General features: G+C 29.3%; 80 protein-coding genes, 7 tRNA genes, 3 rRNA genes and 2 riboswitches. Of the genes, 51 read left to right on the top strand and 39 right to left on the bottom strand.

The features are described 5' to 3' along the window. On the top strand, positions 1 to 348 hold a 348-nt coding region (locus tag H3N56_RS10870; RefSeq protein ID WP_185881217.1), incomplete at its 5' end, for a branched-chain amino acid transport system II carrier protein. A gap of 26 nt (positions 349 to 374) precedes the next feature. Here H3N56_RS10870 and H3N56_RS10865 read toward each other — a convergent pair. Further along, positions 375 to 581 carry a hypothetical protein gene (locus H3N56_RS10865; RefSeq protein ID WP_185881216.1) on the bottom strand — a complete coding sequence of 69 codons (207 nt, stop codon included), beginning with the start codon at positions 579 to 581 and terminating at the stop codon, positions 375 to 377. A 168-nt stretch (positions 582 to 749) separates the two neighbouring features. On the opposite strand from H3N56_RS10865, the gene H3N56_RS10860 reads away from it, so the two are divergent. Then, the gene (locus H3N56_RS10860; protein ID WP_185881215.1) at positions 750 to 1718 is read left to right on the top strand and encodes a M23 family metallopeptidase; all 969 of its coding nucleotides are present in this window, start codon (positions 750 to 752) and stop codon (positions 1716 to 1718) included. Positions 1719 to 1748: 30 nt separating this feature from the next. Here H3N56_RS10860 and H3N56_RS10855 read toward each other — a convergent pair whose 3' ends face one another. Then, positions 1749 to 2150, bottom strand: coding sequence for an Rrf2 family transcriptional regulator (locus tag H3N56_RS10855; RefSeq protein WP_185881214.1), 402 nt, complete (start codon positions 2148 to 2150; stop codon positions 1749 to 1751). A 71-nt stretch (positions 2151 to 2221) separates the two neighbouring features. After that, positions 2222 to 3082, bottom strand: coding sequence for a hypothetical protein (locus H3N56_RS10850; RefSeq protein ID WP_185881213.1), 861 nt, complete (start codon positions 3080 to 3082; stop codon positions 2222 to 2224). 86 nt (positions 3083 to 3168) lie between these two features. Between H3N56_RS10850 and H3N56_RS10845 the strand changes: the two genes are divergently transcribed. Continuing rightward, positions 3169 to 5121, top strand: coding sequence for a molybdopterin-dependent oxidoreductase (locus H3N56_RS10845; protein WP_185881212.1), 1953 nt, complete (start codon positions 3169 to 3171; stop codon positions 5119 to 5121). A gap of 25 nt (positions 5122 to 5146) precedes the next feature. Here the strand turns inward: H3N56_RS10845 and H3N56_RS10840 are convergent, their stop codons facing one another. After that, complete coding sequence (locus H3N56_RS10840; RefSeq protein ID WP_185881211.1) at positions 5147 to 5386, bottom strand: hypothetical protein; 240 nt, start codon at positions 5384 to 5386, stop codon at positions 5147 to 5149. Positions 5387 to 5698: 312 nt separating this feature from the next. Here H3N56_RS10840 and H3N56_RS10835 point away from each other — a divergent pair, with 312 nt between their 5' ends. Then, complete coding sequence (locus H3N56_RS10835; RefSeq protein WP_185881210.1) at positions 5699 to 7021, top strand: YjiH family protein; 1323 nt, start codon at positions 5699 to 5701, stop codon at positions 7019 to 7021. Here H3N56_RS10835 and H3N56_RS10830 read toward each other — a convergent pair whose 3' ends face one another. From H3N56_RS10830 to H3N56_RS10820, 3 genes are all read right to left on the bottom strand, one after another. After that, positions 7022 to 7831, bottom strand: a complete 810-nt coding sequence (locus H3N56_RS10830; RefSeq protein WP_185881209.1) for a ZIP family metal transporter — start codon at positions 7829 to 7831, stop codon at positions 7022 to 7024. A 115-nt stretch (positions 7832 to 7946) separates the two neighbouring features. Then, positions 7947 to 8435 (bottom strand): thioredoxin family protein, encoded by a 489-nt coding sequence (locus tag H3N56_RS10825; RefSeq protein WP_185881208.1) that lies wholly within the window; start codon positions 8433 to 8435, stop codon positions 7947 to 7949. A 15-nt stretch (positions 8436 to 8450) separates the two neighbouring features. Next, the gene (locus H3N56_RS10820) at positions 8451 to 9746 is read right to left on the bottom strand and encodes an L-serine ammonia-lyase, iron-sulfur-dependent, subunit alpha (RefSeq protein WP_185881207.1); all 1296 of its coding nucleotides are present in this window, start codon (positions 9744 to 9746) and stop codon (positions 8451 to 8453) included. A gap of 220 nt (positions 9747 to 9966) precedes the next feature. Here H3N56_RS10820 and H3N56_RS10815 point away from each other — a divergent pair, with 220 nt between their 5' ends. Further along, complete coding sequence (locus H3N56_RS10815) at positions 9967 to 11310, top strand: CoA-disulfide reductase (protein WP_185881206.1); 1344 nt, start codon at positions 9967 to 9969, stop codon at positions 11308 to 11310. A 38-nt stretch (positions 11311 to 11348) separates the two neighbouring features. Here the strand turns inward: H3N56_RS10815 and H3N56_RS10810 are convergent, their stop codons facing one another. Next, on the bottom strand, positions 11349 to 12596 hold the full coding sequence (locus tag H3N56_RS10810; protein ID WP_185881205.1) for a GntP family permease: 1248 nt from the start codon (positions 12594 to 12596) through the stop codon (positions 11349 to 11351). Between the two features lies 1 nt (position 12597). Further along, a complete protein-coding gene (locus H3N56_RS10805) occupies positions 12598 to 13752 on the bottom strand; it encodes a glycerate kinase (RefSeq protein WP_185881204.1) in 1155 nt (384 codons plus the stop codon). A 357-nt stretch (positions 13753 to 14109) separates the two neighbouring features. Here H3N56_RS10805 and nrdD point away from each other — a divergent pair, with 357 nt between their 5' ends. Both nrdD and nrdG read left to right on the top strand, forming a co-directional pair. Next, positions 14110 to 16299, top strand: coding sequence for an anaerobic ribonucleoside-triphosphate reductase (gene nrdD / locus H3N56_RS10800; RefSeq protein WP_185881203.1), 2190 nt, complete (start codon positions 14110 to 14112; stop codon positions 16297 to 16299). 10 nt (positions 16300 to 16309) lie between these two features. Then, on the top strand, positions 16310 to 16816 hold the full coding sequence (nrdG, locus tag H3N56_RS10795; protein WP_185881202.1) for an anaerobic ribonucleoside-triphosphate reductase activating protein: 507 nt from the start codon (positions 16310 to 16312) through the stop codon (positions 16814 to 16816). A 41-nt stretch (positions 16817 to 16857) separates the two neighbouring features. On the opposite strand, the gene H3N56_RS10790 is transcribed toward nrdG, so the two are convergent. Continuing rightward, a complete protein-coding gene (locus H3N56_RS10790) occupies positions 16858 to 18117 on the bottom strand; it encodes a 4Fe-4S dicluster domain-containing protein (protein WP_185881201.1) in 1260 nt (419 codons plus the stop codon). 68 nt (positions 18118 to 18185) lie between these two features. Then, entirely contained in the window at positions 18186 to 19994 is a 1809-nt protein-coding gene (locus tag H3N56_RS10785; RefSeq protein WP_185881200.1) for a hypothetical protein, read from the bottom strand. Between the two features lie 802 nt (positions 19995 to 20796). On the opposite strand from H3N56_RS10785, the gene H3N56_RS10780 reads away from it, so the two are divergent. The 5 genes from H3N56_RS10780 (at position 20797) to H3N56_RS10760 (ending at position 29343) form a co-directional block, all read left to right on the top strand. Next, positions 20797 to 22614, top strand: a complete 1818-nt coding sequence (locus H3N56_RS10780; RefSeq protein ID WP_185881199.1) for a sigma factor-like helix-turn-helix DNA-binding protein — start codon at positions 20797 to 20799, stop codon at positions 22612 to 22614. 61 nt (positions 22615 to 22675) lie between these two features. Further along, positions 22676 to 25546: an AAA family ATPase gene (locus H3N56_RS10775; RefSeq protein ID WP_185881198.1), complete on the top strand. Its 2871-nt coding sequence runs from the start codon at positions 22676 to 22678 to the stop codon at positions 25544 to 25546. Positions 25547 to 25562: 16 nt separating this feature from the next. Beyond that, positions 25563 to 27494 (top strand): [FeFe] hydrogenase, group A, encoded by a 1932-nt coding sequence (locus H3N56_RS10770; RefSeq protein WP_185881197.1) that lies wholly within the window; start codon positions 25563 to 25565, stop codon positions 27492 to 27494. A 15-nt stretch (positions 27495 to 27509) separates the two neighbouring features. Next, the gene (locus tag H3N56_RS10765; protein WP_185881196.1) at positions 27510 to 28670 is read left to right on the top strand and encodes an efflux RND transporter periplasmic adaptor subunit; all 1161 of its coding nucleotides are present in this window, start codon (positions 27510 to 27512) and stop codon (positions 28668 to 28670) included. Between the two features lie 13 nt (positions 28671 to 28683). Beyond that, a complete protein-coding gene (locus H3N56_RS10760) occupies positions 28684 to 29343 on the top strand; it encodes an ABC transporter ATP-binding protein (protein WP_185881195.1) in 660 nt (219 codons plus the stop codon). Between the two features lie 60 nt (positions 29344 to 29403). On the opposite strand, the gene H3N56_RS10755 is transcribed toward H3N56_RS10760, so the two are convergent. The 9 genes from H3N56_RS10755 to H3N56_RS10715 form a co-directional block, all read right to left on the bottom strand. After that, positions 29404 to 29892, bottom strand: coding sequence for a DUF1456 family protein (locus H3N56_RS10755; protein ID WP_185881194.1), 489 nt, complete (start codon positions 29890 to 29892; stop codon positions 29404 to 29406). Between the two features lie 19 nt (positions 29893 to 29911). Continuing rightward, positions 29912 to 30304, bottom strand: a complete 393-nt coding sequence (locus H3N56_RS10750; RefSeq protein ID WP_185881193.1) for a hypothetical protein — start codon at positions 30302 to 30304, stop codon at positions 29912 to 29914. A 77-nt stretch (positions 30305 to 30381) separates the two neighbouring features. Then, the gene (locus H3N56_RS10745; RefSeq protein WP_185881192.1) at positions 30382 to 31389 is read right to left on the bottom strand and encodes a TrkA family potassium uptake protein; all 1008 of its coding nucleotides are present in this window, start codon (positions 31387 to 31389) and stop codon (positions 30382 to 30384) included. A 46-nt stretch (positions 31390 to 31435) separates the two neighbouring features. Then, the gene (locus tag H3N56_RS10740; protein ID WP_185881191.1) at positions 31436 to 32524 is read right to left on the bottom strand and encodes a histidinol-phosphate transaminase; all 1089 of its coding nucleotides are present in this window, start codon (positions 32522 to 32524) and stop codon (positions 31436 to 31438) included. A gap of 109 nt (positions 32525 to 32633) precedes the next feature. After that, positions 32634 to 33719, bottom strand: a complete 1086-nt coding sequence (locus H3N56_RS10735) for an agmatine/peptidylarginine deiminase (protein WP_185881190.1) — start codon at positions 33717 to 33719, stop codon at positions 32634 to 32636. A 116-nt stretch (positions 33720 to 33835) separates the two neighbouring features. After that, positions 33836 to 33912 (bottom strand) — tRNA-Arg (locus H3N56_RS10730). Between the two features lie 40 nt (positions 33913 to 33952). After that, entirely contained in the window at positions 33953 to 35401 is a 1449-nt protein-coding gene (panF, locus tag H3N56_RS10725; protein ID WP_185881189.1) for a sodium/pantothenate symporter, read from the bottom strand. A gap of 14 nt (positions 35402 to 35415) precedes the next feature. Further along, on the bottom strand, positions 35416 to 35658 hold the full coding sequence (locus H3N56_RS10720) for a YhdT family protein (RefSeq protein WP_185881188.1): 243 nt from the start codon (positions 35656 to 35658) through the stop codon (positions 35416 to 35418). A gap of 60 nt (positions 35659 to 35718) precedes the next feature. Then, positions 35719 to 36930, bottom strand: a complete 1212-nt coding sequence (locus tag H3N56_RS10715; protein WP_185881187.1) for an FprA family A-type flavoprotein — start codon at positions 36928 to 36930, stop codon at positions 35719 to 35721. Positions 36931 to 37120: 190 nt separating this feature from the next. Here H3N56_RS10715 and lgt point away from each other — a divergent pair, with 190 nt between their 5' ends. Both lgt and H3N56_RS10705 read left to right on the top strand, forming a co-directional pair. Then, entirely contained in the window at positions 37121 to 37993 is an 873-nt protein-coding gene (lgt, locus tag H3N56_RS10710; RefSeq protein ID WP_185881186.1) for a prolipoprotein diacylglyceryl transferase, read from the top strand. An 11-nt stretch (positions 37994 to 38004) separates the two neighbouring features. Further along, positions 38005 to 38406 (top strand): META domain-containing protein, encoded by a 402-nt coding sequence (locus H3N56_RS10705; protein WP_185881185.1) that lies wholly within the window; start codon positions 38005 to 38007, stop codon positions 38404 to 38406. A gap of 23 nt (positions 38407 to 38429) precedes the next feature. On the opposite strand, the gene coaBC is transcribed toward H3N56_RS10705, so the two are convergent. Beyond that, positions 38430 to 39620 carry a bifunctional phosphopantothenoylcysteine decarboxylase/phosphopantothenate--cysteine ligase CoaBC gene (gene coaBC / locus H3N56_RS10700; protein WP_185881184.1) on the bottom strand — a complete coding sequence of 397 codons (1191 nt, stop codon included), beginning with the start codon at positions 39618 to 39620 and terminating at the stop codon, positions 38430 to 38432. Positions 39621 to 39898: 278 nt separating this feature from the next. On the opposite strand from coaBC, the gene H3N56_RS10695 reads away from it, so the two are divergent. The 7 genes from H3N56_RS10695 to H3N56_RS10665 all read left to right on the top strand — a co-directional run bounded on the left by H3N56_RS10695 (position 39899) and on the right by H3N56_RS10665 (position 45590). Then, positions 39899 to 41412: ribosomal RNA gene (locus tag H3N56_RS10695) — 16S ribosomal RNA — on the top strand. Positions 41413 to 41458: 46 nt separating this feature from the next. Beyond that, positions 41459 to 41535 (top strand) — tRNA-Ile (locus tag H3N56_RS10690). A gap of 3 nt (positions 41536 to 41538) precedes the next feature. Next, positions 41539 to 41614, top strand: a tRNA-Ala gene (locus H3N56_RS10685). Positions 41615 to 41725: 111 nt separating this feature from the next. Next, positions 41726 to 44639 (top strand): 23S ribosomal RNA (locus tag H3N56_RS10680). Between the two features lie 52 nt (positions 44640 to 44691). After that, positions 44692 to 44808, top strand: a 5S ribosomal RNA gene (gene rrf, locus H3N56_RS10675). Together the 16S, 23S and 5S rRNA genes with 3 tRNA genes alongside form the textbook arrangement of a ribosomal RNA operon. 10 nt (positions 44809 to 44818) lie before the next feature. Then, positions 44819 to 44894 (top strand) — tRNA-Asn (locus H3N56_RS10670). Between the two features lie 108 nt (positions 44895 to 45002). Continuing rightward, complete coding sequence (locus H3N56_RS10665) at positions 45003 to 45590, top strand: hypothetical protein (RefSeq protein ID WP_185881183.1); 588 nt, start codon at positions 45003 to 45005, stop codon at positions 45588 to 45590. A 23-nt stretch (positions 45591 to 45613) separates the two neighbouring features. Here H3N56_RS10665 and H3N56_RS10660 read toward each other — a convergent pair whose 3' ends face one another. Together H3N56_RS10660 and H3N56_RS10655 are read right to left on the bottom strand one after the other, a co-directional pair. Then, on the bottom strand, positions 45614 to 46204 hold the full coding sequence (locus H3N56_RS10660; RefSeq protein ID WP_185881182.1) for a YdcF family protein: 591 nt from the start codon (positions 46202 to 46204) through the stop codon (positions 45614 to 45616). Between the two features lie 12 nt (positions 46205 to 46216). Next, positions 46217 to 47353 (bottom strand): ROK family protein, encoded by a 1137-nt coding sequence (locus H3N56_RS10655; RefSeq protein ID WP_185881181.1) that lies wholly within the window; start codon positions 47351 to 47353, stop codon positions 46217 to 46219. A 239-nt stretch (positions 47354 to 47592) separates the two neighbouring features. Between H3N56_RS10655 and H3N56_RS10650 the strand changes: the two genes are divergently transcribed. Next, positions 47593 to 49617 carry a urocanate hydratase gene (locus tag H3N56_RS10650; RefSeq protein WP_185881180.1) on the top strand — a complete coding sequence of 675 codons (2025 nt, stop codon included), beginning with the start codon at positions 47593 to 47595 and terminating at the stop codon, positions 49615 to 49617. Between the two features lie 12 nt (positions 49618 to 49629). Further along, positions 49630 to 51294, top strand: coding sequence for a formate--tetrahydrofolate ligase (locus H3N56_RS10645; protein ID WP_185880185.1), 1665 nt, complete (start codon positions 49630 to 49632; stop codon positions 51292 to 51294). A 61-nt stretch (positions 51295 to 51355) separates the two neighbouring features. On the opposite strand, the gene H3N56_RS10640 is transcribed toward H3N56_RS10645, so the two are convergent. Next, positions 51356 to 51535: a hypothetical protein gene (locus H3N56_RS10640; protein ID WP_185881179.1), complete on the bottom strand. Its 180-nt coding sequence runs from the start codon at positions 51533 to 51535 to the stop codon at positions 51356 to 51358. A gap of 90 nt (positions 51536 to 51625) precedes the next feature. After that, a complete protein-coding gene (locus tag H3N56_RS10635) occupies positions 51626 to 52582 on the bottom strand; it encodes a Gfo/Idh/MocA family protein (RefSeq protein ID WP_185881178.1) in 957 nt (318 codons plus the stop codon). 276 nt (positions 52583 to 52858) lie between these two features. Here H3N56_RS10635 and H3N56_RS10630 point away from each other — a divergent pair, with 276 nt between their 5' ends. The 15 genes from H3N56_RS10630 to crcB all read left to right on the top strand — a co-directional run bounded on the left by H3N56_RS10630 (position 52859) and on the right by crcB (position 66668). Further along, positions 52859 to 53803 (top strand): LacI family DNA-binding transcriptional regulator, encoded by a 945-nt coding sequence (locus H3N56_RS10630; RefSeq protein ID WP_185881177.1) that lies wholly within the window; start codon positions 52859 to 52861, stop codon positions 53801 to 53803. A gap of 5 nt (positions 53804 to 53808) precedes the next feature. After that, positions 53809 to 54723: a ribokinase gene (rbsK, locus tag H3N56_RS10625; RefSeq protein ID WP_185881176.1), complete on the top strand. Its 915-nt coding sequence runs from the start codon at positions 53809 to 53811 to the stop codon at positions 54721 to 54723. Then, complete coding sequence (gene rbsD, locus H3N56_RS10620) at positions 54723 to 55130, top strand: D-ribose pyranase (protein WP_185881175.1); 408 nt, start codon at positions 54723 to 54725, stop codon at positions 55128 to 55130. The genes rbsK and rbsD overlap by 1 nt, the downstream gene beginning before the upstream one ends. A gap of 17 nt (positions 55131 to 55147) precedes the next feature. Continuing rightward, entirely contained in the window at positions 55148 to 56638 is a 1491-nt protein-coding gene (gene rbsA / locus H3N56_RS10615) for a ribose ABC transporter ATP-binding protein RbsA (RefSeq protein WP_185881174.1), read from the top strand. Next, on the top strand, positions 56638 to 57564 hold the full coding sequence (rbsC, locus tag H3N56_RS10610; protein ID WP_185881173.1) for a ribose ABC transporter permease: 927 nt from the start codon (positions 56638 to 56640) through the stop codon (positions 57562 to 57564). Before rbsA ends, rbsC begins: the two co-directional genes overlap by 1 nt. Positions 57565 to 57596: 32 nt before the next feature. Next, positions 57597 to 58484 (top strand): ribose ABC transporter substrate-binding protein RbsB, encoded by an 888-nt coding sequence (rbsB, locus tag H3N56_RS10605; RefSeq protein ID WP_185881172.1) that lies wholly within the window; start codon positions 57597 to 57599, stop codon positions 58482 to 58484. A gap of 179 nt (positions 58485 to 58663) precedes the next feature. Then, a complete protein-coding gene (locus tag H3N56_RS10600; protein WP_185881171.1) occupies positions 58664 to 60067 on the top strand; it encodes a sodium:alanine symporter family protein in 1404 nt (467 codons plus the stop codon). Positions 60068 to 60152: 85 nt separating this feature from the next. Next, complete coding sequence (gene nox / locus H3N56_RS10595; protein WP_185881170.1) at positions 60153 to 61487, top strand: H2O-forming NADH oxidase; 1335 nt, start codon at positions 60153 to 60155, stop codon at positions 61485 to 61487. Positions 61488 to 61834: 347 nt separating this feature from the next. Beyond that, positions 61835 to 61935: riboswitch (glycine riboswitch) on the top strand. Between the two features lie 123 nt (positions 61936 to 62058). Next, positions 62059 to 63447, top strand: a complete 1389-nt coding sequence (locus tag H3N56_RS10590) for a sodium:alanine symporter family protein (protein WP_185881169.1) — start codon at positions 62059 to 62061, stop codon at positions 63445 to 63447. A 95-nt stretch (positions 63448 to 63542) separates the two neighbouring features. Continuing rightward, positions 63543 to 63998 (top strand): hypothetical protein, encoded by a 456-nt coding sequence (locus H3N56_RS10585; RefSeq protein ID WP_185881168.1) that lies wholly within the window; start codon positions 63543 to 63545, stop codon positions 63996 to 63998. A gap of 30 nt (positions 63999 to 64028) precedes the next feature. Next, complete coding sequence (locus H3N56_RS10580; RefSeq protein WP_185881167.1) at positions 64029 to 64451, top strand: DUF1971 domain-containing protein; 423 nt, start codon at positions 64029 to 64031, stop codon at positions 64449 to 64451. A 119-nt stretch (positions 64452 to 64570) separates the two neighbouring features. Then, a complete protein-coding gene (locus H3N56_RS10575; protein WP_185881166.1) occupies positions 64571 to 65293 on the top strand; it encodes a ParA family protein in 723 nt (240 codons plus the stop codon). Beyond that, complete coding sequence (locus H3N56_RS10570; protein ID WP_185881165.1) at positions 65283 to 65966, top strand: hypothetical protein; 684 nt, start codon at positions 65283 to 65285, stop codon at positions 65964 to 65966. The genes H3N56_RS10575 and H3N56_RS10570 overlap by 11 nt, the downstream gene beginning before the upstream one ends. Before the next feature lie 75 nt (positions 65967 to 66041). Further along, on the top strand, positions 66042 to 66206 hold the full coding sequence (locus tag H3N56_RS10565; protein WP_185881164.1) for a hypothetical protein: 165 nt from the start codon (positions 66042 to 66044) through the stop codon (positions 66204 to 66206). Between the two features lie 72 nt (positions 66207 to 66278). Continuing rightward, positions 66279 to 66668 (top strand): fluoride efflux transporter CrcB, encoded by a 390-nt coding sequence (gene crcB, locus H3N56_RS10560; protein WP_185881163.1) that lies wholly within the window; start codon positions 66279 to 66281, stop codon positions 66666 to 66668. Positions 66669 to 66696: 28 nt separating this feature from the next. Here the strand turns inward: crcB and H3N56_RS10555 are convergent, their stop codons facing one another. The 8 genes from H3N56_RS10555 to H3N56_RS10520 all read right to left on the bottom strand — a co-directional run bounded on the left by H3N56_RS10555 (position 66697) and on the right by H3N56_RS10520 (position 73046). Then, positions 66697 to 67284 carry a tyrosine-type recombinase/integrase gene (locus H3N56_RS10555; protein ID WP_185881162.1) on the bottom strand — a complete coding sequence of 196 codons (588 nt, stop codon included), beginning with the start codon at positions 67282 to 67284 and terminating at the stop codon, positions 66697 to 66699. 245 nt (positions 67285 to 67529) lie between these two features. Further along, positions 67530 to 68165: a GntR family transcriptional regulator gene (locus H3N56_RS10550; RefSeq protein ID WP_185881161.1), complete on the bottom strand. Its 636-nt coding sequence runs from the start codon at positions 68163 to 68165 to the stop codon at positions 67530 to 67532. Beyond that, the gene (locus H3N56_RS10545; protein ID WP_185881160.1) at positions 68158 to 69090 is read right to left on the bottom strand and encodes a DMT family transporter; all 933 of its coding nucleotides are present in this window, start codon (positions 69088 to 69090) and stop codon (positions 68158 to 68160) included. Before H3N56_RS10545 ends, H3N56_RS10550 begins: the two co-directional genes overlap by 8 nt. Next, positions 69077 to 69895 carry an energy-coupling factor ABC transporter ATP-binding protein gene (locus tag H3N56_RS10540; protein WP_185881159.1) on the bottom strand — a complete coding sequence of 273 codons (819 nt, stop codon included), beginning with the start codon at positions 69893 to 69895 and terminating at the stop codon, positions 69077 to 69079. Before H3N56_RS10540 ends, H3N56_RS10545 begins: the two co-directional genes overlap by 14 nt. Next, the gene (locus H3N56_RS10535; RefSeq protein WP_185881158.1) at positions 69876 to 70742 is read right to left on the bottom strand and encodes an energy-coupling factor ABC transporter ATP-binding protein; all 867 of its coding nucleotides are present in this window, start codon (positions 70740 to 70742) and stop codon (positions 69876 to 69878) included. Before H3N56_RS10535 ends, H3N56_RS10540 begins: the two co-directional genes overlap by 20 nt. Beyond that, positions 70730 to 71476 carry an energy-coupling factor transporter transmembrane component T gene (locus H3N56_RS10530; RefSeq protein ID WP_185881157.1) on the bottom strand — a complete coding sequence of 249 codons (747 nt, stop codon included), beginning with the start codon at positions 71474 to 71476 and terminating at the stop codon, positions 70730 to 70732. Before H3N56_RS10530 ends, H3N56_RS10535 begins: the two co-directional genes overlap by 13 nt. A 19-nt stretch (positions 71477 to 71495) precedes the next feature. Continuing rightward, a complete protein-coding gene (locus H3N56_RS10525; protein WP_185881156.1) occupies positions 71496 to 72068 on the bottom strand; it encodes an ECF transporter S component in 573 nt (190 codons plus the stop codon). 21 nt (positions 72069 to 72089) lie between these two features. Next, positions 72090 to 73046, bottom strand: coding sequence for a nucleoside hydrolase (locus tag H3N56_RS10520; protein WP_185881155.1), 957 nt, complete (start codon positions 73044 to 73046; stop codon positions 72090 to 72092). A 254-nt stretch (positions 73047 to 73300) separates the two neighbouring features. Continuing rightward, positions 73301 to 73485: riboswitch (cobalamin riboswitch) on the top strand. Positions 73486 to 73496: 11 nt separating this feature from the next. Here H3N56_RS10520 and H3N56_RS10515 point away from each other — a divergent pair. From H3N56_RS10515 to H3N56_RS10495, 5 genes are read left to right on the top strand one after another with little or no spacing between them, the layout of a single operon-like run. Further along, on the top strand, positions 73497 to 75506 hold the full coding sequence (locus H3N56_RS10515) for a TonB-dependent receptor (protein ID WP_185881154.1): 2010 nt from the start codon (positions 73497 to 73499) through the stop codon (positions 75504 to 75506). After that, positions 75496 to 76062: a hypothetical protein gene (locus tag H3N56_RS10510; protein ID WP_185881153.1), complete on the top strand. Its 567-nt coding sequence runs from the start codon at positions 75496 to 75498 to the stop codon at positions 76060 to 76062. The genes H3N56_RS10515 and H3N56_RS10510 overlap by 11 nt, the downstream gene beginning before the upstream one ends. Next, a complete protein-coding gene (locus H3N56_RS10505; protein WP_221893482.1) occupies positions 76055 to 77116 on the top strand; it encodes an iron ABC transporter permease in 1062 nt (353 codons plus the stop codon). The genes H3N56_RS10510 and H3N56_RS10505 overlap by 8 nt, the downstream gene beginning before the upstream one ends. Then, a complete protein-coding gene (locus H3N56_RS10500) occupies positions 77117 to 77872 on the top strand; it encodes an ABC transporter ATP-binding protein (protein WP_185881152.1) in 756 nt (251 codons plus the stop codon). Positions 77873 to 77882: 10 nt separating this feature from the next. Next, positions 77883 to 78743 (top strand): ABC transporter substrate-binding protein, encoded by an 861-nt coding sequence (locus H3N56_RS10495; protein ID WP_185881151.1) that lies wholly within the window; start codon positions 77883 to 77885, stop codon positions 78741 to 78743. Between the two features lie 29 nt (positions 78744 to 78772). Here H3N56_RS10495 and H3N56_RS10490 read toward each other — a convergent pair whose 3' ends face one another. Further along, the gene (locus H3N56_RS10490; protein WP_185881150.1) at positions 78773 to 79198 is read right to left on the bottom strand and encodes a hypothetical protein; all 426 of its coding nucleotides are present in this window, start codon (positions 79196 to 79198) and stop codon (positions 78773 to 78775) included. A gap of 151 nt (positions 79199 to 79349) precedes the next feature. Between H3N56_RS10490 and H3N56_RS10485 the strand changes: the two genes are divergently transcribed. Beyond that, positions 79350 to 81572 carry an autotransporter domain-containing protein gene (locus tag H3N56_RS10485; RefSeq protein ID WP_185881149.1) on the top strand — a complete coding sequence of 741 codons (2223 nt, stop codon included), beginning with the start codon at positions 79350 to 79352 and terminating at the stop codon, positions 81570 to 81572. Between the two features lie 28 nt (positions 81573 to 81600). Here the strand turns inward: H3N56_RS10485 and H3N56_RS10480 are convergent, their stop codons facing one another. Both H3N56_RS10480 and H3N56_RS10475 read right to left on the bottom strand, forming a co-directional pair. Beyond that, on the bottom strand, positions 81601 to 82938 hold the full coding sequence (locus H3N56_RS10480) for a cell wall metabolism sensor histidine kinase WalK (RefSeq protein ID WP_185881148.1): 1338 nt from the start codon (positions 82936 to 82938) through the stop codon (positions 81601 to 81603). Continuing rightward, positions 82935 to 83603, bottom strand: a complete 669-nt coding sequence (locus tag H3N56_RS10475; RefSeq protein ID WP_185881147.1) for a response regulator transcription factor — start codon at positions 83601 to 83603, stop codon at positions 82935 to 82937. Before H3N56_RS10475 ends, H3N56_RS10480 begins: the two co-directional genes overlap by 4 nt. 138 nt (positions 83604 to 83741) lie before the next feature. Here H3N56_RS10475 and H3N56_RS10470 point away from each other — a divergent pair, with 138 nt between their 5' ends. From H3N56_RS10470 to H3N56_RS10445, 6 genes are all read left to right on the top strand, one after another. Further along, positions 83742 to 84449, top strand: coding sequence for a glycosyltransferase family 2 protein (locus H3N56_RS10470; protein WP_185881146.1), 708 nt, complete (start codon positions 83742 to 83744; stop codon positions 84447 to 84449). Then, positions 84449 to 84718 (top strand): lipid-A-disaccharide synthase N-terminal domain-containing protein, encoded by a 270-nt coding sequence (locus H3N56_RS10465; RefSeq protein ID WP_185881145.1) that lies wholly within the window; start codon positions 84449 to 84451, stop codon positions 84716 to 84718. The genes H3N56_RS10470 and H3N56_RS10465 overlap by 1 nt, the downstream gene beginning before the upstream one ends. Before the next feature lie 2 nt (positions 84719 to 84720). Next, complete coding sequence (locus tag H3N56_RS10460) at positions 84721 to 86319, top strand: glycosyltransferase family 39 protein (RefSeq protein ID WP_185881144.1); 1599 nt, start codon at positions 84721 to 84723, stop codon at positions 86317 to 86319. Between the two features lie 14 nt (positions 86320 to 86333). Next, complete coding sequence (locus tag H3N56_RS10455; protein ID WP_185881143.1) at positions 86334 to 87383, top strand: GDP-mannose 4,6-dehydratase; 1050 nt, start codon at positions 86334 to 86336, stop codon at positions 87381 to 87383. Next, positions 87373 to 88104, top strand: coding sequence for a glycosyltransferase family 39 protein (locus H3N56_RS10450; RefSeq protein WP_185881142.1), 732 nt, complete (start codon positions 87373 to 87375; stop codon positions 88102 to 88104). The genes H3N56_RS10455 and H3N56_RS10450 overlap by 11 nt, the downstream gene beginning before the upstream one ends. A gap of 230 nt (positions 88105 to 88334) precedes the next feature. Then, positions 88335 to 88781 (top strand): hypothetical protein, encoded by a 447-nt coding sequence (locus H3N56_RS10445; protein ID WP_185881141.1) that lies wholly within the window; start codon positions 88335 to 88337, stop codon positions 88779 to 88781. An 89-nt stretch (positions 88782 to 88870) separates the two neighbouring features. On the opposite strand, the gene H3N56_RS10440 is transcribed toward H3N56_RS10445, so the two are convergent. The 3 genes from H3N56_RS10440 to H3N56_RS10430 form a co-directional block, all read right to left on the bottom strand. Beyond that, positions 88871 to 88947: transfer RNA gene (locus H3N56_RS10440), tRNA-Met, on the bottom strand. Positions 88948 to 88952: 5 nt separating this feature from the next. Next, positions 88953 to 89029 (bottom strand) — tRNA-Ile (locus tag H3N56_RS10435). 3 nt (positions 89030 to 89032) lie between these two features. Beyond that, positions 89033 to 89107: transfer RNA gene (locus H3N56_RS10430), tRNA-Gln, on the bottom strand. 227 nt (positions 89108 to 89334) lie between these two features. Here H3N56_RS10430 and brnQ point away from each other — a divergent pair. Further along, the coding region (brnQ, locus tag H3N56_RS10425; RefSeq protein WP_185881140.1) for a branched-chain amino acid transport system II carrier protein at positions 89335 to 90279 on the top strand (945 nt) is incomplete at its 3' end.

Genomic DNA, 90279 nt, shown 5'->3' with positions numbered 1-90279 from the left:
ACTGTTATTAGTTTTCTTTTTGCGAGTCTAGGCGTTGATATGATTGTGAAGATATCTGCACCTATCCTTGTTCTTCTATATCCTATAGCTATTGTTCTAATAGCATTAAACTTCTTTGGAAAAAGAATTAAGAATGATGGTATTTATTTAGGAGCTGTTATAGGAGCTGGATTTGTTGGAGTTATAGAAATGTTACAAGCGCTAAATATAAATATTTCATTACTGAATCATATTTATAAAATTTTGCCTCTTCAATCTTTTGGTCTTGGGTGGGTAGTCCCAGCTATTATTTTTGGAACCATTGTTGGGTTAATAAAAAAAGAAGATAAAAAGTTAGTTTCAATTTAAAAAAAGGGATGCAATTGCATCCCTTTTTAATTTGTAAAAGCCATGGTTATAATTAAAAAAATCTGTACTATCAATATTTTAGTTACTAAAGATTTTTGGTATATAGGCATTTTTAATACCGCAAAATAATGCTTTAATTCTATATGTCCTCTATATTTTTTATTGCTAAACATATACATCATCGCATCAAAAGTTACTACAACTAACGTATAAAAAAGTAGTTTTTGGAACATAGATTACACCTCTTTATCAAAAAATCACTTCTATATATTCTACTTTTTATAATAAGAAAAGTCAAACAAAATATTTTTGATATATAAATAAAAAAACTTGTTTTGTCACATAATTTTCACATACCTCTGCTATAATTTGTTGGAGACTTTATTTTGAGGGGAGTTCATATGCTGAAAAAAATTATAAACAAAAAAAATATTAGAATACTTGCTGTTGTCGGAACCATTTTTTGTATAAATAATGAAAGATTATTAAGCGAAGAATTACCAACTTTTTTCTTTAATCAAGAACTTATACAAATATCTACACAAAAGATTACAGAACAAGAAAAAAGTATTATTGAAGATATAATAAATGAAGAAAATTCAATACGTAATCTTGGTTACGTTATCGAAGAAAAAGATACCATAAATAGTTTAGCAAAAAAATTTGATACCACTCCTGAATTTATTTTTGCTAATAATCCAAATAAAGATTTAAGAAAATTAGTTGTTGGAGAAGAAATTGAAATTCCTAATAAACAAGGAATATTTTATACTTTAGAAAAAAAGGATACTTTTTTTAGTTTAGAAAAATCTTTTGGTACTAAATCAGAAGATATAAAATCAGATAATGGTATAGAAAATTTAATTCCTGGAATTACCATATTTCTTAGATCTCCAAAAATAAATGACACTTTTAAACGTGGTCTTTTATCCTACGTAAAAAAGCCACCAATAAAAAAACCAACTTTACCAAGTTTAATGTTTAGAAATCCTTTAAACCAAATGTTCATCACTAGCAATTTTGGAACTAGAAAACATCCTGTTGTAAAAAAAATTATGTCTCATAGAGCTCTAGATTTAAGAGCTGGAAATGGTACCAAAGTCATGGCTTCAGAAAAGGGAGTTGTTAAATTTACTGGTTATTCTAAAAATTATGGAAATCTTGTTATAATTCAGCATAAAGGTAATTTTGAAACTCGTTATGCTCATTTAAGCAAAATCACTGTAAAAGAAGGACAAACAGTCTCGGCTAATCAAATGATTGCTCTGAGTGGGAGTACTGGAAGAGTAACTGGTCCTCACCTTCATTTTGAAGTTAGAAAGAATGGAAAAGTTTTAAATCCTTTAGATTATCTGGTACTATCAAACTAAAAATGGATATGGCAATTGCCATATCCATTTTTAGTTTATTAACATATCAATAGTCGTATCTCTTAAATCTGAAATTAAATTTGTTCTGATTCTTCTTAAATTTGAATGAATTGAACAAACATCACATCTTTCTAAACTACAAATCTCTTTATCCTCAAAACAAGCATTCACTTTTACATCTCCTTCAAGAGCACAAATTATATCATAAATACTAATCTCTTTAGGATTTTTATTTATAAGATAACCTCCTTTAGCACCTCTAAAAGATTTCACTATATCTGAAGAACTTAATTTCCCTAATATTTTTAATGTAAATCTTAAACTTACTCCTGAGGTTTCGGAGATTTCTTTAGCGTCTATTTTTACTAATTTACTATTGCTAAGAATCATCACAATCCTGATTCCATAGTCAACCTCTCTACTAATTAACATAAAGCCTCCAATAAAAAACTTCTAAGCTATATAAATATATCTCTTTATTGTAATATATTTTTTTTAATTATTCAATTAATTTTTTTTAGTATCTGTTGCTCTCTCTCATCGAATTCCTCATTAAATACAAGGTTCTTAGCTATTAAATTATTTTTTATATCCTCGTAGCATTTTTCTCCGAGACTATATTTTATAGTGTCACCATACGCAACTATAACAGGTTTAAAATCATTTTCACTAAATCCTTCAGGATTTTTTCTTCTGAAAATAGCTGACTCACATAACTCTTTATTTATACATCCAATTCCATAGTAGTCTTCTATTGTAAACCCTGTAGTAAAATCATCTGGCATAGTTATGTATAAAACTGATAGATCATCTTCCGCTATTATATCTATAGGCCAAAGATTGCAAACCATAGGCTTGTACTCAACTATTTCTCTAGCAGTCATTCCTTTACTTAGACATATAGAGTGGATAGCACAAAGTGTTGAGTTATTATTAGGTTTAAAAGAACATGTACACAAAGAAATTTCTTCTTCAGCATTTTCATCTGGGACCATTACGTCATCATTTTTTATGCTTTCTATTATTTCTTCTGGACTTTTTCCAATTTCTAATAAAATTTCTAGATTGTGTGTTAAATTATCGTATTCTTTTAAATTATCTAAAATTAATTCTCTCGTTAAATCTTCATATATTGATGGATTATCTGCACAACATGGATCTTGACAATTAAAACAATCAAAATTTGCTAAATTTGAAAATGCTGTATAATCTATAATTGCTTTATAAATATTACCTCTTATTGTAACTTCAGTTTCTAAAGTATCAACTGATTTAAAGTGAATTCTTGCCATTTTTTCTCTTTCTTCACTTACTTTATATACTTCTTGACCTTTTGGATGGTTCAAAAATAAAAAATATTTCATTAATTACACCTCATATATAATTTTTTCACTATAAATCATACAAGATTTGGTATAATATATCAACTAATAAATAATGGGGTGAATTTATGAAAACCTATAAACACAGTTGTTCTCTAGATTGTTATGATTTATGTAAATTTAAAATTTCTGTAGATAACGACATTGTAAAAAAAATTGATGGTGATGAAAATAATAGTTTCACAAAAGGATTTATATGCAATAAAGGAAGAAAACATTTAGATCGTCTTTATCATAAAGACAGACTTTTAAAACCATTATTAAAAATAAATGGAGAATTTCAAGAGATTGATTTTAATCAAGCTCTTGAAATAGTTTCAAATAAACTAACTTTTTATAAAAATGCATTTGGTTCTCAAAGTGTTATACATTATTCTGAATCTGGAGCCGGAGGTTTTTTAAAAGGAATAGAAGATATCTTTTTCAATTTTTATGGAGGTATTACAACTGCAGATGGGGGAACATGTTGGTCAGCCGGAAATAAGGCTCAAAACTATGACTTTGGAGATTGTAAGACTAGTGATATAGAAGATATTTTAAATAGTGATACTGTTATTCTTTGGGGTAGAAATCCATACAATACCTCTATCCATTTGTATGAAAGATTAGTTCAAGCTAAAAAAAATAATGCAAAAATAGTTACGATAGACCCTAGATTAAATGAGACATCAAAATTAGCAACAACTAATTTAAAAATAAATCCTGGTAGTGATGGAGCCCTTGCCATGGCTATTACAAAAAAAATTATAGATCATGAAAAATTTAATTCTTTATTTGTAGAGCAACACATTATAGGATTTGATGAATATAAAAAATATTTAGATAGCCTTAGTCTAGACTATCTTTTAACTGAATCTGGTATAACATATGATGAAATATTAGAACTTGTTGAAATGTTTATAAACGGGAAAGTTTCAGTATTTATAGGCTATGGAATGCAAAAATATTCTAATGGTGGAAATACAGTTAGGGCTATCGATGCTCTAATGGCAATAAGTGGAAATATTGGAAAATGTGGTTCAGGAGTATTTTATTCAAATAAAATATACTCCAAATTATTAAATAGAGATCCATATAATAGTTCTAAATATGCTCTAAATTCTAGAGAATTTATGGTAAATAATTTTGTAGGTTATATAAATAATCCAAACAATGAAATAAAAAGCATATTTATATCTAAAGCCAATCCACTAAATCAATTTCCTAATTTAAATGAAACTATCAAAGCTTTTAATTCTATTGAATTTAAAGTTTGTTTTGATATGTTTATGACAGATACTGCTAAGTATTGTGATTTAATAATCCCAGTTACTAATACTTTAGAAAGTGAAGATATTATTTTTTCTTCCATGCTCATGCCTTATCTTATGTATAATGAAAAAGTTATAAATCCATCAAACGAATTAATGGATGAATATCATTTTTTTAGAGAACTTGCAAAACAAATGAAATTAAGTCATTATCCTAACGTAACTAAAGAAGAATATTTAAATAAAGTATTATCTCCTATTAATTTAACTCTAAATGATTTAAAAAAAGAAGATATTAATTTGCAAAAAGATAAAATTGCTTGGAGTGATTATAATTTCTCTACTCCTTCAAAAAAAATTGAAATATATAGCAATACAGCTTTAAATGACGGGTTATCACCATATCCCATTTATATCCCGACTGAAAAAACAAGTGATGAATACCCCTTAAGGCTCATTACACCTCACTTTAAAGATTCACTTTTTTCACAACATTTTATTGATATAGATGGAATTTCAAAAATATATGTTTCAGATTCTATTATGAAAAAATTTGATTTGAATGAGAAAGTCAAAGTTAAATCTAAATATGGAGAAATAATTTGTGAAATTTTATTAGATAAAAATTTAAAACAAAACTTAGCTTATATATTTATAGGTTGGAATCATAAACATGGAAATCCAAATTTTTTAACTTCCAATGGTAGTTCAGAAATGGGTGGACAAATTACTTATTGTGATACATTTATAAATATATTTAAATTAGTATAATAAAAAAAGTGGTAGTCTTAATCAACTACCACTTTAAAATTTTCTTTTCCAAATATATTATTTTTGCCTTATATAACATCTCATCAAAATTTTTAAAATCTGATACTTCTGATATCTTATTATTTAAATAAGTTTTATCTAAGTTAAATATTTTTTCTATTTCAGTTTCTAATATTCCAATACTATTAAAAAATTCCGATATGCTCTCAAATTTAGTATTTTTACTTATAAATCCACTATTAAAAAGTTCTCTTATATCAACCATATCAAAACCACCTTTTTTTATTAGTTTTTTCAATCCAAGTATACTTCACTTTCAAAAAAAAACAAATATTTCTTTACAAATAAATTTTTAACTTGTATAATTAGCGTAATTTCGAAAAAAAAATATGAGGTTGATTCACTTCTATGTACGGAACCTAAGGCCGATGGTTATGATGTCATATAAACTGTGAATTAAGTATTACGAAGCTGCCATAGTAATACGCTTATTTTGTTATGGGTTCTCAAAGGCATACATTTTTTATGTATGCCTTTTTTATTTTGGCAGAAATTAAAAATTTCTGGAGGTATCGAAATGGCAATTTTAAAATTTGGACTGTATTCTACACTTGGAATACTAGCGTTTTTAGCACCAATATCTATTGGTGGTGAATCTTCAATCTTGATGGCCCACATCAAAACTTTTGTAATTGGAGGGTATTTAGAATGGGTCAAGGCTTTAATTATCGCTTTCTCAGTTGTTACAATTGTTGGAACGTCTATTGGACTTGTAAAAAAGAAATTTAATGATGAAATTTTAAATGAATTTTTTGTAGCCGATAAAGTAAGTAGCGTTCTAAGAATTCTTGGATCTGTAATGTTCTTAATGGTTACATTTAAGTTTGGACCTAGTGCTGTTTTAAGTGACTCTACAGGAGCTCTTATGGCATTTGAATTACTTCCATCTCTTATGGTAACTTTCTTTATTGGGGTATTGCTTATGCCTATGCTAACTTCTTTTGGGCTTGTTGAATTTGTAGGAACTCTTATAGCACCAGTTATGAGAAAACTTTTTAAAGTTCCAGGTTACGCTGCAATCGATGCACTTGCATCTTTCTTAGGAGATGGAACCATCGGAATAGTTGTGACTGACCAACAATATCAAAAAGGGTATTATACTCAAAGACAAGCAGTCATAATAGCTACATCTTTTTCAATCGTTGGAATCTCTTTTGCTGCCGTTGTAGCAGATTTATTAAAATTATCTAAAATATTTGGTGTTTTTTACGGTACAATAGTTATTTCAACTGTTATTGCTGGTTTTATAATTGCAAGATTACCTTTAAAGAAATTTAAAGATGAATATTATAACGAGCCAATTTTAGGTGAAAATGAAAATAGATCTTTTGGGCATGCCTTAAAAATGGCTTCTCAAGCAGCTTCTAAAGCTTCTGAAGTTGAAATGATAAAAGATTCTTTAATAAAGATTATAGTAATTTATATTACATTTATTCCTGTAATAATGTGTGTTGGAACCACTGGACTTATTATAGCTGAGCATACAAATTTCTTTGCAATTATTTCAATGCCTCTACTTCCAATCTTAAACTTTTTAGGATTTACTCATGAAGTAGCTACTCAAATGGCTCCAGCTATGATTGTAGGACTATCAGATATGTATCTTCCAGCTTTATTTATAGAAGGATCTTCAAGTGAATTAGCTAGATTTATAATTGGAACTTTATCATTCTCACAACTTATATTTTTAAGTGAAACAGGAATGATTTTAGTTAATTCTAAGATTGGCTTTAGCTTCCTAGATGCTATCAAATTCTTTATTTTGAGAACAGCTATAACCTTCCCAGTTATTTATACAATAGGAATAATTCTAGTGAAATTTGGAATATTAGCAAACTAGTTATCCTAAAGCAACATCCAAAATCATCATTGTAGCAAAACCTAGCATAGTTCCGATTGTTGCTGAGTCTTCATTCCTCATGCTTTGAGCTTCTGGAATGAGCTCTTCTATAACTACATATATCATAGCACCTGCTGCAAAGGCTAGAGAGAACGGTAAAAACCCTTGCATATTAGTTACGAAGAATGCTCCCAACACTGCTGCTATGGGTTCTACAATACCTGAAGCTTGTCCATATTGGAAAGCTTTAAATCTGGATAGGCCCTCTCTTCTAAGTGGAATAGAAACAGCTGCTCCTTCAGGAAAATTTTGTAGTCCTATTCCAAGTGCAAGTGCCATAGCTGAATAAACACTAGTATATGAAGAGTCGGAAATTAGTGCACCAAATGCAACACCAACTGCCATACCTTCTGGAATGTTATGGAGTGTAACTGCAAGAACTAAAAGGATACTTCTTTGCCATGAGGTTTTAATACCCTCTGGACTCGCCTTTAATCCCTGGTGCAAATGAGGAAGGATTTTATCAATACACCATAGCGCTAGTCCACCAGACATAAAACCTCCTGCTGCTGTTATCCAAGTATTTTGATTCATCTTTTGAGCTATTTCAATAGCTGGATTTAATAATGACCAAAAACTTGCTGCAATCATAACTCCTGAAGCAAAACCCAGCATACTATTTAGAACTTTTTTATTTATCTCTTTAAAGAAGAAAACTAAGCTAGCACCTGCTGCTGTTACTGCCCAGGTAAAAATTCCAGCGCATAGAGCTTGATATATTGGATGTAAATTCAAAAAAAATTCTAACATAGTCTACAACTCCTTTCATATTCTGTATGATTAGTGTTATTAGGTACAGTTATAATTTATCCTTTTAAAATAAAAAGAGTCTTAATGAATTTACTCATTAAGACTCTTTATTTTTCTATCTATTTAATATAATATTCCCAATTTGTGAAGCGGTATCCTTTAAATAAGCTCCTTTTAGATAATCCATTTTTATGTCTTCAAAATTTTCTAACTTAACTGTTTCTGGTTTTTCAATAAACATTCCAAGAAGTTCAAAGTTTTCATCCAAAACAAGTATCGTTGGAATTTTAAAGTTATCAATTTCCAAAAGAGGTTTAACAAATTTCTCGCCTCTACCTTTTGTAATGACTTTTAAATCAAAATTGCTATTCAACTCACATATTTTTTTTACAACTGTAGAATTAAGCTGTGCATCAAAGCACCACATTTCTGCAGATATAAGAAAATTTATTTTTTTATCATAATTTCTTATGCTTTTAATAAATTCTTCCGAAAAAATTACTCTAGAATAATTTTTAGGAATTCTATCTCTTTCAGATTTGCTACCTGTTCCTACAAAAGTATCAAAATTCACACCGACTTCAAATAGTTCTTTAAAGTTCATATCATCACCACTTTATTATTTTCTGTTTGAAACCATTATATCAAGAATTACTTCATCTGTCACTTTCATTCCTGCACCTGCAAGAATTCCAACATTTTTTATTGTATTTTCTATGTTGTTAGATATTATTCCATCTCCAGATTGAAGTACACTACTTTGCATAGCAAGCATTGTTGAATCAAAGGCTGAGTAAACTCCAGAAATAATTTTTAAAGCACAAGAAGCTTTAGCACCGTCACAAATTACTCCAGAAAGATTTCCTAAAGTATTTGAAATAGAATCTGAAACCATTTCATATGTTCCATCATTTAAAAATGCCAACGCTGCTGATACTCCAGCTGAAGCACAAATTGCACCACAGTAAGCTGATAATCTTCCAACATTTGTTTTAACATGAACAGTTGTTAAATGAGATACAAATAAGGCTCTTATTAAATTTTCTTCAGAAATATTTTTCTCTTCACAATATTTTATTATTGGTAGAGAAGCTGTCATTCCTTGGTTTCCACTTCCACTTGTTGTCATAACAGGTAGAGCACATCCACTCATTCTAGCGTCACTTCCAGCTCCAGCAAATGCAGCACTTTTATTTCTTAAATCATTTCCATAAAATCCTGTTTCAATGTTATCCATAATCATTTTTCCAGCATTCACACCATAATTTCCTGTAAGACCCTCTTTAGCAATCTTAGTATTGTACTTTATAATTGTTTTAAATAAATCAGATATTAAATCTATATCTATAGTTTTCGCTAATTTATAGATTAATTCTATTGATAAAATTTCTCTATCCGAAAGAGGAGAATTAAAGTCTCCATCATTACAAGCTTGTGAAATTAAAACTTTACCATCTTTTTCAATTTTTGTAATATTAGTATGAAGATGTTTTATCTCAATAGAAGAAGAATTCTCTCCTGCAAATGTCTCTACTTTTATATAAAGCTTTAGATCATTCTCTCCAGAGTATACTTCTATAATATCTTTATCTAAAAACTCCTGAACTTCCTTTAAATTTTCTGGATTAACATTACTAATTACAAGAAGTTCTTTTGAACTATCTCCAACTATTGCTCCCATAGCAACTGATGCCTCTATTCCAGCAAGTCCACCACTATTTGGAACTATAACACTCTTAACATTTTTTATTATATTTCCAGATAGATAAACTTTCATTCTTTCTGGTTTCTGTCCTAACACTTCAACAGCTTTTGCAGCAGCATAAGCTAAAGCTATCGGCTCTGTACACCCTTCTGCCGGAACAATTTCTTCTTTTAATATGTTTAAAATTTTATCAGTGATAGTTTTACCCACTTTTTTATACCTCCAAAAACAAAATTTTATTTAATATACTTAACTTGAAAATAGGCTTTTCAGTTTTGTTTTATTACTCTACTGTAGCATTTTAACATACTTTTAAATTTTTTGATACAAAAAAAACTTTTCCAAAAATAAATATATTCACAAATTATATAATACCATATATAATAGATTTAATTAAGATATTTTTTAAATTATAAAGGAGGTAAAACTAATGAGAATAGTTGTAATTGGTGGAATAGCAGCTGGAATGTCTGCAGCCGCAAAAGCTCAAAGGTTAAATAAAGAAGCTTCTCTTACAGTTTATGAGAAGACTGACATAGTTTCATGGGGTGCATGTGGTTTACCTTACTATGTAGGTGATTTCTATTCTTCTCCTACAGATATGATTGCAAGACCTATTGAAAAATTTATTGAATCTGGTCTCGATATAAAAATTAAACATGAAGTTATAGAGATTGATACTGAAAATAAAAAATTAAAAGTTAAAAATTTAGAAACTGGTGATATTTTCGAAGATTTTTACGATAAGCTTATGCTCGCAACAGGAGCAAATGCAATTATTCCACCAATTAAAAATGTGAAGTCTGAAAATGTCTTTACTTTAAAAGAATATAATGATGGAATAGAGTTAAAAGAAGAAATGATGAAAGATGAAAATCAAAATATAGTTATCGTAGGAGCTGGATACATAGGATTGGAGGTAGCTGAGGCTGCTAAACATCTTGGTAAAAAAGATATCAAAATAATTCAACTTGGAGATAGAGTTTTATTAGAAAGTTTCGATAAAGAAATCACCGATGTAATTGAAGAAGAAATAGTTTCTCATGAAGGAGTTACTCTACATTTACAAGAAGTTGTTGAAGAAATTATAGAAAATAATGGAAAAGTTATTGGAGTTAAAACAAATAAAGCTGAATATAAAGCAGATATTGTTGTAATATCAACTGGTATTAGACCCAATACTTCATTCCTTAAAAATACTGGAATTGAAATGCTTCCTAATGGTGCTATCATTATCGATAACACAGGGGAAACTAATATTAAAGGAATTTATGCTGCCGGTGATTGTGCAACAGTTCCTCACTTAGTAAGACACGAAAATGTATATATTCCTCTAGCTACTACTGCTAATAAAATTGGAAGAATCGTTGGAGAAAATCTTGCAGGTATGAATTCTGTTTTCCAAGGTACTCTTGGATCAGCAGCAGTAAAAGTTATGGATATTCAGGCTGGTAGAACAGGAATATCAGAAGAAGAAGCAAAAAAAATAGGAATTGATTATAAGACAGTCTTTATAAAAGATAAAAATCAAACTAATTATTATCCTGGTAGAGAAGATATATATGTAAAACTTATTTATGATGCTAAAAGTAGAGTAATTCTTGGTGGACAAATAGCTGGTAAAAAAGGTGCTGTATTAAGAGTAGATGTCTTAGCTACAGCAATATTTGCTAAATTAACAGTTGATCAATTAGGAATGTTAGATTTATGTTATGCTCCTCCATTTTCTCGTACATGGGATGTTTTAAACGTAGCTGGAAATGTAGCAAAATAAATAATTAAGGCCTCTGTGAATTCACAGAGGCCTTAATTTTATTTATTTAAAAATATAGAAACAAGTGTTGATACTGTAGCTAAACTAAACCCTACAATTGTTTCATAAGGTATAAGTCTTAATCTCTCTCCAAGAGAAACATTTGTGGCTCCACCTGTTGCATGGAAAAAAGATCCATGTGGTAAATGATCTAAAACAGTTGCTCCAGCATTTGTCATAGCAGCACCACTTATTGCACTTATTCCAGCCATTAAAATAGCTCCTGAAAAAGTAGCTGATGCTATTGTTGCTCCAGCTGTTGTTGAAGCTGTAGCAGCTGACATAAGTGCTCCAGATATTGGCGCTATTAGTTGTTCACTCACACTAGCACTTTTTAAAAGATCCAATATTACATCTTTTAAACTAGAATTTTTTATAATTCCAGATACAGTTCCTGTTCCTATAAGTAGAATAGCAACTCCAGACATCTTTGATAATCCGTACTCCATACATTCTCTCAATTTTTTGAATTTTCCCATTACAATTATTCCAGCTAGCCCTCCAACCGGTAAAGCAATTAATGGATCTATATTAATTCCAGCTATTGGTCTTAAAGATAATAGTACAATAGTTACTATAGGTCCTATGATACTTCCGATTAAGCTTGGTTCATTTTCTTCTTTAAGTTCTTCAGCTGCTTCAACAATTTTTTCTCCCTTTTCTATCAAAAAGTTAGCAACAATAACTGTAACAACTAAACCGACAAAAGCGGGTATAATATTTGCCCACATAACAGATGATAATGGAGCTCCAAAGTTTTCTGCTGCTGATATCGTATTTGGATTAGGAGAAATTATGTTTCCTGATTTTCCACCACCAACCATGGCAAGAAGTATAGACATCTTCGATAACCCCGCTCTTTTTCCTACTGCTAAAGCTATTGGAGCAACAGTTATTACCGCTACGTCAATAAATACTCCAATAGATGTTAAAATTAGTGTTGATATAGCTAGAGCTATAAGAGCTCTTTTTTCTCCAAGTTTTTCAATTATAGTTTCCGCTATTTTAGACGCTGCTCCTGTCTTTATAAGTACTCCTGCCAAAATACCAGCTGTTATGATACGTACTATTGCTGGAGATATATCTTTTACTCCATCTATCATAAGCTTAACCGTTTCTGTTAATGGCAGTCCTCCAGCAACTCCTCCAACTACGGCTCCCAAGATTAAACTGTACGCTGGATTAGCCTTTCTAATAATCAATACAATTGCAATTAATAACCCTAAAATAGCTCCAAAAGCTGTCATTCTAAATCTCCCCCATTTTTTTAGATATTTTTATAACCCTAAATATTTGTGAAACAGTTCTTACTATGTTAGCAGTTGCATTTTCTGTTCTCATTGCATTTTCTAGAGATACAGGACCTGGAACTGTTGAAAATATAGCCTCTATTCCTAAACTATTTAATTTTTCAACTGAATCAATTCCACCAGCTATTCCAATTGTTTGGATAGATTTTAATTTAGCTGCATTTGCAACTCCCATAGGTGCTTTTCCCATAGATGTTTGACCATCCATTCTTCCTTCACCAGTTATAACTAAATCTGCTCCATCTATAAGAGTAGAGAAATTTAGATAGTCCAGTACCATTTCAATTCCAGGTTTTAACGTTGCATTTAAAAATGCTACAAAACCTCCTCCCATTCCTCCTGCAGCTCCAGCTCCAGCTAAGTTATCAACATCCTTGTTTAGTTCTTTTTTTATAGTTTGTGCTAAAATTTTTAATCCTCTATCTAAATCAAGAACCATTTCTTCTGTGGCTCCTTTTTGTCTCGAATATATATGCGCTGCTCCATTTAATCCAGAAAATGGATTATTAACATCAGTAGCTACTTCAAATATAGCATCTTTTAACTTTGGATTGCAATTGCTTGAATCTATTTTAGCAACCTTTTCCATTATTTCTCCACCAAATCCTAATTCTTCCCCATTTTTATCAAAAAATTTATATCCTAGTGCTTGCATCATTCCTAATCCTGCATCATTAGTTGCACTTCCACCAATACCTATTAAAAAATTTCTACATCCTTTATCTAATGCATCATTTATAAGTTGTCCAGTTCCATAAGTAGTGGTCTTCATAGGATTCCTTTTTTCTTTTGGTACAAGTGGTAGTCCACTAGCAGACGCCATCTCTATAACGGCTGTTTTCCCGTCTCCTAAAATTCCATAAGTCGCTTCAACTAAATCTTCCAGTGGTCCCATTACAATTTTTTCTATAAATTTACCATTAGTTCCTAAAACTAATGACTCAACTGTTCCTTCTCCTCCGTCTGCAATCGATACTTTAACTACTTCGCAATCTGGATAAACTAACTTTATACCTTGCTCTACAGCTGACGCTACTTGAATAGAGGTCATACTTCCTTTAAAAGAATCTACTGCTGCAACTACTTTTTTCATAGCTACCTCCAACTTATATTTTTTACGCGAGTATAATAACATTTTTTTTACACAAAGACAATATATATAAAAAATTCCAATTTCTTTCAAAATTTCATATATTTTTTATAAATTGATTTATTTATTTTTATATGTTATTATTTCTGATAGTGGCCATTTCAGAACCCATTGGCTGCTAATTTCTATTACTCAATTATGTTTCCATTATTCCCTAAATGATGGAAACAACTAGAACTTTTAAAGAGATTTTTTAATCTCTTTTTTTTTATTTTTTTCTGGCTAAAACACTAAATGTTGTGTATAATAAAATGATTATAATTAACTAATAAAATAAAAATTTATACAGAGGTGGAGAAATTGAAAGAAGTTATTAAAAGAGATGGTTCTATTGTTAATTTTGATAAAAACCTTATAAAACGTGCTATTACAATGGCTTTTACTCAAAATGAGAAACCTATTAACGAGGATCTCATTGAAAGAATAGCTAGTCAAATTGAGAATATAGACAACAAAATTCTTCATGTTGAAGAAATACAAGATATAGTGGTTAAAAAATTAATGAGTTCATCTGAAAAAGACATTGCAATGTCTTATCAAGGATATAGAGCTTTGAAAACAGAAAAGAGAAATAAAGAAAAAACTATTTATAAAAAAATCGCTGAACTAATAGATGCATCAAACGAAGATATTTTAAATGAAAATGCCAATAAGGATGGAAAAACAATTTCTGTTCAGAGAGATCTTTTAGCTGGAATATCGTCTAAAGACTACTATTTAAATAAAATTTTACCAAACCATTTAAAAGAAGCACATGAATCAGGTGCTATCCATATACATGATTTAGATTACTTACTTTTTAGAGAAACAAATTGCGAACTTGTTAACATAGAGAATATGTTAAAAAATGGTTGTAATATTGGAAATGCGAAGATGTTAGAACCAAACTCTGTTGATGTTGCTGTTGGACATATAGTTCAAATAATAGCTTCGGTTTCATCTAATACATATGGTGGTTGCTCTATTCCATATCTTGACAGAGCTCTTGTTCCATACATAAAGAAAAGCTTTAAAAAACATTTTTTTAAAGGATTGAAATATGTTGAAAGATTATCTGCTTCTGAAATTGAAACAATACTTTCAAAGTATAACGTAGAATATTTAAACAATCAAATAAAAGAACTATATCCTTTAGCTTTCGAATATGCTACCGATATGACTGAAGAATCTATAAAGCAATCTATGCAAGGTTTAGAATATGAAATAAACTCTTTATCTACAGTTAATGGTCAAACTCCTTTTACAACTGTTGGAATAGGAACTGAAACTTCATGGGAAGGTAGAATGGTACAAAAATATGTTTTCGAAACTAGAATGGGTGGGTTCGGAGCGAAAAAAGAAACTGCTATTTTCCCTAAAATAGTTTATGCAGTTGCTGATGGATTAAATTTTAATCCAGAAGATCCAAATTGGGATATTTCACAAATTGCTTTTAAATGTATGACAAATTCTATTTATCCTGATATTCTTTTCGTTACAAAAGAACAGCTAGAAAAGGAAACTGTTGTTTACCCAATGGGATGTAGAGCTTTCCTATCTCCTTGGTTTGATAAAGATGGAAAAGAGACTTATTCTGGAAGATTCAACATAGGAGCAACTTCTATTAATTTACCTAGAATTGCTTTAAAACATAAAGGTGATGAAGAAGGATTCTATAAAGAATTGGATTCTATTATGGAATTATGTAAAGAAAACAACTTATTTAGAGCTAAATACTTAGAAAATACTCCTGCTGAAATCTCTCCAATTCTTTGGAGAGATGGAGCTTTAGCTAATAAATCTAATAAAGAAACAATCAAAGATTTAATTTGGGGAGGATATTCTACCGTATCAATTGGATACATAGGTCTTAGCGAAGTTTCTCAATTACTTTACGGTACTGACTTCTCTCAAGATGAAGAGATATACGAGAAAACATTTAATATTTTAAAATATATGTCTGAAAAAATTGATGAATATAAAAAAGAAACTAATTTAGGTTTTGCACTTTATTCAACTCCTTCTGAATCTCTTTGTGATAGATTTGCTCAAATAGATCTTAAAGATTTTGGGATAATCGAAGGAATTACAGATAAAGGTTATTATGACAATTCATTCCATGTATCTTCTAAAATTAGCTTAAATCCATTTGAAAAACTTAGAATGGAAGCACCTGGACATAAATATGCTAAAGGTGGGCATATAAGTTATATTGAAACTGATTCATTAAAGAAAAACTTAGAAGCTGTCTATGAAATTTTAAAATATGCTCAATCTATTGGAATTCATTATATGGGAATAAATCAACCAGTAGATAAATGTCATGTTTGTAATTTTAATGGGGAATTTTTAGCTACTGAAAAGGGATTTGAGTGTCCTCAATGTGGAAATACTGATTCAACTAAAATGAATGTTATTAGAAGGGTTTGTGGATATCTAGCTCAACCTGACTCAAGACCTTTTAATAAAGGAAAACAAAAAGAAGTTATAAACAGAGTAAAACATATGTAGGAGATTTTCTATGAACTATTCAGGTATTAAATACACTGACATGATAAACGGAAAAGGAATAAGGGTTAGTTTATTCGTTAGTGGTTGTAATCATTATTGTAAAGATTGTTTTAACAAAGATACTTGGGATCCAAATTATGGATCTGCTTTTACTGAAAAAGAAGAAAATGATATTTTGGAATATTTTAAAAAATATGAGAAAAGTTTAAAGGGTCTCTCTCTGCTTGGAGGGGATCCTACTTATCCATCCAATATCGCTCCCTTAATTTCTTTTCTTAAAAAATTTAAAAATGAATTTCCTGAAAAAGATATCTGGATTTGGTCTGGATACACTTGGGAAGATATTATTAACAATGAGGATTTGATTTCTTTAATATCTTTATGTGATATTCTAATAGAAGGGAAATTTGATATAACTAAAAAAGATCTTTCCCTAAAATGGAGAGGAAGTTATAATCAAAGAGTAATTGATATAAAAAAAAGTCTCTCTGAAAATACTTTAATCGAATATAAATAATAAAGAGACTCTTCTTTCACATTAAGAAGAGTCTCTTTTTATTAATTGTAATTGGAAAGTAGCTTTTCTAAATAAACCGATTTCATTTGTTTACTAGCCATAACTTTCTTTACTGGCGATAATTTTAAAATTACCCCAAGTATCGCCGCCATAGCTCTATGACTGTACAGAGCCTTATTGTCAAATATTAAATCTTGCAACTTTCCCTTTTCAATAGCCATCAATACAGCTCTATGAACTGAATTTATGGGAGTTATAATTTTGGTTTCTCTATTTTTTAGCAAAATTGATTTTTTAAAACAACCACGAGCACAGAGTCCACATCCAAGACAAAGTTCTTCATTTATAACAACTTGGTTCTCACTTTTTGTTATAGCATTAACTGGACAAATCTTAATACATTTTCCACATACTATACAACTCTCATAATTTATTTTGGGTATAAAATTTGTTGTTTCAACAGGATGTAACACTCCAAACTTCTTAGCAGCTACAAGCGCCTCACAACAACATCCACAGCAGTTGCATATAAAGGTTACTCCTTCCCTGACATTCTCTCCGCACTGTACTAGATTGCTCTCATAGGCCGTTTGAAGCAAGTCTATACATTCTATCGTGTCAATTTCTCTTGCATATCCATTTTTTATAAGCGAAGCAGCAGTATTTCCAAAGGTCATACAAATATCCATTGGTGCTCCACAAGCTTTTCCAACATGTTGCATCTTATGTCTGCAGTAACACATACTAACCCCAATATGTTCTGAAGATTTTATTATATGTGTTGATTTTTCATAATCTAATATTTGTACTAAATTATCTTGAGTTCCAATCGATAAAGCTGACTCATTTACAAAAACTCTTCCCAGCTTTGTTTCAGAACCATAAAATAAATCCTTTATAAATTCTTCTTCAACATTCAAATACTGGTAAAAAAGTTCTCCTAATAATTTTTGATTAATATCTCCTCTTGTTCTCATCATAGAAAACTCAAAAAAACCTGCCATTGGTGGAGGAAGGATGTACGTCTGAACTCCTTTGTGAACAATATCTAATAAAATTGCTCTGGATGAAAGAGTATCTAAAATATTTTTTGCTTCTTTTTCTGATATTTTCCAAATTTCTGCAGCTTTTTTAACTGTAAATGGTTTAATTGGTAATTGTGCAACCAATCTTGCCTCTTTTTCACTAAAAAGTATAGAAAGTATTTTATATAAACTTTCAGATGGTGGTGCTCCTTGGGAAAATAAATTCAACCTCTCTTCTAAACTTTTATAAGATGACTTGCCTACAATATGACTCATCAATAACCTCCACAACTATTAATTTATCTTGTATTATACATCGTCTTTTTTATAAATCCTGTTTAGAATTATTTACCAATAATCTCTATGCTACTCTCACCATTTTCAACATATTCAATTTTTATATGTTTATTCCCAATAAGTGCGTCGAAATATTTTGAAGCACTCACAATCTTTAAAATTTTAACTTGATCATTAGAATCCATACTCTCTAAGACATCTAGTAATTCCATTTGAAAATTTGAAATATTTTCATATTCTTTTTTTATAAAAATATTTGTCTTAATATCTAAATCTGGTTCTACTGTCAAATTAGATTTTTCTTCAAATGTATGATTTTTTAATAAATATTCTTTTATCATTAGCTCTTTTCCAGCTTTAAATGCTATCTTCTGAGCTTTTCCTTCCATACCACAAGTTTTTATATATTCTATATAAACTGTCTCTTCTATCTTTAATCTTTCATCATCTGAAAGTCCTAAATAATTTGAATATAAACTCTCACGTTCTTTTGATTTATTAAGATCTTCATCACTAAATAATTTTAATTCTTGGATGGAATTCTTATCACTAGGAATTTTATCTTTAGATATATAATCATCCGCCCACCCTTTATTAAGTGCCTGCATAAAATAGCTTCTAATATTTCCAACTTTTTGGCTTCTCATATATTCTGCTACTAACTTTACGTAATCAAATCCATATTGTCTTATCGCATCTTTTATTGCCTTAGGCATCGTTTTTAATTCTTTTGCTCTAGCTGGTAAATTTTTCATTATAGTCTCCACCATCTGATCTGTAGGACTAACATTTTTCAAGTCTTCTGATATTGAAATATCAATCAATCCACCAGCATCTGTATGTGTTATTATTAAGTTGTCGAAATGATTTTTATCATCGAAAAAATAATTTTGTTTTAAACTATTGTGTCTTTCTTCAAAGAAAAACTCAAATTCTGACTGTATCAATTTACCATTTTTTAAAACTCTATAATCTCCAATTAAATCCATTTTTTTTAATTCCTGACAGCTTCTTTCTATTGATTTTATACTTCTTCCAATTGATTTAGAATCATCACTAAGTGGAATTTTTTTTATTAAACTAAGCGCCAATACCTTAAAATCATATCTATTAAATCTCAATTTATTTATCAACATATAAAGGGCTCTCGTTATAGGACTCTCCATATTTAAAAGAAGTTGAGAGTCATAAACCAAATAACCTTTTCTTATTATATTGTCGTAAAAATGATTAGATATAGAAATTTTTATAATTTCTTTAATTCTTTTGTCATGAAAATATTCTGTTTCTTCATGAGAAGCCTGTTTCAAAGAAATTGTTCTAATATTCATTATATTAGTATTTATTTTATCATCGACAATGCCTTTTAGTTTATTTGAGTAAAGAGAGTTTTTAAAAATATAACTAGTTTGGGATAACCTTTGCAATGCAACGGCAACTTTCCCATAAAAACTTTTAAATGATGTTTGTGAAATTCCCATATTATATAAAATTTCCGATGTATTAGTATAAAATATATTATTATATCTTTTATCTCTCATTATTTTTAAAATAGCTATAAATACTCTTTCTTCAAATTCCCCTGGGATACAATCTCCAGAGGTTGGATTTACTTGTATATAGGCTTCTTTATCCCTATTAAAAAAATATCTGATAATTTGATTCTTTTTTCTTCTAGGATTCTTTGTGAAAAGTGGATACTCTATAACGTTTATATCTATTCTTACAAGACTATTTGCCTTCTCATTTTCTATTTCTGACACATCTAAAAATTTTTCAATAATTTCGCTTGGTCCTGTATCAATAACTTGGTTTTTTAAAATCAAACCAATTTCTTTTTCTTTAATTTTTTTCATCTTTAGACTAATCTCCTCTAAATAATAAATTATATTCGCATTACCCTTGTATTTATCTATATTATTTTATAAATATTACCATATAAACATAAGTAAAACAACAATATATACAAGTTATATATATCTGTATCGGCAATAACTATACAATCATACGAATATTTTTTAATCTCTACTCCACCAATGCGAAAATTTAACATTTTTTTGTGTATACAAGGGTAATGCGAATAGATATACAAGGGTAATGCGAATAGATATACAAGGGTAATGCGAATAGATATACAAGGGTAATGCGGACATATATACAAGGGTAATGCGAATGATTTTTTCGATATTTATACCCTCATAAAACCTTATTATATATAGCTTTTATCGATTTTTTTAAGGCTAAAATTTTCCCCCCTAACAATATAAACAATATTAAACAATAAAAACTACTATATATGTTGAATTTTTATGTTCACATTTCCCTTGTATATATGAAATTATTTAAAATTTAAAATCATATTTATAAATAAATTGAAATTAGAATCACATTCAATTAGCTCTCAGACGCTATAAAATCAAAAATCAACAACGAATCTCTATCTCTTGTTATAAATTCATATAGAAACAATCCAACTGCTTTAAAATCGATTATACAGCTTTATAACGTTTTTCATAAAATTTTAATTAAAAAATTTGAAGTTAAAGTATGAGTATGCTATTATTAAAAAAACTATTGACTTTTTATAAAAAATATAGCAAAAGATAACTATAAAGAATTTTCTAGATAAAAATACTATCTATGGGGAGGGTATGTTTGATGAAAATGATTAAATTATGGTGCAATTACCTAAAAATTAATGATTTTATGAAAGATGAAAAGTTTAATAAATTTATTGAATTTTGTAAAAAAAACTCAATAAATTATATATCACAAATAGATGAAACTTTACTCAGAAAATATAGTAACGAAGATGGAGTAGGACCCGGGAGAATAAAAAAAATAAAAAATGATCTCGAACAAATCTTTATAGATTTAGAAAAACAAAAAAACTATAAAAGAATAATGAATTCTAAAATAGGGGATGTTATATTTATTATTAAAGAACTTAAAGATATTAAATTTGAAGAATTTTTAAGTTTTACAAAAGAAAAAATAGAAAGTCTAGGACTATCAAAAGAATCTTTAGAAAGAGTATATTCAACAGGAGCTGCTACTTTACCAGTTCAAGAAATTATACGTAAACTTAATTTAAAATTAAACCAAGGAGATAAAGAGTTATTAATTGATAGATTAGAAAATGGAAAAACACTCGAGGAAATAGGAAATATTAGAGGAATAAGTCGTGAAAGAACAAGACAAATTGAAATAAAAGTTAAAAATTTAATTTTTAATATATTTACTACTTATAATTTAAATGTTGCTTTAAGAATTGACATGAATTTTAAAGATGAAATTCCTTTGGAGGAAATGGAAGAAATTTTTGGAGATGAAAATAAATATCTTGTAAGCTTGCTTAAAAGAAATGAAATCTTTTCAAGACCATATTATATAGATTTTTTAGATATATTTTTATTTGATAAAAGAGAAAGATTTTTTAAAATCTTCTACTCTTTAGAATTTTTAGATGTTATATCAGAAGAAGAATTATATTTAATTCAAGATTCTTTCAAAAGTTTTAAATGGGTTGGAAGAAAAGAAATTGAAAAAATTATAACTAAAATGGGTTATACTCAACATGGAAATTTTTATCTTCTACATGATGGATATAAAGATATTTTAGAATTATATTTTAATAAAATTGTAGAAAAACCTTTAAGAATAGATGAATTAAGTATAAGTTCAATTATTGAAGATATTAATATTAGTTTAAACTATCATTTATATGAAGATGATTTTCAAAGTTTAGATGAAGAGACTATAAGTAATTTAGCTAGGAGATTAGAAGGTCTTTTATCAAGAATTGAAGGTATAATAATGACAGATTCGAGAACCTATATACATATAGATAAAATCGAATATAATCTTAAAAAACTTGTTGAAATTAAAAATAAAGTAGTAACGAAAGAAACTAAATATATAGATAGTATTGCATTATTTAAATCAATGGAAGATGAATTTAAACAAAATGGAATAATGACCGATTATATGCTTTATTCGTTATTCAAATATCATTTTTCTGATGATTTAAATTTAAATACAAATGGAAATAGTAGAGTATTAACTATTGGAGAACAAGAATTTAATAGAGTTGAAGAACTAGAAAAATTTATAAAAAATGAGGGAAAAATATTAGAGAAATCATATATTCAGGAAAAACTTGGATATTCAAGCATATCTCTAAATAATGCAATAGATAATTCGAAACAAATAATTATTTTTGATAGATCTTGTGTTGGATTAGTAGATTTTGTAATTATAACAAAAGATGAAATAAGATCATTAAAAGAATTGGTTGAGAGGAATGAAGAAGAAGGATATATTTCTATTCCTGAATTCATTAGTAAAATGAGACTCGATAAAAGATTTAAGAGATTCGTAAGAAAAAATAGAATAAATAAATATTTTATAGCATCTTATATAAGATACTTATTACCCGAGTACAGAGGTGGCTGTAATATTCTAAGTAAAAGATAACTAAAAAAGGAGCCGATGTGATTTGACTGCGGCTCCTTTTATTTTTTTAAAGGAGGAGTCTATGAAGTTTTTAATAAGAGAAAATTTTTTTAAAAGTATTCCAAAAAATAAAGAAGAAAAAATTACTTTAAAGCTTTATGGATTTTATAAGGCTATTTCAAAAGATGAAAATTATTTAAGAGCATTACCTAACGGGTTTTGGATAAAAAAGATTTCAGGTCAAAATAATATTTATGAGTTTAGAATAAATAATGGGGATAGAATTTTTTTTACAGTTAACAGAAGAGAGAATGAAAATGAAGAAAACATTTTATTTTTATTATACTCAAGTCATGATATGGGAGTAAAAAAATCTCTTAGAATTACAGGCAAATCATTCAATGAATATGATATTAATTATGAAAATTATGAAGAAACTAATCAAGAAGAAGCAGCTGTAATTAATTTAGATTATAATAATGTAATTACTTATGAATTCAAAGAAGATTCTATGTTTAAAAATTTTATAAATGATAGAAAATTTTCATATTATTACCTAAATGATGAACAATATACATGCTTAAATACTCACGGACCTTTATTCATTGCGGGAAGTGCAGGAAGTGGAAAAAGTACAATTACATTGAGAAAACTCTTAAATATTGAAGAGAATGCAGAAGCATATGATATAAAAAACATAGCATATTTTACATCAAATAAATATCTAAAAGAAAATACTCAAGCTCAATACAATTTCTTTCGAAATAAAAATAAAGATCAGATTAGTTATTTTTATACTTTAGAAGATTTTTATAAAGAATATTTAAATATAGATAAAAGAAAAATAGTAAAATATAAAGAGTTTAAAGAATTTTTGATGTATTCATTTCCAAATAGAAAAAAATTAGGAATAGATACAGAAAATATTTATTCTGAAATTTTTGGAATAATAAAAGGGATAATGAGCGAGGGAAAAGCAGATAATTGGGATAGGGATTTAGAAAAAAATCAGATTACTTTAGAAGGGTATTTGGAATTAAGTGACAAGTATTCTGTACTTGATGTAGAACAAAGAAAACAATTGTATATTATTTCAGAAAAATATAATCAATGGTTAAAAGAAAATGAAAAATATGATATGAATGATTTAGCTAGAGAAGCTTTTCAGTTAAATAAGACATTTGATTTTTTAATAATAGATGAAGTACAAGATTTAACTGAGATAGAGATATATAGTTTGTTAAATTTAGTTAAGAATGGTAGTAAAGTAGTTCTTGCTGGAGATATTCACCAAATGGTAAACTCTAGTTATTTTAGTTTTGAGAGAGTAAAAAATTTATATTTTACAAAGTATAAATTAAAAAATGATGTTAATATTTTATCAAAAAATTATCGTAGTTGTAGGAAAATAGTTGAATTAGCAAACTTCTTTGCAGAATTAAGAGGAGAATATATAGGCAATTTAGGATTAAAAGATTATAAAGAAAGTTTCATAATTGAAGACGGAGATGTAATACTTACAAATTTTGATATTAAATTGATTGAAAGAGCTCAAAAAGACGTTAATGTAGCTATTATAGTTTCTGATGAAATTGAAAAAAATGAACTCTACGATAAGCTTAATAACAAGCATAGAATATTTACTGTAGAGGAAATTAAAGGGTTAGAATATAAACAAGTAATTTGTTATAATCTGACATCAAACAATATACAACAGTGGGAAAAAATTCTTTCTGGAAATGTAAAACAAGATCAAAGATATAGAAAGTTTTTTAATAAATTTTATGTTGGTATAACTAGAGCTCGTGAACAGTTGATAGTAATGGAATCAAATACAGAAGAGAACCCAATTTTAAAAAAGATAGAGCATTTTATAACTAAAAAACAAAATAAAGAGCTTGAGGAAATAGTTACAACAGAAATTTCAAATAAAGATCAGTGGTATAAAGAAGGAGAGAAACTTTACGCTCTTGAAAAATTTGAAGAAGCACAATATGCTTTTGAACAATCGGGGCACCCAACAATTATAAAAGAATGGGAAATAGAAAAAGATATAGAGAATTCAGATTATAATATAGCCATAAAAAAAATTGAAAAATATGGATTAAAAAATAAATTAGCTCATTTTAGAAGAAAAATAATAGATGTTGCAATAGAAAAAAATCAATACCTTTTGGCAATAGAAAAGAATGATGAATTTCAAATTTCATATAGAGAGAAGGATATAAAGGAAAATATAAGAAAGAAAATAGTAAGTAATGAACTAGCTGAGAGTGATGTAGAAAAGTTATTAAAAATATTTAAAAGAAAAAAAGAATTAAATTTTGTTGGAGATATTTTAATGGGATTAAAAAGATATCCCGAAGCTCTATCAAACTATGAAATTACAGAAAACTCAAAGGGAATATCTTTAGCTAGAAAAGGAATATTAGAAAAAAAATTTAATAAAATAGAAAATTTTGAGGAAGAATTAGTTAAATTAAATGAAATTATTGGATTAAAAGGAATAAATAGTTTTGGAAAAGATAGATATACACCTCTTCATAGATCTGTAATATTAAATAGTAGTTTAATTTTATTTGACATGATTTTAGAATTAGGCGGAAAAACAGATCTTTTAGCAAAAGGAAAATCTAATTTAATACATATAATTCCAACTCTAAGTGAAATAAGTTATGACCAAAAGATAGAGTTTATAGAAAAAGTTCTAAAAACTGGGGTAGACATTAATATAAAAAATATTTATAATCAAACTATATTAAGTGTAGTTATTCAAAATCCAGAACCTAAATTATTAAAATATCTTTTGAATAGAGGAGCAGAAGTAGACTCTAAAATAAAAAAAGAATTGGATCAATTACTAGATAGTGAAATGAGTTCTCAAAATAAAAAATGGAGAAAATTGAAGATAATAAAGCAAATAATTAGAAATTTTGAAAAAAATAAAAAATAAAAAAATGGGGGAAAATATGGTTAAGAAGCAAATTATACTAAGAAGTTCACTAGGATCTGTTTTTTCAGCTTTTGATAGTTCAGAATTAATAGGTACAGATGTAGAGCAAAATAGATTAGTTGCAATTTCTGGAAGAATAAATAACCCAGGAATTTTTGAGATACCTGAAGGAATTACCCTTAAAGAAGTAATAGAACTAGGAGGAGGTATTAAAAATAAAAAATCTTTCAAAGCTGCACAATTTGGAATACCTTTTGGTGGATTTTTGACAATGAAAGATTTAAATAAACCTCTAGATTTTAATTTGTTTGAAAAAGGACAAGTAAGAAACCTTATAATTCTTTCTGAAGAAGATTGTATCGTACAATTTTCTAAATTCTATGTAGAATTTTTACTTGGAAAAATTATGAAAGGTGAATATAGAGAGTATCTACCTGCTAAATATGAGTTAGATAGAATTGATAGAGTACTGGATAGAATAACAAAAGGTAAAGCAAATATGAGAGATATTTATTTATTGAGATATCTGTCAGATATAATAAAATCGATTGTAAAACAAAATCATAATTTAATATTAGAAGCGATAGATAATTTCTATCATGAATTTGAAGAACATATTGAAGAACATAGATGTTATGCTGGCGAATGTCCACAATTGGTTAGATTTAGAATAACAGAAAAATGTATTGGATGTACGGCATGTGCAAGAGTTTGTCCAGTTAAGTGTATTACAGGAAAAGTAAAAGAAAAGCATGAAATAGACATAGAAAGATGTACCCACTGTGGTCAATGTGTTGTTGCATGTCCAGTAAATGCCATCAACGAAGGGGATAATACTTTAAAATTCCTAAGAGATTTAGCTACTCCTAGCAAAATAGTTATAACACAAATGGCTCCTGCTGTTAGAGTTGCTATAGGAGAGGCGTTTGGTTTTGAACCTGGAGAAAATGTAGAGAAAAAAATAAATACAGCTTTAAGAGCACTTGGAGTAGATTATGTTTTTGATACGACTTGGGCAGCAGATTTAACAATTATGGAAGAAGCTACTGAATTTCAAGACAGGCTAGAGAGATACTTTAAAGAGGATGATACAGTTAGATTGCCTATACTTACATCTTGTTGTCCAGCATGGGTAAAGTTTATAGAACAAAGTTATCCTGATATGTTAGATGTTCCATCTACAGTTAAATCTCCTATGCAAATATTCTCGACAATAGCTAAAGATATATGGGCAAAAGAAAAAGGATATTCAAGAAATCAGGTGACATCAGTTGCAATTATGCCATGTCTTGCTAAAAAATATGAAGCATCAAGAGAGGAATTCTCAAGAGGCGATAACTATGACACTGATTATGTTATAACAACTAGAGAACTAATTAAGATTTTAAAGGAAACTGAAATAGATTTAAAGGAACTGGAGGATCAAGAATTTGATAATCCTCTTGGGGAGTATTCAGGTGCTGGTATCATATTTGGTAGGACTGGTGGAGTTATAGAAGCCGCTACTAGAAGTACAATTGAAATGATTACAGGACAAAGAATTGAGAATATAGAATTTGAAGCACTAAGAGGATGGGAAGGATTTAGAACTTGTGAACTTAGCATCGGCCATATTGATTTAAGAATAGGAATTGCTCATGGTTTAGAAGAAGCTGCTAAAATGCTAGACAAGATTAGAGCTGGAGAAGAATTTTATCATGCAATAGAAATAATGGCTTGTAAAGGTGGATGTGTTGGTGGTGGTGGTCAACCTAAGGCTATGAAAAAACAAGAAACTTTGGAAAAAAGAGCTGCAGGACTTAATAAAATAGACAGAGAGTTAAAAGTAAGAAGATCACATGAAAATGTTCAAGTTTTAGCTATATACGAAAAGTATTTAGACTATCCTATGAGTCGTAAAGCTCACGAACTATTACATACAAAATACTTTCCAAAACTAAAAAAATAAGGAAAGGATAATATTATGAAGAAAAAAAAATTATTTGTAGGTATTATTTTAGTAATAATTTCAATTATTGGAGCAAAATTATTTTTGTTTACTGATAAAAAAATCCAAGGATTAAGAGTAAAAAAAGCTGATTATATTGAAAAAATAATATCATCTGGAACTATTGAAGGAAAAGAAAATTCAGTATTATCATCTGGAATTGATGGAACTATTGAAAAAATATTTTTAAGAGAGGGCTCTTTTGTAAAACAGGGAGCTCTGATTGCTAAGTTGGATACAAAACAAATAGAAGCTGAGATAGAAAAAGCAAAAGCAGATTTGGAAAGCTCAAGAAATCAGTTATTAAAATCAGATACTTTGGATTTACCAAATGCTCAATCTGCTTATGATACAGCTTTGAAGAATTTTGAGATTTCAAAAAAAGAATATGAACAATATGAAAATCTCTATAATAAAAAATATATAACAGAATTGGATTATAATCAGAAAAAAACAACTTTGATTCAAAATCAAAATTTTTTAGAAAACGCCAAAAATCAATTAAATTCTATAGAAAATGGGGCTGTTAGAAAGTTAAGTATTTCAAATGTTAATTCATCAGCTCATTTATTAACTTCTTTAGAAAATACCTTGCCTAAATATTATGTATATGCTCCATATGATAGCTATATAACTGAACGTTATGTTGAGGTTGGAGATACCGTAGGACCTTACACAAATTTATTTTCTGTTTCATCTGTAGATGAGAAAATAGTAAATATTGATTTGGATGAAAAATATGTAGGAAGAGTTGCAATTAATGATTCAATTGAAATTTATCCGTATTATGATAGTGAAAAGTTTACTAAAGGAAAAATTTACTTTATAGGAATTGATGTCTCAAATTTGACAGGAACCATAGAGGTAAAGGGAACACTTGAAAATGATTTAAAAGAATTTCTTTATGGTGGGACAGTTAATGTAATATTGCAAGGCCATAAGATAAAGGATGCTATATTAATTCCAGAAAAATATTTAATTAAAAAATCTGGAAAAACATTTATTCTTAAACAAAATGGAAGTAGTAAAAAACTTGTTGAAGTTATTGGAATCCCAGTTATTGATGGATTTGTAATTACAAGTGGACTAGAAACAGAAGAAGTAATAGTATCTCCGGAAGAAGGTGAAAAATATTAGTTCAGAAGAAATAATGAAATTAAAAAATATCGATAAATCTTATGGAGATAAAATTTTGACTAAAGTTTTAAATAACATAAATTTAACTTTTTATAGAGGAGATTTTATAGCTATAATTGGAGAAAGTGGAAGTGGAAAAAGTACTCTTTTAAATCTTATAGGTTCTCTTGATAAACCTACTTCGGGTGATATTTATTTCAAAGAAAAGAATATGGCTCACTATACTTTAGATGAGATGGCTGAATTTAGGAATAAAAATATAGGATTTATTTTTCAATTTCATTTTCTTCTTCCAGAATTTACTGTTTTAGAAAATATTTTAATGCCAACTTGGATAAGGAGTCAAAAGGATACCTATGAACTAAAAGATAGAGCTTTAGAGATTCTAGAATATGTTGGACTAAAGAGCTTCGGAAATAGGAAATCAGGAGACTTATCTGGAGGACAACAGCAAAGAGTTGCTATAGCCAGAGCTCTTATAAATAATCCAGATATAGTTTTGGCAGATGAACCTACAGGGAATTTAGATTCTCATAGTAGCTCTGAAATATATGATCTTTTGAGAAAAATAAATAAAGATTTAAAGACAACAATTATAATAGTAACTCATGATCTTCGTATTTCGAATATGTGTGACAGAGTTATAAAGATTTCAGACGGTATGATTGTTTAGTAAATTAAAGAAGCTCAAATCTCCAATTATTGGATTTTGAGCTTCTTTTTTATTTAAATATTATTCTCCTCTAAACATTAAAGTAATACCTTTAATGAAAGTTCTAACATATTTATCTCCACACTCTTTATAATTTTTATGATCAGGTCTTCTAAATAGAGCGCTTAACTCAGATTCAGAAATAATAACTTCACCAAGTTTAAATGCTGCAAGCATATCTTCACTTTTAAAATCTAAAGCTATTCTAAGTTTTCTAAGAATATGATTGTTTAAATTTTTAGCACTATTTGAAATAACTTCAACTGGTTTAGCTGTTTGACCTGGTTTAAGTTGTAGCTTTCCTCTTTTATATGTTATTAATCCAGTTAAAAAAGCATCTAAAGTTTTGTTATTACAGTTTACAAAACCTTCATCCTCTGGTTTTTTTAAAAGATCTATAACATTTTCTAGAGTTAATTCTAAATCTCCAAGATTAAATATTTCAGTCATAGTTTTGTCGTTAATTCTAAGAGCATATCTCACTCTTCTAAGAACGTCATTATTTGTCATTTATTCCTCCTAAATATCACTATTTGTTATTATTTTTATTATATTCTGCAGTTAAGGCTGTCATAATAGCGTAGTAGAAGATCTCGTTCATTTGCTCATTGTTGGAATATATTTTTGAGAATTGAATCTTAGATGTTTCCAAATTAACTAAATAAATGATTTTAACAGTACCCTTATCTTGAGTATCCCAAGAAACTTCAACAAAATTATTATTATTTTCTTTAAAATTTTTAAAAGTAGGATTAGTAGTAACTCCTACAACTTTACCGATAGTAAGTTTATTTCCTGTAAAAAGAGAAATAACATTTGGTGCTAAAGAGTTCTTTACAAGCTCAATGGATTTTTGTCCATTAAAACAACCTGTCATTAAGACAAAGATTGAAACTAGTAAAATAATTTTTAATTTTCTCATTATTAAGGTGCCTCCGCTTTATATGTATAACAACATATTCTAGTTTTATTTTTAATAAAAGTCAATAGTTTTAATATTTAAGAGCAGAGTTTTTCTAAATTTTTAATCTGTTTTACATATCCTATAACTAAAAATTTATCATTCTTTTCAATTACAGTATGTGAGATGGGATTTAGAATTAAAGAGTCAGAACGAGCTATTCCTATTACGATTAATCCTGTTTTTTTAGGTATTTCAGCATGTGCCAGAGTTTTACCTATTAAATCTGAAACATCTGTAACTGCTATTTTAGCAATAGTTAGTTCTTTTGTATTATGATAACCTTCAGTCAAATCTAAAAATGTCAAAATATTAGCCTCTGTAGCTAGAGAGAACATTCTTTCAGCAGTTATTTCATATGGAGATAAAATGTTTGAAGCTCCGGCTTTTTTTAGTTTATTATAGTTCGATGAATCATTAATTCTGGTTACTACTTTTACATTTGGATTTAAAATTTTGGCACTCATAGTTGTAAAAAGATTATCAGCATCACTCGAAAGTACTGGAATAATTGTAGATGCAGATTTTATACCAGCCTCGATTAAGATTTGGTCATCTGTTGCATCTCCAAGAACTGAAAGAACCTTGGAATGATATTTTGATATAAATTTATCAATCACTATAGGATCTTTTTCAATCAAGACAAAAGGTAGATTTTTATTTACAAAACTTTCTACTAAATTTTCTCCAGTTCTTCCATAACCAACAACTATGTAATGATTTTCTAATCCTAATATAATTTTCTTCATTTTAACTCCTTTAAAGTAATTTACTATTTCACCTTCAACTAATAAAGCTGTAAAAACTCCTAAGAAATATAAAAAAATTGTTAAGCCCCCAAAAATAACAAAAATTGTAAAAATTCTTCCTTCAGGGGATAAAGGTTTTACTTCTGAAAATCCAACAGTTGCAAGAGTTATAACCGTCATATATAAGGCATCTAAAAAATTATAATCTTCTAAAAACATATAACCTGCTGTACTGATAAAAAAAGTTAAAAAGATTCCGAAGCTAACTAATAAAAGTTTTTTTATTTCTGACCTCATTTAAGCCTCCCATTTAAACTTCTATTAGTAGAATACTACTCTTAATTTAACTTTCCTTTGATAAAAAGAATTCTTTTATCGATTCAATTAATTTTAAATTATCTTCTTCTTTTAATACACATACTCTAAAAAATTTGGAGTTCAATCCGGCGAAAGAAGATGCTTTTCTTATAATTATCTTTTTTTCAAGTAAAAAATTGTATAAAGAGTTTGCATCAACATCTTTATTTAATATTTCACATAGAACAAAATTACTTGAACTATCATAAATTTTTAAGGAATTTATTTTAGACAAGTTAAACTTTAATTTAGTGAATGAATTTTCAATATTTTTTCTACAATTTTCAATGTAATCAAAATCTTGAAACATTATTTCACCCATTATCTCAGCGAAAATATTAATATTCCAAAGATTTGACATGGATGAAAGAGAATTAAAAGTTTCACCTTGGGGACAAACTCCATACCCTAATCTGATTCCAGGAGTTGAAAAAAATTTTGAAGTTCCTCTAATAACAAATACATTATTATATTTTTCAACTAACTTAGACGATGAATATTTTTCTAGATCTGTAAACTCTATATAAGTTTCATCAATCATAACAAAGCCTTTAAAATTTTCTAAAATTTTAGAAATTTGCTTTTCTGTAAAAGCTGAACCAGTTGGATTATTTGGATTGCAGATGATTATTAAGTCAGGATTTTCTTGTTTTGTTTTTTGTAAAATTTCATCAACGCTTATTATAAAATTATTTTCTTTTTTATATAAAATTTCTGTGATATTACAATTGATTTTTTTCAATTCTTTTTCATATTCTGAATAAGCTGGAGAAAGTAAAATAGCTTTTTTTGGCAAGACATATTTAACAAAAGCTGAAATAAGTTCAGTCGCTCCAGTACTTAATATAATATTATTTTCATTGCAATTTGAATAATTAGCTATAGCTTTTCTTAAAGCTTTATATTCTGGATCTGGATAGATAGATACTAAGTCTATATTTTCAATAACAGCTTTTTTAGCCTTTTCACTTGCACCAAACGGATTTATATTGGAACTAAAATCAAGAAACTCATTTTTAGAAATCCCTAACTTATTTGACAATTGGAATAAATTAGCTCCGTGCTCATTCTTCATCGATGTCCTCCTAATACATATTTAATTGTAATTTAATTATATAACAGAATATTTAAAAAGGTAAATAAAAAATCTCTCTAGAAATATCTAAAGAGATTTGTTTTAAAACTTATATACTTGCTGGTTGCTGCTGTGTCACACAATGAATCATTCCCCCATATTGAAAAAGATTATTGACTACTATTGGAATTATCTTTTTTTTAGGATATAAATCTGAAATGATTTTTATTGCTATTTTATCATTTTCATCTTTATATACAGGAACAAGAACTACTTCATTTCCAATATAGTAATTCAAATAAGATCCTTTATAGTCTAATCCGACTACATTTTTCTTCGTTAAAGGAATTTCAATTATCTTGTATGGTTCTCCCTTGCTATTTTTAGAACTTTGTATTTTTTTGTAGTCATTCATATCAATTCCATCATAAAGTTCTCTAAAGTCTTTCTTAGATACAGTTAATATGGTATTTTCATTGTAAAAACGAGCCATTCCATCTATATGAGCGTCAGTAATATCTTCATCGGTAACTCCTTTTAACCATATGAAATTAGTAACTCCTAGATATTTTTTTATATATTCTTCAACTTCTTTTACTGTAAGGTTTTTGTTTCTATTTTTACTTACAACAGAACTAAGAGTTGCCATCATTGTTCCATTACCATCTAATTCTACAGATCCTCCTTCTAATACAAGTTCTGGTACATTTATAATTGGAATTTTTTTTGTTTCAGCAACTTTTTTAGGAATATTATCATCATTTTTATATTTCGTTTTCTTTCCCCAACCATCAAAAGCAAAATCTACAATTGTAAGTTTGTTATTTTTATCAAATATAAAAATTGGACCAGTATCTCTAACCCATACGTCATCTGACTTAGATATAACGAAATCAACTTTTTTCATATCTACTTTATTTTTAATTAATAGCTTTTCAATTCTATCTCTTTCTTTGTTGTTATATGCAATGATATGGATGTTTTCCCCTGTATATAGTGCTTTTACAATATCAATCCATATACTCTCTATCTCTTTTCTGTATTCTTCTCCATAAGTATATTTGTGTGGCCAAGTTAACCAAGTTCCCTCATGAGTTTGTTCCTCTTTAGGCATAATATAATTGTTTAAAGCAAAAATATTTACTGACGGTAAAAACATAATTAATGTCATAAAAATAAGAATCTTTTTTTTCATACGAACACTCTCCTATTTTTAGATAAACAAAATTTAATTTTGAAACAAAAAACCTACATTAGAGTAACATAATGTAGGTTAATTTATATTTATAAAATTGTAATGTATTATATGAGTGGCGTCTCCAGAAGGATTCGAACCCTCAACCCTCTGATCCGAAGTCAGATGCTCTATCCGATTGAGCCATGAAGACAAGCCGTATGCCTAAATATTACACTTTTTAGGGGTTAAAGTCAATAATTAAAAAATTGCTTAATTGTAGTTTCATCAGATTTTTTTCCTAAAAGAGAACCGACAATAAATACTAAAATTGTTAATCCTATTACAGGAACAATTTGATGTAATCCTAGAATGTTTACTTTAAAAGTCATAAAGTAAATATAAATGATAACTCCAAATAACATTGATGATATCGCTCCAGTAGCATTTGCACCCTTCCAATAAAGTCCAAAAATAATAGGACAAAAGAATGCTGCTTCCTGCCCCGCTAAGGCAAATAGGTTAATCCAAACAAGTAAATCGGGCGGATTCAGTGCTAAAACAAAAACAATTATACCAATTATTAAAGAAGTAAATAAAGATATTTTCTTTATTTTTGCCTCTTCAGGATGAGGATTAATATAGTTTATATAAAGATCTTTTATAATAGCAGCTGATGAAAGTATTAAAAATGAATCAACAGTTGACATAATAGCAGCTAAAGGTCCAGCAATAAATAACCCAGCTAAAATTGGATGTAAATGTCCCATGGCTAGAATTGGAATAATTTTATCTCCTATATCAACATTTGGTTGTAGAGCTACTCCCATAACACCAATCAAATGCATTCCAATCATAAGAACTCCTACCACAGAAGTTCCAAGAATCATTGCGTTATGCATTGATTTTGTATCTTTAAATCCCATGCATCTAACGGTTGTAGCGGGTAGTCCAAGAACAGCAACTCCAACAAGCATCCAGAAAGATAAAATAAAAGATTTTCCTATAGCGCCACCTGAATCAGGTGAAAGAAACTGAGGATTTGAAACTTCTATGGTTCTCATTATATTTTCCATTCCGTTTCCTTTTTTTAAAAGAACAATAAATAAAACTGACATAGCTACTAACATAACAATACCTTGAATTGCATCAGTTATAACAACTGCTCTAAAACCACCAAAAGTAGTATAACCAATAACTACAATAGAGAAAATAATTAAACCAGTCAAATATGAAAGACCGGTTACACTTTCAAATAGTCTTGCTCCTCCAACAAACTGAACAACGACACTCCCTATAAAAAAGATTAGCATCAAAGTAGATGCCAATATAACAACAACATCACTTTTGTATCGAGCTCTTAAAAAGTCTGTAATAGTTACTCCACCAATTTGTCTTGATATTATAGCTAACTTCTTTCCCAAAATCCCTAAAGTTAAAAAGGCTGTGGGAGTTTGTATACAGGCTAATAATACCCATCCAAGTCCCATTTTATAAGCAACTCCAGGTCCACCAATAAAAGAACTGGCACCAATATACGTGGTTACAACTGTCATGGCTAAAACAAAGCCACCCATATTTCTACTACCAATAAAATATTCTTCCATAAAGTTGACATTGGAATTGTTTTTAATTCCATTTACTTTATATGCTATAAAGAGCATACCAAACAAGTATACAACGATAGGTATAAGTATTAACATTTTATTCCTCCTATTTACTCTAAGTCCATATCTTTAAAAAAAAGTTTTACAATTATAAAAACTAAAACATTTATTATAAATAGTCCTAGAATACAAGAGTAAAAAAACCAAGATGGCAATCCAAAAATAAACTTATAACTTCCATCAATTTTAGCTTCATAGAGGTAAGCAAAGTAATACCACCAACAAAAATAAAATAGATATAGAGCCAATGTAATAAGAGCTTCCTTATTTATTTGTTTGTTTCTATCAGACATTTTTTTCTCCTTAATAAAATTAAATATACAAAAAGCACAGCTTTTACACTGTGCTTTTTACTAGTTTCTTTCTGCTATCAATCTTTCCGCCATAGCTTTAGCAATAGCTTCTAATTTATGTTGATCCTCATTAGTTGGTTCTCCTTTGGATTCAACAGGCTCAGCAATAACTTCTAGTCCAGGTAAAGCATCAGCAAATTTTTTAATTCCCTTAACTCCACCACCACTCCAAAGCATGTTACCAAAAATACCTAAAAATCTATTTTTCAATCCATAATTTTCTAGTTTATGTAATAAAGTAAAAATAGGAGGATAAACATCATTGTTGTGTGCAGCAGATCCAATTATAAGTCCCTTGTATTTCCAGATATCACTTATTATAAATGAATGATCAGTTTTTGATGCATCGTATACTCTTATATTTTTAATTCCATTCCAAGAAAGTTCTCTAGCAATTACATTTGCCATTTTAGCTGTTGTTCCATACATAGTTCCATAAACTATAACTACTCCTTCTTCTTCCGGAGTAAAGTTAGCCCAGTTTGAGAAGTGTTGGATAACTTTATTAATATCTCTTCTCCAAAGAATACCGTGTGAAGGACAGATGAATTTAATTTCAAGTCCTCCCAACTTATTTATAGCAGTGTTAACTTGTGGACCGAATTTTCCAACTATGTTGGCATAGTATCTTCTCATTTCGTCTTCATAGAAATTAAAGTTTAATTCATCATCGAAGATTCCTCCATCAAGAGTTCCAAAACTTCCAAAAGCATCATTAGAGAAAAGAATTTTGTCAGTTATATCGTAAGTCACCATTGATTCTGGCCAGTGAACCATAGGAATCATAGCAAAAGTTAATTTGTGATGACCTAAATCAAGAGTGTCTCCCTCTTTTACAGTAATAAATTTTGATTCATCAAAATCGTGGAAAAAAGCCTTTATCATTCTTAATGTTATTATATTTCCTATAATTTTAGCATCGGGATAATATTTCATAAGATCTAAAAGTGCACCAGAATGGTCAGGTTCCATATGGTTTACAATAACATAATCCAATTTTTTCCCTTTTAGAATTCCTTCAATTTTTTCAATAAATAAACCCGCAGTAGAAAACTCTACAGTATCTATAATACAAGTCTTTTCATCGTTAATAAGGTATGAGTTGTAAGCAACACCTTGTGGTAGTGGTAAGTAATTTTCAAATCTTTCAGTTTTTCTATCGTTGGTACCTATCCAAAAAACTTTTTCTGTAACAGGTGCGTGGTAATGCATAAATTTTCCTCCTTAAAATTAAAATTCATTTCAATCCAAAAATAAGCATAATAAAAAATTAATATATCATATAATAGTTTAAAATCTGAAATTTTTCAATAAAAAATCTAAAAAAATGTAAAAAAAATTGTTAAAAAAAAGAAGAATGGTATAATTTATTTAGTAATTTGAAATTAGGAGAGTGATATACTTGAACCCAATATTTTTAAAAATAGGTAATTTTCAAATAGGATATTATGGCTTATGCTATGCAATATCGTTCTTTTTAGGAGTCGAATTGGCTAAATATTATGGAGAACAGAAAGGATTAAATAAAAAACAAGTTGAAGACTATGCCTTTGTTGCAATGTTATCTGGTCTTTTAGGCGGAAGATTGTATTATGTTTTATTTAATTATAGTTATTATTTTTCTCATCCAGAAGATATATTGGCTGTATGGAAAGGTGGAATGGCTATACATGGAGGAATAATTGGTGGAATAATTGGAACGTTAATCTACGCTAAAATAAAAAAAATCAATTTCTTTTTACTTGGAGACATTGCAGCAGCTCCATTAATACTAGGTCAAGCGATTGGAAGACTTGGAAATCTTGCTAATGGAGAAGTACATGGAGTACCAACTTTTACTCCACTAAATATTATATTTAGTTTTAAAACTAGGTTTTATGAATGGTATAGTTACTATAATACTTTGCCTTTATCTGAAAAAAATAATTATAAAGAATTAGTTCCTTGGGGGCTTGTTTTTCCAAAAGATTCTCCAGCTGGAAGTGAGTTTCCTAATTTAGCACTTCATCCAGCTATGCTTTATGAGTCTTTACTTAATTTTTTAGGATTTTTATTTATTTGGTTTTATTTAAGAAAAAAAAATTATCCTAGCGGAGTCATAATGTTTAGTTATATAATAATTTATAGTGTTATAAGGATTTTAGTTAGTTTCTTTAGAGCTGAAGATTTAATGATTTATGGAGTAAGAGCTCCACACGCTATAAGTGTTATATTAATTATTTTTTCAGTTGTAGGAATAGTTATACTAAACAAAAAATCTAAAAAAATTAGTTAGGGGTGGGTAGCATGAAGAAGGTTTGGTTTGTACTATCAATTTTAATGTTTGTTTTTCTGGGGTGTTCAAATAGTTCTATTGAAAATAATATGATTAGAGGAAAAGAATATATTTTAGTAGATGAATATCCATCAGAAAATATAACAATTGGATTTGATGGTGGAAGATTTTATGGATTTTCTGGGGTCAATAACTATTTCGGAAGCTATTTAAAAATTGGAAAAAAAATAGAGATAAAAGAAGTTGGGTCGACATTGATGATGGGACCTGAAAATTTAATGGAGAGAGAAAAAGATTATTTAACAGAATTGCTTGAAGTTGAAAAATACAGTGTAAAAGATGATAAGTTAAGTTTTTATACTAAGGATGGAAAAGAAATTAAATTTAAACAGATAAAAAAGGGCATGAATTAATTGTAAAAAAAGTTAGAGAGAGCTTAAGCTCTCTCTAACTTTTTAGATATAGTTTTTAAAATATCATATGCCAATTCTTTTTTAGATTTTTCAGGAATTATTAATTTTTCTTCAGAAGCATCTATTATATATATTTCATTTGTTGATTTTTGCATATTATTTGCATTGTTAGCAATAATTAAATTTAAATTTTTCTTTTTTAATTTTCCAACTGCATTTTCAATAATATTTTCAGTTTCTGCTGCAAAACCAACAAGGAATTGTTTATCTTTTCTTTTACCCATTTCTAATAATATATCTGGATTTCTATCTAAAGTTATTACTAAATCTCCATCTGATTTTTTAATTTTTTCAGTTGAATAAAATTTGGGTTTATAATCAGCAACAGCAGCACATGCAATTGCAATATCCATTTCAGAATACTTTTCAATAGTTGCTAAATACATTTCTTCGGCAGTTCTTACTCTAATAAAATTATCAAGTCCTTTTGGAATATCAAGTTCTGTAGGTCCAGAGATAAGAGTTACATCTGCGCCCATCTTCACAGCAGCTTCTGCTAAACCATATCCCATTTGTCCACTTGAACGATTACTTAAGTATCTAACAGGATCTATCGGTTCTTCAGTTCTTCCTGCAGTTATTAATATTTTTTTATTTTTAAAAAGTAACTTTAAATCACTTGGAAACAATTCTTCTTCTATAATATTAACAATTTCTGTTTCGTCCTTTAATCTACCTTTACTGTTGATATTACATGCTAGGAATCCTTCATCAGCTTCAATAAAATTATATCCATAGCTTTCTAGTTTTTTTATATTATCTTTTAATATAGGATTATTATACATATTTACATTCATAGCAAGAGCAAAAAAAACAGGTTTTCTAGCTGCAGAAATAACTGTTGTTAGCATATCATCAGCAATTCCATTAGCAACTTTTCCAACAATATTAAGTGTGGCAGGAGCTACTAAAATTAAATCTGCCCAATCTGCTAAAGAAATATGTTCGACATCAATTTGATGACCTCTTTCCCACATATCTGTAATAACATTATTTCTAGATAATGTTTCTAAAGTCTGTGGAGTTATAATATTTGTAGCGCTTTCAGTCATTATAACTTTTACGTTATAACCTCTTTTTTTTAAAATAGATACAATATTTGCTGATTTATAAGCCGCTATTCCACCTGTAACACCAAGTAAAATATTTTTCATTTTTTGTCCTCCAACTATAAAATTAGTTTTTATTATTTATTTGGATTAATTATAAATTATTTTTGATAAAAGTTCAAATTAAAAGTATTTGAAAAAAATAAAAAAACGTGTTGACAGATATTTATCTTTATGATACTATTATATTTGTCCAGCAGGAAATGCCGGAACGGAAAAAACATATAAGGACATTAGCAACCGAATAGAGAAGATAGTCAAAAGTTATGCAATAACAACCATTAAATGGTGTACATTAAGTCGTAAGACTTTAAAAATATATTTGAATGAAGAGTTTGATCCTGGCTCAGGATGAACGCTGACAGAATGCTTAACACATGCAAGTCGACTTGAAGTTCTTCGGAATGGAAAGTGGCGGACGGGTGAGTAACGCGTAAAGAATTTGCCTTTTAGTCTGGGACAACTGTTGGAAACGACAGCTAATACCGGATATTATGAGTTTCTCGCATGGGATTCTTATGAAAGCTATATGCGCTAGAAGAGAACTTTGCGTTCCATTAGCTAGTTGGTGGGGTAATGGCCCACCAAGGCGACGATGGATAGCCGGCCTGAGAGGGTGAACGGCCACAAGGGGACTGAGACACGGCCCTTACTCCTACGGGAGGCAGCAGTGGGGAATATTGGACAATGGGCCACAAGCCTGATCCAGCAATTCTGTGTGCACGATGAAGGTTTTAGGATCGTAAAGTGCTTTCAGTTGGGAAGAAAAAAATGACGGTACCAACAGAAGAAGCGACGGCTAAATACGTGCCAGCAGCCGCGGTAATACGTATGTCGCAAGCGTTATCCGGATTTATTGGGCGTAAAGCGCGTCTAGGCGGATTAGTAAGTCTGATGTTAAAATGCGGGGCTCAACTCCGTATTGCGTTGGAAACTGCTAGTCTAGAGTACTGGAGAGGTGGGCGGAACTACAAGTGTAGAGGTGAAATTCGTAGATATTTGTAGGAATGCCGATAGAGAAGTCAGCTCACTGGACAGATACTGACGCTGAAGCGCGAAAGCGTGGGGAGCAAACAGGATTAGATACCCTGGTAGTCCACGCCGTAAACGATGATCACTAGGTGTTGGGGGTCGAACCTCAGCGCCCAAGCTAACGCGATAAGTGATCCGCCTGGGGAGTACGTACGCAAGTATGAAACTCAAAGGAATTGACGGGGACCCGCACAAGCGGTGGAGCATGTGGTTTAATTCGACGCAACGCGAGGAACCTTACCAGCGTTTGACATCCCAAGAAGTTTCCAGAGATGGAGATGTGCCGGCTTGCCGGAACTTGGTGACAGGTGGTGCATGGCTGTCGTCAGCTCGTGTCGTGAGATGTTGGGTTAAGTCCCGCAACGAGCGCAACCCCTTTTGTATGTTGCTACCATTAAGTTGAGCACTCATGCGATACTGCCTGCGACGAGCAGGAGGAAGGTGGGGATGACGTCAAGTCATCATGCCCCTTATACGCTGGGCTACACACGTGCTACAATGGGCAGTACAGAGAGTCGCCAACCCGCGAGGGTGAGCTAATCTCTTAAAGCTGTTCTTAGTTCGGATTGTACTCTGCAACTCGAGTACATGAAGTTGGAATCGCTAGTAATCGCAAATCAGCTATGTTGCGGTGAATACGTTCTCGGGTCTTGTACACACCGCCCGTCACACCACGAGAGTTGGTTGCACCTGAAGTGGCAGGCCTAACCCGTAAGGGAGGGATGTTCCTAAGGTGTGATTAGCGATTGGGGTGAAGTCGTAACAAGGTATCCGTACGGGAACGTGCGGATGGATCACCTCCTTTCTAAGGAGACAACATCTTCTCTATTCGATTGATAGTGTTCTTCGATGCGTTTGTAGCTCAGGTGGTTAGAGCACACGCCTGATAAGCGTGAGGTCGGTGGTTCGAGTCCACTCAAACGCACCATACGGGGATATAGCTCAGTTGGGAGAGCAACGCACTTGCACTGCGTAGGTCAGCGGTTCGACTCCGCTTATCTCCACCATACATTATCATTTTGGACATTGGAAACTATATAGTAGATATTGAGAGAATAATTAACAAATAACTAACAATTCAAATAATCTTTGAGTAGTTAGTCTGTCAAATAAAAATAGGTTAAGATATTAAGGGCACATGAAGGATGCCTTGGTAGTAAGAGCCGATGAAGGACGTGGTAAGCTGCGATAAGCCTAGAGGAGTTGCAATCGAACATTGATTCTAGGATTTCCGAATGGAGAAATCTGCTAAGATGGAGTCTTAGCACGAAAGAGGGAACCGCGTGAACTGAAACATCTAAGTAACGCGAGGAAAAGAAAGTAAAAACGATCCCCTAAGTAGCGGCGAGCGAACGGGGGTGAGCCTAAACCATATACATGTCAAGGTTACAGCCGTTGTGTATATGGGGTAGCGGGATAGTCTCTAGAAAGTCTGTAAAGCTTTCAGCATTTTGAAACACCGAACTGGAAGAACTTGGAAAAGTTCGCCGTAGAGGGTGATAGCCCCGTACAGGTAACCTGTTTCAAATGCGTAACTAATCCCAAGTAGCACGGAACACGAGGAATTCTGTGTGAATCAGCGAGGACCATATCTCGTAAGGCTAAATACTCTTACTAACCGATAGCGCATAGTACCGTGAGGGAAAGGTGAAAAGAACCCCGGGAGGGGAGTGAAATAGAACCTGAAATCATGTGCTTACAAGCGGTCAGAGCCCTTCGGGGTGATGGCGTGCCTTTTGGAGAATGATCCTGCGAGTTACGTTCAGTGGCAAGGTTAAGTTTAACGGAGCCGAAGGGAAACCGAGTCTGAATAGGGCGACATAGTCGCTGGACGTAGACGCGAAACCTGGTGATCTAAGCCTGTCCAGGGTGAAGCTGTGGTAAGACACAGTGGAGGCCCGAACTCACCGCCGTTGAAAAGTTGGGAGATGAGGTAGGTTTAGGGGTGAAAAGCCAATCGAACCAGGAGATAGCTCGTTCTCTCCGAAATGCATTTAGGTGCAGCCTTGAGTGTTCAATTATGGGGGTAGAGCACTGAATGATCTAGGGGGCATATTGCTTACCGAAATCAATCAAACTCCGAATACCATAATTTAAGAGCTCAGGAGTGAGACTATGGGAATTAACTTCCATGGTCAAAAGGGAAACAACCCAGACCACCAGCTAAGGTCCCTAATTATAACTAAGTGGGAAAGGAGGTGGAGATTCACAAACAACCAGGAGGTTGGCTTAGAAGCAGCCATACCTTTAAAGAGTGCGTAATAGCTCACTGGTCGAGAGTCTCTGCGCCGACAATGTAACGGGGCTAAGTTATAAACCGAAGCTGTGGAATTGCGTAAGCAATTGGTAGGAGAGCGTTCTGTAGGCCGTTGAAGGAGAAGCGTAAGCGACTCTGGAGGTATCAGAAGTGAGAATGCAGGAATAAGTAGCGAGAATGGGAGCGAGAATCTCCCACGCCGGAAGACCAAGGGTTCCAGGGTAAAGTTTGTCTTCCCTGGGTAAGCCGGGTCCTAAGCCGAGGCTATAATGCGTAGGCGAATGGAAAACAGATTAATATTTCTGTGCCACTGATATTGAGTGATGGAGGGACGCAGGAGGTTATGCACGCTGGCGAACGGAAGTGCCAGTGTAAGCGTGTAGGGTGGTCTCGTAGGAAAATCCGCGAGACTAGATCTGAGGCGTGATACGGAGTCGTAAGATGAAGGTGCAAATACCACACTGCCGAGAAAAGCTTCTAAGCGTTTAAAGATATTAGTGCCCGTACCCCAAACCGACACAGGTGGTCAGGATGAGAAATCTAAGGCGGACAGGCTAACTCTCGTTAAGGAACTCTGCAAAATTGCCCCGTAACTTCGGGAGAAGGGGTGCCTTTCATGGTCAGCGAACACGCGTCGCAAAGCTGTGAGAGGCCGCAGTGAAGAGTCTCAGGCGACTGTTTAACAAAAACACAGGTCTATGCTAAGCTGTAAGGCGATGTATATGGGCTGACACCTGCCCAGTGCCGGAAGGTTAAGAGGAGGAGTGAGAGCTCCGAATTGAAGCCCCGGTGAACGGCGGCCGTAACTATAACGGTCCTAAGGTAGCGAAATTCCTTGTCGGGTAAGTTCCGACCTGCACGAATGGTGTAACGATCTGAGAGCTGTCTTGACGGGAGGCCTGGTGAAATTGTATTATCGGTGAAGATACCGATTACCTGCAGTAGGACGGAAAGACCCCATGGAGCTTTACTGTAGCTTGGTATTGGGTTTTGGTGTCGTATGTATAGGATAGTTGGGAGACTATGATGCGTGGTCGCTAGATTACGCGGAGTCAACGGTGGAATACCAACCATACTACATCGAAATTCTAATCTGAGGTTTGTACCCTCGGAGACAGTGCTAGGTGGGCAGTTTGACTGGGGCGGTCGCCTCCGAAAGAGTAACGGAGGCGTTCAAAGGTTCCCTCAGGTTGGATGGAAATCAACCGGAGAGTGCAATGGCAGAAGGGAGCTTAACTGCGAGACTGACGGGTCGAGCAGGTGCGAAAGCAGGACATAGTGATCCGGCGATTCCGAATGGAAGGGTCGTCGCTCAACGGATAAAAGCTACCCTGGGGATAACAGGCTGATTCTACCCGAGAGTCCATATCGACGGTAGAGTTTGGCACCTCGATGTCGGCTCATCGCATCCTGGGGCTGGAGAAGGTCCCAAGGGTTGGGCTGTTCGCCCATTAAAGCGGTACGTGAGCTGGGTTCAGAACGTCGTGAGACAGTTCGGTCCCTATCCACTGTAGGCGTTAGAATATTGAGAAGATCTGTCCTTAGTACGAGAGGACCGGGATGGACAAACCTCTGATGTACCAGTTGTCACGCCAGTGGCACAGCTGGGTAGTCACGTTTGGAACAGATAACCGCTGAAAGCATCTAAGCGGGAAACTGACTTCAAGATAAGTATTCTTTAAGACACCTTCGAGACTAGGAGGTTGATAGGTTGGGGGTGTAAGAGTAGCGATACTTTTAGCTGACCAATACTAATATGTCGAAGTTTTAACCTAATAAATCTCAACTACTATATAGTTTCAAGTGTTCAAAGACATTTGAATATTGATTGGCAACGATAGCTATGAGGGTACACCCAGTAACATTTCGAACCTGGAAGTTAAGCTCATACACGCTGAAAGTACTTGGGGGGCAGCCCCCTGGGAGGATAAGTAGTTGCCAATCTTAAAAAAGTGCTTCTTTAGCTCAGTTGGTAGAGCACACGACTGTTAATCGTGTTGTCGCTGGTTCGAGCCCAGCAAGAAGCGCCATTTTTTTATTTTTTGGAAAAATAATATATAAAAACTTTGATTTATTTTTATAAATATAGTATATAATAAATTATCATACAATATTATAATAAAATAGGAGGAGTTTTAATGGGACCGTATATCGGAGGATTGAGCCAGTTTGATTTATTAAAAAATGATATAGAATTAAATACAGAACTTCCAATACTTTTAGCTTTATATAATGATGGGAATCCATACTGGTTTACAATGGAAGAAATTGAGGATAGAATTACAATTTTAGATGATGAGATTACTGAGAATATGGTTGATAAATTGGTGAATAAAGGAATAGTACTTGAGGATAGTTTTTTAGAAGAGGGATTAGATGAAACTATGGAACAGTCTATTTATGCATTGGATTTAGATGTTATTAGAACTGAAATAGAAGAAGAATATTTAATAAATAAAAATAAGAAAATTGACTTCATAGCTGGCGATAAATTGAATATATTGGTAGAAGATGAAGATATTCAAGTAATTCCAGATTTTTGTTGTGAAGAGGATATTCCAGCTTACGTAAGATATGCTGTAGAAATTAAAATAAGAGGACCTCTTACTTTAAAAGAGCTATGTACATTAGAAGATGAATCAGAAGATGATATTTATTATATAATAAACAATTTTAAATATATAAAAGAAGGTATAGATTTAGGAATCTTATCTTATGTAGAATGAAAAAAGAGTATAACTGATTATAATCAGTTGTACTCTTTTTTTAATAAATATCTAGTTATTTCGTGAATAATTTTAAAATATTCTTTTATTAATGAAGAATAAAATTTGTTGGAATAAGTTTTAGTATATATTCCATCAATTGGAACTTCTAAAAAATTTGCAATTAATTTACTTCTAAAAATATGATAATCATTTGAAACAACTGCTACTCTACTATTTTTTTTTATTAATTTAAAAGAAAATTTTAGATTTTCATATGTCGATGTTGATTTATTTTCTAAAATAATTTGTTCTTTTTTTATATTGTTTTTTATAAGGTAGTTTCTCATAACTTCTGCTTCTGATATCTTTTCATTATAATTTTTTCCACCCGAAACAATTATTTTAACATTTGGGTATTTATGTGTATAATTGATAGCTGTATCTAAACGATGTTTTAAAACTTGACTAGGTTCAAAATTATTTAATTTTGCTCCAAGTATTATAATATAATCTTCCTCTTTGTGTCTTTTAGAATATTTGTAGATATCATGTATTATAAATGTTTCAATCAATATAAAAGGAAGTATAAAAAAAAGTATAAAAAATCCTACAATATTATTTTTTATTTTCATGACTAACTCCTCTTAAAATAGAGTGTCTACAATTGGAAGCATTGCAGCTCCAATAGAATTTGGGCATTGCTCAAATTCTGAAAATTGAATTGTTTCTTTTCCTCTCAAAAAAATATTATCATTGTAGATACAGTTTAATAGTTTATCTTTAATGATATGATTATGCTTACAAATTTTACCACTGATTATTAATTTTTCTGGATTTGAAAAAAAGATTAAATTTTTAATTCCTCTAGCTAAATATTTTATATAATTTTCAATTATTTCATTTCCTTGTTTTGATTCTAGATATTCACTTAAAAAAATATCGTCATATTTTTTAATTAAAGGAAACTTATTTTTAAACTTTTGTAATAAAATATCATCAGAGATATATTTGCCCCAACATCCACTATCACCACATTCACACTCTTCTCCGTTCATATCAATTGTCATATGTGCAACTCTTCCAGCTTTAAAATGAAAGCCCTCATAATAATTTTCTTGATTAAAAATTCCAATTCCAATAGTTTCTTGTATAGTTAAAACTATAAAATCTTCACACTTTTCTCCAATCCCCATAAACTTTTCAACGATTGCTACTAAATTAGACTCGTTTTCTATGAAAACTTTCATTTTAAATTTTTCTTCAATAGATTCAATAATTGAGAAATCTAATTTAAGACGTATTCCTATTTCAATTTTTTTATTAATTGTATCTAAAACACCAGGAATAGAAATCCCAATTCCAATAATTTTTGGAATTATTTCTTTAGAAATTGATCCTATAAATTCTTCTAGTTCTTCAAATAATCTTAGTGTGAGAGTATCTATATTGAAAGTTTCCTTAATACAAGTTTCTTTTATATTTATTCCTTTTTCATTAGTTAAAATAATATGAATTTTCTTCATATTTATTACCACGCCTATTGAGTAACAAAAATTTTTATTTAAAGAATAATTTTGGGCTTTTCTACCGGATTTACCACCAATTTTAAGACTTTTATTTATTATGTTATCTTTTAAATATTTTTCTAAAACATTTTTAACAGTTGGAAAACTTATATTTAAAGTGTTTGATATATCTACAGCGTTTAAGTCCTCCTCTTTTTTATATATATAATTAAAAATTTTTTTTTCATTACTTTCTTTAATTTTTTTTTGATACATATTTATGCTCTCCTTAAATTATTTTATTATTAAAATACTTTAATAATGATTATAGGGAAATATTACCCTTTGTTTATTTGTGTGTCAATATTTAAATATATAGTAATAGCAATCATTTAATATATATATTTGAAAATAGTTAGATTTAATTGTAATAAGTAAATTAGAAAATCAAAATTTTAAAATTGAGTATTCTTAAAATGATTTTGATAATTTTATAAACTAGGAGGATTTAAAAAATGATAAATAAAGAAATTTATGATTCGATGTCAATTAAACTTGAAGCATCTGATATTCCAAAAGAGTCTCTTAAATTTGATCCTAAAATAAGAAGAGCTCCAAAAAGAGTTGTTCATTTAGAAGATGATGAGGTAGTTCTAGCTTTGAAAAATGCTTTAAGATATATTCCAGAAGAGTTTCATCATGAATTAGCTCCTGAATTTTTAGAAGAACTTCAAAATCATGGAAGGATTTATGGGTTTAGATTTCGTCCAAAAGGAAACATATATGGGAAACCAATATTTGAGTATGAAGGGAAATGTACAGATGCTAAAGCTGTTCAGGTAATGATAGACAATAATTTAGATTTCGATATTGCTTTATATCCATATGAACTTGTTACTTATGGTGAAACTGGACAAGTTTGTCAAAACTGGATGCAGTATAGACTTATAAAAAAATATTTAGAGAATATGAATGATAATCAAACTCTAGTTGTTGCTTCTGGTCATCCTACTGGATTGTTTAAATCAAAACCGTCAGCTCCGAGAGTAATTATTACAAATGCTTTGATGATTGGAGGCTTTGATGATTATGATAACTGGGCAAGAGCAGCAGCTTTAGGAGTAGCAAATTATGGTCAAATGACAGCAGGTGGATGGATGTATATAGGTCCGCAAGGAATTGTTCACGGAACATATTCTACAATTTTAAATGCTGGAAGATTATTTTGTGGAGTACCTGAAGACGGAGACTTATCTGGAAAATTATTTGTTACATCTGGATTAGGAGGAATGAGTGGAGCTCAAGGAAAGGCAACTGTTATTGCAAAAGGAGTATCTATAATAGCCGAAGTTGACCTATCAAGAATTCACACTAGACTTGAACAAGGATGGATAAATAAAATTGCTAATACTCCTGAGGAAGCTTTTAAATTAGCTAAAGAGAAACAGGAACAAAAAATTCCATTTGCTATTGCGTATCATGGAAATATAGTTGATTTATTAGAATATGCTGACAAAACAAATCAAAAGATAGATTTACTTTCAGATCAAACATCTTGCCATGCAGTATATGATGGAGGATACTGTCCTGCTGGAATAACTTTTGAAGAAAGAACAAGACTTTTAGCAGAAGATAGAGTCACTTTTAATAGACTTGTAGATGAAACTTTAAGAAGACATTATAATGTAATTAAAAATCTTGTAGACAAGAAGACTTATTTCTTTGACTATGGAAATAGTTTTTTAAAATCATTATATGATATAGGAATTAAAGAAATATCTAAAAATGGAAGAGATGATAAAGGTGGATTTATATTTCCATCATATGTAGAAGATATTTTAGGACCCGAACTTTTTGACTATGGATATGGACCTTTTAGATGGGTTTGTCTATCAGGAAAAAAAGAAGATTTATTAAAAACTGACAAGGCTGCTCTTGATTTGGTTAATCCAAATAGAAGATATCAAGATAGAGATAATTATATGTGGATTAAAGATGCCGATATAAATGGTTTGGTTGTTGGAACTCAGGCCAGAATATTTTATCAAGATGCAATGAGTAGAACTGCTATAGCTCTTAAATTTAATGAAATGGTACGTAATGGGGAAATTGGTCCTGTTATGTTAGGGCGTGACCATCATGATGTATCTGGTACAGATTCTCCTTTTAGAGAAACTTCAAATATAAAAGATGGAAGTAATATTATGGCAGATATGGCAACTCAATGTTTTGCTGGAAATGCAGCCCGTGGAATGACAATGATTGCTTTACATAATGGTGGTGGAGTTGGAATTGGAAAATCTATTAATGGCGGATTTGGAATGGTACTTGATGGAAGTGAAAGAGTAGATGAAATTTTAAAACAAGCTATGCCTTGGGATGTAATGGGTGGAGTTGCTAGAAGAGCATGGGCTAGAAATATAAATTCTATCAATACATCTATCGAATTCAATAATAATAACAGAGAGACCGATCATATTACTTTACCTTATATAGCAGACGATGAATATATTAATAGTTTAATCTATACAAAAAAATAATAGGGGGATTTTATGAAAACAGATATTCAAATAGCTCAAGAATCGAAATTATTAAAAATTGTAGATGTAGCAAAAAAATTGAACCTTGAGGATGATGATTTTGAAGTTTACGGAAAATATAAAGCCAAATTGAATCTTTCTCTATTACAAAAACTTAATGATAAAAAGGATGGAAAGCTTATTCTTGTTACAGCAATTACTCCTACACCAGCAGGAGAGGGAAAATCTACTGTTACTGTAGGTCTTACTCAAGCTCTAAATAGATTAGGTAAAAAATCTATCGCAGCTTTAAGAGAACCTTCTTTAGGTCCTGTATTTGGAATGAAAGGAGGAGCTACTGGAGGTGGATATTCTCAAGTTGTTCCTATGGAAGACATAAATCTTCATTTCACAGGAGATTTCCATGCTATTGGAGTTGCACATAATCTTGTATCAGCTTGTATTGATAATCATATAACTCAGGGAAATAAATTAGGTATAGATGTTACTAAAATTACTTGGAAAAGAGTAATGGATATGAACGATAGAAATCTTAGAAATATTGTTATTGGACTTGGCGGAAAAGCGAATGGTTATCCAAGACAGGATTCATTCCAAATAACAGTTGCTTCTGAAATTATGGCAACACTTTGTCTTTCAAATTCACTTTCTGAATTGAAAGAAAAAATTGGAGATATGGTATTTGGATATAGTTATTCAGATGAGGCTCTTAGAATAAAAGATCTTAAAATATCTGGGGCAGTTACTGCTCTATTAAAAGAAGCTATAAAGCCAAACTTAGTTCAAACATTAGAAAATACACCGGTACTTATTCATGGTGGACCATTTGCTAATATAGCACATGGATGTAATTCGATTCTAGCTACTAAATTAGCTTTAAAACTTTCAGATTATGCTGTCACTGAAGCTGGATTTGCGGCTGACTTAGGAGCAGAAAAGTTTTTAGATATTAAATGTAGACTGGGAAATTTAACTCCAAATTGTGTAGTAATAGTTGCAACAGTTAGAGCTCTAAAGCATCACGGTGGAACAAAAGATTTAAATGTTGAAAACCTAGAAGCTTTAAATAAGGGACTTGCTAACTTAGATAAACATATTGAAAATATGAATAAATTTGGACTTCCTGTTGTTGTAGCTATAAATAAATTTACAACAGATACTCCAGCTGAAATAGAAATGATAACAAAACATTGCGAAAGTTTAGGTGCGCCAGTTGCCCTGTGTGATGTTTGGGCAAAAGGTGGAGAAGGTGGAGAAGAACTTGCAAAACTTGTTTTAGAAAAAATAGAGAGCGGAGTAGATAACTATAAGCCTCTGTATGAACTTGAGATGCCAATTAAAGAAAAGATAGAGAAAATATGTAAAGATATATACGGAGCAGACGCGGTTACATTCTCAGGTCCAGCTTCAAAGATGATATCAAAACTAGAGACAATGGGATATGGTGAGTTGCCAATTTGTATGTCAAAGACACAAAAGTCAATTTCAGACAATCCAGCACTGATAGGAAGACCATCTAATTTCACTGTAAAGATAGATGAGATAAAACTAGCAGCAGGAGCAGGGTTTATTATAGCTATGGCAGGTGGAATAATAGATATGCCAGGATTACCAAAAGTTCCAGCGGCAGAGCTTATAGATATAGATGAAAATGGAGTAATCTCAGGATTATTTTAAAAAACAAAGGGATTCTAGAGTGAATAACTCTAAAATCCCTTTTATATTGTAAATAAAATAGCTACCGATAAAGATGACCGTTAAAAAAAATTTTTATTTTTTTAATAATTGTTTTAAATAAACTTAGATAATTTGTAGTTTTATAATTTTTATTTGAGTAAGAGGTATTTTTTATGATTGTAGATTTTTTTTTTGATACAATAGTTTCCATCTCATTTTTAATTCTTTCATAATCAGTCATAAAATCACTCCCACTTTATGTTTACTTTATATTCATTATTGCTTATTTTTACTTTATAAAGTGAGTTTTTCCTTTTAGTATTTAACAAAATTATTTAATTCTTGATTTTTCAAGTATTTCAATAACTTTTTTTGAGGTTTCAAAACTATTTATATCTGATTCTAGCTTTTTATTTTCAATTAGATTTATGAATTCTCCTAATTCATAAACCATACTATTTTCAGACTGTTCGATACTTATATCTTCAATATTTCCATCTAAATAGTGAATTGATACTTCACGTAGATTTGAAATACTATTAATAACTATGCTACCAAGTTCTCCTTGAATTTCATTTGGAATAAAACTTTGAGTAATTTTTGAATGCATAACAGTAGCAATCATGTCATCATACTTTAAAACAATTGTTCCTAAACCTTCAACCCCAGAGCTTAATTTAATATTTGCAGAATAGGTATCATTAGGTTGTCCAAATAGAGAAATACAGAAGTATAAAGGATAAATACCAATATCTAGTGCTGATCCACCTCCAAACTCTGGATTAAAAATATTAGTTAATTTTCCTCCCTTTAAATCATCATATCTTGAAGAATATTGACAAAAGTTCCCTGTAAAAGCTCTAATTTTTCCAATTTTATGTAGATTTTTTTTGATAGAAAAGAAATTTGGAGTTAGAGTTGTTTTCATGGCTTCCATTAAAGTGACACCGTTATCTTTTGATGCTTTATACATTCTATTTACATCCTTAGCTGTTGTAGCTAGAGGTTTTTCACAAAGAACATGTTTTTTTCCTTTCATCATAAGAATTGCTTGATTAGCATGTAAAGAATTAGGACTTGCAATATATACCATGTCTATTGAATCAGAATTAGCCATTTCATCTAGAGAAGTATAGTAATGTTCAATATTATATTTTTCTCCGAATTTTTTTCCTTTTTCTAAGCTTCTGGAATAGATAGCTTCTATTTTACAATCTTCCATCATTTGAACAGCTTCAATAAACTGATGACTTATTTTGCTAGTTCCAATTATTCCTATTCTTATCATATTTTACCTCCGGATTTATGAGTTGCAATTAATTATTACCATATAAATTATAATTATTCAAGTGTTTCATAAAAATGATATTTTTATATGTGTTTACTTATAATGCGTTTTATTTTAAAACATTTAAAACTTTATCAGATAAAAATAAAAATTAACAATAAAATTAAAGGTTAACTTGGCAAAAAAATAATAATTTAACTGTTGACTTTGAAAAAAGTGTACGCTATAATTTTATTGTAAACGGTTACAACCGAAAGATTAAAGAGGTAATTGAAAATGACTATTAAAGATATTGCAAAAGAACTTGGATTATCTGTTGCTACAGTCTCTAGAGTTCTTAATAAACACAAGAATGTGAGTTTTGAAACTCGTAAAAAAGTTCAAGATCTCATGGATGAAACGATGTACACTCCAAATGCAATAGCTAGAAATTTATCAAATCAAAATAATAAAACAATAGCGGTATTAGTACCCAATATAAGTAATCCATTCTTTGCAGATCTTATCAATATAATTTGTAAATATTTTTATAAAGTTGGATACGGAATAACTTTATATAATACATCTGAAGATTTGTGTATAGAAGAAGCATCTATAAAAAAAATATTAGAACAGAGAGTTAGTGGTGTGGTAGCAATTTTGATGAAAAGTAAATATGTAAAAAATCCACTAGATACTTTAGAAAGATTTCATATTCCTTGTGTACTTTTAGATAGAGAACTTGAAGATAGTGACATGCCAGGTGTTTTTATTGATAATATTAAAGGAGCATATGATATTACAAAAAAACTAATAACTGAAGGACATAAAGATATTGCAATAATAACTGGAGATTTAAATTTAAAAACAGCAAAGGATCGTTTGAAAGGCTATGAAAAGGCTCATCGTGAAATTGGATTAGATATTAACTCTAAAAATATTTATATAGGTGATTTTACACTGGATAGTGGATATAATGCTGCTTGTAAAATTTTAGAAACTAATTCGACAGCTATATTTGCTTGTAATAACGTAATGCTTGTTGGAGTTTTAAAATTATTAACAGAAAAAAATAAACATTTAAGATTAGCTTGTTTTGAATCATTAGATATATTAAATATTTTAAATTATAATGTACTTTCGTGTAATATTCCACTGGAAGAAATGGGGAAGGAAGTCTTTGAAATACTAAAAAATAAAACGAAAGACAGAATCTATATAGAACCTGTTATGAGAGGATGAAATAAATGAAAAAAATTGTTGTTGTTGGAAGTATAAATATGGATTTAGTAACAATTTGTGAAAGAGCACCGAGAGAGGGAGAAACTCTATTAGGAAAGGAATTTTTACAGATACCTGGTGGTAAAGGGGCTAATCAAGCAGTTACAATGGGAAAATTAAAAAGTTCTGTAACAATGTTAGGAAAAGTCGGAAAAGATTCAATGGGCGAAACTTTATTAAATTCTATGAAAAATGACGGCGTGGATATATCTAATATTGAAAAGGCAAATTGTTCAACTGGGATAGCTAAAATAATCGTAGAAGATAATGGTCAGAATAGAATTTTAGTAGTTCCTGGAGCGAATTTTTCTGTAGACACTCAATATATTAAGGACCATATAAATATAATAGAAGATTCAGACATAGTAGTTACACAGTTAGAAATTCCTATGGAAACAGTAAAATATACATTAAAAGTAGCTAAGGAATTGGGAAAAACAACTATTTTAAATCCAGCACCTGCAGTTAAATTGGATCAAGAAATAATATCAAATTCAGATTTTATTATTCCTAACGAAACAGAACTTGAAATATTAACTGGAGTGAATACAGATACTGAAGAATCTGTAGTGAAAGCTGCGAATATCTTACTGGATATGGGTGTAAAAGGTCTTATAGTTACATTGGGAAGTAAAGGTTGCATGTATATAAGTAAAACTGAAAAAAAGATTTTCCCTGCTTTTAAGGTTAAAGCCATCGATACAACTGCGGCTGGAGATAGTTTTATAGGAGGACTTGTTAACGGATTATCTAATGGTCTTAGTTTGGAAGAATCTATAAAAAGAGGAACAACAGTGGCAGCAATATCAGTTACAAGAAGAGGAGCTCAAACTTCTTTACCAACTCTTGATGAAGTTTTAAATTTTGGAGGAGACAAATAATGAAAAAAGGAAGACTATTAAATAGCGAAATATCTTATGAAATAGCAAAAATTGGTCATACATCTCATATAACTGTATGTGATGCGGGGCTTCCAATTCCTAAAGATGTTAAGAGAATTGATTTAGCAATAGAAAAAGGATATCCTGAATTTATAAAAACTTTAGATTCAGTATTGAGTGAAATGATGGTTGAGGAGATAGTTTTAGCAGAAGAAATTTCTACTGTAAATCCTAAAATTCTAAAAGAAATTTTAGATCTATTTGCTTCTTATAATATGAATCCTAAAATAACTTGGGTATCTCATGAAAACTTTAAGCTGATAACTAAAGAAAGTGAAGCTATTGTAAGAACAGGAGAATGTACTCCTTATGCAAATATAATTTTAAAATCAGGTGTAGTATTCTAAAAGTACAAGGAGTGTCAATGAAAAAAGAAATAGTTTTAGAGATGAAAGATATTGTAAAAACATTTCCAGGAGTTAAAGCTTTAGATGGAGCATCTTTAAATATTTATAGAGGAAGAGTTATGGCTTTAATGGGTGAAAACGGAGCCGGAAAATCAACTCTTATGAAAATAATGACAGGAATATATTCCAAAGATTCTGGAGTTATAAAATATAAAGGTAAAGATATAGCTTTTAAAGGGTCTAAAGACTCTCAAGATGCGGGTATTGCAATTATACATCAAGAACTGAATCTTATTCCATATTTAAGTATCACAGAAAATATTTTTCTTGGAAGAGAAAAAACAAACAATCTTGGAAAAATTGATTGGAATGTGATGCATGAAGAAGCTAGAGAAATTTTAGATTTGCTTAACGTAGCTGATGATGAAAAATCTTTAGTGAAAAATTTAACTATTGGTAAAATGCAGATGATAGAAATTGCTAAAGCTCTTTCTCAAAATGCAAAAGTAATAGTTATGGATGAACCAACTGATGCTCTTACAGATAAAGAAACAGAGAGTTTATTTAAAGTTATAAAAGGTTTAGTAAGTGAAGGAAAGTCTATTGTATATATTTCTCATAGATTAAAGGAAATTCCACAAATTTGTGATGATATTACTATTATGAGAGATGGGAAGTTTATATCTGAATCAGAAGTAAATAAAATAGATGAAAATTATATAATAGAAAAGATGGTAGGAAGAACATTAACAGAACAATTCCCAAGGGTTATTGTTGAAGCAGGAGAAACAGTTTTAAAAGTAGAGAATCTTTGCGGAGGGTATGTTAAAGACGCAAGTTTTGATATTAAAAAAGGAGAAATCCTTGGAATAGCAGGCCTTATGGGAGCTGGAAGAAGTGAACTTGTAAAGACAATTTATGGATACTATAAAAAGCAATCAGGGAATATTTATATCGATGGGAAGCTTCAGAATATAAAATCGCCAGAAGATGGAGTTAAAGCTGGTATTGCATATGTTTCAGAAGATAGAAAGGGAGACGGATTGGTTTTAGGGCTGAGTGTTAAAGATAATATGACGCTTTCATCTTTAGATTTCTTCTCGACTTTATTTGGTTTAAATAAAAATAAAGAAAAGTTATCTGTAAAGGAATATATTGAAAAATTTAGAATAAAAACTCCTTCTGATGATCAAATAATAAAAAATCTTAGTGGTGGTAATCAGCAAAAAGTAGCAATTGCCAAAGCACTAATGACTAATCCTAAAATTTTAATTTTAGATGAACCAACTAGAGGAGTAGATGTTGGAGCTAAAAAAGAAATTTATGATGTTATAAATGATTTGAAGAAGAAAGGAATGAGTATTATTATGATTTCCTCTGAAATGCCCGAAGTAATGGGATTAAGTGATAGAATAATTGTATTACATGAAAATAGTATCACAGGAGAACTTAATTTTAATGATGCAACTCAAGAAAAAATAATGAGATATGCAGTAGGAGTGAAATAATGATAAAAAAAATATGGAATAATAAACCTCTAATAGGATTAATTATATTTTCAATTATAGTTTCTATATTAAATCCTAGATTCTTATCTATAAATAACCTGTTGAATGTTCTTAGACAAACTTCAGTTAACTCTGTAATAGCTATTGGAATGACTTTAGTTATTTTAACAGGTGGAATAGACTTATCTGTAGGATCAATATTAGCTTTAACAGGAGCTTTTTGTGCTAGTTTGATATCAATGGGTGTTACGCCCGTTATAGCTATAATAATAGCTCTTTTAATGGGATTAGTATTTGGATTATTCAACGGATTTTTAATATCTGTTGCAAAATTACAACCGTTTATAGTAACTTTGGTTACGATGACTTTATTAAGAGGAGCTACTTTAGTATTTACAGATGGAAAGCCAATTCCTGTTAGAAATGGTGGAGATTTATTTGATAATATTGGTGGGGGTTATTTATTTAATGTACCAATTCCAATTTATATTATGATTCTTTTATTCGTTGGAGGATATTACTTATTAAACCATACGAAATTTGGAAGATATATCTATGCAATAGGTGGAAATGAAGAAGCTACAAAACTTTCTGGAATAAATACGGCTAAATTTAAAACTATGGTTTATGGAGTATGTGGATTACTTTCAGCATTAGCTGGAATTGTTGTGACTTCTAGATTAGGTTCAGCTCAGCCTACAGCTGGATCAGGATATGAATTGGATGCAATCGCCGCTGTTGTACTGGGTGGGACATCTTTATCTGGAGGATACGGAAGAATTACTGGAACTGCTTTAGGTGCGGTAATTATTGGAGTTTTGGGGAACGCTCTTAATTTATTGGATGTTTCTTCATATTATCAAATGATGATAAAAGCTGCAGTAATATTAGTTGCTGTATTAATAGATAAGAAGTCTCATAAATAAATTTGTAACTAACATAAAAGGAGTGATTTTTAATGAAAAAGCAATTTAAGTTTTTAGCATTAACAGTGGTAACCTTAGGAATGTTCTCAGTTGGCAATATAGTTGAAGCTGCAACTAAAGTAGGTCTTGTTGTTTCAACACAAGATAATCCTTTCTTTGTTACTTTAAAAGAAGGAGCAGTTAATAAGGCAAAAGAATTAGGATATGAGATTGTTGTTTTAGATTCTCAAAATGATCCGTCAAAAGAATTAGGAAATGTTGAAGATTTATTGGTTAAAGGAATAGATGTACTTTTAATAAATCCAACTGATTCAGATGCAGTTGTTTCAGCGGTAAAAGCTGCAAATAGAAGTAAAGTTCCAGTTGTAACACTTGATAGAGGAGCTAACGGTGGAAAAGTTGTTTCACATATAGCTTCTGATAATGTGGCTGGAGGAAAAATGGCTGGAGAATTTATAGTAAGCCAGTTAAATGGAAAAGGAAAAGTTGTTGAATTAGAAGGAATTCCTGGAACAACAGCAGCAAGAGATAGAGGAAATGGATTCAATGAGGCAGCAAAAGGAAAGCTAGATATTGTTGCGAGACAAGCAGCAGATTTCGATAGAACTAAAGGTCTTACAGTTATGGAAAATATACTTCAAGCTCAACCTGAAGTTAATGCTGTTTTTGCACATAATGATGAGATGGCTTTAGGAGCTGTAAGAGCTTTAGAAGCAGCAGGGAAATCGAATGTTATAATAGTTGGATTTGATGCCACTGAAGATGCTGTAAAGGCTGTTAAAGAAGGAAAAATGGCTGCAACAGTTGCTCAAAAGCCTTCTGATATTGGTGCTAAAGGAGTAGAAATAGCAGGTAAAATAATGAATAAAGAAACTGTTCCAAATAATGTTCCAGTAGAACTTGAGTTAATAACTAAGTAGTTTATAAATTTTCATCATGATAAAAAAATTTACAAAGAAAATAAATTATGATAAAATATTAAAAAATTACGAAGAAAATAAAGCTAATGAATAGAAAAATAAAGGTCTGAGTGCTTACTAAATTTATTGGTATTTAACTTAGATCTTTTTTTTATAAAAATTTAAAAAAGGGGGATAAAATGACAGTTTTATTAAACACAGTAGTTAATGGAACGAATGACATTATATGGGGGTATATACTAATTGCAATGCTTCTGTCTATTGGTCTTTATTTTAGTTTAAAGACTAAATTTGCTCAACTTGTTCACATGCCTCATATGTTTCAATTGCTTGGGGAAGGAGCAAAAAACAAAGGTAAAGGAGTCTCATCATTTCAGGCATTTTGTATAAGTACAGCTTCAAGAGTTGGAACTGGAAACTTAGCAGGTGTTGCTATAGCTATTGCATCAGGAGGACCGGGGGCAGTTTTTTGGATGTGGCTAATAGCAATTATAGGGGGAGCATCAAGTTTTGTTGAAAGTACGTTGGCACAAGTTTACAAAATAAAAGATGGAGATTCATATAGAGGTGGACCAGCTTATTATATGGAAAAAGCATTAAATAAAAAATGGATGGGTGTTGTTTTCTCAATTCTTATAACAATAGCATTTGGACTTATATTTAATTCTGTTCAGTCAAATACTATTTCTTTAGCATTTGAAGGAGCGTTTGGAATTGATAGAACTTCTACAGGGATAGCTCTTGGAGTATTCACAGCAATTATAATTTTTGGTGGAGTAAAAAGAATAGCTAATTTTAGTGGAATTGTGGTTCCAATAATGGCTATGGCATATATATTTATATCTTTATTTGTAGTAGTAAAAAATATTCATTTAGTTCCACAAGTATTTGGAGATATCATGAGCCATGCTTTTGGATTTAGACAAATAGTTGGTGGAGGACTTGGAGCTGCTATTATGACAGGTGTAAAAAGAGGATTATTTTCTAACGAGGCTGGAATGGGAAGTGCTCCTAATGCGGCAGCAACAGCTGAGACAACTCATCCAGTTAAACAAGGATTTATACAAACTTTAGGAGTATTTACAGATACAATTTTAATTTGTTCTTGTACTGCATTTATGGTTTTAGTTTCAGGTGCACATCAAATGGAAGGATTAACTGGAATCCAACTTACTCAAGCAGCTTTAAGTTCACAGGTAGGAAATTGGGGAAATACATTTATAGCTATATGTATTTTACTTTTTGCCTTCAGTTCAATAATTGGAAACTATTATTATGGTGAAACTAATATAGAGTTTTTAACAAAAGAAAAAATTTGGTTACATATATATAGAGTGACAGTAATTGGAATGGTAGTATTTGGATCTGTTGGTGAAATGGTACTAATTTGGAATATGGCTGATTTATTTATGGGTCTTATGGCGATTTTAAATCTGATTGCTATAGTTCTTCTTGGAAAAGTTGCCTTCGATGCGTTAGAGCATTATTTAGATCAAAAGAGACAAGGATTAGAGCCTTCATTCCACAGAGAAAGTATAGAATTACCATATTCTGAAAAAATTGAATGCTGGGAAACAAAATAATTTATAAAAAAATTTGATATTTGAAAAAAATTATAGTATTATTGTAGAGATTAGTTTTGCTATTTAGTTCTAAGGAGGAATATATATGAGTAAAATAGTTGTCGTTGGGGCAAACCATGCAGGAACAGCTGCAATAAATACAATTTTAGATAATTATCATGATGAAAATGTAGTAGTTTTTGATAAAAATTCAAATATTAGTTTTTTAGGTTGTGGTATGGCACTTTGGATTGGGAAACAGATATCAGGACCTGATGGCTTGTTTTATTCCTCTGAAGAAAAACTAAAATGCAAAGGAGCAAAAATCCATATGGAAACTGATGTTTTTCATATAGATTTTGATAACCAGATTGTATCTGCTAGAGATAAAAATGGAGAAATTATAAATGAATCTTATGATAAACTTATTCTTTCAACTGGTTCTCTTCCTATAGAAATGAATATCCCTGGAAAAGATTTAGAGAATGTTCAGTTTGTCAAACTTTATCAAAATGCAGAAGAAGTTATTAAAAAACTTGAAAATAAAGAGATTGAAAATATAGTAGTAGTAGGAGCTGGATATATTGGTGTTGAATTGGCTGAAGCTTTCAAACGTTGTGGAAAAAATGTGGAGCTTGTCGATTTGAGTGATAGTTGTCTTACTGGATATTATGATAAATTATTTAGAGGTATGATGACACAAAATCTTATAGATAATGGAATAAATGTTAATTTTGGAGAGAAAGTTCTGGAATTAAAAGGTAAAACTAAAGTTGAAGAGGTTGTAACTGATAAACATACCTATAAAGCTGATATGGTTATTTTAGCAGTTGGTTTTAAACCTAACACTTGCCTTGGAAAAGACGATTTAAAATTATTTAAAAATGGAGCTTATGAAGTTGATTTAACACAAAAAACAAGTAGAGATAATGTTTATGCTATAGGAGATTGTGCAACTGTCTATGATAACTCAATACAAGCTACTAACTATATAGCATTGGCAACGAACGCAGTACGTTCAGGAATTATAGCTGCTAATAATGCGTGTGGGACTCATCTTGAGAGTGTTGGAGTACAAGGGTCAAATGGAATTTCAATATTTGGACTTAATATGGTTTCAACCGGTCTTACATTTGAAAAAGCTATTAAGCTTGGATTTAATGCAGCTGAAACAACATATACTGATTTCCAAAAACCTGGATTTATAGAACATGATAACTATAAAGTTACAATTAGAATAGTTTATGATTTAGATACAAGAAGAGTTCTTGGGGCTCAGATTGCTTCTAAGCAGGATATATCAATGGGTATTCATATGTTTTCTCTTGCAATCGAAGAAAAAGTTACGATTGATAAATTGAAATTATTAGATATATTTTTCTTACCTCATTTCAACCAACCATACAATTACATAACGATGGCAGCATTATCTGCTAAATAAAAAGTTATTTGAGAGAGACAATTATTGTCTCTCTTTTTTAAATTAAAACAACAATAATTATAATTATTGCAATGATAGCTAATCCAATCTTTATAACTGGTGAAAGATCATTAAACCAACTTTTCATTAGAATACCACCTTTAAATTTGATAACTTATTAATATCTTATTTTGGAATGATTTATTTTTTCCTTTTTAATAATAATATTTTATTGACATTAAGATTCTTTAGATGTATAATCTAGAACAATAAAATTGAATAAAAACAAATCGGATGAAGGTATAGGGAGAGAGTTATTAAGGTAACCACCGAAGAAGTAAATCTTTCAGGTACAAAGGACCTATATTGGACGAGCCTCTGGAGAGACTCAATGAGCACCGAAGGAGCAAAACTAAGTGTATATATACACTTGGACTAAACTCTCAGGTAAAAGGACAGAGGAATTATACAGTTATAAAACTGGGTATTTTTAAATACTCTTTTTTGTGTAATTCTCTTTTTTAATTTCCAGAAGGTATATTTTATATACCTTCTTTTTTTATTCAATTAATTTTAAAAGGGAGTGGTATCTATGCATCAAATCGTATCAGCTGTAAATGAAATTCTTTGGGGAAGTCTAATGATTGGCCTACTTTTAGGAACTGGTATTTATTTTACATTCAAGCTAAATTTCATACAAGTACGAAAATTTAAAGAGGGTATAAAAAAGGTAACAGGTGGAATAAAATTAAATGGAGCCGCAGCAGATGAAAATGGAATGTCTTCGTTTCAATCTTTAGCAACAGCAATTGCTGCACAAGTTGGAACAGGTAATCTGGCGGGAGCCGCAACAGCAATTGCTGCAGGAGGACCAGGGGCTATATTTTGGATGTGGGTAAGTGCATTCTTTGGAATGGCAACAATTTATGCTGAGGCTGTTCTAGGACAGCTATTTAAAACTAGATTGGATGGGAATGTAACGGGAGGACCGGCTTATTATATACATAAAGGATTAGGAAATAATAAATTTTCAAAGTTTTTAGCAGTATTTTTTTCAGTAGCCTGTATATTAGCTCTTGGTTTTATGGGAAATGCTGTTCAAGCAAACTCCATAGCTGCAGCATTTGAAAATGCTTTTGGAGCATCTCCTGTATTAATTGGTTTAATGGTTGCGGTTCTTAGTGGATTTGTTTTTTTTGGTGGAGTAAAAAGAATAGCCTCTGTTACCGAAAAAATAGTTCCAATAATGGCTGGATTATATATAGTAGCATGTGTAATAGTACTTATTTTAAATTATAAAGATGTTTTACCAGCGATACAATCAATATTTGTTGAAGCTTTTTCGCCAAAAGCTGTTGTTGGAGGAGCTATAGGTGTATCAATTAAAAAGTCAGTAAGATATGGAGTTGCAAGAGGATTATTTTCAAATGAATCAGGAATGGGATCTACACCTCATGCTCACGCTATAGCAAAAGTTAACCATCCCGCTGAACAAGGTATAGTTGCTATAGTAACTGTATTTATAGATACATTCATAGTATTAACATGTACAGCTTTAGTAATTATGAGTTCAAAAGTATCTCCAGAAATAGGGACAGGAATTGTATTAACACAGGGAGCTTTTGAAACAACTTTAGGAGTATTTGGAAAGGGATTTGTTGCAATTTGCTTATTATTCTTCGCTTTTTCTACAATTATTGGATGGTATTTCTTTGGAGAGTCAAATGTAAGATATCTTTTTAAAGGAGAAAGAAGTATTAATATTTATAGAGTTTTGGTAATGATTTTAATAGTTGTGGGATCAACAATGAAAGTTAACTTAGTGTGGGAACTATCTGACTTATTCAATGGTCTCATGGTTTTTCCAAATTTAATAGCTCTTGTTGCTCTTAGTAGTTTAGTTAAAAATACAATGAATGAGTACGAAGGAATAAAAGACGAGAAAAACTTATCTTTTTTTAAAGAAAAATATTTAGTATAAAAAATGATTTTTATAAGGTTTCTTGTATATCATAAAAAATAGATATATTTTTAGGAAGAGACTTCTTTATTTTATGGAAGGGAGAGAGGATTAATATGAAAAAAATTGAATTAATAGAAAAATACTTTTCTTCGAATGCGATTATAAAAATAAAGAATACTGAAAAAAATAAATTTATTGAACTAAAAAATTCAACAGAAAATTTAAAAAGTGTTATAGAAAAAAAAGTTGAATTTTGGATGAAAGAAAATAATGGAAATATAATTAGAAGAGCATTTTTCTCACAAACTTTAAATAACATAACAGATGAAAAAATGATAGAGATATTATTTTTAGATGGAAATATAAAGTATTCTGAAAATATATTTTTTAAAAAAACATTATTTGGTGAAGAAGTAGACTCTTTTTTTAAAGCTATGTTATTAGTGAAAGAAGTTCCAATTTTTCTTTTTGAAAATAACGGGAAAGTATATTTAGATAATTGCGATACAGAGTTAGAATGTGTGAATCTAGAAACAAATTTTCCCTATGTTGAAATTATTACCAAGTAAAAATGTATTAATAAAGGAGATGGTTTTAGAATGAACATTAAGGATGGAACTAAAATTGGATCAACACCTCTTATGAATGAAAAAAATATTTTTCCTGATTTACTAAAGGAGCATTCAGTACCAAAAGGAAAATGGGGATATGTTGTTGTTGAAAATGGAAGTTTAAATTTTATGTGGATAGATACAAATGAAGTTTTGGTAGTGGATGCAAATACTCCATTATTAATTCAACCAGAAAGATTACATAAAGTTATTTTAACTGGACCAGTAAATTTCAAGGTTGAATTTTACGAATTTCCAGATAGTGGATGCTGTTCTTCTAGCTCATGCGGATGTGGATGTTCAACAAATGAAGTTGCTCCGCCTATTTTAACTCCCATAATTGAGGCTTCAGACTCAGAAGTTATAGAACAAGAAATTAACCAAAAAATTAAAGACAACGAATTAAAATAAGTTTTTAATAAAAAAAATGACCTAAGTTTTCTTTTTCAAGAAGCTTAGGTCATTTAAATTCTCATTGATTTTATATCTAAAATTACGTATAATTTAATTATAAGGTAATGGAGGGGACGATGGGAAAAGTTATAACTATAAAAAATAATAAAGGTGGAGTTGGAAAGAGTTGGATAACTCTTCAGTTAGCTCATGTACTATCAATGATTGAAAAATCACCTGGAAAAAATCATAAAATTTTAACTTTAACATCTGATAGTCAAAATAATATACTATTGTATGCTGGAATAGATTTAGAAATAACAACAGGATTGGAAGATTTAGTTATAAAAGGAACAGGAGATATTATAAGGCTTAGAGATAATTTATATTATATTCCTCTTGTGACAAATAATTTTTCTAAAAATTTTAGGGAAAAACTGAAAACTACATTGGAACAATTAAAAAATGAATATGATTTTATTCTTGTTGACTCAGTACCGGTATTAAATATAGATGAAGATTTTGTAAAACTAGCAGACTATATTATAATTCCTACTATCTTAGATACTGCATCTTGTAAAGGGATTTTAAATCTTTCAAACGAAGTTGATATCAAGAAAATAAAAGCAATTATTCCAAATAAATATACTAAAACAAAAGCGGAAAATTTTTGGAAAAATATTTTAAATGATTTCTTAAAAGGAAACTCTATTTATTTTTCAAGACCTATAAATCAATCTGCAATAATTGGAGAGATGACTCACAATGGAAAGACTATTTGGGAAAGTTCTTCTAAAAAAGTAGAAGAATTTCAAGAGATACTTCTTGATGTTGCACAGGTGATAGTTAATGAAAAATAAAGTTAATTCTAGATTAGTTAATAAATTAAATGAAAAATTTAATATTCAAAAAGAAGAGATTATAAGTAGTTACAAATCAATAATAGATTACTCAAATTTTGAAATAACAGATGTTGAAAAAGACAAATTAATTAAATATGAAGAACAAGTAATCTTTCATGGAAAAGAGATTATAAAAAATAACATAGAGTTATCTAAAATATTTTCAGAAGCTCAGAAGACATTATCATCAAATAAAACTGGAACCTTTACAAAATGGTTTGAAGCTTTAGGTTTCAAAAAGACATTTGTCTACATGTGTATAAAAAGAAACGAATTATTTTTAGAATTTGAAGATAGCAAAATTTTTGATATTCCAGAAAAAGCATTGTTTGAAATATCTAAAATTAAAGATATTGTAACTAAAGATAAAATAAAAGAAGCTATAAAATCAAATAAACCTTTAGAGGCTGTAAGGACTTTGAATAAGGAATCGTTCGGTGACCGAACGATTAAAAAAGTTGATAATGATATAGAAGAAGCTCAAGTAATTGAAGTATTTTCGGCTGATGAACAAGAAAAAACTCTTAAAATTATTAGAGCAGAAATTGAAGTATTAATGAACAAATTAGAGTATTTAAGGTTAAAAGAGATTGAAATTTTAAAGAGCTCTAAATTTAATGAAATAAAATAAAAAATGTCTTTACTTTTAGTGTAATAAAATAGTATAATCGAAAACAGATCACTATAAAAGGGAGTATGATAAATTATGAAAAAAGCATTATTAGCATTAGGATTAGTAGTAGTATTAGGAGCTTGTTCTTCAACAAAACCAACTGAAACAGTTGTAGTAGAAGAAGTACAAACTGAAACAGTTATAGTTGAGCAACCAGAAACTGCTCCAGTAGTTAAAAAAGTTATAATGGACAAATAAAAAAACTAGCTCTAGAGTCTCTCTAGAGCTTTTTCTTTAATTAGTATAGTTTTATTTGTAGAAAGGAGTCGTATGCAATACTTTTCAGTATTAATTGGTGGTGGATTGGGTTCAGTATCCAGATTTATACTTTCTAAATTCGTTAATAATTTTTTAGATCTCAGTTTTCCAATTGGAACATTTGTTGTAAATTTGGTTGGGTGTTTTCTAATCGGATTTTTATTTGGTATTTTTGAGACAACATTTATTAGTCAAAATAAAAGATTATTCATTTTCACTGGATTTTTGGGAGGATTTACAACTTTTTCTTCATTTGAATTAGAGAGTCTCAGTCTGATAAGAGATCATCATATAACCAAAGGACTTTTGTATGTGATTTTAGGAAATGTTTTAGGACTATTAATGGTGTATGCTGGAATTTTAATTTCTAAATTTATTTCATCGACTACTTCCTATAAATAAAAATTAAAAAAAATAAAAAGATATGAACTTATAGGTTCATATCTTTTACTAAATCATCTATATCTTTATCCGTTATTCCTATATATAGTAAAGTCACTTCTGGTTTAGAATGATTCAATCTTTTCATCACTTTTATTATATCTCCAGTTTTTTTATACGCTAAATAACCCCAAGTTTTTCTCATAGAGTGAGTTCCAATATGAATATCAATATTTTCTTGATCAACTATATATTTAAAAGCATCAAAAATAGTTTGTCTTGTCATATGTCCCTCATAATTTTTACTTCTATTACCCATTCCTATAAAAAGATAAGGATTTTTAGGATTAATAATCTTTTGTCTTAATAAAAGAGCTTCTTCTAAAGCCTTAATTGTATTTTGGTTTAGTTGGACATGATTCTTTTTTCCAGTTTTTTTATCCTTCGATAAATATTCTTTTTTTCTAATATATAATTCAGCTTCATTTACTGTAATTTTAAGAACATCTGAAACTCTAAGAGCTAGATTAAGTCCAATTTTCCATAAATAAAAAATCATTTCATTATATTCTTTCAATCGTAATTCAAAATACTCTCGATGGTTTTCATCGTAAAAACCTTCTGTAATTTTCCCCAAAATCTCATCCCCTTCTTAAAAAATAAAACCTAGTATTTTCAATGATTTCTATCTTACGTTAATCTTATTATATCATTGATTTTTATAAAAATAAAATAAATTCAATAAATATTAATATTTATATCTTACATAATTAATATTAAGTTAGATAGACTGAACAAAAAAAAATCGACCTCTTAAAATCCATTTTAAAGCGTTTCTAAATATAAAGAGGGAGTTTGATATATCAAACCCCCTCTTTATATTTAATTAAAATAATCACTATACATTTGTACAACTTTGTTTAGTTCGATTTCTGCTACGGAAAAATGAAGATTAGAATAATTTATAATTTCTTCTTCATTTTTATTTTCTAAAATTTTTAATATTAAAGAATGTTCATTGATTATTTTTTCCATTTTAAAGTTTTTATATGTTAATACTTTAATCCTTATAAAATCATTAAAATAAGATAAAATAAAGTTCCATAGTTCTTGTTTTTGAGCAAAAGAAAAAATCTCTTTATGAAATTCCATATCTGATAATATAATTTCTTCAATTTTTCCATTTTGTTGTATTAAGTATTTCTGTTTTTCAATTATTTGAGTTAACTTAAATAAAAAATCTTTATTTTCTTTGATACAAATAATTTCTTTTAATATAGGAACTTCTAAATTTTTTCTTAAAAAATAAACTTGTTTTATTAAATTAATATCAATAAGACTTATAAAAGTTCCTTTTTGAGGAAAAATTTCTATTAATCCTTCTTGTTTAAGTTTTAAAAAAGCTTCTCTAACAGGAGTTCTACTTACCGAAAATTTTTCTTCAAAATATTTTTCTTTAATTGAATCTCCTGGTTTAAAATTTAAAAATAATATTTCGTTTTTAATATTTTCATACACTTCTTTGGACTTCAGCTTTAACTCCCTCCCTCTTTTCATAGCATGATAAAAACACTGATAATAATATCACAAATAATCCAATTATTTGAATAAAACTTAGAACTTCTTTTAAAATAATTATACCAGCTATTGCAGAAATTAAAGTAGTTAAATTATATAAAATGCCCATAATTACAGGAGAAAGATGTTTTAATGTATAATTCATGAATAAAAATGCTAAAACAGTTGATAAAATTCCTAAAAATAATACAGAACCTAAATATTTAAAATTTCCATAATATAAATATTCTGAAAAAGATCCATTTAAACTTTGTCTTATAAATAGAATAATATTAAAACAAATGGCTGTATTGATAATGGTTCCGCAGGTCAATGAAACAGAATCCATATTCTCCATTACTTTTTTAACCTTAACATTATAATAACTACCAAAAATAACTGCAACTATTAATAAAAGATTTCCCATATTTATTTTAAATGACGAAAGTTCTTCTATATTTATAATTATTATACCTAAAATAGAGAAAAGGATAGGAAGAATTTTTATATTTTTATAGTTTTCTTTTTCAAATATATACCCAATTATCGGAATAAATATAGGGAAAAGTCCTATTATTATCCCAGCTTGTGATGATGATGTTAAATTTATTCCAAATAATTCTAAAATGAAATATCCTGTAGGATAAAATATTGAAATTTTTAAAGTTTTTTTAAGTATAGTTAAATTTAGTTCTGATTTCAATAATCTTAATTTTATTAATAAAATTAAGATTATTGATCCTAAAGTAAATCTACTACATATCAGAAAAAATACATCTGAATTACTATTTTCTAAAGCTATTTTTGAAAATAAAAATGATAATCCAAATATTGATGAACTTAATATTCCAGCTAAATATGCTAGTCTCTTTTTATTTGTTGTCATATATTCCTCTAACGATATTTTCTATAAATTCATCTGTTGTTAAAATTTTCTCAGATATATGAAGCTCTTTTGCTAACTTTGTTGAAGATGGAGCTTCTAAATTTGAAAGTTTTAAACAATCCTCATCATAAAAAATTTCATATTTATTTGAATCTAAAACTACCTTTTTATCAGCCATAACAATAATTCTATCAAAGTTTTCTGCTGCAAATTCCATATCATGAGTAATAGTTAAGACTGTTTTTCCTTTTTCTATAAGAACTTTAATAATTTTACTAATTAAATCTAATCCTACTTTATCTTGTCCAGCTGTTGGCTCATCTAGAATAATTACATCTGGATTTACAGCTAAAACTGATGCTAAAGTTATAAATTTTCTTGATGAATATGGAATATTATAAGGATTTTCTTCCAATAGTGTCTCTACATTGCATAATGTTGCTGCAAAATTAACTCTATTATCAATCTCCTCTTTAGATAACTTCATATTTTTAGGTCCAAAAGCTATTTCATTATAAACATTTTCATTAAATATTTGATCATCTGGATTTTGAAAAACATATCCAACCATTCTTGAAATTTGAGCAGTTGTATAGTTTTTTGTATCTTTTCCATCTATTACTACATTTCCAGAAGTTGGTTTATAAAGTCCATTTAAAAGTTTTACAGCTGTTGTTTTCCCTGCTCCATTTTGCCCCAATATTGCAACTGATTCCCCTTTATTTATAGAAAAATTTATTTTATCAACGGCTTTATACCCGTTAGGGTAAGCAAATTCAACATTCTTAACCTCTATAAAAGCCATATTTTTCCTCCATTATTTTTAACATTTCATAAGCTTCTACTTTTTTTATAGGAATATTTCCCCCCGGAATTTCTATTCCTTTTTTTCTTAATATATGAAATATTTTAGCGTATTTTGGAACTCCAACTCCGTAATTTTCAATTTCTATATTTGATAAAATATCTTTTGTTTCCCCCTGCATTATAACTTTACCATCATTTAAAAGGATAACATAGTCTGAATATTCTGCTATTAGTTCCATTTTATGCTCTACCAATATTATAGTTTTTTTCAAATCTTTTAATATTTTTATAATTTCAAATATTTGATTTGTTCCATCTGGATCTAATTGAGACGTTGGTTCATCAATTACTAATATTTCTGGGTCCATAGCTATAGTTGAGGCCAATGCTATTCTTTGTTTTTGACCACCTGAAAGATTATTAGGATTTTTATTTTCAAGATGTCTAATTTTCAATAAATCTAATACATAATTTACTCTTTCATGTATATAGTCCTCTTTACATCCCATATTTTCTAGCCCATACGCAAGTTCTTCATATACTGTTTCTGTTACTCCTGAAATTTGAACAAATGGATTTTGAAATACAAATCCAATTTTGTTAGAAATATTATCAAAGTTTTCTTCAGTGAGTTTAATACCATCTATACAAATTTCTCCAGTTAATTCACCCTTAAAAAAATGTGGAATAAAACCTCTAATTAGATTGCAAAGTGTTGTCTTTCCACTTCCATTTTTTCCAATTACTGTATAAAACTTTCCTTTTTCAAAATTTAAATCAATATTTTTCAATACTTTATCTTTTGATGTAGGATATCTATAACTTATATTTTTTAGAACGACCATATTTTTTCTCCTATTACTAATATCATTCCAACTATTAAAATAATTTGAATAGTACTATCAAATTTTGTTTTATTTAATTTATATATCCTGCTTCTAACAACTTTCATTGAAAGACCTCTACTCTCAAGAGTTATAGCTTTTTCTTCAGTATTTGCTATAGAAGACATAATCAAAGGCCCTAAAGTTGGAACAAAAGCTTTTATTCTATGAATTAATCCACCTTCAACCTCTATTCCTCTTGTTTTTTGAGCATCCATTATAACTTGTGATTGCTTTTTTAAATCTTCAATCATTTGAAGCGTTGATAATACAACATAAGAACCTTTTTTTCCAAGTCCTCTATTTTCCATAGCAACAACAATATCTTTTATTTTTGTCACTCTAAAAAACCATATAAACGAACTTCCTACTGCAACTAATCTAGACGTTAAAAGTAAACCATATTCTAATCCCTCTTTTTTTGCTGCAATTGGTCCTAAAGAAAATAATACTTCATTTCCTGGATAAAAAAATAACTGCATTAAATTAATTATTATAATTAATGGTAAAATAACTTTTAATATTATTCCATTAAATTCTTTAGATTTTTTCGCCATTAAAGCTAATACAAAATACATAATATAAAAACTATAGTTTACTAAATAATTTTTACTGAGTATCGCTATCAATATAACCAATAAAATAAATATAAATTTTGTACTAGGATATAACTTTTCAATAAAAGATTTGTCCATTTACTCCCCCTCTAATCAATTAAAGATATTTTGAACCATATTCAAGTTTAGATAAATATCTTGATGACATTTTCTTTATAAGAGAGTGAACTATGAATACTGAAATCATTTTATCTGCTATTTCAGATACCAACTGAGTTGAGAATACAGCTCCCCAAATTTTTTGTCCTGAAGCTAATAGAACTGCTGTAGCTGCAGACATTGTAGAACCAGTTACTCCACCAAAAACTATTACAGTTATTGGAGCAGCGATTACAGTAGAAACTAAACTTAACACAACTCCAGCAAAAATTGTTCCTTTGATAGTTTTAAAACAATTGTAATGCGATAAAACTCCTGCAGTAATACCTAAAATTCCAGATAATATACTGTATGGTAAATAAACTGGATTAAATATTCCATTTATAAAATTAGTTAATAATCCTGCAATAAGACCTGCAACTGGTCCGGCTATAGCTCCAATCAAAATAGTTCCTATAGCATCTAAATAAACTGGCAGTCTTAATAATTGTGCAATTTGAAATCCAACTGCATTAACTGCAATTGCTACTGGAATTAACAAGATGGCTAATAATTCTAAATTTTTTTTCATTTTATTTCCCCCCAAAAGATATTAATTAAGTTTTATGCAAGCATCTTTTATCATTTCAATCAGTGCTTCTCTTTTTAAATCAAATAAAACATATGCATTTTTATTCTTATCTATATTACTACCATAATCTACGACAGTTTGACCGTTCGAATAACCATCATTTTTATCCACAGTTACATAAAGTTGTTTTCCTGTAAAAATTGATTCATCTAATAAGTAGGCTACTGCACAAGGATCATGTAAATGAGCTCCTTCTTCTTCGTCTTCTTTTGCCAAAAAGTGTGGAGTTGTTGTTTTGTGAAAAAATTCTAAAAGTTCAGAAACAAAAGTTCCTACCCTTCCATAATTTTTAAATTCTATTATTTCTTTTTCATAAACTTGTGCCTTTAAAGTTACATCTAATCCGCTCATTACTATTGGAACTCCAGAATCAAATACAATCTTAGCAGCTTCTGGGTCAACGAAAATATTAAACTCAGAATTTGATGTTATATTTCCCCCAAAACATGCTCCACCCATCAATGAAATTTTCTCTATTTTATTTTTTAATTCTGGATAAACAGTCAAAAATACAGCAACATTTGTCAAAGGTCCAGTTGCAACTATGGTAATTTTTTCTTTTGAATTCTCCAAAATATTTTTCATAACATTTAAAGAACTGTTTATAATAAAATTATGTGTTTTATTTTCAGGAAGTACAGGACCATCTAATCCACTTTCTCCATGAACATTATCTGCAATTATCAAATCCTTAATTAATGGCTTGTCTAAACCTTTTCCAATCATTATTCCAGAATCATTTTTATTTAAAAATCCCAAAATATTTACAGTATTTCTTAATATTTTTTCTTGAGTTTGATTTCCTGCAGTTGTTGTTATAGCTTTAATATCTAGTTTATCACTTGATAATGCCATTATTAAAGCTATTGCATCATCATGGCCAGGATCACAATCAAAAATTATAGGTATTTTATACATTTTTCCCCCTTGAAATATATTAATATATTAGTTAAAAATCTCAAAAAAATAAACTTTTAAATGTGCACTATTTAAAATGAAGTTTTTCTCAAAATTTTAATTATTTTGTGTATCCACCTAAATATATACAACATTTTTTTTAAAAACTCAATATATTTTTAATTTATTTTTAAGTGTTCACTGTTCTGAAATGATATTTTTAATTTATTTTGTGAAATTTAATTACTAAAAAAGTTGACACTTTGTAAAACAAATGATAAAATTTTTGCTGTGACATTAAACATACAATATTTTGAAATGGAAATGAGGTTAAATTCCTCTACGGCCCCGCCACTGTAATTTTGACGAAAGCATGTATATATCACTGGAGTACACTCTGGGAAGATTTGCAAGTAGGATGAAAAGAGTCAGGATACTTATCAAAATATTTTAAACTTCGAGGGGGGAACTATGAACACTAAATTACTACTGGGAGCAATTATTTTTTGCTCTATCAATTTACATGCTGAACAAAATTCTAATTATAATTTTAAATTAGAAGAAACCGTTATTTCAACTGAAAATTTTGAAACAAATGTTAGGGAAACAGCTGCAAATATCTCAATTATAACATCTGAAGAAATTGAAAAATCTGCGGCAAAAGATTTTGTTGATGTTTTGAAAAATGTTCCGGGAATATCTGTAAAAAGATACGCAGGAACTGTGAAATTTGATATTAGAGGGTTAAACTCAATGTATAGCGATAGAAATTCGCTAATTACTTTAGATGGTGTTCCAGTATCTTCAAATCAAGTTGGTAATTTACCAATTGAAAGTATTGAAAGGATTGAAGTTATTCCAGGTGGCGGTGGAATACTTTACGGAGATAAAGCTATTGGTGGGGTTATAAATATAATTACAAAATCTCCGGAAAATAAACAATATTATGGAAGTGTTTATACTAATTATGGTAGCAATAATCTTAGAAAAGTTGGTTTTGACTATGGAACAAAATTAACTGAAAACTTAATTACTGAAGTTGAATACAATGATTATAATTCTGATGGATGGAGACATGGAGAAAAATTTGAAACTAAAGATGCCCGTTTTAAAGGAAAATATCTTCTAGAAAATGGAGAAATCGAGTACAAATATACTCATTCAGAGGATGAATACTATAAGGGAATAGCAGTTCCAAGATATGTGAGTGACAACGATAGAAAAGATCCTGGAAGACTATCTAAATCAAAAGAAAAAAGTAATGATAACTATTTAAAATGGAAATATAACCTATCTAATGATACCGAAATTTTAATGTATGGAAACTATTACGAGAGAGAGAATGAAGCCTTTAATAGAAAAACAGATGAATTTTATAGAGACTCTGATGATGTTAGAAAATATTTGAAATTCCAAATGAAGCATTCATATCTTCCTAAGAGTTACTTTATACTTGGAACTGACTATTCTAGAGAGGAATATAAGCCTTATTCAACATCTGAAGGTTATAAACAAATATCTGGTAGTAACATCTATAAATGGGTAAAAGATGGAGATTCAACAAAAGACAATGTTGGTATATTTGTTTTAAATAAATATACTTACGATAAATTTGAATTTACTCAAGGAGCAAGATATGATAATGCTGAGTATGATTTCTATTGGAGAAATGGAAAATTAAACGATCCTGAAAAAATTGGAGAAAACGATACTGCAAAATATGAGAACTACTCTTTTGAGCTTAGTGCTAATTACCTTTATTCAGAAACTGGTTCTGCTTACTTGACTTATACAAGATTTTTTAGAACTCCAACTGCAACTGAAATAAGATATACTAGAAATTCTGAAACCCTAAATCCTCAAATCCAAGATACAATTGAATTAGGGTGGAAAGAATTTATAGCGGACACTTATATTTCAGCTTCTACTTTTTATAAGTTAACTAATGATGAAATATATTCAGCTATCCCACCAGAATTTTCAGGTATGGTAAATTATAATATTGGAAATACTGAAAGAATTGGCTTTGAATTATATGCGGAGCACTATATAAATAAATTAACTCTAAAATCATCGATAACATACTTACATCATGAAATCGTAGATGGAAACTATGAAAGCTCTCATATTCCAAGTGTTCCTAACTGGAAACTTACTGCAGGAGCTGTTTATAATTTCACAAATAATCTTTCTGTTAGTGGAGATTGGTTATATTATAGTAAATCTTATGATCTTGATGATTTAGAAAATGTACGTGGAGAAAGTGTCTCTGGGTATGCTACATTTGATTTAGCTGCATATTATAAACTTCAAAATGGTTTATCATTTACTGCGAGACTTGAAAATGTGTTTGATAAAAAATATGATGAATATACTGGATATTGGGACGATACTTATGAGAATAATGAAACTATATTCAGAAGACAATATTATCCGGCTATTGGAAGAACAATCACTATTGGAATGAAATATGAACTATAAAAATTTAGAAAATATAAGAGAAAATTTAGATAATATTATTCATCAATTTAACAAAATAGATAATATAAAAAAAAGATGCTCGCAATGGACAAATCCTAAGGGATGTTGTAATGGAGGAGATTATTTTTTATGCAAAGAGGAAGGCGAAGATATCTTACGATATCTTCGTTCAAATCCTGATAAAAAAACTAAAGTTGGCTTAAATATAAAAAGTAATAGCAAGTGTTATTTTTATGACAAGCAAAATTTAGAATGTCTAATAAAAACAGTCAGACCTATTATTTGTAGATATGTTTCTCTAAGAATTTTTCAAGGAAAAGATGGAACTTATAAAGCATGTTCACCAAATAAATTTTGTAATAAAAAGGATACTACAATTTTATCTTTTGATAAAGTAAATATAATAGATTTTAAAAATAATTCCTTTGTTAAATGTAAAGTAGAAGACAAAGATGCTTATTTTTTAAATTTCAAAAATTTTGATTTTTTAGAAAAATACTACAAAGAAGACAAAATAAAAATAAGTGAATTTTTAAAGGAGAAAGAATTTGAATGACAATAAATCAGGTCTTATTTTCTTAGGAAAATATAGATTTAAATTTTTAATATTAGTACTTATTTTTCTACTGATATTTCTTTCAACAGTTTCAGTACTTATAGGTTCTATTTCCTTAAACCCTCTTACTATATGGAAAATTGTTATTAATAAAATTTTCTCAACGGATATATTTGAAAAAGATTGGAAAAAAAATATAGAAATTATCGTTTGGAATTTAAGAATGCCTAGAGTTATTATGGGAATTATTGTCGGTGCTTCCCTATCATTAGTAGGCATACTTATGCAAGCACTTACAAAAAATACATTAGCAGATCCGTACATTTTAGGAATATCATCGGGTGCAAGTACTGGCGCAATTCTTGTTATAATTTTAGGAGGAGCTGGACTTTTTTCTGTTCCCATAGGTGCATTTAGTTTAGGAATACTGACCTCTTTTCTTGTTTTTTATAATTCAAGTAGAGAGAGTTTTTCAACTTCAAAATTAGTGCTTACGGGAATAGCTATATCTTCTTTCTTTTCTGGACTTACTACATTTTTAGTAGTTAGTGCCTCAAAAGAAAATGAAGTTAAAAGTGTTTTGTTTTGGATGACCGGAAGTTTATCTGGTAGTAACTGGAGTACTGTTAGTATATCATTTGTTGCTCTTATTATTTCTTCAGTCATTATCTATTCAATGCATAAAGAACTTGATATTATTATGACTGGTGATGAAATAGCTGAAACTTTGGGGGTAAATGTAGCTAGATTGAGACTTATCATAGTTATAGTTTCATCTCTACTCACAAGTTTTATTGTAGCAAATACAGGAATAATTGGATTTGTTGGTTTAGTTATACCTCATATAGGTAGAGGTATAGTTGGTGCCAAACATAAAAGATTAATAATTTTTTCTATCCTTATGGGTGGTATCTTTCTTTTAATTACAGACTGTATAGCCAGAACTGTATTAAAAGGACAAGAGGTTCCTATAGGAGTCATAACAGCAATAATAGGAGCTCCATTTTTTATGTGGTTAATTAAAAAAAGTTCTTATAGTTTTGGAGGAAATTAAATGTTACAAATAAATGATTTATCATACGAAATAGATTCAAAACAAATTTTAAATAAAATAAATTTAAGTATTTACAAGGGAAAATTTGTAGGTCTTATAGGACCAAATGGATGTGGAAAAAGTACTCTTCTTAAAAATATATATGGAAACTTAAAATCTAAGAGCACTAAAATCTTATTAGATGGTGAAAATATAGATAATATTGAAAGAAAAAAACTTGCTAAAAAATTATCAGTTTTAGCTCAAAGTCAGCAAATAGATTTTGATTTTACAGTCGAAAATATTGTTGATATGGGAAGATATGCTCACAATACATTTTTTTCAAATAATAAAGTCCAAAGTAAAGAAATTGTAGACAAATCTTTAACAGATGTCGGAATGTTTCATATGAAGGATAAAAGTTTTTCGACTCTTTCAGGAGGAGAAAAGCAAAGAGTTCTAATAGCTAGAGCCTTTGCTCAAGAAACAGATTTTTTAATTTTAGATGAACCAACTAATCATTTGGATATAAAATATCAAATCCAAATAATGGACATAATAAAAAGTCAGCAAAAAACTGTTTTAGCAGTAATTCATGACATGAATATTGCTAGTAGCTATTGTGACTATATAATTGCTTTAAAAGATGGAGAAATTGTGGCTGAAGGAGAACCTTCGGAAATTTTTACAAGTGAAAATATTGAAAATATTTTTGGAATAAAATCTCATATCATCCAACATCCGACTAAGAAAAATCCTTTTATTATATATTTATAGGAGATTAGAAATGAAAAATAATCTTATAATTTTGCTAATGTTAATACTAAATATCAATATTTTTGGAAATAAAATAATCCCTACAAGAGCTATTTCAACATCTCAATTTACAACAGAAATTCTTCTATCCATTGGAGCGGAAAATCAAATGGTGGGAACGGCCTTTTTAGATGATGAAATACTTCCTGAGTTAAAAGAAAGCTATGATAAAATTCCAGTTTTATCTAGAACTGCTCCCTCAAAAGAATATTTTTACGAACAAAATCCAGATTTTTTAACTGGTTGGAATTCTATAGTTACACCTAAAGGTCTTGGTTCCATAGAAGAACTTGAAAGTAATGGGATTCAAGTTTATCTTATGAAATCTCAAAATTCTAATAAAATTGAGGATGTTTATGAAGATATCTTAATTCTGGGTAAAATTTTTAATCTTGAAAAAAATTCTAATAGAATTGTTAATAATATGAAAAACGAATTTGAAACAATTAAAACTTTGTTACCTCCCAAACAAGTAAAAGTTTTTGCATATGATTCTGGAGAAAATGTTCCATTTGTTGTAGGGGGAAATGGTATCGGAAATACTCTTATAGAGATGGCTGGAGGTATTAATTTATTTAAATATGCAAAGGGAAGTTTTACCTCTGGAAATTGGGAAGAAATTTTAGCACAAGACCCTGAATATATCATTATTATTAATTATGGAAATACTTCCTATGAGGATAAAGTAAATTTCCTAAAAACAAAGTCACCTTTAAAAAATCTTAAAGCTGTAAATGAAGATAAATTCATAAAAGTTGATCTTAGTAATTTTTCACCAGGAATAAGAAATTTGAATACAGTAAAATACTTATTTAAAGAATTTCATAAATAAAGGAGAGTTCTAATAGAACTCTCCTTTATTTATTTCACATTTACTAATACTATACTTTTATCTTTATTTTCAGAGGCTTTCATTGCTGCCTTTGCTAAAACTTTAAATTGAACTATCGATTCTGTTGCTCCCGCTAAAGCATCGATATCTTCAGGATTTTGTGTTTTAATAAAGCTTTTTTCTATATGAGACGCTAGCTCTGGAACATCAACATTACAAATTTCCTTATATTTTTCATTATAAGCCTTATCTTGGCTTTTATAAGCTCCTTCTTTATTTACATAATCAAATTTTGCCCCAGTAATTTTTTGATTTTCAACTTTTAAATCCAAAAATACTTTCCATCCTCTTTTATCGTATTTATCCTGTTCAGCTCTATATTCTCCATCATTAAGATTTGCAAAAGCTAAACTTCCCAATAAAATAATCCCTAAAGAAACATTCAGTTTTCTCATAATAACTCCCCCTATATTTTATCAAAAAATATTTCTTTATAATATTAGCCTCAAAATATTAAATTGTCAATTAGTTTAAAAATAACTATTTAAAGGAATTAAGATTTATTTTTTGAAAAAATAAATAATATAATTTTTTGGAGGTTTTTTAATGAAAAAATTATCTTTTTTACTCTCACTCTTTATTTCAGCTCTACCCTCTTTTGGGAATACCGTAATTTATAATCCAATTTATACAGATGGAAATTATGGATATAGAGTAATTTCTGGAGATACATTTATAAATAATTCCACTATTGCAAATAATGGAAACTACGGTATTTATAGTATAGGTAATTCTACCATTACTAATAATGGTACCATTTCAAATGATGGAACATATGGATTAATCGTTTATGATAATTCTAATCTAGTTCAAAATTCTTCAACAGGTGTAATAGATAACAAAGGTAATTATGGATTTTATGGAAGAAATTCTACAGATTTAAAAAATTTGGGAATTATCAAAAATAAAGGTAGTTACGGATTTTTTCTAGACTCTGGAAGCAGCGGTATCAACGATGGAATTATAGAAAATTCTGGTAATTCTGGAGCCGCTATATACTCTAGTAAATTTATAAATAATGGATCTATTAAAAATGGTGGAAGCTATGGTATTTACCTTTCTAATGGTTCATCCGGAATTAACTATGGAAGTGTTAAAAATAAAGGAAATATAGGTGTTTATGTGAGTAATTCTTCGACATTTATTAATCATGGTGAAATTATCTCTGGTGGCCCAATTGCAATACTTTTAGGAACGAATGACAGTCTTTTAACTCTTGGTACCGCATCAAATATAGTAGGGTCAGTAGAGGGAAATAAGGGAACAAATACATTGTACTTAGTAGATTCATCAAAGGAGAATCCAAAATTAACCTCAGATGGAAAAATTAATTTTAATTTAAAAAATTTTTCTAATATTACTGTTAATGATGGAACTTGGCATTTGCAAAATAACAGTATTTTGACTCCTCCTTCGAAGAGTAACATTCATAGTGGAGAATTTAATCTTCCACCTTTTCCAACATCTGATACTCATGGAACATTTATTATAGATAATGGTGTTAATCTTACTTTTCAAATTGGTATTAATGATAAATCAACTTCTACATTAGTTGCAAATAATCTTATTAATAATGGAACTATCACTGAAAAACCTTTAGATTCAATTTATATTACAAATTCAGATAATATAAGAGTTCCAATTTTATATGTAAATCCAAATGAGCTAGAAAGTACAAGTTTAGGAAATATCCAAATGGTGAATATTGCAAAAGATTGGTCAGGAAAATACGAATTTAAAGATGGAATACTCTATCTAATTTTGGATAGAAATAATGAAAATCCTATAAAATCAGATCAAGAGACATCTTTCCTAGGTGGATATTATACTTCAATTTTTGACTATCCCCAAAATAATATCCCATTTATTAATAACTCTAAGTTAAGAGAAAAAAATTATTCATGGAATAGAGAAAATTTCAATGAAAAAACACAATATATAGATATTATTTCCTCATATGGAAAATATTCAAACGGAACTTTTAATCCAGATTACTCTTATTCATCTTATGGTATAGAAGGTATTACGGTGTACCCAATTAACAAAAATCTACATTGGTCACTTGGATATGGTTATGTGGGAAATGATGTAAAATATAAAAATTTGTATAGTACTGATGAATTTATAAACAACTTTTCACTTTTAACATCTGTAACTCATTCTAAAAATAACTTTATTTCAACTTTTCAGGCAGGAATAGGTTATAGTGATCATAGTCTTAAAAGAAAAGTTGAAGATAGAGACGATGAAAATATTATAAAACTTATAAGAGGAGATTATAAATCAATTTTAGGATCATTAGGTGGAGAATTTGGATACTCATATTCTTATGATGAAAATATCCTTGTCTATCCATATGTTGGATTAGATTATGTTTGGGATAAAAAAGACAATTATAAAGAAAAACAAGATTTTAACAATACAGGAGGACTTTATTCTATGGATATTAGTTCTTCACTACTTTCAACCCCTATTTCAAAAATTGGACTTAAAACAAAGTTTAATACTTCAGGATACAATATATCGGCTGATTTTTCTTGGAACCATAGATTTAATGATTATGAATCTTATGGTAGTTATTTTAATTTTAAACCAGATGTAAAATTTGATATAAATGGGCTTAAAGTTGGAAAAGATTCAGCAGTTATAGCTTTAGATATAAATAAAGAATTAAAAAATAATACTAAAGTTAATTTGGGTCTATATTCATCTTTATCTGAAAAGAGTTTTGATGCCTCAATTTCATTAGGCCTTGCTTATTCTTTCTAACTTTTAACTAAAAATAGAGTAAGGGAACTTAATCCTTTACTCTATTTTTTAATATTATAAAAACTTCTGTTCCTTCTCCAACTTCACTCTTTATCTCTATTCTACTGTTTAGAATTTCTACAATATTTTTTACTATTGTTAATCCCAATCCATGACCACCAATTGATTTATTATGAGATTTATCAACTCTATAAAATTTATTGAAAATATTATCTAAATCATCCTTTTCTATTCCCAAACCATTATCTTTAACTTTAATAACTATATATTCTCCTCTTTCTAGCAAAAATACTTCAACTGTTTTTTTATCGCCATATTTTATAGCGTTATCTATAATATTTCTTATAACTTGTTTTAATAAACTCCAATCCGTATTTACTATTAATTTTCTTCTATGAAATTCTATCTTTTGTTCTGGATAAATAATATTCATTTCTGTTATAACTTCGTCTATAATTTCTTCTAAATTTATATTCTCAGATTGGATTAAAATTGAATCTTGATTTGAAATAAAAAGTAATTTTTCAACTAAAATACTCATGTTTTTTACTTCATCCTGTATCGCCTGAACAGATTCTTTAAATATTTCAGGATTGCTTGTTCCCCATTTTTTTATCAAATCTATATATCCTCTTATTATAAAAATTGGGGTTTTTAGTTCATGCGATGCATTATTTACAAAATCTATTTGTGACTTTGCTTGTTTTTCAATTCTAATTAACATATTTTCATAAGAATCTATAAAATTGCTAAATTCTTCAAAATAATTTTCCTTATTAATTTTTACATCAAAAGACTCTAAGTTTATTTCATTTGTAAAATTTTCTAAAGATTTCAATTGAGGCTTTAATTTATTTATAAAATTTTTGGATATATAAATTGCAAAAATTGTAACGAATAAAAATCCAATTATAGAGATTTTTTTTATTTTATTTATAAAATCTAACTCTTCATGCATATCTTTTATTATTTTTACTGTAACTTCTCCATTTCCTACAGTGTTCATTTCTGTCTTTATGGCATAATATTTCCCAGAATCTATATTTTGAATTTTATCACTAACTACTAAATCTGTAATAGCTGGTGTATTTTTATCTTCATAGGTCTTTCCATGATATTGAATTTTAATATATAGATTTTCAATTTCTGGACTTTCTTTCAACACTTCAGATAAAAAATAATCTAAATTTTGATGCTCTGGTTCTAAAAATTCGACTTCAAGAAAATTTCTAACAACTTCTATTTGTTCTACTGAACGTTTAATAAGATATTTTTTCAGTATTATAACTGGAAAAGAATAAGCTATTATAAAACAAACAATTATCAATATATAACTTTTTAAGACTTCATTGGTTAATTTTTTCATCTTCTATCCTTTCTTAAACAATATCCAAACCCTCTTATTGTTTTTATATAGTTTTCTCCTATTTTTTTTCTGATGTTTTTTATATAAACATCTACTATTTTTTCATCTCCAAAATAATCAATTCCCCATACACTGTTTAAAATTTGTTCTCGTGATAAAACAATCTCTCTATTTAAAATTAAATAATTTAATAAATTAAATTCGGTTTTTGTTAAAATTAAAATTTCATCATTTAAATATATACTTTTTATTTCATTATCAACTTTTAAATCCTCATACTCTAAAATTTTGGAATTGTTTTTCTTATTCATATGTCTCAAAGCTACCCTAATTCTTGCTAAAAGCTCCTCTATTACAAAAGGTTTTGTAATATAATCATCAGCACCCAAATCCAAAAGATATACTTTACTTAACATTTCATTTTTTGCTGATAGTATAATTATAGGTGTATCAGTTATTTGCCTAATTTCTTTGCAAACCTCTTCTCCAGAGAGTTTAGGAAGCATTAAATCTAATAAAATTAAATCGTACTTATTAATTTTTGTTTTTTCTAATCCTATTTCTCCATTTTCTGCAAAATCTATTTTATATCCTGTATGAGTTAACTCTAGTTCTAAGTATCTTCTAATTTTTTTATCATCTTCAATAAGTAAAATTTTTTCCATTTTTGCCTCCTATAAAGTTTTCTAACTATATTCTAATACATATTTATGAAAGAAGCGTAAAAAAATAAAAAAATTTACCAAATTTTCATTTTCATAAGGTAATATTATTATATTGAAAGATGCTACTAGGAGGGGAAAATGGAATTATCAGTTGTAATACCTGTTTATAATGAGTTTGAAAATATTAATCCTATGATTGAAAAGCTTGAAATATCTCTAAATAAGGGATTTGTAGATTATGAAATTATTTTTATAAATGATGGCAGTACAGATGGTAGTAAAGAATTACTTGAGAAATTAAAAATAGAAAATCACAGAGTAGTTCCATATCATTTTACAAAAAATAATGGTCAGAGTGCTGGAATAGCAGCAGGTTTTGAAATGGCAAAAGGAGATTTAGTTCTTATGATGGACGGAGATTTACAAACTGACCCTGAAGATATATATGAACTAATCAAATATATTCCTGAATACGATATGGTAAATGGAAAAAGAGCAACCAGAGAAGATGGACTTAAAAGAAAATTGGCTTCTACTATTGGAAATGGTTTTCGTAATTTAGTTACAGGAGATAATATTGCCGATACTGGATGTCCACTTAAATTGTTTAAAAATGAAGTAGTAAAACAATATAGACTTTTTAACGGAATGCATAGATTTTTACCCACTTTAGCTAAATACAATGGATTTAAGGTTATTGAAGTTCCAGTTAGACATTACGATAGACTTTACGGAACTTCTAAATATAAAGTTTTCGGTAGAGCCACGAAGGCTTTCTTAGATGTTTTTGCTGTGAGATGGATGCGTAGCAGAACTTTAAAATATAGGTTTGAAGGGGATAGATAATGACACTTAGTAATTTAAATTTTTTTTTGATTATAGGCTTTCTTGGCCAAACACTATTTTCTATGAGATTTATTATACAGTGGTTAGCTAGTGAAAAAGCAAAAGCTTCTGTTATTCCATTCTCATTTTGGATTTTTAGTTTAGGAGGAAGTGTTTTACTCTTAATTTATGCTATATACAAAAAAGACCCTGTTTTTATTCTTGGACAAGCGCCAAATATTTTAATATACTCCCGTAATATCTATTTAATAAAAAAAGGGAGAAAATAAAAATGGTAAAAACAATAAAAAATGAAAAAATTCAATTATTGGTTTTAGGTATCACTTCTTTATTCAGTTTTCTGTCAACACTCTGGGTAAGGGGAGCAGATCTTATGGAGGCTAGAAACTTTATAACTGCTCGTGAAATTTTAGAAAGTGGAAATTGGATGCTTACTACTTTAAATGGACAATATAGATTTGAAAAACCTCCACTTCCGACATGGTTAACAGCTATAGTTATGAAAATGTTTAATACAACTACAAATGAAGCTGTTTTAAGAATCCCTTCGGCTTTAATTTCAACTCTCATGGTATTTCTACTTTATAAATTAATTAAATTATTAAGTAAGAATAGCTTGGTTGCATTTTTTTCCGCTTTTGTTCTTTCTACAACTTTTATGGTTATAAAAGTTGGTGGAGAAAACACTTGGGATATTTACCCATATGCTTTTATTATAGGAACTATAGCTTATTTAATTGAAGGATTTGAAATTCAAAAGTTAAAATCATTTATAATTTCTGGATTATTTTTAGGAGCTTCTATTATGAGTAAGGGTCCTGTTGCTATTTATGGTATTTTTTTACCATTTATTCTAGCTTATTCATATGTATATAATTTTAAAAATTTTGTATATAATTGGAAAAAAATTATTTTACTTATTGTCACAGGAATAGTTTTTTCAGCTATATGGCCTGCTCTTATGTTGTTTGAAAATCATGAGCTTTTTCTATCTGTTTTACAAAAAGAGGCTGATACTTGGACTACTAAACATTCAAGACCAATCTATTTTTATCTCGATTATTTCGTGTATACAGGAGTTTGGATCTTTTTTTCAATTTTTTCAATTTTTGGAAAGAAATATATAACTAACGAAATTAAAAATAAAAAGATTTTTAATTTTGGATTTTTTTGGACTCTTTTAACTCTGTTATTTTTATCAGTTGTAAAAATGAAAAAACAGCGTTACGGTATTCCTATCTATATAACATCGTCTATAATGGTGGGAACAATTTTAGAATATTACTATTTTAAAAATTGGAATATTTTAAATAGATTTGATAAATTATTATTTAAAATACAAGCGATTTTCTTATCTGTTGTTTATATTGGTGTTCCTATTTTATTCATAACTGCATTTAATAAAAAAATTATAAAAATAGATTACTTAATATTTTTAATGGTTATCTATGGATCTTTAAGCATTATTCTTTTTTATATGTATAAACAAAAAAAGAATTTTATTAAATTTACAATAATTGCTACTGGATTTACAATGGTTTTAGCTAATATCACATCCAATTGGTATATTGAAAGATACTTAAGATCTAATTATCAAGGTCATTCTGCCTATTTAGAAATTTTTCAAGATAACAAATTAAGGGATCCTATATATGCTAAAAATTTTGGAATTCAAGATGTATGGAATATTGGAGATAAAATTATCCAAGTTACTGATAATACAATATTTCCAGAAAAGTTTATATTTCTTGACTCTAATAATATGTCAGAATATTTATCTGATAACTATAAAATTTTAAAATCTGAAACTTATTATAGAATGAAAGATGACGATAAAACATTGAATATTTACTATATGGAAAATAAATAATTCTGGAGGATTTTATGAACTTTTTAATTACTGGAGGAGCTGGTTTCATAGCTTCACATTTAACTCAGAAGCTTTTACAACAAAATCATAAAATAATAGCTGTTGACAATTTTCACGAATTTTATCATGAAGATATCAAAATTAAAAATATTCTTGAAACTACTGGAAAATTGGATAAATTAGAAGAAATTTTAAAAGTAAAAGATAAAAATTTAAAAATCAAGAAATTGGTTGAAATTGTAAAATCTGATAATTACTCTTTAAATTATTGTGATATAAGAGATTTGGATGCCTTAGATTTAATATTTAAAAAAGATAAAATAGACTTTGTAATAAATATAGCAGCCTTAGCTGGTGTTAGACCATCTTTAGAAAATCCAATTTCTTATGAAGAGGTAAATATAAAGGGCTATCTAAATCTTTTAGAGCTGTGTAAAAAATATGATATTAAAAAATTTATTCAAGCTTCTTCATCTTCAGTTTATGGAAATAATAGCAAGGTTCCATTTACAGAAACAGATATAGTTGATTTTGCTATTTCTCCATATGCTGCAACTAAAAAATCTGGAGAAGTTTTAGGTCACGTATATCATAAATTATATAATATTGATATGTTTCAGCTTAGATTTTTTACAGTTTATGGTCCAAGACAGCGCCCAGATTTAGCAATCCATAAGTTTACAAAGATGATTTTAGAAGGAATACCAATTCCGTTTTATGGCGATGGAAATACATATAGAGATTACACATTTATTGATGATATTATTGATGGTATTTTAAAAACTATACAATATTTAAAAAATAACGAAAATGTATATGAAATTATAAATTTAGGTGAATCAGAAGCAATTTCTCTAAATGAAATGGTCAAAACAATTGAAGAAACTTTAGGTAAAAAAGCTATTTTAAATATTTTACCCATGCAACCTGGAGATGTTGATAAAACATATGCGGACATTTCAAAAGCTAAAACTCTTATAGGCTATTCTCCAAAAACTAAATTCAAAGATGGGATTAGAATTTTTGTGGAATGGTTAAAAAAAGGAGAAAATGTTGAATATTAAAAATAAAAAACAGGGGATTTTTATAATAGGTCTTATCTATCTTTTTATTTTCATTCCTATTATATTTATGAGATATCCTGATATAAAAAACGAATTTAAATACTTTATAATATCCCAAGATATGATTGATAGAGGAAATTATCTAATACTAAAGTATTTTGGAAATCTTTATCCTGATAAACCACCATTATATTTTTGGATATTAGTCTTTTTCAAAAAATATTTCATTAATTTATTTTATCCGTTATCTCTTATATTTGGATCTTTAGTTCCATCATTTCTAACTAATATCATTGCTTTTAATCTTTTTTCTAAATTTTTAGAAGTAAAGAAAGCATTTTTAGTATCAATAACTTTAGTTGTTTTTCCTTACCTTATTGGTACATCTTCCATTTTAAGAATGGATTCTTTAATGAATGTTTTTATTATAAGTAGTTTATATCTATTTTATATTATGTATTTTAAAGTTGAAAAAATTACAAATTTAAAAATTAATTTTATGTATATTTTTATGGGAGTAGGTGCATTGGTAAAAGGTGGTGCTGCCATTGCTGTTCCCATGGTTGCTATTTTAACTCTTCTAATATTTGATAAAAATATTAGGTTTTTAAAAGAAATTAAACTCTTAAGAGGACTACTTATTATAGTGTCAATTATTTCTTTATGGATGATTACTCTCTTACTTCAAACAGAAGGCTTAGAATACATTAAGCTTTATTAGGTCAAGAAACAATTGGAAGAGCTTTAAAATCGAAATCACACGCTAGACCATTTTATTACTATTTTAAAATAATGCCACTTACTTTATTACCACTTACTCCATTTTTTATTCTTTCATTAATAAAATATTTTAGAAATATTAGATTTTTTGAAACTTGGAATAATTTAGAAAAATTGTCATTTACATGGTTTTTGGGTCCTTTTATTTTCTTTTCTCTTATGAGCGGAAAATTGGACATCTATTTAATTCCATTATATCCTGGTATTGTTGCCATAACATATTGTTATATATTTGGATTAAATAATAATAAAATTATAACGAGTATTAAGTTTATTATTGGAGTTCTTTTAGTCTTTTGTATAACTGTAATCCCAATATTACCAATATATAATTCTAGTTATACTTTAAAACCAATTGTTAGATATCTTCAAAATATTCCTAGGGATACTGATATTATTTCTTATAAATTTCCCGAATCAAAAAATTTAAAAGATGAAATTCATTACGACATTAGAAATTTTGAACAATTAAATGATGAATTTAATAATTCTGTAGGTGACAATACATTGATAATAACAAGAGATAAATACAAAAATAACTTAAATCATAATTTTACAGAAGTTTTTTTTAATGATAAATATAGTATATTTAAAAAAAATAATCCAATATCCCTATAAATAACAAATACCCAAGAGATTTCAAGTAAAATCTCTTGGGTATTTTATTTAAAAAAAAGATATACCGTAGTATATCTAAAATTCATAAATGGTGCCTAGAAAAGGATTCGAACCTTCGACCGTTCGGGTATGAACCGAATGCTCTAGCCAACTGAGCTATCTAGGCATGAGTGGTGGATCCAGCTGGAGTCGAACCAGCGACCACTCGGTTATGAGCCGAGTGCTCTAACCAACTGAGCTATGGATCCTTATGGCTGGGGTGGCTGGATTCGAACCAACGCATAACTGAGTCAAAGTCAGTTGCCTTACCGCTTGGCGACACCCCATAATCTTATTTCGTTTTTAATAGTATCATTTTTTAATAATCTTGTCAATCTTTTTTTATTTTTATTTACTGACTATCGATTCCAAAAAAAATTGACTTTTTGTCCATTTTATGGTAAACTTTTTCAAAGTTGTTCTTATAAAAAAATATTTTAGTACTTAATAAATGGTATTATCAAGTTTTTAGACCAGTTTGACATCCGATATTTTACTAAAAGGAGTGATTGCTTTGTACAAGAAAAAAGAAGTTTTATTAACCGGTTTTGCACTTTTTGCTATGCTTTTTGGAGCAGGAAATCTTATTTTCCCACCAGTTGTTGGTTATACTGTTGGTACAAACTGGATTTATGCCCTTATAGGTTTCTTTATAACGGGAATAGGATTTCCTCTACTTGCCATCATTTCAGCAACTTTGGCTGGAGACAAGTTAGATAATTTTGCTGAAAGAGTCTCGCCAAAATTTAGTAAAATTTTTAATATAGTTTTAATCTTAGCAATAGGACCTCTACTTGCTCTTCCAAGAACAGGAGCTACAGCTTTCGAAATGGCTATTGCACCACATCTTAGTGGAAATACTTCAGTTATAAAATATTCTTTTTTAATCGTTTATTTTATCATAAGTTTAATATTCTCATTAAAGTCGAATAAAGTTATCGATAGAGTTGGAAAAATTCTTACTCCTATACTTATAGTTATTCTATCAATTATAATTTATAAAGGTGTATCATCTCCAATTGGTGATCCTGTTGTTTCTCAAGTTACAGATTCATTCAAATATGGATTTTTTAATGGATATCAAACTATGGATACCTTAGCTTCAGTTATTTTTTCTGGAATAATTTTAAAGTCAATTAGAAATGGAAGAAATTTATCAAAGAAACAAGAATTATCATTTTTAACAAACTCAAGTTTAATTGCTTTATTTGGTCTAACAATAGTATATGGGGGACTTTTATATATTGGTGCCACTTCAAGTGGAGCTTTAACAAATTATGGAACTACAAGACTTCTAGCTGATATTGTTAATTCTTTACTTGGAAAAAGCGGAATAGTATTCCTTGGGATATGTATTGCAGGAGCATGCTTAACAACTGCTGTTGGTTTAACTGCAACTGTAGCAGATTATTTTAGTGATTTATTAAAAATTTCATATGAGAAGATTGCTGTTGCAACT

The organism is Cetobacterium sp. 2A, from assembly GCF_014250685.1.
GTDB lineage: Bacteria > Fusobacteriota > Fusobacteriia > Fusobacteriales > Fusobacteriaceae > Cetobacterium.
Note: the sequence above shows the minus strand (reverse complement) of the source record. Positions and strands in the feature narration are given on the sequence as shown.

Excerpts from the sequence above, each read along its gene's own strand:
- H3N56_RS10865 (WP_185881216.1), bottom strand. The coding sequence starts at position 581 with ATGTTCCAAAAACTACTTTTTTATACGTTAGTTGTAGTAACTTTTGAT.
- H3N56_RS10860 (WP_185881215.1), top strand. The coding sequence starts at position 750 with ATGCTGAAAAAAATTATAAACAAAAAAAATATTAGAATACTTGCTGTT.
- H3N56_RS10855 (WP_185881214.1), bottom strand. The coding sequence starts at position 2,150 with ATGTTAATTAGTAGAGAGGTTGACTATGGAATCAGGATTGTGATGATT.
- H3N56_RS10850 (WP_185881213.1), bottom strand. The coding sequence starts at position 3,082 with ATGAAATATTTTTTATTTTTGAACCATCCAAAAGGTCAAGAAGTATAT.
- H3N56_RS10845 (WP_185881212.1), top strand. The coding sequence starts at position 3,169 with ATGAAAACCTATAAACACAGTTGTTCTCTAGATTGTTATGATTTATGT.
- H3N56_RS10840 (WP_185881211.1), bottom strand. The coding sequence starts at position 5,386 with ATGGTTGATATAAGAGAACTTTTTAATAGTGGATTTATAAGTAAAAAT.
- H3N56_RS10835 (WP_185881210.1), top strand. The coding sequence starts at position 5,699 with ATGGCAATTTTAAAATTTGGACTGTATTCTACACTTGGAATACTAGCG.
- H3N56_RS10830 (WP_185881209.1), bottom strand. The coding sequence starts at position 7,831 with ATGTTAGAATTTTTTTTGAATTTACATCCAATATATCAAGCTCTATGC.
- H3N56_RS10825 (WP_185881208.1), bottom strand. The coding sequence starts at position 8,435 with ATGAACTTTAAAGAACTATTTGAAGTCGGTGTGAATTTTGATACTTTT.
- H3N56_RS10815 (WP_185881206.1), top strand. The coding sequence starts at position 9,967 with ATGAGAATAGTTGTAATTGGTGGAATAGCAGCTGGAATGTCTGCAGCC.
- H3N56_RS10810 (WP_185881205.1), bottom strand. The coding sequence starts at position 12,596 with ATGACAGCTTTTGGAGCTATTTTAGGGTTATTAATTGCAATTGTATTG.
- H3N56_RS10805 (WP_185881204.1), bottom strand. The coding sequence starts at position 13,752 with ATGAAAAAAGTAGTTGCAGCAGTAGATTCTTTTAAAGGAAGTATGACC.
- nrdG (WP_185881202.1), top strand. The coding sequence starts at position 16,310 with ATGAACTATTCAGGTATTAAATACACTGACATGATAAACGGAAAAGGA.
- H3N56_RS10790 (WP_185881201.1), bottom strand. The coding sequence starts at position 18,117 with ATGAGTCATATTGTAGGCAAGTCATCTTATAAAAGTTTAGAAGAGAGG.
- H3N56_RS10785 (WP_185881200.1), bottom strand. The coding sequence starts at position 19,994 with ATGAAAAAAATTAAAGAAAAAGAAATTGGTTTGATTTTAAAAAACCAA.
- H3N56_RS10780 (WP_185881199.1), top strand. The coding sequence starts at position 20,797 with ATGAAAATGATTAAATTATGGTGCAATTACCTAAAAATTAATGATTTT.
- H3N56_RS10775 (WP_185881198.1), top strand. The coding sequence starts at position 22,676 with ATGAAGTTTTTAATAAGAGAAAATTTTTTTAAAAGTATTCCAAAAAAT.
- H3N56_RS10770 (WP_185881197.1), top strand. The coding sequence starts at position 25,563 with ATGGTTAAGAAGCAAATTATACTAAGAAGTTCACTAGGATCTGTTTTT.
- H3N56_RS10765 (WP_185881196.1), top strand. The coding sequence starts at position 27,510 with ATGAAGAAAAAAAAATTATTTGTAGGTATTATTTTAGTAATAATTTCA.
- H3N56_RS10760 (WP_185881195.1), top strand. The coding sequence starts at position 28,684 with ATGAAATTAAAAAATATCGATAAATCTTATGGAGATAAAATTTTGACT.
- H3N56_RS10755 (WP_185881194.1), bottom strand. The coding sequence starts at position 29,892 with ATGACAAATAATGACGTTCTTAGAAGAGTGAGATATGCTCTTAGAATT.
- H3N56_RS10750 (WP_185881193.1), bottom strand. The coding sequence starts at position 30,304 with ATGAGAAAATTAAAAATTATTTTACTAGTTTCAATCTTTGTCTTAATG.
- H3N56_RS10745 (WP_185881192.1), bottom strand. The coding sequence starts at position 31,389 with ATGAGGTCAGAAATAAAAAAACTTTTATTAGTTAGCTTCGGAATCTTT.
- H3N56_RS10740 (WP_185881191.1), bottom strand. The coding sequence starts at position 32,524 with ATGAAGAATGAGCACGGAGCTAATTTATTCCAATTGTCAAATAAGTTA.
- H3N56_RS10735 (WP_185881190.1), bottom strand. The coding sequence starts at position 33,719 with ATGAAAAAAAAGATTCTTATTTTTATGACATTAATTATGTTTTTACCG.
- panF (WP_185881189.1), bottom strand. The coding sequence starts at position 35,401 with ATGTTAATACTTATACCTATCGTTGTATACTTGTTTGGTATGCTCTTT.
- H3N56_RS10720 (WP_185881188.1), bottom strand. The coding sequence starts at position 35,658 with ATGTCTGATAGAAACAAACAAATAAATAAGGAAGCTCTTATTACATTG.
- H3N56_RS10715 (WP_185881187.1), bottom strand. The coding sequence starts at position 36,930 with ATGCATTACCACGCACCTGTTACAGAAAAAGTTTTTTGGATAGGTACC.
- H3N56_RS10705 (WP_185881185.1), top strand. The coding sequence starts at position 38,005 with ATGAAGAAGGTTTGGTTTGTACTATCAATTTTAATGTTTGTTTTTCTG.
- coaBC (WP_185881184.1), bottom strand. The coding sequence starts at position 39,620 with ATGAAAAATATTTTACTTGGTGTTACAGGTGGAATAGCGGCTTATAAA.
- H3N56_RS10665 (WP_185881183.1), top strand. The coding sequence starts at position 45,003 with ATGGGACCGTATATCGGAGGATTGAGCCAGTTTGATTTATTAAAAAAT.
- H3N56_RS10660 (WP_185881182.1), bottom strand. The coding sequence starts at position 46,204 with ATGAAAATAAAAAATAATATTGTAGGATTTTTTATACTTTTTTTTATA.
- H3N56_RS10655 (WP_185881181.1), bottom strand. The coding sequence starts at position 47,353 with ATGTATCAAAAAAAAATTAAAGAAAGTAATGAAAAAAAAATTTTTAAT.
- H3N56_RS10650 (WP_185881180.1), top strand. The coding sequence starts at position 47,593 with ATGATAAATAAAGAAATTTATGATTCGATGTCAATTAAACTTGAAGCA.
- H3N56_RS10645 (WP_185880185.1), top strand. The coding sequence starts at position 49,630 with ATGAAAACAGATATTCAAATAGCTCAAGAATCGAAATTATTAAAAATT.
- H3N56_RS10640 (WP_185881179.1), bottom strand. The coding sequence starts at position 51,535 with ATGACTGATTATGAAAGAATTAAAAATGAGATGGAAACTATTGTATCA.
- H3N56_RS10635 (WP_185881178.1), bottom strand. The coding sequence starts at position 52,582 with ATGATAAGAATAGGAATAATTGGAACTAGCAAAATAAGTCATCAGTTT.
- H3N56_RS10630 (WP_185881177.1), top strand. The coding sequence starts at position 52,859 with ATGACTATTAAAGATATTGCAAAAGAACTTGGATTATCTGTTGCTACA.
- rbsK (WP_185881176.1), top strand. The coding sequence starts at position 53,809 with ATGAAAAAAATTGTTGTTGTTGGAAGTATAAATATGGATTTAGTAACA.
- rbsD (WP_185881175.1), top strand. The coding sequence starts at position 54,723 with ATGAAAAAAGGAAGACTATTAAATAGCGAAATATCTTATGAAATAGCA.
- rbsA (WP_185881174.1), top strand. The coding sequence starts at position 55,148 with ATGAAAAAAGAAATAGTTTTAGAGATGAAAGATATTGTAAAAACATTT.
- rbsC (WP_185881173.1), top strand. The coding sequence starts at position 56,638 with ATGATAAAAAAAATATGGAATAATAAACCTCTAATAGGATTAATTATA.
- rbsB (WP_185881172.1), top strand. The coding sequence starts at position 57,597 with ATGAAAAAGCAATTTAAGTTTTTAGCATTAACAGTGGTAACCTTAGGA.
- H3N56_RS10600 (WP_185881171.1), top strand. The coding sequence starts at position 58,664 with ATGACAGTTTTATTAAACACAGTAGTTAATGGAACGAATGACATTATA.
- nox (WP_185881170.1), top strand. The coding sequence starts at position 60,153 with ATGAGTAAAATAGTTGTCGTTGGGGCAAACCATGCAGGAACAGCTGCA.
- H3N56_RS10590 (WP_185881169.1), top strand. The coding sequence starts at position 62,059 with ATGCATCAAATCGTATCAGCTGTAAATGAAATTCTTTGGGGAAGTCTA.
- H3N56_RS10585 (WP_185881168.1), top strand. The coding sequence starts at position 63,543 with ATGAAAAAAATTGAATTAATAGAAAAATACTTTTCTTCGAATGCGATT.
- H3N56_RS10580 (WP_185881167.1), top strand. The coding sequence starts at position 64,029 with ATGAACATTAAGGATGGAACTAAAATTGGATCAACACCTCTTATGAAT.
- H3N56_RS10575 (WP_185881166.1), top strand. The coding sequence starts at position 64,571 with ATGGGAAAAGTTATAACTATAAAAAATAATAAAGGTGGAGTTGGAAAG.
- H3N56_RS10570 (WP_185881165.1), top strand. The coding sequence starts at position 65,283 with ATGAAAAATAAAGTTAATTCTAGATTAGTTAATAAATTAAATGAAAAA.
- H3N56_RS10565 (WP_185881164.1), top strand. The coding sequence starts at position 66,042 with ATGAAAAAAGCATTATTAGCATTAGGATTAGTAGTAGTATTAGGAGCT.
- crcB (WP_185881163.1), top strand. The coding sequence starts at position 66,279 with ATGCAATACTTTTCAGTATTAATTGGTGGTGGATTGGGTTCAGTATCC.
- H3N56_RS10545 (WP_185881160.1), bottom strand. The coding sequence starts at position 69,090 with ATGACAACAAATAAAAAGAGACTAGCATATTTAGCTGGAATATTAAGT.
- H3N56_RS10540 (WP_185881159.1), bottom strand. The coding sequence starts at position 69,895 with ATGGCTTTTATAGAGGTTAAGAATGTTGAATTTGCTTACCCTAACGGG.
- H3N56_RS10535 (WP_185881158.1), bottom strand. The coding sequence starts at position 70,742 with ATGGTCGTTCTAAAAAATATAAGTTATAGATATCCTACATCAAAAGAT.
- H3N56_RS10530 (WP_185881157.1), bottom strand. The coding sequence starts at position 71,476 with ATGGACAAATCTTTTATTGAAAAGTTATATCCTAGTACAAAATTTATA.
- H3N56_RS10525 (WP_185881156.1), bottom strand. The coding sequence starts at position 72,068 with ATGAAAAAAAATTTAGAATTATTAGCCATCTTGTTAATTCCAGTAGCA.
- H3N56_RS10520 (WP_185881155.1), bottom strand. The coding sequence starts at position 73,046 with ATGTATAAAATACCTATAATTTTTGATTGTGATCCTGGCCATGATGAT.
- H3N56_RS10515 (WP_185881154.1), top strand. The coding sequence starts at position 73,497 with ATGAACACTAAATTACTACTGGGAGCAATTATTTTTTGCTCTATCAAT.
- H3N56_RS10510 (WP_185881153.1), top strand. The coding sequence starts at position 75,496 with ATGAACTATAAAAATTTAGAAAATATAAGAGAAAATTTAGATAATATT.
- H3N56_RS10500 (WP_185881152.1), top strand. The coding sequence starts at position 77,117 with ATGTTACAAATAAATGATTTATCATACGAAATAGATTCAAAACAAATT.
- H3N56_RS10495 (WP_185881151.1), top strand. The coding sequence starts at position 77,883 with ATGAAAAATAATCTTATAATTTTGCTAATGTTAATACTAAATATCAAT.
- H3N56_RS10490 (WP_185881150.1), bottom strand. The coding sequence starts at position 79,198 with ATGAGAAAACTGAATGTTTCTTTAGGGATTATTTTATTGGGAAGTTTA.
- H3N56_RS10485 (WP_185881149.1), top strand. The coding sequence starts at position 79,350 with ATGAAAAAATTATCTTTTTTACTCTCACTCTTTATTTCAGCTCTACCC.
- H3N56_RS10480 (WP_185881148.1), bottom strand. The coding sequence starts at position 82,938 with ATGAAAAAATTAACCAATGAAGTCTTAAAAAGTTATATATTGATAATT.
- H3N56_RS10475 (WP_185881147.1), bottom strand. The coding sequence starts at position 83,603 with ATGGAAAAAATTTTACTTATTGAAGATGATAAAAAAATTAGAAGATAC.
- H3N56_RS10470 (WP_185881146.1), top strand. The coding sequence starts at position 83,742 with ATGGAATTATCAGTTGTAATACCTGTTTATAATGAGTTTGAAAATATT.
- H3N56_RS10465 (WP_185881145.1), top strand. The coding sequence starts at position 84,449 with ATGACACTTAGTAATTTAAATTTTTTTTTGATTATAGGCTTTCTTGGC.
- H3N56_RS10460 (WP_185881144.1), top strand. The coding sequence starts at position 84,721 with ATGGTAAAAACAATAAAAAATGAAAAAATTCAATTATTGGTTTTAGGT.
- H3N56_RS10455 (WP_185881143.1), top strand. The coding sequence starts at position 86,334 with ATGAACTTTTTAATTACTGGAGGAGCTGGTTTCATAGCTTCACATTTA.